The organism is Cellvibrio sp. 25HG11W-0, from assembly GCF_057815475.1.
Genome location: NZ_CM174230.1, coordinates 2,249,187 through 2,364,529, shown reverse-complemented (window position 1 = coordinate 2,364,529; position 115,343 = coordinate 2,249,187). Strand labels below are relative to the sequence as shown.

Genomic DNA, 115,343 nt, shown 5'->3' with positions numbered 1-115,343 from the left:
TAGTTCCTGAGCGGTCGCAGCGACGATCCCCAGCGCTTCTCTCAATTGCTGCTCGGCCTGATCGCCAAAGGTGCCGCGCGCATCTCGCGCAGCCTTCACAAGTGCCGCCGAGGCATCAGCGCGCTCCTCCGAGATGCGGTTCAGGACCGAGCCTCGCTGCCAGCCCAAGTTGTAGTCAGCGAGCGCACCGATACGTGTCGGCGCTAGTGCCAGACGGTCCTTCCACGCAAGTGCCTTCACCAGACCTTGCTGGGAGGCTCGGTCGGAGATGAGAGTCCAGGATGGCTCCAGATCGCTGGCGACTGTCAGATTCAGGCAGAGAACCACTTCTGCGCCAGCTGACGGTTCGTCTTCGACGACGCCCGTGGCGGCGTGATAGCCGCGCAGAAACGCACCGAAGCTCTCCAGGGCACTCATGCTGTCATCTAACGCACCCAGCGTCAGCGTGATGCTGATGGGTGCGGTGATGTCCAGGCCGAAAAAGTCTGCGTCGGAAATCTGGACATTGCGCCTAGCGCCCAAGCACAGGTCGATCGCATCCAACACCGTGGATTTTCCGCTGTCGCCCGTGCCGATTAGACAATTGATGCCAGGCGATGGGCACCACACCAGTAGCTGGATGCCACGGAAGTTAGAGATCTCGATCTTTCTTATTCTTGCCATTGGATGCCCCTGTGATGGTGTGCGGCCAGTTCTGCTTAGAAAGCCCTAGTGCAGAAGCACATTGAGAAGTGTTCGATTCTTTGCGCCGCCTTCGGTCTTTCGCAGGACATCGTTTGAGTTCCAATGGCCGACGAACCACCGATGAAACTGGCTCAACTCATGTCTTCGGCACGTCTTTCGCTTCGTAGATCCGTCGGGCTAGAAGGCTGGCGAAGATCAGATATTGAGCGGCCTTCTCTGGGTCGAGATCATGATTTAGCGAATGAGCCTTGGGATTGCGTATGCCAAGGTAAGCACCGACTAAAATTTGCATGAAACCCTTCTGATCATTTCGGCCCGACTCCGTGTCAAGTTCGCTGAGGATCAGGTGCGGCTTCTCCAAACTCAATGCTTGCGTCGCAAGAGCCGCACCGTCGAGATCCAGGCCGGTGCGCTCTCGTACCAGATCATAGATTGCAACGATTGAGTTCAGAACGGCATCGCGGTAGTGTCCGTTCACATAGTGCTGAAAGGCATGAGCGAAGATGACCGGATGTAGCAGTTCTTCGAAACCAATGCTTGGTTGCGTACCTGCTCCGCTACGCGCATGCGTTTCTGCCCTGGACTCTACCTGGGGTAGATCACGTGCAAGGATGTCGTCATAATCGTTGACGTCTCCAAACCCAATATGCCTTCCGAGGTTTCCCATGTCTTGCTCCGGAAAACCCGCATCCGTCCAAAGTTTGCGAAGCGATTGGTAGTCTGTTTTCAAATAACCATTCACCAATTTTGCACCGGCTTTATCGTCATTCGCGAGCAAGCCCTGAGCGTCGATTGCTTTCTGGCGTATCGCACGAAACACAGCATTGACTTTCAAATACCATTCAAGCATCAAGGCTCTCCATATTTTTCATCCGAACTGCCAGAGGCATCGGCGATGCCCGGAAGGACGCTGGCAGAAGCGGATACGGCCTGTATTGCCAAGTCGGGCACCTTCTTTCGCTTTGGCCGCCTGTTCGGCGATTTTGCAGTAGTACCTGAAAGGTGCGCATTTTTACTTATGTCGCTTGGCAAGTACCGTCGACCCGGTACTTTGACAATAACGACGTGTCTCGGCTCACTCTCACCTAGTCGCCTTATGGTGCAACATTGCATCAATGATCGGATGTGTGGTGTACCTTCAAGTTTCGGCGCGGTTAGATCAAGGACAAGCAGGAACCCCAATCGAATACTCACATTCTGGTAGTCAGTAGTTTGTCCTGCGTAATGATTCGCCAGCGAATCAAATGATCCATCGTCCATTTCACGCTTGATTTCGATCACCATGCGTTCTCCCGTGGTCTTCAGGGCCACGTCGGCGCGGCCCCCGCCAAGGTTTGTGGGCTCCATTTCACCTGATGCTGATTGGGTACTTATCCAGCGGAAATAATCGTCTTGAAGTGCGCTCTCTGGTGGCAGAGTGCCATCAGATTTCTCAAATAGATAGGCGACCGATGGATCATCCTTCTTTGTAATTTCCAGACGATTTTTAAGAAATCTGGTCGTCCACAGTAGAACTGTGCTGAACAATTTGGCACCTCGAACACTATCTCTGTAGTCCGGGTGATGTTCCACCGAGGCCAAGCAATCGTCAAAGATATCGATCTCCGCCGTGCTCAATCCTTCGAGACTGAACGCATAGGCGTTCGAGACAACTTCGATTACGCGCCGCTCGGTTTCTTTACTGCAACGGGCTTGTGACAGTACGGCAGCGACCGGTGCCCAAACGGAGGCTGCCCCAGTGGGGTTTCGCTGGGCCTCTGCATCAGCGGCCATAATTCGATCAATGCCGCTCAGGATCGCATCGGCCTCGGGGACCTGCTCGTGCTCGCGGTTTTGTTTGAGCCAGCATTTCAAAAGATATGCTTGCCCTTCGCGCTGCGCGATCGAAGACACGATTCTGGGACGCAGCAAAGTCTCCAGATATCCATCTCGGCTGCGTTTCAATATCGTTCGCCCCGCGCTGTAAGCAGCCAGGACCTGACATTCGATCACAACCCTAGGCTCCCACCAGCTAATCTGCTGCAAACTGTCGGCAAGCGACGCAAGCGTTCCTGCAAGATCGTTCCAGCATGCAGCCTGTATATGCCTTGCGCCCAACCATGTTGGCGAATTTTCGTCGGCATGCCAGGCAAGGAGTTCGAAGACTGATTTCTGAATCGTCGCGCTGCGCGCTCTCAACTCAATGTTGGTCTTGTGGGCATCGAAGTCCGTTAATAATGTGAGACATTCCCCATATAGCGCTGCCTCCGGTGCCGCTTCCTTCAACGATTTAGCTTTCTTGAACCACTGCAGGGAATCCAAAAAGATGGCATTTGCCATCTCTCTCTTCGGTTCGTCGAGCGCAGCTGCGAGACCTGCCATCCCTAACTCAAAGCTAGCTTCGTAGGCTGCGTCTTCGCACTCGGAGAAGATGCGTAGCTTTTCCACCAACTCTGTTTCGCGCCAATGCGAGTGGGCGATTCCCATAATCTTGGCGGCATGACGAAGAAAATGCGGTTCGTCGGAAATTTGAATGCCCAACAAGGCATCCAGAAGGCGAAGCTGCATCCGACGATCAGACGCAGCCAGCCGGAAAGCTCCTTCAAGTGCTACAGCTCGTGCATAGCCTGTGATCGCACCGGAAACATCAACCGCTTTCTGCAAGAAAGCCATGAATACGTCATTTGCAGTACCGTCCGGCAATTGGCAAGAATTCAGCGCATCGACCATTTCTATCAACACAACATCACTTACTGCGGCTCGCACCAAACAATCGATCAGGTCTTTCCATGGATGTACATCCTTGACCAATGCGTCGCTCGCATCTCGGAGAACCGCAGACAAAATTTCGCCTGCAAAAGGGGATGCCCCCAACGCTGGTGTAGCCTCAACAATTACTTCGAATCCGCCCAGATTGTCGACGCTCGGTAGTTCCCCTTGGCTTAACAACGTATGCAGCGTAACTTCCACCGGATGCAGTTGAGCCCCCAGCGCGGTCATTACCATAAGTAGCCTCCATTTGTGGCTTCTCTGCGATGGCTTTCAGGGACGTGATCGATCATCGCTTTGGAGGTTACGCCTGCAACGAAAATCTGGAGATGGGGAAGTTCGTCACGAATGTCTTTCAACCCCGAGAGCAATTCACGAAGATCTTCTGGCGCAATTTCCTGCGCAGCGGGCGAATCGATCATGATCAACCCAGGGTGTCGTCCGACGCCCCTTCGTTCACCGACCTGAATCATGGCGAGCACTGTGGCGACCTTCAGCCTCAGGCGCTCACCTTTCGTCACTTTGCTGAACGATGTCTCGGCGCCACCCTTCGTCAGAATCAGATTCGCATTTCCACGCAGTTGAGCCTTCGACAAGCTGTGCATGCCAAAGCGCTGGGCGAAGTGAAGAAGACTGGCGGAGACCTCGCTTAGGAACTCGTCGCGAACGGCCTTGGACCGTGTTTCCGTCTCGCTGACAATGGCTTTGAGCACGGCTGCTTCATCATCCGTAACATCATCGCTACCAGGATCAAAGCCTGCTTCTTCAAGGCGACCTTCAAGTACCGCGATCTCGTTGACAAGTAGCTTTCGAGCGTCGAACGACCCAAGCTGAAGTGTCAACGCTTCACTCTTGGTCTGGATGCTCTCTAGATCCGTTTGCAAGGTCTGGAGACTTTCATCGGCCAAATTACGATTCTTTTGAGCTTTGTCGAGTGCCGCTTTTGACGCTTTGACGCTCGCCTCAAGCTCTTTCCTCAGAACATCCGCGTCCTCGCTGCTCGAAATATTCTCTCCACACACAGAGCATGAATGGCTAGTCGCCTCTTTTTTCTTCCGCGCCTGATCGATTTCATGATCACAACGTGGGCAGCAACTCGGGTCGAGCAAACGAAAGACTGAACCCGCCGCCGTCGAATCTTGGTGGGCCTGTAATTCACGGCGATCTTGCAAATAGGCAGCGCTTGCCTGCTGCTCTGCGAGCGTCTCTCGATCAAACCGTTCTTGCATTGCCTTCTCTCGACGTTTGGTTTCTGAGTACCTGCTGCTAAGCACAGATAGCTCAGTTTGGATTGCCTCATCCGACGGTTGCAAATTCAATGCTTCTCGTTTCTCTGCGAGCGTTGCTTCGATCTCCTTGACGCGGGCTTGCTTGGCACGTGTACCCTGATTGCGACGGCGAGCCTCCAGCTCATTTCCGGACTCGACGAGTTTCAGTGCCGCTGCTGCTGTGGCCAGCGTAGAAACCCATGGAACGCCGAGGTACATTTGCATTAAACGCGCTTGAGTTCCTGTCGTGGCGGGCAGATCACCGAGCACTACATCATAGTTTGTGCCGATGAACATCGCGCCTGACAATGCAGGCCAGCCATGAACGACTGCATGGCCGGTCTTTTCTTCGGAGTCACTTTCACGCCATGTCGCAAGCCCCTCCATGGAGAACGCCCGCAGAAAGAAGTCCGACATGACCATCTCGAACTGCTTATCACTATTGAAGGACGCGAGTACCGTAGGGTTTGCTGTTGCCGATGACCGTCGGCTTAGCGCGCCAGAAGCTCCGCTTTGACAATCGAGTTGCACCTCATGCTCAAGTCCATCAAGATCGAATCGCAAGCAAGCGTTGTGTATCCAGCTCTTGACGTCATCTTGAAGATTCGGAGATGGCTTGCCGCGCATCAGCCATCGCACGACTTCGATGATCGACGACTTCCCGCGCAGGTTGCGATCCGTCATCATTCCCCATAGTCCTTCATTCAGGTCTGGCCATTCAAAGGTGTAGAGTCCGTCGTCCTCAACGCCTTGCTTAGTTCCACCGAAAGCAATACTTAAAAGCTTCATCCTGCGTGGCGCTGGTAGCACCGGGGTTGGCACGATATGCCGTGCGGTCAAAACTGACTCCACGCGACTCGTATCGACCTTGGCTCGGCTTGCGATGGCGTCAAGCCATTCCATGCTCTCTTTTGCCATATCTTCCCCTTCAGACGGTTTGTTTGAGTTGATTTAGTCTTCGTTGTACATCCGTACCAATCGGAGGAATGATCCCGCCAAGTTGGGTTTGAGCATACGTCGCCTGCTCGTACTGCTTATCCTTCAGAGCACCACCGCCTCGTGTGCCAGCGATTTCCGCAACCAAGGCCGCCCGTTGGGCATACCATTCAAGAATTGGCTCCTGTACGACAGCGTTCGAGCAGACCTCTACTCCGCGAACCGTCAAGATGAAATCGGTTTCATGGACCTTCACCTTTCCTTTGATGCCCGTAATACGGACTAAGTCACGTGATCGAAGCAAGGAAAGCGCATCGTCGAGTCGTTCATAGGCACCAAACAGATAGCGGATCATTGGAATACGTCGCAAGTCAGGTTCATCGCTTTCGAAGATTGCTTCCGCAGCTTGACGATAGTCCTCGTTGCCCATTGCTTCGTAGCAGTCCAACAGTTCGCTAGCCAGATAGTCTGGGTTACGCATCCAGAAGTCGAAGGCATGCAATCGTGCCTCGCCTTTGAAAATCTTGGCAACTGTCGGATCGTTTGGGTCTACCAAGGGCATGCCACCGGCGTTCAGAATGAAAAGTATTCGGATTGCATCACGGTGAGGTGTCCGAGCATTCATGTGTTCCCCTTTTTTCTGAGTATCAGTTGAATCTTCGCGAACAGGCGATGAAGCAGATACTCTCCAGACAAGCCGGTTTCTGCTCCAGCATCCACACTCAAGAATGTTGGAAAATCGGTAAACTCGCAGGTAATGGAGATATTGGAATCAGCTCCACGTATATGGACATCCTGAGGTTCAACCTTTGCGGAAGCGTTGTTAAAAAAGATTTCAAGTGCTTCAAGGATAGTGGATTTACCAATATCATTTTTCCGGGCGAAGGTCGTGACATTGTCAAATCGAGTGGTAATCGGATACTGATAACAGCGAAAATTCTGAGGGGTTATGGCAACAAGTTTCATATAAATCCTTGGGTTATAGCTAGAATTCCGTATGGGAGCCTATTGGCGCGTCATATAGTTACAGTTAAGTGCCCAAATAGACAAGAGTCAATGACACTGCATTACGTAAGTCTGCCATCAATAGCCTAAACCAAGAGGTGGATATGCCGGTTCTTGTGTTCCCAAGGAGATGGTATTTCGCATCAATGTCTCAGATGACGCTAACCGATTAAATTGCTTCTGATTAATACCTAGAAGATAATCGGGGGACGGGGCGACTGACCAGATGAGATTGAGCGCTCCCCAGCCTGTGTCAACAGGTAGCTGCGCAAGGCGGCTCTAAGCTCTTCTGCTAGTGGTGTCTGGATGCTTTTATAAAAGGCCCCATCAGGGCCTTTTTTATTGAGTAAAAAATGAGAATGTGTTGCAATTTAAGTAGTCTGGCAGGGAGGGGGTTGTTCAAGACAAGCGCACACATGAAGGAGCCAACCGTTGCCCACCAACCTAAAAGGCCAACAAATGTCGACCTTTAATAGGTTGGTCGGAGCCGCCTGTGGGACGATACTCCAAACCAAGCGGACGACCATCTTACGTTGTGGGCAAAGGCGCCCGAGTTCGATAGTTAGAAAAAAGTCCGACCTACTCTTTATCGGATTCCTCCGAATATCCTGCTCACTGGCTAGGGGGTTTTACAACCCGACATTGATGCCCCCTTTCGGGTTCCGGTCCGCACCAACGCGTCCAGTTTACTAATTAATCAATTCTAAACCAACAATTGATATTGGCAGGCTGGCACTTTTTACCTTTAAACTAACGTGCGGCATACCCGAAAACCGCCTTTCAATGCCTATCGAAGATCAAGTGTCCTTGAATTAACATAGCTGAAACCTCGACCTGAGCAGAGTCCAGGTTTTATGCGGCACCGCTATCTGTAAATTGACGGTAATTATCATGTGGGTTAAATGCAAAGACAAAATGCCGGAAGATATGATGCCTGTAATCGCATTGTATCTGGGATGCTGGCCGAGACGTGGAAACCGTGAAATAACCGAGGCTAACGCAGTGGATGGCGAATGGGAAGATCTTCCCGACAACGTTGTTATTGTTGGATGGATGCCGATCCTTGACACAAAACATTTATTGATCGCAGAGTGCTATGCAAGTTTAAATCTCAATGCAACTCCCAACCGCTCTCTTGGAAGCATCCAAACCAGCGACCTTCCCGACATATCCGAATGCATTTTTGAAGGCGATTATTCCGAGATAAAGTGAACAAAGTGGCATATAGTGAGGATCTAACCAGTCCGCTTCGCCTATCCCGAGATCGACATACATGGAGTTTTCTGTAACGCATATCCTACGGAGGCGATCCGTTTTCCATGTTAGACCGGAAAGCTGGGAGGCGTAGCTGAAACGGAAAAGCCCAGATTTACGCTGGGCTTTCAAGTCCTCAAGGGAAAGGTGGAAAGCAATAAGGCCTCTTGGGCAACAAGATTATGTTAGGTTTTTGTGACTAACCTGTCAATTACAAGCCTCACTCAAAAAATGTCGAGGTGGGGCAATTAATCACCACTAACTGACCAATCGAATACATGACGGCCTCTCACTCAAAACAGTTATCATCTGGCAACCTAATTAAAACACCACCGCTAACCAGATCAGCAATGATTATCTGCATTTGCAGCACAAATCTATCGTCAAGATTAGTGCGCATATGACCCGCCAAAATTTCTGCTAACTGCTTTACTGACAAGGATTCTTTTTTCACCGACTCCAACAGCAAGCTCGTGGCCGCGTTAAGCTGCATAAACTTAACTTGATCATTTTCACTTCTGAATACCACAATAAACGTTGGCACCCAAGACTCGTGAAATCAGTCCATTGGACGGCATGAAGCGCATGCAGTATCGTGGCACCATCGATCACGTCGTTGATGAAGTAGATTGGTTGGAGTAACCAAGCGAGTGAATTACGTTATGAACCGTGCCAGCGCTCCATCAGGAATGTTACAAGACTATGTGAGGCATTCACCGCAAGGCGCGCCTCTGCTACGGTAATCGTTGGTGGCTCTATGCCTCGACCATGCACAGAGCCGATATGGGTTCGGTAAGCCCCAATGCCATCGACGATAGACGCCAATCCTTGGAGGATTTTTTTCTGGTCATCTTCCAGTGTTGGATCAATATTTAGCCCCATATGACCTTGAACCACTTTCCATAAAGGAGCAATAGATTGTTTGGCAGGCATATCCAACGTGAAGGTTTCAATATAAGTTTTACACAAGGCTTCAATAATCGAACTTGCAGCAGTAATCGCTGCATGAGGATCACGATCCAATTGCGATACCGCGCGATTAAATTCAGCTTCAACCGATGCAAAATCACCCGCCTTAAAAAAATCTGCCAATGACTTTGTGGCAAGATTGGCCCCGGCCAAAGTAATGAACCCATTTAATTGATAGCTCAATTGATTTCTGGCAAGACTCTCGATTATTTGCTGTTGACCTTCAGCGATTTGGGAGTTGGATGGACTTAAATACATAAATTTCTGGATAACCAATCCAAGAATAGCAAGTGGATTTAACGTTTCATCATCATTGCAACGCTTCAACCATACGCTGCATTTTGTTTCCAGGTTACCTTCCGGCGGCTCACCGGGTGCACCTGCGCTCATGAGCAATACATTTAATTTGGAATGACTATGATAGTGCTCAGCAAGTACTGAAGACACCGCGCCAATGACTGAATTTGGTATTGAATGCGCCATAAACTTCGCTCAAATTTCTTTATCTTATCCATCAATATTTTTTAATTGTGATGCAGGACAGGATACATCTAATCCGAACGCATCCAGTAAAACGATGGCTTTTTGAATCATTCGCAAGTATTCATCTTTTTCTGGCAATTTGCGCTTACAAGATAGTCCATTGGCAATCAGCCACTCTTGTATTTCAACAAGTGAATTTTCTGTAACGCCATGCGATAGCAGAGTTTCTGCGGTAATGTTAGAGACATACTGTGGCGTAAGCTCATCAGGTGAATGTAACTTCAACTGAAACACTAAGTCATTCCGCAATACTCTACGGAGTGCATTTTTTGGCGAAGCCAATACAGCTGTTGCTGCATTAATATATTTTTGTGGATTGGCTCGAATATATTCAATATCCCAGCGTAATTTCAAATTGCGGCAAAAACGAGGAAGCGCACCTCGTGCTTGGGCAGTTGTAAGACCATTTGTTTTCGCTGCATCAGCGACCGATCGACCTTGTGCAATTGCAATCAGAATACTTGCTTTGATCATATCAGAAATCATATCTTCCCCATTACGCAGTTATTTATAAGTCGCTCAAGCGGAGCTACTGTTTTAGGCAAGGTAGTTAAGGATTTGCTTGTAATCGTATAGCAACGCGGATCTTGCTTCCTCGTTGAGCTGAGTCAGCTTCGGATTTGGCTTTTCAGTGTGAATAATTGTGAATCGTTGATGCCACTCACTGTGCATATCAACAAAAACTGTTCTGCTTGTCGATGAAAATTGGTTAGCGGTGATATCTATATCAATCTCGCCCAACATAATCCAGATATGCCGTTGTGATTTTTTAAAACGGTTTTCGCCGGTGACAATTTTCAGGGACGACACACCGCCTGCTTCTATCAGGAACTTTGCCAATAAATAAGAGACAACCTCGCAGCAATTAACGGGAAACAGATCCAGTAAATCAAATTGGAATCCATCCGCTTTTGCTTTCAGTATGGCCTTTCGAAACAAGAAAACCGATAGATGTAAATCCATGGCGGGCAGTGAAAGAAGTTAGTAGAACGCGCCAGTATAATTCATTGACGACTGGCTGGGAGTGGCTGTTTCAGCGGGATGTATCGATATCATCCTGAAGCGAGTCGATAAGGACTTCCAAACCCTCGTGAGGATCAACACCTAACACTTGGCAATACCTCACAAACTCCACCACTTCAATTTTCCGTCGATCCTGCTCCATCTTGCCCAGCACAGAATGATGGCGCCCCATCGCCAAAGAGGCTTCGCGGAGCGTCAAACCACTGACTTCCCGCTGCTTTTTTAGCCAGATGCGGAGCTTTTCGTAGTGAGGTGAGTAAGGAGATGATTTCATTGTCTCGATGATAGAGACAGGATAGAATGGCGCGAAATTCGAGACATGAGGCGTCAATCTCTATCATGAAATCCCTCACCGTTAAGTCCGGGCTGCTTTCAGCGTTATCAACACTCGTAAACCGAGAGTTCACGGTACACCAGCTCACAGATGGGTATTCCGATCTATTTACCCAGTGGTTCCAGCTTGAGTGGCCCAATCAATCCGGTTGAGCGGCCCACAGTCTGAGTAAGTGCTCTATGTCATTTGATGTGTTCGTTTCACTTTCCCTGGGCCAATGCTTAGGCTAAAAATCAACCATCCGATTTGCTTTAGGAGTTGGGGTTGAGGTTACCGCTTCCCCGCAAAAATTCCAAAAAACCAGATAGCACAGAGGTTTTAAGATGAGTAGGACGGTTATACCCATCGACTTCAATATTCAGCTTTTGGTAGCGCACATAAAACTCAAATGCTGAATCAGTTATTTCTGAGAAATCTACAGGTTTAACATTATCATCACCTTTTTTCTTAGCGTCTTTGACGGCTCGCCACATAAAGGCATTTACTTTTTCAGGCGAATTGTCCGCCAGCAAGAGTTTAAGTTTTGCGTTGCTGGGTGAATAATTTTGTAGGTCAAGACCACTTTTACGAGAATGATAGATCGTATATTCAATAACCTCACAAGCCAAAATCTCTTGATATAGTGCCTTCAGGTACAGAATGTAGTCGAAGGAATGGCGCATTAAACGAGTTATTTTTTCTGCACTTTCGTACACATAAGCTTCTAATTCCTGCTCTGCGCTAGCCGGACATTTAATAAAAAGCATTCCCGTTGCGTCTTCAAATGGAAAGGTCGGCTCAATTAGCTTGAACTGAATAGCTCCTTCATCAATCAACTTTGCAATGCAACTTTTTACATAACTTTCAATAGGTGCGTAACCGCGGTCAATGATTTGATCTTCGCTCAAATATAATTCATTTGGTTTAAAGCACATTGCGAGAGCCACCAGCATAATCATCTGCTCAAACTTTTTCTGGCTCACTTGCTCAATCATGTGCACTCCCCATAGTACGATAAATACACTCCCCTGAATCTAGTTGTATAAATAAAATACAGCAGGAAATGGGAGCTATAGACCGTGGAATGATAGGCACTAAAACCTGATAGTTCTAGCTTTTAAGTGGGGCTATCATGAAAGATGCACATTTGGTCGCCTTTGGTAGGGCCATAAGGGAGCTACGAAAGGACAGAGGGCTATCTCAAGAGGCCTTTGCCGATCTTACCGGTATCGATCGTAGCTATATGGGTCATATTGAAAGAGGCGAGAAAAACGTGACTCTTACCAAGATTTATCAGATCTCAACTGCTCTCGATATGCCCCTTCACGTAATATTTGAACGCGTTAAATAGTTAGTTAGATTCGTTACTTCGGGGGGAGCTTTCTGCGTTCTGCTGCCAAACGAAATCCTTCAGGCACAGGCTTGAACTTGTCGCCTTCTTGTGGCCATCGTTTAGCTCGGCTTTGGAACGCTCTTAGCGCGTCTATATCCAAAGTGGCTGCTACCACATAGTCGTTCTCACCTCCGCGTAAACGAGCTATATCACGCATAAAAGACTCTTTGGCTGGGGATCTGACTCGACTATCGCCATACTTTCGGTTATTCACCAAAACGGTATACGCATGTACATCAAGGGCCGCAGATTCAATTAAGGAGGAAAACGTCTCTAAATCTTGGTTCCAGCTGAGAACCATTAGGGCATCTACTGCTCCCTGGAACCGTAATCGAGCAGTCGCGTTTTGTAGCTCGGAGCAAATCATTACTCCAAAATTCACTCCATTGTGATTATAAACAGGCTTCCTTGATTTTTTTGCTAATACTTCCGAAATCGCCCAATACTTTCCATACTTCGCATGAAGCTCTTTGTCTTCATTGACTGCCGGACGCAATTTAGGTTGCCAGATTTTAACTGATGCAGGGTAACCTAGCCGGTTGTCGCAGAGCGCTAAAACAACCTCGCTTTTTAATAGGTTATCGGGCGAATGTCGATACTCTGTGCCAGCGATCAAGCTAATGCCGGCAGCGTTTAAGCGCGCTGCAATGCTATTCACCCAGCGCAATGGGATCGATAATTCTGGAAATAGTACATAATCAGGTTTTGGCGAAAGCTTCAGTGTTTCATTTACCAGCTTAGATAAGCGCTGATATCTGGTCCGTGAGAAATTTGATCTATCGCATGCCATTGAGGCCCAATCTGAATCTTCTGTTTTGATATTCGTTAAAGCTACGACAATTTTGTGTTTTTTGTCAGTTCCGATTTTTAAATACTTTCTCCGCTTCCCTGATATTTCTGGTTCGCTGTCATCTTGCTGAGTTGCAATGAGCGTTGGCTTAATCCACACACCTCGGATGGCCTGCGTATACTTTGCCCAAGTCACGCATGGTTTTTCACTGAGTGAGCTTCCATCCGCAGCAGGCAAGCCCACACACTCGGGGGCTAACTCAGATATTTCAGAGGGAGTTAGTGGTCGTGTTGGGAATAAATAAGGTAATCGGCTCTCATGTTTGCGATTGGCTTGTTTAATTTCGCTAAGCCTACGATCTTCAGTTGACCTTAAAAATTCATTAAGTACCTCTACATCGATTAAAGATGTAGAACTAAATATCTCAAGTATTCGGTTTTCCTTCTTTTTATTGGGCTTCTTTATGAGCATTTCTGCTGACTTATATTGAATAATTCGTTTGTATGGTTCCTTAGCAAGATCAGCCAACGCTACTAGAGGTGCTTTAGAGTCAAACTCTGCGGTATCAAAACGAAAATCTAGCATTTCCTCAAAGCCAGTGAGGCTATCAAAAACACCCTGTAAAAAAAGATCGGCTAAACGTTTTTCTTTTTGTGAGCGCTCTCTTAAAAAAAGTTTGTCGGGGGCGTAGTAACGTGTTGCAGCATCAATAAACAACCAGGTTAAAGTGTCTTTAACATAGCTCCAAAAATTTACTCCCGCTTTTGCATCACAACCATTTATTGCGACGGTTTCTCCGGTGGTCACCGTAGATGCCAGTGATTCGATAGCCTTATAGGCTTTCAGCGCTATTTGTTCGGCTTGGTGCCATTCGTTCATGCTGATGGCAAAACCAAGTAAACGCGGTAAATAGTTAAAATGGTCAAATAGATTATCTGCCCTTAGAATATGGTTGTGCGCAAATTGATAGAACTCTTCTCGCTGCTCTCTCCATTCTTTTGGCGGTAAATCACGTGCAAGAGTTTCAACGTGACGCAGTTGCAAAGACCAACTCAAGCGCCTAATTGTTAGGCCGTCAGCGCGTCTTAGCGTGTCCGCATTTTCACCAACACTGCCTGCAGCAGATAACACTTTTGCAGCGGTTGAGTCATCCAACTGGTCAGGGGACGGCATAAGCCGATGCTCGCTAGATAGCTCATAAATTTCTTTTTCAATGCTGTCCAGTAAATCTATACCAGCGCGCCCTTGTAATAAAAAGAGCTTTTGTTTATCCGACTGCAGTCTAATTAATGAATTACCTTGAATTTTCTTCCCTTGCTGTATTTGCCACATCTGGCCATCTTCAGTAACTTTGCTGATGCACTTCTTTCCAAGTCGCTCCTGTAACAGCGCCATAAAATCTTGGCTATTGGCAATGTTGCCCGCATCACGTATCACTAGGAACATATCATCAACGTAACGTCCATAATGAATTGGGGACAGTTTTTCAATGATAAGCCGATCCCAGTAATGTAATAATACATTAGAGATTATTCGGCTGGCGGTTAACCCAATTACCAAGCCACCCTTGATGTCATATTCTTTTCCAGCTATCTGTTTTCCAAATTTCGATGCCCCATCTGACCAATATTTTAGAAAGTTGGCTAGCTGAGTAGTGAACTCAAGCTCTTCGTCAGTTAATTCAACACCTAACTCCTCCTGTAAATATTTAGATACCAATGCAAGAGGGTCGATAAAATGGTAGTAGCTTTTTAGGTCTAGTGAGACGGCAATAATATCGTGATCTTTTTCTAATTCATCCCGAATCGCCCTTAATCCATCTCCGCGCCATTTTTGATATGGTTGGAAATAAGGAGAAAATGAGCCTATCGAACTAATATGAAAAGGCTCATCTTGTTCCTCGCTAAAGAGCTCGTCATTTCGAACTCGTTTTAGTCGCGCGCCATAACAATAATCGTCAAGCTTGGCATCGAATTTATGCCCAACTGTATTTATCCATAGCGCAGATATTATGTGGCTGTCTACTGGGAAATCACCCACTATTCGAAATTCGGGTGTTAGATTGAAGTTCTTAAATAAGTGCCCAACAGCGCGCTCGGGGTTGGAAAAATGAACGTGACCATTTTCTTTGACGTCAGTCTTTGGTTTTGTAGATAATTTTTTAGGTAAAAGGCGAAACTTGCCTACAAGGTCTACATCCTTTTCAAAGCCTGCACTGCTCTGAAGTAGAGCCAATAGATTGCTTAAGTTTTCCAGTAAATTCTGTTCATACTCAGCAAACTTTATGGCTGTTGGAAAAGTGTTCTCAAAGAAGCAGTCCGCTTTTGCTTTGCGGTAGGCCACAAGCAGATCTTCTATTGTTAAATTATCCCGTCCGGAAAAAGTTTCCCTATATGTCATGAATTATTTTCCCTAATCTAAGTTTTGCACTGAATTGGCTAGTCGTCTTTCTTGGCCGATTGGTGTGGTATAAAATCGTTGCTCAATGCCATAAAGCAATAATTTCAGGTCTTCGTCGGTAGATATTTCAAATTTGTTGGTTTCCTTGTCGAGCTTTAATTTTTCTCCGCAATATCCGTCAATATAAAAAAAGATACCGTTTTTATCTGCCTCAGGCATTGCATCTAATGTCGCTATGGCGAGTGCCACGCGCTTTCTGTTAGGTTTTGATACCTTCTCTAAACCATAACCATTAGCCAGCTCGATAAATGACTCATCCAAAAACCCTTCCACTTCTTCTTTTGTCGCCTCTTTATAGAGTTCATCTATACCAGGAAATATGCTCGAAATAGTGGCGAGATTGCGAAATATTAATGCGTCTATGGCTTCAAAATATACGGCGTCTGGTTTCGAATTAATCACCAATCGATTACCAGTTTCTTCCACTTTAGCTGCCTCACCGAAAACGACAGTTTTCTTTTTAATAAATAGAGAGGGTGTTATTTTTTGAAAGTAAAAGTTATTTCCCTGTACAGCAAATATGTACGCAATCTTAGTAAATTGATCTTTTTTTAGGTCGCTGTAATCTTTTGAATCAAAAACGCCCTTCAAAAGACCAACACAATATGGCTTTTGACTAAATAGTTCGATCTTAAACCAAGAGTCTTCATCCAAATTATGATCTGGATTGTATGGGACACAGGCTGCAAGATTTACTGAAATGGTTTCGAAAAGCGTATGATCTGACACCAATTTCATGTAGGGATTCTTTCGAGGTCCTCTAACTTTTACCAGTACGTGATCCATGTCTATCCTCGCTCAATAAATGTATAGTCATTAATTCTATAGGCCTTCGGTATATCAACCTCATCAGGCTTTTTATATTTATGACGACTGATTAAAAAAATATTTGTTCCATTTTTAGTCTCTATATTGTAAAACTCATAACCAAAAATAAGAAATAACGGATTGAAGTAGAGCGCTTGCGATAGAAAAGTAAATAGAAACAATACACCGTAGACAAAAAATAATGCATCCCAGCTTCCAATACTCAGCGCCACAAAAAAGTAACCAAGATAGCTAGGAAGAAAACTGTTGTTCGCGTGTTCGATACCATATATCTCACCTCCTTTAAATTCATCTTTTCCAAGTCTTGTGCTTAAAATAATGCTTACGCCAGTTAGCAGCACTGGGATTAGAAAATAGAACCCGTAAGAAACTCCGCTGGGGATATGCGATAGCCAATAATTCCCCAAAAAAAAGTGATTCAAGGAATATCCCTTTTGGACAAGAAAAACTATCACCAATAGAGATGTGGCATTAAACGTTAGCAATAGCCGAAACAGGAGATTCATGGTTTCACTGTTACCTGGTCGTTCATTAGCATGGGGAGGAGCCAATCACGAAGAATACAAAGCTGCATATTTTCTTTGGTTGCAGCTTCAATTTTCTCGAAAACTGGTTCTGCTATTGCAGAAAATTTCCCGATAATTGCTCGATCTTTCGGAAGGGCAAGTTTGGTGTATTCAATGTCGTTAGAAACAATCGAGCTGAATACTGAGCCGCTTGCTTTCACTTCAAGATGATGGATAAGCTCTTTGGTCAAGAAAAATAGAAATGTATAGCTGATTCCTTTCTTAGCCTTTAGGGCGTAACAGGATTGGTTCATGGCCATGGGTGCGGAATTGAGTGCTAATCGGCCCACAGACCCTCTTGCCGTGATAAAAACGGTGAATTTCTCGAAGAGCCGAGTGCTACTTTTCTTTAACCCTTCTTCTGTGATGTAGTCTGCTGTGGCTACAGAGAAAATATTATTGTCAGAATCGCTTGGTGTAAAGAAAGGAATTTTACCATTCCAATACTCTGGCTTTGCTTTCGTTGGTGTGCCGCCACCTAGTAGGTCGGCGACGCTTAGCACGTTACTCGCTTCCCACCCCACCGGTATTTCTCGCTTCAGGGTTGGGTTGTAAGACATTTTTCCACCAGAAGTTTTGTAGGGCTTACCGTTTGCGCTTGGGAAATCGAACTGTACAAACCAGTAGTCGTACAGGGTTTTGGTCAATGCCTCAAGTTCGGCGTTGATGCGCTTGTTGACTTCGATTTTATTGTCGATACAACTCAAGAGGTTCGCTACTAATTTTTGCTCTTCGAGTGGCGGAATACGTAGCGGAAAACTAGGCAGTTCATTTAGAGCAATACGATCTACGGTAGCTCCGGTTATCGTATTTGCCTTTAATATTTGTTGAAATGCAGGAGATAGATAAGCATATAAAAGATATTCAGGAACCACCTTTTCTTTGTGGGGCCTTAGCAACCCCATACGTCTACCCAAGCAAGCCTTTACACCTGCGGGCATTAATGCTGCTTCTCCAAGTCTGGTTTCATAAGAGAACAGCAGATCGCCTTCTTCAGGTGTTACTCTTTTAGTCCATTGTTTAAAATCTTCTTCGCTCAGAAAAGCTGATCTGGATAAGTCTAGTCGTCCCTTTTCCAGACTTGAAATACTGAGAAAATAAGACCCTGAATCTAATTTTTTAGGGGTTGCATGAGGCCCATCAAAGACTTGGGAGATATCTCCAATTGTAGACATGTAGTTACGCATTAAACCTTAACCCCGCCAACTGCTTCTTTATCTGCACTTCTAGTTTTCGAGATTGGCTAAACAAGCTATCCAAGTTGCTAGCAAAGCCTTGCATTTTTTCAGTGAACTGCTCTGGGGTAATATCGACGTATTCGATTTTTATATCGAAGTACTGGCCGGCACTCAGGCTGTAGTTTTTGGCTTCAATTTCATCATAGCTGACAGCAACTGAAAAATGCTCAACAGCCTGTTTGGCATTAAATGTATTAATGATGCGAAGCTCTTCAATCTGGCTGAGAACAGTTTTCTGACTTTTACCGTCTTTGATTTTCTCGCCCAAGTTTGATGCATCAATCAGCACTACCTTACCTTTGTTACTGTCATCCATAAACAGGATTGATACGTTGGTGCCAGTGGTGGCAAAGATGTTTGAAGGCATTGAGACTACGCCAGCAAGCATTTTGTTTTTCACCAGATGCTCGCGAATACCTTTGTCGATACCTGATTGCGCAGTAATAAAACCCGTGGGAACCACCACCGCCGCTTTACCTCCGGGCTTGAGCGAGTGGATAATGTGCTGCAAGAACAATTGGTAGATCGCCATTTTGTCTTTTGCTGCTTTAGGTACATTGGGAATACCCACAAAAAAGCGTGCTTTGCTTTCTTTGTTATCCAACTCATCGCGGAAATCGCTGAAGTCTAGCTTAAACGGGGGATTAGAGACGATATAGTCAAAGCGCTTTAGGGCTTTGCCGTCTTTATGATAGGGATGAAGTACTGTATTACCTTGAATTACATTCGGGATGGAGTGCACCAAATTATTTAAAATTAAATTTAAGCGCAAAAGGTTTGAAGATTTTTGTGAAATGTCTTGGGTATAAATGCTGCAGCGGTTTTCTCCAATGGCGTGAGCGACATTCATTAACAGGGTGCCAGAGCCAGCTGATGGGTCGTAACAGGCAACGTTCTTTACTTTGCCGCGCCGGGCCTGCGGCACTAGAATTTCGGCCATGATTCTTGCGACTGCATGAGGGGTAAAATACTCGGCATATTTACCACCGGAATTGCTGTTGTAGTCTTTAATCAAGTACTCAAAGATGGTGGCGTAGAAATCGAATTTTTGAGTGAATATACGCTCAAAGCTGAATTCAACCAATTTGTTGATGATGGCGCGACAGAAATTATCGCGTTTTGAATCATCAGCAATGTATTGACTAATCCGGTCGAACAGCACCACTTTAGCACCGCCGTCAGTTTTTACTGCGAAGACATCATTATTTGTGATGGCGATATCCATTAGGGTGTCGTCAAATAACTTGGCGAAATCGGGCGAGTTCTGTTGGCTGAACAGATAGCTGATAAAGTGGTGGGGGTTCAAGCGTGCAGTATCGCCGCCCATTTGCAGTTGGAGCATTTCCAGCTCATCTTCGCTCATTGCGATCAGCGCTTCTTCCCACTTTTCAGCGTTGGCGACCTTCTTATCTATTTTCTTTGCTTCAAAGGCAAATTTGTCATTCAGGAATTTGTACAGAAAAGTTTGGGTAATGATTTTGAATTCATTGCCATCGTTACCCAAGCCATAGTTGGCACAGATGCTTTTTAAACTATCAATGAGAGTTTTAGTTTTTTGCTGAAATTCGAGTTCTACCACGGTGTATTCCTAGTGTGTTACAGGCGTTACCAATATTGGTTGCCTGTATTAAATTCTTTTAAGTATTCGGCAACGACCAAATGATTGATGTATCGTGAGGCATCAGGGTTAAGTTTGATCTGTTGCTCATTCATAAAACGGTTGATTACCAGCGGCATCATCTGGCGTTCAAAGTAGCTTTCGTTGTCGAGCATTTGGCTGTTATTTAGTACTTGCTGATCTGCATCATGCTTTATCCCAACTAGCGCTTCAAAAATTTTTCGCTCCGAATCGCTGATATCGTGTTGTGATTTTTGGCGTTCTTGTAGGCGTTTGTGAATACGGGTGTATTTTGTATCACCCAAGTATTTTTGCCGTAGTTGGTTATTCTGCCGGTTTAGCTCTTTAACTCGAACATGAATTTTATTCAGCGCATCAATATTGGCGACCATTTCATCCTGAGTGACTTCACTTAGGTTTTTCTTCTTAAACAAGCGTTCCAGCTCTTCTTTTAAACTGATGAACTGCGGGTCTTGCTGATCAAAGTTGCTCGCTAACGCTTCGCGGGTTTGGCGTAAGGTGTTTTTAAGTTTATCAGCCAGAACAAGTTCTTCTTGACCGATTTTAACAAACTTGAAAATGACGTCTTCTAGTGCTCGGTTCAGTAAATTGCTGGTATCGGTACCTTGTTCCAAATCTTCTTTTAAATTTAGGAGATCAAGGTGATTGCTGGTTTCGCGATACAGCACGTTGAGCTTGGCAAAATCCAATTGATCTAGAAACGTATAGTCGCCTTGCAGGCGAATTATGTTGTATAGGCTGCGAGCATCGGCCAAAGCTTTTTTCAGTGCGAGTACAGAATCGCGATCCTGAATTTGGCTGATTTGATTGCAAAACTCTTCCATGTTGTCGGTATTAAAACGAAACAACACGTCTTTGATGCATTCAATCTCTTGCTTAATTTCGTCTGGCGATTTGAACAGATGTGAGTAGTGCTCCATTTCATCGCCGAGTTCAGCCTGAAGCTCATCAAAATAGGCTTTATTGGTGGCATCAAACTCCTTTTTAATATCAGCAAAATCGACTACATAACCATAACGAAAATTTTTATAGGTTCTGTTTACACGAGTAAGCGCTTGCAACAAATTATGTTTGCGGATTACGCGTCCGAGGTAAAGCTTTTTCAAGCGTTTAGCATCAAAGCCCGTGAGCAGCATGTTGTAAACAAACAGAAAATCAATCTTGCCAGCTTTAAAATCTTCTACCCAGTTTTTGCGTTCTTCTTTAGTACCGATATCGTGCAGGATAAGCGCGGCATTTTTTACTTTCTGGGCTTGCTTCTCTTTGGCTGCATAACTGTCAGGTGTAGCGGAAGCTATTAAGTCTTGGGCTGAATCCCTAAGATCATAAGGTGAAGTAACGGGCTCAGCGTAAACGCTATTGAAAATCTCGAACATCTGCTTGGCTTGTTCAGAGCTGTCACAGATCACCATGCCGCCAATACTGGCATCATTTAATGTGCCACGACTTTTTTCGAAGTCAGTAACTATGTAGTGCAGCATCGGCTCAACGAAACTCGTATGGGCATAAATAAGCTTACGATCAACATCGCCCATTTTTACTTCAGCTTCTTCTAAAGCCTGCTGCAATTGTATTTTGTATTGGGTTGAAATTTCCTCGCGGATTAGGCGCAAGGTGTAACCATCGGCTATAGAGGCGTTGTAGTAGTACTTGTGAATGTAATCACCAAACAATACACGCGAGTTGTAGTCATCACCCAATAGCGGCGTGCCCGTTAAGCCAATTTTTATGGCATTGATATCGGACTGGCTTAGATTCGCCAGGAAACTACCTTTGGGGTTATAGCTGCGATGCACTTCATCTAGAAAGTAAACACGCTGAATCGCGACGTTATAATCTTTGGTAGAAATAACATCTGGATCATCTTTGAACTTCTGGATATTAACCACGGTAATTTCGGGCTTTCCAGAATGGTTGTGTATCACCTGGGTGGCTTTGATATCACGAGTAAATGCGTCACGCGAATTGATGAGATGCACAGTTAAGCCGCGCGCAGTGAATTCGCGGTGCGCTTGCTGTAGCAGATCTAACCTATCAACAATAAAGTAAAACTTAGGGATGACCTGCTGCTTCTGAAAGTAGTCAGTTAAAAAGCGCACGTTGTAAAAGGTGAGCGCCGTTTTGCCGCTGCCCTGGGTATGCCAAATAATACCTTTTTTAACACCTTCATCGAATTTGCGCTCAATGGCTTTGGTTGCAAACATTTGTGGGTAACGCATGATGTGCTTTTGCAAACCATCCGTTTCAGAAACATAGGTTAATGCGTAACGCAAGATAAAAGCGAGCCTAGATTTACTCAGTAAAGAGGTACATATGCGGTTGGTTGGTCGGCTTGGCTCTTTGTTGGTTAGGAACTCGGGGTTACTGCGAATAACTTCAAGATTGTTGTCTTTAAGTACCAATAGCTCCTCTTTATCCGACAAACGCTTTAACAAACGAGTAAGGTCTAACTCTTCTTCTTCACGGAAATAGTTAAATACTGGTTTGTGATAGGAACTACTCGCATAGAAAGCGCCTTGAACTGGTTCTGGATCGCCGTCGTCATACTCCATGTTATTGGAGAAAATCATAAACTGCGTGATATTGGCAAAGCGATAAAATTTGGAGTTTTGGAAACGCGTATTGATGCGCTCGCGCTCGGCCAGAATACCTTCGCGATTATTCGGCTTTTTAACCTCGATAAAAATCAACGGCATGCCGTTAATCAGCAATGTTATATCTGGACGGAACTCTTCATCGCCGTTCTGACAGGTCAACTCCGTAACTACATGGAAGGTATTATTTTGAAAGTTTTCAAAGTCGATCAGCTTGATGTTAGAGAGATCAGATAGGCGTTCAAAAAAGGCGCGGCCAAGATCTTCATTGTCGAGCAGCAGCTTTACATCTTCAAGCACACGTCCAGCATTCGTATCTTCGATGCCGGGATTGATCTTGGCAATTGCTGTTTTGAATAGTGTCGGAAATATATTGGTATCCAGATCCCAGTTTTGACCAGTCAGTGACAGGTACTGATACCCCAGCCTCATCAGGTGGAGAATGGTTGGGATCTTAACGCGGGTATCTTCGTTGAACTTCATAGCTATCCTTAGATATTTTAATTGGTACCATGGACATATTTGTGGCCAATTTTAATCCCGTTTTCTCTTAATATATTTGCGGGTCTAATTGATAACCGATGCAGCCCCAGAGAGAACAAAAAACAGATGGCGAACATGATTCCAGAAAACAACATCTCAAGCGCAAGGTTATTGCCTCGAATAAATAGTAAAAAAGAGAATAAGATAGCCTCTAAAGTACAAAGAACTATCAAAATAACGCAGGCCAGTATTCCCAGCCAGTCAGAATACAGAGTTACAGGCTTTCCCTTTTTTACCGATAAAGCAGCACTACGTTTCAATACCTTGATATTAAGATCGGTAAAATCAAATAGCTCTTTAATTGCGATAACTTGGCAGCGTTGCTCATACGAAGCATCAAATCCAAATCGTTCTATAAAATAGAACTCATTGTTGATTGCTAATTGATTCAGGACTGCCATAGATGACTGCTGCTTCCATGTATGGTGATGAGAATAAGTGGTTACTGAATAATCATTATAATTGTGTCCAGCATTCTTAATGTTATAGCCAGAAACATCTTGATCTATATCGGTGTCAACCATGACGTTCACCATTATTTATTTTCAATGAAATTATTGCCAGCATTCTTTATATTTGGGCCTTTAATCTTTTGTTTTATTATTGTTTTAGCTGGCGACGATTGATTATCTATAGATGCAGAGTCACGCCCAGCAACCATTGCCGCTAAAGGGTCATTGTGATTGGCCTGAAAATGAACTAATGCAGCTGATAATACTTCTCGGGCTCTTGCTATCGGATCTTGATGGGCTACAAAACCATTGTATAAGCCAGAAACTAATGCACTTTTTTCATTAGCTTTTGATAACTGATCGAGAAGCATTTGACGTGCTGCAGGTGATGATTGCTTTGTAGTTGATCTACCTAGCAACTCTTCAACCAAAATGAGTGCCTCTGGATTTCCTTCTGCGGCAAGACGAGCCAACTCCACTCTTAATACGACAATACGAAACCACTCACCATCAATAGTAGACGCACCATTAATGTGCCCCTGGCCCAATAAAAGCCAATCAAGACTTACTTGGTATTCTATTGCCAGCCGTGTAAGGAACTCGGTGCCGGGTTTTTTGGTGCCACGAATCATATTACTAATAAAGGTTGGCGATGCATCCAAGCCCTTAGCAAACTCGCCTTGCGTTAGCCCCCGAACCACTAGCAAATGAGCGAGGCGTAGCTCGAATGTATCTAGCATGTCTTTCACCGTTGCGCTGCTCAATAGTTTATATATATACTCTAGTGAGCGATATATTATGATTAGGTAAAGATGTTTATGCCAAATATAACAGATTCAACACCTAGTGACCCTTCAAGCGAGTCAGATGCCATATCAATAATCTTTCGTTTAAAGCGCTTGGGGCTAACACAGGCGCAGTTAGCGCAAGATCTGTCCGTGAGTCCAAGTACCGTTAACAACGTGATTCATTCACGGGCCACATGTTTTCCAGTGGCCCATCACATTGCCGACCTTTTGAAGACGAGCGTCCATACGTTATGGCCCAATCGCTATGTCTTTAAGCCGAGACCTAATAACAAACCAAATATCGCAGATAAAACAAGGGGGTAGCGAAACATGACCTAACACATCAGTATTGAAAAATTAGGCCGTGGAAAAGAACGAGGGCCCCAAAGCGCTAACTTTGGGCCCCTCGAAGAGATGTCAAACCTTGCAGCTCGACGTCTCTATTGTCTAATCCAATTGGTGTAGCGTCAAGCTACCCGGCCTTCTGTTGCCAAATGATTGGTATATGGCATTAAAAGCCCATCAGCCAGGGGTTTTAATGCAAGAGGAGACGGTATGAGAACAGCAGTTACTATCCAGCGGGAAATCGTAAGAATTTTAACCAAGTACAAACTGAGCAACCGTGAGATCGCAAAAAGGGTTGAAGTAACCCATAAAACCGTTGCAAGCATTCGCTTGAAACTGAAGCATTGCAGCACTGAAACTGATGAGCTGTTAGCACTTGATGATGATGCGTTTCAAAAGCACTTAGGTACCTGCTCCAAACCTATTGGTACAGATCGCATCATTCCAGACTGGTCATATATTCAAAGCCAGCTACAGCTCAATGATATGACTCTGAGCTTATTGTGGGAGGAGTATCGTTATCAAAATAGAGATCAGATTGGTAGATGCCTAGAAATTTCTAGGTTTTGTCAAAGATATAACAATTGGCTGAGTGACCAGCGAATTAGCATGCGACAACTTCATAAACCAGGCGATAAGTTTTATGTGGACTTTTGCGGAAGAACTGTACCAATAGTCGATAGGTGCAGTGGTTCAGTTTCGAAGGCAAATGTGTTTGTGGGGGTATTGGGTGCATCTGGCTACAAGTACGTTTGCGCAACGCCCAGTATGACTAGCTCAGACTGGATTAGGGGGAGTGTTGGGGCTTTTGAATACTTTCAGGGTGTACCTCAGCAGATAATTCCAGATAACCCTAAGGCAACTGTGATTCAGAATACCTCCGAGAAGATAATAATTAATCGAGCGTTTGCAGATTTTGCAAATCATTACGATGTAATTGTGAATCCCGCAAGACCAAGAAGGCCAAAAGATAAATCACTGGCAGAGATTGGCGTTCAGATAGTGCAACGCTGGATGCTGGCAGCATTACGCCATCATGTTTTTTTTAGCATCGATGAGCTCAATACTGAAATTGCAATCCGATTAGACCGGCTAAATGCCAAGCAAACAAAAACATACCCTTCAGTAAGAATTGAACGATTCAATCAATTGGATAGCCTGCGCGTTTGGAAATCAAGCCTGCAGATTGAGCTATTTAACTTATTATATAACTGCAACTCAATTATTTGAGGACATCTCAAAGGCAAATGCAGAGGGTGTATTACCAAAGCTTCGAAGATCGCTGGTTAAAAACCAACTATTAATAATTGATGACTTTGGACTTGGCGGAGTGGATAACTCGCTCGGGCCAACATTGCTTAATATTATTGATCAACAGCTGGCTAATGGATCGCTTCTAATAACAAGTCAATATCCAACGAGCAAATGGCAAGAGTTCTTTAAAGATCCAACCGTAGCTGATGCAATCCTTGATAGAGTAATTCATCAGTCACAAACGCTAAAACTTCAGGGAGAATCAATGAGGAAAGTTAAGGCTAAAGTTAAATAGAAAGTAGCCGCCCTAAATGGGGCGGCGATTTCGATGTTGGGCCATAAGAATTACGATAGTGGGGAAGTTGGTCTACTATATTGGGCCACAGAGACTGGAATGGGTGGGGAAGTTACTACGGAATATGCACACAGAAGCCTATTTGAATGATCCGTCATGTCTTCATAACTCCAAAAAGGCCGCTCGCCAATTTGTGTATCGGAATATGCTTCGCCTTATCGATAATGGTGAGTTGACGCGGGTTGTAGTGCATGGCGGCTGGCCTTTGTACCGGCTAATACCCCAGTTTCAACCACTAGCGGCAGAGGCTTCCGATGTAACTTCTGTACGGCATACAGCTTCCGAGAAAGTCACAGTCGTAAACAACAGCTCCCGCCAAAGCCTGCAAGAACGCTTGAACCGGCATAAGTTGGAAATGCTGACAGTAATGGGTGAAACCGAAGAATACGATGCAATTTGCAGTGAAATACCCGAGCTGAGGAATGATGTACAATCACTGTATAACCAGTCCCGCGATAAGCGCTCCAAACTGCTCGGGCGCGTGAAAGCCCTTGAGAGTCTACTGGTAAGGGAAACGGGATTGGCTCAATGAAGTTAAGACGCTGGCAATCCGGGTGTGTTGAACAGGCTCTGGTGAAATTCCGGAATGAAGGAAATCACTTCCTGTGCCTCGCCACACCCGGTGCTGGTAAGACAGTCATGGCGGCGACCTTGGCGCAGCGGCTGTTACAGCTAGGCATGATCGACTTGGTATTGTGCTTTTCCCCGTCAATTATTGTGTCGTCGGATTTTCAACAAGCACTGGAGGCCAGTACCAACCAGCGGATGGACGGCCGTCTCGGATCAAAAGGACAGTCGCTGACCTACCAGTCAATGTTGAATCTGCAGGATACGTTTTGGACATTGCTTCAAACCCACCGCGTCCTGGTCATTTTTGATGAAATCCATCACTGCGCTGGCGACAACCTTGAGAATGCCAATGCCTGGGGTCAAACCATCATCCAACATATCCAGGGGCGCGCGGCTTATACCATTGCATTAACCGGTACACCCTGGCGCTCCGACCGTATTCCCATCGCGCTATCGAATTATTGCCAGCACAACAAAATCCGCTGTGATTTTGTGTATGGAATGGCGCAGGCAATACAGGAAAATGTGTGCCGGGCACCGAGCATCACACTGGTGGACAATGACCGCATCGTCGTTAAATGTGGTGATAAAACCGAGAAATATTCGTCCTTCGCTGAACTGCTCAAACTGTCGGATTGCTCCTATCAACAACTGATCGATAACGATGCGCTGATTGTGTACTTATTGAAACAATCCGCGAAAAAATTGATGCAACTTCGCAAGCAACAACTGAATGCGGGCGGCCTTATTGTGGCTACATCGGTAGATCATGCTTATAAAATTGCAACGCTACTGGAGCGTCACTTAGGCCAGCGCGCCTGTGTCGCAACTTATTTGGATGAAGACGCTCACGGTATAATCAATACGTTTAGAAATAGCACCCAACCATGGATTATTTCTGTCGGAATGGTGAGTGAAGGTACCAACATTCCACGGCTGCGTGTGTGCTGTCACTTGACCCGCGTCAAAACAGAATTGCATTTCCGGCAGGTATTAGGGCGTGTTTTACGCATGGGAAATATTCCCGGTGAAAGTTATTTGTACCTACCTGCTGAACCTAATCTAGTGGAATACGCGAACCGCGTCGCCGAAGAAATACCGGAGTCTGCAACCATTCGACGTGAGACTATGCCAAACAGCGACGATGAAAAGCCATTAGCAATAAGGTTGCAGGAACCATTACAAACCGAAGAAATTACAGAAATTATTTTTGAGAATATGTCTGTCGGCGAGCCACAACCTAACACCGTAAGCGTCCAATAAAGCACACATTCCCATTTTGGCCACCAATCATTAGCCTAATCCTTTTTCAACAGAGGAATGATGATGGCCAGATTAACACAAGAGCAATGGCGAGCACTGATTAAGGAGCAAGCCGCCTCAGGACAAACCGCGAAGGCATTTTGCGCAGAGCGCGGGATTGATAATAAATATTTCAGTACACGCAAAAAGCAATTGGCGACGCAACCCGCAGAAAATCGCTTTGTTGCGATAACGACAAAAACCCTCGAAAACCAAAGTATTCAGCTTCACATCGGTGCCACACAGCTGCGTATGCCCACGGGAGTATCGGCGCAATGGTTAGCGGACGTTATTAAGGCGCTTGCATAATGCGCTGCTTTGTTGATCCGCCTGCGATTTTTCTGTACAAGGATGCTATCGATTTTCGCAAATCCATCAATGGCCTCGTCGTAGTGATAGAGCAAGCGTTGGAACGCTCGGCATTTGAGCCTGCGCTGTATGTATTTTGTAATCGCTCGCGCGATAAACTGAAAATTCTTTATTGGGATGCTACAGGCTTTGTACTCTGGTACAAACGTTTGGAAAAAGCCCGCTTTAAGTGGCCAACACAAATTCAAACTGCAACACTTACCTTGAGTGAACAACAATTACAGTGGCTGCTAGGCGGTTATGATGTGATTGGGCATCAACCGGTATTTTTTCAGCAAGCCAGTTAATTATTTTGATGTAACCTCGGTGGTCGTAGTAAAATACGGCCATGCCAAACTCTCATAAATTACTTGTCGAAATTGATTCGCTTAAAGAGCGAAATAAAATATTGGAGCAAGAAATTCGTTTTCTGCGTGAGCAATTCAAGCTGGCGCAAAGCCGCCAATTTGGCACGTCTTCAGAAAAATCCCCAGATCAACTTGATTGGTTATTTAACGAAGCGGAAGTAATAGTAGACGAAATCCCGGCAGACAGTGACGCAGAGATAACAACAGACGCTACAGCGACGGATATCACATCTGCCGCCACTTCAACTAAAAAGAAAACCGGCCGTAAACCATTGCCCGCCGATTTGCCGCGTGAAACACGCATAATTGATATCGCTGATACAGAAAAAATGTGCCCTTGCTGTAATGGCGACTTACACAAAATCGGCGAAGAAAAAAGTGAACAACTGGAATACATTCCCGCCAGTTTAAAAGTCATTGAAACCCTGCGCCTGAAATACGCCTGTCGTCAGTGCGAAAAGAACGATACGAATACGCCGATTGTGATCGCCCCTGTGCCAGCCAGCCCCATTCCCAAAAGCATGGCCACGCCCAGCTTGCTGGCACACATTATCGGCAACAAATACCAATTGGCACTGCCGCTGTATCGCCAGGAAATTATTTTTAAGCAACTGAATATCGACCTCAATCGCAACACCCTGTCCAACTGGATAGTGCGTAGTGCGGATGTTCTTGAAAGGCTATTGCAGCGATTAACAATAACGCTGCTAACACAAACCGCCATCCATGCAGATGAAACGCCAGTGACAGTGCTTCAGGATGACAAAAAAAATAATTACATGTGGGTCTACTGTAGCGGCAGAGATTCTCCTGATCCGAACAGCTCCGCGAACAACATTGTGATTTACGACTATCAACCCAGTCGCGCAGCTGCTTGCCCGAAAGAATTTCTAAGCGGCTATAAAGGCTATTTACAGGTTGATGGTTATGCGGCTTACGAAAGCACTCAAGCAACACTGGCTGGTTGTATGGCTCATGCACGCCGGAAATTTATCGATGCGCAAAAAGTACAACCAAAGGGCAAAGTAGGCCGTGCTGATTGGGCAGTGGCGCACATTCAGAAACTCTACCGTGTGGAAGCGCTACTGAACGACAAAACACCGGAAGAAAAATATACCCTGCGGCAGTTGCATGCTGTACCGCTGCTCACTGAATTTAAAGCATGGCTCGATAAATCAATGGAACAAACGCCCCCTAAATCCACATTAGGTCATGCGGTCGCATACACGCTGCGACAATGGAGAAAGCTCACTACCTACACACAACATGGACAGCTGTGCATCGACAATAATCGCGCGGAGCGCGCCGTAAAACCCTTTGTGATCGGCCGCAAAAACTGGCTGTTTAGCAACACCGCCAGCGGTGCGAGAGCCAGCGCTATTTTATATTCGATTATCGAAACGGCTAAGGCAAATGGCCTGAATCCGGTAAAGTATGTTGAGCATTTGCTGACAGAAATCCCTAAGCGCAATACAGATGATGGACTTGAAGATTTGATGCCTTGGCAAGTAAATCTAGGTGTGGTTGGTTAGACGCTTACCTAACACCGACGATCCGCAACCTATTCAAATTTCCATGCTGGCGCAATCCTATGACACCACCATCAATGTGTTTGGCCGGTTTCGTCAGGAATTGCTGCAACTACATCGACTGTATGCCTGTGAATCTGGAACCACCTTATAAACGCTGGGCTTAATGGGAAATTATTTACGTAACATTTCCTCAGGTCGAATTTTTATCAGAGCTCGTAGATCTAAGTTCGGAATAGCTTTTGCATTAGCGAATATTCTTTCAATTAAGCGTAACTGTTCTGCATTATTTTTTTCCAAGATCGAAACTTCAGCCTTTAAACGCTCAATTTGTTCAACCAATTTGACATCAGAAGCTGTAACCGCCGTGTATAAAGATGGGGTTATGCCACGAAGTTGGACCTTTTTCTTTTTGAAGCAGACGTTGATGCCTGAATATGTACACAGCGTTTGGCGTGTTGTTTCAATATCCAATTCAAGCTTGATCCGTTCAACCAAAGCCTCCCAAGTGAGTTTGCCAGTCCATTTTGTTAATACGACTTCTATTTTTCGTTGTTGCTGCGCTGATATTTTCGGTGCCGCCATTTTAAGCCCCCTTCTCAGATAGCCCAAAAGATAATAATAGCGACTGCAATTGAGGATTAACATTTGAGTCTCCATTATCGGACCGACTCTCAATCTGCAATTTTAATGCCCCCTCAAAATCAGGCAGAACACATTTGTAATTACTAACTTCTTTCGTCTGCAGGTTAGACAAATAAAATTCAGATTTTTTAGCCGAGTAGCGAATGATAAAGCCGGCTTGACTGGTCTTCATTAGATGGATTAATTGCGACAAAATGAATGTGTTGCGTGAATGGATAACATACCACCGCTGCATCGCATGAGAGACTGGTAATCGAATATCAATAGAAACCGCATCAAGCCTCGACTTTTGAAACGACAAATCCTTCTCAAAGAATTCGATTGCCTTAACATCTCCTGCAACATGGCAAGCCTCAGAACACATAAAACACTGAGAGACAAAATCGTTTAAATAATCACAAGGGGTACTAGTCAAGTCTTGGGTGCAGACACCCGTTGAGGTGAGTGAAGCTAAAAGATTCGTTGTGTTCGTAATATTTTCCTGCGCAACAACTCGAATTTCTCGTGTGTCGTTTTCAGCTCTGTTAAATGTAATCCGTACTCGATCAGCCCGATCTTCATGACTGGAATGGATATACGTGGTCGTCTGCTCTGGGTTTATCCTACCCGACCAAGATGTAATGAGCTCATTCGGAATATCGCTAAGATGGGCAAGGGTGTTTCCAAAGTGGCGAAGACTATGAGGGCGAACAGCTAACTCAGATGAGAAACCATAATCTTCAAAAATAGTTTGCGTTCTAGAATCAGATAGTCTGTGTGCAGCTAACACTCCCAACGTACTTAATGGAGCTAACGCAAACGGAGATATTTGAAACGGCTTTCCACCAGAACCACGTCCACCTCCGGCCCTGCCATAGATCCAATTTCCTTGCATGCAAAATAGAGCATCTGCAAGCCTAATACTAGATTCACCTGTTGAATAAGAGAGTGGAAAACTCGGCATTAGCGATTTTACAAAATAAAAAAGCCACCACTCTTGAACTTCCCCTACCGTAGCTGTCAGCGCGCCCGGAAATGCCTTTTTGAATGGCTTAGGGAGTATGTCGTAACCGAACAAATATGGCAGACTTGAATACGGACTACCCTTTGTAATAGACGTACTTAACCTATCATTTAAAGTCAGGCAATAAATCGGTTTTTCTTCGAAAAATTGACGTCTTGTGAAGTTATTAGCTCCCGAAAGTTCTGCTCCGACTTTCAGAATTTGAATTTTATCGTCGACCTCATAGAAACCAATTACATAACCCAATGTAAAGAGATTGGGGGGACAATCGAGGTTCAGATGTTTTATTCTTTCTTCTTCAATATTAAAACTGCCAAGCAACTCTTTCAGAGTTTGTTTGGGGTTTTCATAAAAGCGGCATAAAATTCTAGCTGGCTCACAAAGAGTGAAGAAGAAATTGATAGCTTTTTCGAGCTCCCCAGACAAAGCTCCAAGTACATGCATTTTACTATCTTTAAAACCCTTACTTCCTTGCCAATCGAGGAAATAGACTGGCTCACCTTCTCCTTCTGAATAACTTTTCAGTCTTTGCTTCGGCATTACAGGGACTTCTGCAGACAGTCGACTTGGAGATGCCAGACCTAACAACGCATAGGTAACAACCCAAGCGTCTTTGATATTTACCTCTTTGTCACTTAGTCCATCAGAACTGACGTTTTTAAAAACTGCTGCAAAAATACTTCCCAGAGCAATCAAAGATTCAATTTCTGGAAGTTTTTCCACACGAGCATCAAATTCTGCATGACCAGTTCTATCACGATCATCACTACTACTGCTAAATGAAATATTTTGCATCAGGCCATTATCAACACAAAATGTAATGAATGGCCGTAAACGCTCACCATCCTTAGCACTTTCCAAGCATCGACTGACTATTGTCGATTCAGTTTGAGCATAGAGCTCACCAGTCATAGTAGACAAAAGCTTCCTGGCTATTGAAACACGAGTTTGTTTCGCAGAAACAGATAATGACGTATTCGTGGTCTCAATGATCCAAATTTTAATTAGATAGTTATACGGATATGGAAGTGCAAACTCTGCTTTGTCTCCAGCAGAATTTTTGCCTTTTATCCCATGAAGCCCGCAAAGATATCGAGTTTTTCGGCCTGTATTTGGGTCAATATGAATCCAAATTCGATCATCAAAATTGGCTCCTTTCCCACTAGGATCTTCAAACTGAGGAAGAGGATGTTTTCGATACTCAGTAATTAACGAATCAAGACGATCGCGGTATTTATTTAGCATCGATGGCCTTTTTCTTCATGATTATTTCGTCGCAAATCGAAATTGTGAGCTTCACCCATTCGATTTGTCGTTGTAATTTTTCGATACTTCGGATATGGAGAGGATTTAAGATGGAGACTTTATTTAATCTCAATTTTTCATCTGCAAGTTTTAATATTGATCGATGGTCGGCTTCCAATATAGGGCGGAAATTGGGACAACCATAACATGCTAACGGACGCCCCAAAGCGGCCGAACAATTCATGCACGAAGTTTTGCACTGAGCCCCGCCAATTTCATTGAACTGCTGATCAAAAATGATCTCATCACCCTCTGGCACCAAAGTTATAGTGCTCGTGAATGCCTGTTTTAAAAACTCATTGCCGACGTAGTTCGTGTCGATCATTCGTCTGGATTCATAATCCATATCGACATAATGCCTCGCTGCCGGAACTGTTACACCTGTTATCCTTGCCAACTGTGTAGCCGACAAACCTTCCTGCGCACCTCGCGTTAAAACTGTATGACGAATCCTATTGTTTGTAGCAAAGCAATCTGAAAGCCGATCAGAAACTATCTCGACCCTTCTGATTGAGTTCGTTATCGCACCTTCACCAATATGAAACGCAGTAGAGAGTGGTGTAAAAATACTCCTAAACACCCCACTGGAGTCGAATTCCGTACTAAACAGTATGCTTTCAGGAAACATCGGCATATCATTCATGACGTGCAACAACTCTGTCGTTTCGAAATTCACCTCCAACGACTTCAGATGAAGTAATAACCCTGTTAAGTACAGTTTTTTGTAGTTAACTAGAATCGAGGATAGATCTTCTGAAAGATAAATTGGATAACGTTCGGGAAACGATCGAGAAGCCTTTTCACCACTTTCCTTTGCATAAAAAACTCGAAGCTGCAAAGCTTGGGCACCAATTGAGCCAAGTTCATCCGACGGTTTAATATTTGAATCATTGAAACTTTCACCAGTTGGAATCAAGTCACCCCATTTTAAAATCGATAACTGGATTGGCCGCCGAACTGTCGACAACATTAACTTGTTGGTTACACTATTTCGTAGTTCTCCAAAACCACCTGTGCTTTGAAGATAGTAGGATAATTCACGCGGCAAAGTCCATTCAAAACCACGAAGCCTACTGTTTACTTGTTTCGCCAGTGAATCGAATTCAATTTCACTTAGCGCGCCTTTAGATGGATCTAGGGAGTTAGATTCTTGTGTGTCCAAATGGCTCGTTGTAAATTGATAATACTCATCAAAATGTTTGCACCCTTGTTTTGATAAAGTCCCAAAAAATTGGTTTAGCCCTTTCTTGTTACTTGTATTCAACCCACTCCATGCAGTTCTGATGCTAGTTAGTGTTGGAATTCCATTTATCAAAGTTGGTTTGGTATTATAAACGATACCCGCAGCCGTACTTGCACTCTTCGTTCTAACGTAGTGAATTAGTACATCAAGAATCAATTTCCTATCTTCTGCGTCCATTGGAGAGTTGTATATCCATTCAACTCGAATCTTATGCCCTTTCCCTTTATTCGGAAGGATATGCCATTCGTGATCTTGCACATTTACCATCATTCCCGATTTGGCAGTAATCAAAGTTACCTGATCTCTATCATCCACTTCGGCAGCTAGCGAACCAATCATTAATGTCATTGGCTATCCACTCTTTTTTGATGTGCAAGAGATATTTCTTTAGCTTTCTGCGCCAAACGTTTGTCGTTATAAGTCTGAGTCATAATTGATGATTCTGACCAGCCCATTGCGTATTTGCGGATGTCTTCAAGCAATTTGTGGTCTACACCCTGCAGCTCTCCTTCCTTATCGAAGATCTCATTCCACTTGTGTCGTAACAAATGTGGATGAATGTGAAACTGTAGCGCATCAGAAAGTTTCTGAAAAATTGTGTTTATCGACTTCAGCGAAATCGGTTGACCAATGGTCCCTCTCGAATTTTTCTCACTTATGAAAATAAAGTCATGCGATTGTTGTTTGGGAGTATTTGCACGATGATGGTCAATATAGAGTTTGATCTGCCGCATTAAGACAGGTGAAATAGTCGCCAAATGTGCTTTGGTTTTTTGATTTGGTTTATCGAGCCGGGAATCCGTTGGATCGTCTCCTGATCGGTAGATGGATATTTGGTCAAACGAGCCAGAGAAATGGCAATCCGAAATCTTCAACTTTGCCAATGCACCACGTCTTATTCCGGTCTGGTACAGGACGGAAACAATTAGATAGTTTCTAACCTTAGATCCTGTAAACGGATTATTTGGAGATGATGGTAGTATCATTTCCAAAAGTCTAGCGAAGACGCCATCAGGGATAACGGATTCTGTGGAACCTGCAACTCTCTGTGATCGATTACTACCTATCCCTTCTTCATCTAATTTAATTCTTGAAATTAGCTTATGAAATCTATTGGAAAGGACTTTATCAACGCTGTATAGATCATGAAAATGCTCAAATAGCCATATGCAGTACTCACGAAACCTCCTAACTCGCCCCTGTAGAGTTTCATTGGAGACTTTTGCCATCGATTTTTGATTTGCTGTAATTATATTTCGCAATGTTTTATCGCTAATTTTTTGAAGCGACACTGCATTACTATCAATTGAATCTTTCTGAAAACAACTTGCGTCGTAGAACTGCAAGTACTCCCTTTCACTGACAAGCTGCCCCGTCGCCATTCTCGTTGGTAAATCAATGCCTAAACTAGCAAATTGCTGGAGTACAAAGGTTAGCTCAACGGCCTTCCTCAGCTGCGTATTAAACGACTGATTAGCGAGTGTAGACAGATAAGCACTGACAAAGGGGTCGAACGGGCAGTCGCAATCATCTACGATTGCAACAAAAGATTTGTGATTAAACTGGTATTTCTTGAGCCGGATTGGTTGCAAAACATGTCATCCGATTAGTACCAAACCCACAATATAAATAACTTATGAGATATGTAAAGATATTTTTAAATAAAATGCATATATATTAGTTGGTTACATAGAAGGAGACACAATAAAAGCTTTACAAAATATTTATTGGCTACTTTTTGCCACCTGATAGGCACACCATCACCTTATCGCCATCCTCAATCATACTGTAATCGACAATAGCGCTGCCCACTTGCCGCCGCAGACGTTTTTGCAGCTTATTAAATTCCAGGCGATCTTTGCGAACAGGCATTTCTTTCATAGGATTCACAGCACTAAAAATAAGAGAGCCAGTGATCGACTACTTCGGTCACTGAAAAGCGCGCATTGTACGGATTTTGGACGCAAGATGAAATCTATCCCAACGTAAACTTACCTCAGGTTTTATCGGCCATCGGCAAGGCTTTGCCGCTAGCGCGCCAAAATTGTGTGGATTTTCAACATCGGCACCTTGGATTTCTAACCGCAAGACCAAGGGAATCGCCACAGCCCCCTATAATTCTCTGCTACAGGGCTGGCATAGGCTTTGCTCTAATCACTTAAACTCAGTAAAAGCGGCCATCCCGTGCGCTGCAGCCTTAGGGTTAGCGAATAGCTGAGTCTCTCCACTCGAGGAACCTTTATGTCTTTTTTGAAAAAACTATTCAATAAAACCCTGTTTAAAGGTTCCAGTACTGCGACCGAGTCACTTACAGCACCATCATTAGTGACTAACTTAGCACTCGCCAGTCAAATCCCTCCTCAGTATTTACCGCTCTGGGAGTTGCAAAACAAACGCCAGCTTTTAGAAGTTAAAATTGGCAAAGCCAATCGCACTTACCAAACCATGATTATTGCCTTAGACATAGAGCGCGGACTGCTGTGGCTTGATGATTTATTTCCCCAGCAGCTGCTGTTAGAGATAGGGGACACTATTACACTGCGCCATCACCGCCACGGTGAGCAGCTTATTATTGAAGCCAATGTCCTTGCACTGGGACGTCAATATGGTGCCAGCGGTTTAGCCATCAGCCTACCGAAGACCACAAGCTATAGCCCTCGCCGCGTGCACCCTCGCTATGCCGTCACCGCGCCCAGCCCGCTTATGGCGAAGATTCGCACGCTCGGTCAAGACCCCTGCTCTGGCACACTGCAAGATATTTCTATTGGCGGTATGCGTTTGCAAGTGCCGGGCAATATGCTCGCCCAACTACGTCACGGCGCACTCATCCCCCTGTGCGAAATCCCCTTAAGCAAAGAGCTGCAATTGCGCTGCCGCGCGCGTATTTGCTCGTTCAAAATCAGCCGCGACCCTTTTCGCAGTACGCATATCAGTTTAGAGTTTATTGATTTAAATGCTGAAAAAAAGCAACAGCTCTCCTATTTTCTACAAGGCTCTCATCAACCGCAGACCACTGCTGAACATGCAGCTTGAGTTCATCACCTCAGCTGTTATCGACATAACCTGGGCTAAAACAGATTATTACGCTTTTGGCTCGAGATATCATAAATCTGTTCTAGGCTTTCAATAGTATTGATAGCCCTTATCTTCGCCTTGAAAACTCAGAAATTATTACGGATATTATTATGCGCAACAACGGTCATGTAACGGGACGTGAAGTTCATTTATCAGCTCATGATGAAATTGTTTCTTCATCTAATTTACGCGGTGATATTGAGTTTTGTAATGACACATTTATACGAATTTCAGGCTTTACTCATGATGAGCTACTGCATCAACCACACAGTATTTTGCGTCACCCACAGATGCCCCCTGCGGCGTTTGAAATGCTTTGGAGCGCGCTAAAGGCGGGGCGACCATGGATGGGCATGGTAAAAAACCGCTGTAAAAATGGGGATTATTATTGGGTAAATGCTTATGTCACTCCATTGAGCGAAAAAGGGAAAATTTACGGCTATGAATCAGTTCGCACCAAAGCGAACCCTGACGTTATTGAGCGCGCTGAAGCAGTTTATACCCGCCTTAATACGGGCTTACCCGCATACAGCCAAGCCAAATCAATCTGGAGCCAATGGGGCAATAGTATCATGGCGGGCCTAGCCAGCTGGATTCTCTTAGTGCTCATGCAATTCTTTATTGGCGATGTGAACGGCGTTAGTTTACTTGCTATGGGAGCAGTGTCTGCACTCATAACATTTGGCATACGCCAACTTCAGCAAACCCACCTCCAACAAGCACTCACAGAAGCGCGCAAAACCATTCAAGACCCCTTTGCCGCTTATATTTATACTGGTCGTTGTGACAGTACTGGCGAGATCGAATTGGCTCAACTTGCGATTAAAGCGCGCCTGCGTACTGCCTTAGGGCGTTTTGGCGAATCCGCGCGGGAACTACAAAACAAATCTGACACAGTACATCACCACTCACGCAAAACCTATGAAGGCATGACTGAGCAGCAGCGCGAAACGGCGAATGTCGCCAATGCAATGCAACAAATGACTCTAGCAGTGCAGGAAGTCGCTACCGGTGCCACCCAAACCTCTGGTGCCACCAGCCTTGCCTTAGCCGATGTGGGAAAAGGTAATAAAGTTATTCAAGCAGCCCGCAGCGCCATTGATGATCTATCTCACACCGTGAGCAATCTCAGCACCGTCATGGGCAAGCTATCAGAAGACAGCGACAAAATTGCCAGTGTCGTCGATGTGATTCGCAGCATTGCAGAGCAAACAAATTTGCTCGCACTCAATGCCGCGATTGAAGCTGCCCGCGCCGGTGAGCAAGGGCGTGGTTTTGCGGTAGTGGCTGATGAAGTGCGCTCACTGGCGCAGCGAACCCAAGAGTCCACACAGCACATTCAAGAGATTATTGGCAACCTCGGTCGAGCGACAGATGATGCCAGCGATAACATGAAAAACTGCCTATCGCTCGTTGAGCGCAGTGTTGATGAAATGGACAATGTTGGCAGCGCACTTGCTGCCATATCCCAATCGGTCGTCACCATCGATCAAATGTCCCATCAGATTGCAACGGCGGCGGAGGAGCAGTCCTCCATGGCACTTGAAATTGAACGCAACACTTCTTCCATTGCACAAATTTCAGATCAAACACAACGAGAAGTCGACATTACCGACAGCCTCAGCCAAGAAATGGCAACCCTTTCTCAGCGCCAATTAGATTTAATAACGCGCTTCAACTAAAGTGAGAGAACAGGAAAACTGCACAAGATTTTTGAGCGTAACTTGGTTAAGCTAGAACCCTTTAAATACGCTCAAATTCATTTACTTCTAAAGGATTTTCGAATTCCTCATGCTCACTAGCTCTCTGCGCGATACTGAACCCGCTGTCACTTCCGACCAACTACTTCAACTTGATCGCAAGCATATTTGGCATCCTTATACTTCTTTTATTAAACCTGGATTTATTGCGCCAGTAAGTCATGCTAATGGCGTGCATCTACACTTAGCCGATGGCACTTCACTTATTGACGGTATGTCATCCTGGTGGTCTACCCTGCATGGCTATAATCATCCGCAGCTCAACAAAGCGGTGACAGATCAGCTGAGTAAAATGGCGCATGTAATGTTTGCTGGATTCACTCATGAGCCCGCCGTAAAACTTGCCGCCAAACTCGCCGAAATTTCACCTGCGGGGTTAAACAAAGTCTTTTTTTCTGACTCTGGATCAGTGGCTGTCGAAGTTGCATTGAAAATGGCACTGCAATATTGGAACTCTCAAGGCCAAGCGCAGCGCACGACTTTTTTAACGTTTAAGGGCGGTTATCATGGCGACACCTTTGGCGCCATGTCGGTATGCGACCCGCACTCGGGTATGCACCACCTGTTTCATCATACGCTTTCACATCATTTTTTTGCCGAAGCACCACCAGCGGGATTCAACACGCCCTTACAAGATGCGCACATTTCAAAATTCACCCAATTGATTCAGCAACATCGCCAAAAAATTGCGGCCGTGATTATTGAGCCCATTATGCAGGGAGCGGGTGGAATACGTTTTTATCCCCCCGCATTTTTAGCGCGGGTGCGAGCACTTTGCGATGAACACAAAATTTTATTAATTGTGGATGAAATAGCTACAGGCTTTGGTCGCACCGGTAAACTTTTCGCATGCGAACATGCAGGTATTAGCCCCGACATTATGTGCGTTGGCAAAGCACTCAGTGGTGGCTATATCACCCTCGCCGCCACTCTGTGTAATGACAAGGTAAGCAACGGGATTTGCAGCGGTGAAAATGCCGTGCTCATGCACGGCCCCACCTATATGGCGAACCCCCTCGCCTGCGCAGTTGCCAACGCAAGTATTGAACTGTTACTCAGTGAAGACTGGCAGGCAAAAGTAAATGCGATTGCAGAGCAGATGCGGGTAGAACTCGCCCCCTGTGCAGACTTTTCTTACGTTAAAGATGTACGTGTCTTGGGTGCTATTGGTGCAGTGGAATTACACGATGATCTCGACTTAAGCAATTTATCTGAGCGTTTTATGGCGCAAGGTGTGTGGCTGCGCCCCTTTGGAAAGGTTATTTATTTGATGCCTCCCTTTATCATAACCCCCGAGGAACTGAGCAAGCTCACTTCGGCGGTACTTAAGGTAGTCTCCAAGCTCACTAAAAAATAGAGAAAAAAATCCCCGCAATGCGGGGATTTTTTCATGCTAACAAAGCCAATCAACTGATTTTTTTAATGCCTACTGCGGCGCGCACCTGCTCCAAGAGTGGCTTACTGTAAGCACGCGCTTTAGCCGCGCCTTCTTGCAAAACCGTCTCAATATGTACTGGGTCTGCCATCAAGGTTTCATAGCGCTCACGTGCAGGGGCTAATTGCCCATTGATTAGCTCAAACAACTGCCGCTTCGCTTCACCCCAGGCAATGCCATCCGCAAACGCTTGGCGCATACCAGCAGTTTGTTCTGGAGTCGCAAAAGCCTGCCAAATCTGAAACACCGCCGAGGTGTCTGGGTCCTTGGGCTCACCGGGTTCCAGTAAGTTAGTTAAAATTTTATTAATCGATTTTTTTAGCTGTTTTTCCGGCAAAAAGAGCGGAATAGTGTTGCCATAACTCTTGCTCATTTTACGGCCATCTAGGCCTTGTAAAATTGACGTTTCAGCATCTACCTGCGCCTCTGGCAATACAAAATGCTCACCATAGTGATGATTAAAACGCGCGGCTATGTCACGCGCCATCTCGACATGCTGGATTTGATCCTTACCGACCGGTACTTTTTTGGCATTGAACATGAGTATGTCGGCAGCCATCAAAATTGGGTAAGAATAAAGCCCCATAGTCACACCGAAATCTGCATCTTCACCCGCTTCTTTGTTTGCATCTACCGCAGCCTTGTATGCATGGGCGCGATTCATCAAGCCCTTAGCGGCCATGCAGGTGAGCATCCAGCACAGTTCAGGAATTTCCGGTACATCAGACTGGCGATAGAAAATAGCATTCTGGGTATCCAGTCCTAAAGCGAGCCATGTAGCCGCTATTTCACGGGTAGACTGATGTACCAACGCGGGATCATGGCATTTAATAAGCGCATGAAAATCCGCTAAAAAATAAAATGACTGCACATCTGCACGCTGACTCGCGGCGATTGCGGGGCGAATAGCACCGACATAGTTACCCAAATGAGGGGTGCCTGTGGTGGTAATTCCGGTTAATACGCGCTCTTGGCTCATGGGAGGGGCTTCTTATTCAAATGAGTTGTACATGGCTTATAAATTTAGGGCGCAATCATACAGGCATGCAGCGCTAATTTGCACAAACCCAAGGGGATAATTCTTCCAATAATAGTTAGGATTTTTGAAAAAAACTCCACGCGCAACTTACGAAGCGACGTAATGTTGATCTGCATTGCTGAGAATATAGGTATCAAAACCTGCCTGAGTGAGCAATTGAACCGCCACATCACAGCGACGCCCCGAATCATCGGTCACTATATAAACACAGCGATCATCTAACTCTTTAAGGCTATTACGTAATTGATTGAGAGGAATATTGCGGCTTTGAGGAATAGAACTAAAACGTCGCTCTAACGGCAAACGTACATCGAGCAACTGATACATTGGCGCATCTCCTGCTCGCTGTTTCAGCTCTTCGGCAGTAATAAATTTCTGTACAGGTTGCTGTAATAATTCACGAAAATCGTTCTTTAGCAGACACTTCAGTTTTCCGGGTGTCAGCATTTTAACGGTGGCATTGCGTGTGGTATCACCCACAAGTGCCTCTTCGCCAAAATAATCTCCTGGGCGTAAGGCCGCGAGAATTTTTCCGCTGCCATCCATTACCGTTGCGCTGCCCGACTCTAATACATAAAAATACTCACCACGCTCGCCCTGCTTAACAACCACTTCATCTGCTTGTACTTTTTTGGATCTGAAACGAATGAATAATTGACGAATATTGGAAGGGGGTAATTTAACGAACAATGGTGCCTGCAGGAGTGTTGACATCCAATCACTGTCATCATCACTGTCTATTTGGATATCATCTACCGTCTCCTCGCCGCCACTTTCACTCCAAGCCATAACCAGGTCTAAAAAGTCAGAATCCACGGCCAAAAGGGTCACCGCAGATTTTGCTATTGCAGACACCTGCGTCGGCTGGCTCACATTGAGCGGTGAGCGCTGAGACTCACTGGTAGGATCAAGGGTGAGTATTTGAAAAGAAGAATCAATCAAATCTACTGTGCCGCTGACCAGATACAGTTTTTCAGGAAAAGGGCGGCCCCGCTTAAAGATAATCGTGCCTTTCGTAACTTCACGCAGCGTCGCTTTTTCAGCAATCTGGCTTAAATACTCATGGGTGAGCGTATTAAAGGGGGTAAAGGATGCCAATACATCCAGACTAATCGCCATAATTACAACTCCAGCCGAAACCACCTGAAAGCAGGAAATAGATTAAGTTCGACATTTCTATCAATATGAAAACCGGTTCAAATTAGCATTGGATAGTCAATGAAATCAAGAAACCGCAAAAGGCGAGAGTATAAACAGAGGGGGCTTGAAGATGTCGTATAAGTCCCGAGTCTTAGGACTGGTTCACATCCTAAGTGAGAGTGATAGCGCGCTCACTTAGGCTTGTTTAGTATTTACTCAAGTAGTTAGGCTCGCTCTATCAGCGCAACTGGTGCCGTCGGATAACAATAGAACTCACACGCCACTTGGTACAAATACCATGCATCCCGTGCGCCCGCTAATTCACGAATGGAGTGCATACCAAAGGTAGGCACTCCCACATCAATTGTCTTAACACCAACTTCTGACGCTACCACTGGGCCTATAGTGCTGCCGCAGCCCATATCCGTACGCGCAACAAACGATTGTACTGGCACTTGAGCACGGGCACATAGTAGACGAAAAAACGCACTGCTCTCACTGGTGGTGGCATAACGCTGATTCGCATTTACCTTTATGACGGGACCACGGTTAAGCAGCGGACCATGATTCTCATCATGCTTGTCCATAAAGTTAGGGTGAATACCGTGAGCGTTGTCGGCTGAAATCATAGCGGAGCGCTCAATTACACGAACTCTCGTGTCCACATCTGGCATCAAACGCTCTAAGAATTGCTGCAGCATCGGCCCCTTGGCACCACAGCAAGATGCACTACCCACTTCTTCATGATCAGTACAAATAAGCAAACTACTCACCGTAGGATCAGCTTCAAGTAAAGACTTTAAGCCTATGAAACAACTCAATAAATTATCCAAGCGAGCACTGGCGATAAAGTCCTGCTTTAACCCCACCAACGCTGGAGCTTGGGTGTCATAAAGGCTTATTTCGTAATCGAGAAGCTGTGCAACCTCAAGCTGCGGCTGCTCTTGCTTAAGCTGCGCTAATAGTAGTTCGCGCCAGTCAGGTGCTGGCGTCTCTTCAGTTTCCAGTTGCAGAACTAGAGGCACTATGTCTTTTTGAGGATTGATAGTGCGACCCGTGTTGGCCTCGCGATCTAGATGAATCGCCAAGCTCGGCACAGTCGCAACAGGCAGCTTAAAATCGATGAGCGCACTGCGAATATTGCCCTGCGCATCGCTATAGCTCACACGCCCCGCCATGGATAAGTCACGATCAAACCAAGGTGCCAAAAGCGCACCGCCGTATACTTCCACACCCAATTGATAGTAACCGCGGCGATTAAGCTCAGCGCGCGGTTTCACTTTTAAACACGGACTGTCAGTATGCGCTCCTAGCATACGCAAACCGGTTGTTAATAGTGGCTGCGAGCCATAGACAAAAGCGATTACAGCAGAGTCATTGCGCGTGAGAAAATAGCGTTTACCTGCCTCTAACTGCCAGCTATCCTGCTCAAATATCTGCGTAAAACCCGCGTCTAAAAGCCGTGCAGCCAATTGGCTGGTTGCGTGGAAAGGTGTTGGGGATGCCGCTAAAAATGCCAACATTTCCTCATTAAACGCTTGGTTCGACAGACTCGCAGACATGAAAACCTCGTTAATGTAGCTATTAAAAATAAAATAACCTTAGCTCACAGCTAAGTAACTCAGCCACCGGCGCAAGGTCACTGACGTATGCGCTGACGTTTCTGCCAAGAAACGGTATCGCGCAAATAAACAGGCTCAGCGTCCAAAATATTACTCGCTTCGCCCGCAGCAAAGATAGGTGCGGCCAGCTGCACTATAGCCCTGGCGCTCGGCTGAGCGTCTATAAAAACTGCATAAGGCTGTAGCGCGCCCATAGGTTCATAGTGCCAGCCAGAGCCAACCCCTATCAATTGCCCCTCTAATTCCGTGAGTGACTCATGTAAAATCAATAAATCTGGACGCATAACATACTCAGCGGTGAGTGCAACCAAATGCCCCGCCTCATAGCTAAATAAACCCCAGTAAACCTCTTCCATACGTGCATCTAAGGCGACCAATACAGGCCGATCCACGGCAGCATCCGCCCCTTGGTAGTAAGCCAGAGCCATAGCAGCAAGCGTAGAAATGGGTACAACAGGCAATTGGGCACCAAAGGCAAGCCCCTGTACTATTCCCATGCAAATGCGCAAGCCAGTAAACGAACCGGGGCCACGACCAAATGCTATAGCATCAAGGTCTTCAAGACCTAAATTCGCTTGCTGGAGCAGTTCATCTACCATGGGCAATAGTCGCTGGGTATGACTTTTAGCCGCAATTTCATCGATAGCGAATAGCTCGCCATTGAGGCTGAGAGCTACAGAACAGGCATCAGTAGAAGAATCTAAGGCAAGAATTAAACTCATAAGGGAATCAAACTCACGGATGGGATCATAAAACGGTAGAGCAAGATAAAAAAATAGGCTCTTGAGAGCCTATTTAATTGCACATATAAAAGGTGCTAAACAATAAAAGGTGCTAAACATAAGATGCTTGAACAAAAAACGGGCTGAAGCCGCTTAGCCTAAAACAGTTAACAACTGTTGGCGAATTGCGTCAACGCTGCCTACACCACTAATGCGAGTGTACTTAGGTGCGCGCGGCTTACCTGTTGCTGCCAAAGCCTGATAGAAACCGACTAAAGGTTTGGTTTGTGCGTGATAGACACTCAAACGCTTGCGCACTGTCTCTTCGAGATCATCTGGGCGTTGCACTAATGGCTCGCCCGTCAAATCATCGTGGCCAGCTACTTTAGGTGCATTGTGAATGACATGATATACGCGACCAGACGCCTCATGCACACGGCGACCACTCAAGCGCGCAACGATCTCTTCGTCAGCCACATCAATTTCAATAATAAAATCTATATCCACACCGGCATCCAACAGCGCTTCAGCCTGCGGAATGGTGCGTGGAAAGCCATCAAACAAAAAGCCATTCGCACAATCGCTCGCGCTGATGCGCTCTTTTACCAAGGCGATAATCAAATCGTCAGAAACCAAACCGCCTGCCGCCATAATGTCTTTAGCTTGCAGACCTAGAGACGTCCCCGCTTTCACTGCAGCACGCAACATGTCACCCGTTGAAATCTGTGGAATACCAAACTTCTCCATGATCAATTGCGCCTGAGTTCCTTTACCTGCTCCGGGCGCGCCCAACAATATCACTCTCATTTTGGATTGCTCCTCAGCATTATTTTTCTCGGGCCAAGGGGAATACACCCTGCATGTCCACGAACACCGGCACAAAATGCCCAATAAAAGAGGCGTTACGATACACGCCCATGACGCCAATCACAATACACAAGCGTATTACCGCATTTTCATCCACCGTAAAGCACCAGGCAACTATGATTTAGAAGTGGGGGTTTTCGCAAACGCAATTACTTCCATCCTAAAATATTTGTTTTTTTAGCCATACGCTCCTAAAATGCAACCCATTAACTCCAACCTCATAGGATATAGTCATGGCCAAACCTGTTGAATTAGACGACTATGATCGCAAGATCTTACGTGCATTGCAGGAAAATGCTGATTATTCCATGGCAGACTTGGGCAATATGATTGGACTGTCCCACACCCCTTGCTGGCGACGTCTTAAGCGTTTAGAAGCAGAGGGGATTATTCGCGGCAAGGTGACACTCCTCAACCCCAAGCTATTAAATTTGGGGGTGACAGTACACGCCTACATCACAATTAAAAATCACGAAGGTAATTCACTAGAAGCCTTTGAAGCTTCGGTACAAAATATTCCTGAAGTTGTTGAGTGCTATTCCACTAGCGGTGATAAAGACTATGTTTTGCGTGTAGTCGTGGAGAGCGTAGAACACTACGAACACCTCATGAAAGAAACATTGATACACCTACCCAATATTGGTTCAATTAATTCAGCATTTGCACTGAAACAAGTGAAGTACACCACTCAACTTCCTATTTAAACTCTTAATATAGAGTTTTCTAAAACACAAAATTAGCATCATTAAATAACAATAAAACTATATTTTTAATTGAAGCTCTATAAAATTAAGCCATAAAAAAGCGGCGCCTTGGCCGCTTTTTTATACTTCAATTTTTGTATTAAACACTAAACCTTAAATGCACCTAATAGCTGCCGCAACTGCACGGAAAGCTCATTTAAACGCTGACTTACCTGTGCGGTTTTAGTCGCGCCTTCAGCATTATTCATAGCTAACGAATTTATCTGTACTAAATTTTTATCTATCTCAGCAGTCACCGTGCTCTGCTCTTCAGCTGCCGTCGCTATCTGTATTGTCATATCAGAAATACCTTTTACAGCTGAGCTAATACCCTGCAGCGACTCACCGGCTTCATTGGCAGACTGTACTGCCTCAGAGGTCATACTCGCACTGGAGCTCATTGCCTCCACCGCATGCTGTACCCCCGATTGAAGTTGGCTCAGCATACCGTGAATATCTTCAGTGGATTGCTGCGTGCGACTGGCAAGGGTACGCACCTCATCAGCCACTACTGCAAAACCACGCCCTTGCTCTCCAGCTCGCGCCGCTTCAATCGCAGCGTTCAGTGCTAACAAGTTGGTTTGCTCTGCCACACCGCGAATAACATCTATCACTGAAGTGACATTTTTAGCCTCATTCTCTAGGCGTACCATAATATCTGCGGTTTGAGTAATTCGAGTTGAAAGGCTTTGTACCCGCTCAACGGCAAGATGTATGCGCGACTGGCCTACATCGGTAATCGCCGCCGCGTCTTTTGTGCTCTGCGCGGTACTGTTAGTATTGCGTGCCACCTCTTGAATAGCCATGGTTAACTCATTAACCGCCGTTACCACCATAGTGATGGCATGACACTGCTCATCTGCAGCAGTTTGACTATCAGATGAAACCATTAACAGCGACTCAGCGGTACTGGAAACATCTGCTGTATTGGCCAAAACATTACTGATTAAATGCTGCAACTTATCCATAAAACGGTTGATATTGGTCGCCAATTCACCCAGCTCATCGGTGCTATCAACATGAATACGAATGGTGAGATCACCATCACCTTCAGCAATATTCTGGATGCGATCATTAATACGCTGCAAAGGCTGCGTGACCACAAGCGGTAATACATAAGCAGCCAAAAGACTAACTAGGGTCGCAACCACGACCAAAATAACCAAATGCGTGGACACCCTTTCTTCTTGTGCATCTATCAATAAAGTAAAATCATCTACATGTGCTAAGCGTTTTTCCTCAAGCTCATCAATATAGGTACGCAAATGATTGAACGTATCATTAGCTGTACCAAAAGAGCTTTTCTGGGCTAATTGACGCCCTTCTTGCCCACCAGATCGCACATTATTGATCACTTCATCGGACAAGGTTTTCCACGCATTAAAGCGACGATCAAACTCATCACTCTCTGCTTTAGTTGCTGTGTCTGACGTTGCTAAAGACTCATGTACACGATCATAGGCTTGCTTGGCGTTTTCACTAAGTTCAGTCAGTATTTGAGGGGAAAACCCTACCTCCAACATTGACCGCTCTGCCACCAATGCTTGGTAGAGATCTCGGTCTGCTTGTATTAACAGTTGAATTTCAGGGAGATTGGTTTTTGCGATAGTGCTTGCATTTGCACTGAGTGCACTACTGCTTTTAATGGCATAAATACCCATATAAAACACCAGCAACACCAAAATAATGAGGGGAAGGCTTAGCTTCCAGCGAAAGCTAAGATTTTGATACCAACTAAACATAACAACTCCTTGAGCAAAATTTTATTACCTTGCTTAAGCTTAGCTGAAGTTAATGTTTTAGCTGCTTTTTCAAACGCTTTCACATAAGTACTTAATATTGAGATAGTCCTCTAATCCATACTTAGAGCCTTCACGCCCCCAGCCAGACTGTTTAACACCGCCAAAAGGCGCCATCTCATTAGAAATAAGCCCGCAATTAATGCCGACCATCCCTACTTCCAACAGCTGAGCAACACGCCAGCGGCGCTCAGCACAAGCGGTATAAAAATAAGCGGACAAACCATAAATACTGTCATTGGCCAATGCCACAACCTCTTCTTCTGTATCAAAAGGAATCAGTGCAGCAACAGGTCCAAAAATCTCCTCTGTACAAAGTGCAGCGTCAGTCGCCACATGGGTTAATACTTTTATACTTGCATAGTGACCGCCAAACTCATTTGTATTTGGAAGACCGCTGTCATAGGCAAGTGTCGCGCCTTTTTCAAGCGCATCATCCACTAGCCTACTCACTTTTTCGCATGCTTTAGCGCTGATTAATGGACCTGTTGTTGTCTCCGGCGCAAAACCATCCCCCAATCTTAATTGGCTTACCGCTGCGATAAACTGCTCGACAAAAACAGGATAAATCTCACGCTGAATATAAAAACGATTAGCGCATACACAGGTCTGACCCGCATTGCGAAACTTAGCCGCTAATGCCCCTTGCACAGCCGCCGCTATATCCGCATCGGCAAATACTATAAAAGGGGCGTTCCCGCCTAATTCTAAGGTGATTTTTTTGACACTAGCGGCGCATTGACTAATCAACTGTTTTCCCACCGCAGTAGAGCCAGTAAATGACATTTTTTTAACCTGAGAGTTATCGCTAAACTCTCGCCCTATAGCCGCGGAATCTGTGCCGCACACAATATTGATGACCCCCGCAGGCACGCCAGCCACTTGTGCCAAATAAGCCAACGCCAAGGCGGAGAGCGGAGTTTCTGACGCAGGTTTTGCAACTACCGCGCAACCTGCTGCCAATGCCGGTGCTAATTTTCGGGCGAGCATGGCGCTAGGGAAGTTCCAGGGAGTAATGGCCGCGACCACACCAACTGGCTCCTTAACAACTAAAATACGCTGCTGCCTATCGGCAGGGCCAATCACATCACCATAAATGCGCTTGGCTTCATCGGCAAACCAATCTATATAACTCGCACCATAAGCAATTTCAGCGCGGGCCTCCGCTATAGGGCGACCCTGCTCGAGGGTTAATATGCGGGCTAAGTCCTCTTGATTGCCCATCACCAAATCAAACCAACGACGTAAAACTTGACTGCGTGCTTTACCCGTTTGCGCGGCCCATTGCACCTGCGCTTTGCTAGCCGCCGCAATCGCCTGTGCAGCTTCGGCGACACCCGCATCAGCCACCGTGGCAATGGCCTGATTATTAGCTGGATTAAAAACAGAAAACGTTGCGTTATTGTTTGCAGCCAACCACTGGCCGTCAATGAACAACTGATCGCGCCAAAGTTGTGGATTCTCTAAATAGATTGGAGGCTTTATTGAGGACATTGTCATTCGCTAAACACCTTGCGCTAAGCGCGAAAAGCCTCCCTTGCAGAGGCTTAAATTGATGAACAGATATTAATTTTTATGAATTTTTAAACTCACCTTCGCTAAGCGAGTATTTTTCATTGCCAAGACCACAAAATCTACGTGCCCCAAACTCACCCTGTCACCCACAACCGGGTAGCGATACTTGCTGAGGATATAACGAGCAATACTCCAATTGGCCATATCTCCCGGAACGGGGAATTGATACAGCTCGCCCAGCGGCGCCAATTTGGCCCGTGGCGTAATCACGAACTCGCCAAAGTATTCCCGTGCCGACAGTCGATCTACTTCTTGGACCCCCACGAGTAAAGCATCCAAACGCTCCAACTCACTGGGTAAACTCAACATAAAAATATGATCGTTAGCCAAAAATTTTTCATCTTTATTCAATGCAACCGGATTGCCATCGCGGAGTAAGCACAATAATTGTGTCTTGCTCGGAAGCGGTAAATTGCCCACAGCGCGCCGCAGCGCAGGGCTGTCTTCCGCCAGTTTATAACCCACAAACTCATGGCCTACCTGCCCTGGGACTCCCAACTCCACCCGCTGAACACGGGTGCTACTGCTCGGCACATCCAACTTCATCCAACGCGCTAAGGGCCCTACAGTCCAACCTTGAACCACGAGAGAAATCAACACAATAAAGAAAGCGATGTTAAAAAAGAAATTCCAATTTTCCATCCCCGCCAACCAAGGGAACATGGCTAGCACAATAGGCACTGCACCGCGCAATCCGACCCAACTAATAAAGAATTTTTCCTGCCAAGAAAACTGGAACGGCATTAGACACAGCCACACCGCTATAGGGCGCGCAAAGAACATCAGCAACACGCCGACCAAGATCGCGCTCGATGCATAGTTCATAAGCTCATGGGGCGACACCAACAACCCCAACATGAGAAACAGACTGATTTGTGCCAGCCACGCGAATCCATCGTGAAAACGCTGAATATTATAAAGGCCACGGGAAACCTGATTCCCCACCATTAAGCCCGCCAAATATACCGCCAAAAAGCCACTGGCTTGTAATACGGCGGCAAAACCGTAAATGAATATCCCACCAAACAAGGCCAGCAAGGGATAAAGCCCTGGGCTAAGCGAAAGCCGCCCCACCCCATAGGCCAAGATGCGCCCACCGACCACACCCACTAAAGCACCGCAACCCATTTGCCAAGCAAAACTCCCCAGCATTAACCAGCTGATACCTGTTTGTTTATTGACGATGTATTCCACCAATAGAATCGTGAGAAATACTGCCATGGGATCATTGAGGCCAGACTCTAATTCTAAAGTAGCCCCCACCCGCGACTTGAGCGTCAAGTTTTGATTGGTCAACACCGAAAACACTGCCGCCGCATCCGTCGAGCCAACAATGGCACCCAATAAAAAGCCTTCCACCCAAGAGAGATTTAAAATCCAAGCCGCCAATGCCCCGCAGAGCCCCACGGTAATCACTACCCCAAAAGTCGCCAGCGAGAGTGCAGGCCGAAGCCCTACGCGAAACAGGTCGATCTCGGTACGCAAGCCACCATCAAACAAAATGACAGCTAACGCCAAGCTGCCCATAAAGTAGGCAGCCTGTACGTTTTCGAACTGCAGGCCCAAAAGCCCATCTTCACCGGCCAACATACCGATAATTAAAAACACCAATAGCAGAGGCATTCCCATGCGCGGCGACAGTGTTGTTGCCAGTATGCTGATTAGGAACAGCGCACCGCCAAAAAGAATCAGCTGATTGAGTGCATCCATGAATAAGACCTGTTAAATCAATAATTTAGTAAAACGTTACACGGATATTACTACAAGTCTAGCCTAAAGTTCGCAAAGCTTTTCCGTAACCCGATGGTGTAAATCCTGCTATCATCGCCGCATATTCATTTATTCGTTAAGTTGTGATCCATGTTAAATAAAGATGCCCTGCAACAGCTCTCCCAGTTAAAAACCACAATCGTTGCACAAAAGGATATAGCCCAAGGCCATATTCGTACCACCACCAAACGCTTTGGATTTCTCGCCTTAGACGATGGCCGCGACGCCTTTATTAACCCTGAGCAAATGATGCGAGTACTGCCCGACGATCGCGTCGAGGCAGAAATCAGTACCAATGCCAAAGGCCAATTCGAAGCCAAATTACTTCAGCTGATTAAACCCGGCCTAAACGAATTTGTTGGGCGTTATGTCAACAAAGGCACCACTGACTTTGTTGAGCCGGACGTAAATAACTTCAATCGCTGGTTATTTATTCCCCCGCAAGAACGCAAAGGTTATAAAGTTGGCGATTTAATACACTGCAGCATTTCCCGTCACCCATTCAACAACGATGGCAAAGTACAGGTTCACATTCACTCCCGCCTCGGTGCGCTCGACGAGCCAGGTATAGAAAGCCGCTACAGCCTCGCTAAATTTCAACTGCCCAATGAATGGACACCCGCGGCACAAAACCAAGCCAGCAGCATCAATTGGTCAGCCTTAGCCTTTGATCAAGGTGAGCTCGATCTTACCCACCTGCCCTTTGTCACCGTTGATTCTGAAAACACACGCGACATGGATGATGCTGTCTATATCGCCTCTACAGAGCACGGCTGGGAGCTTATTACCGCGATTGCCGACCCCACAAAACATATCGATATCGGCAGCCCACTAGAGCTGGCAGCACGCGAACGTGCAAGCACCGCATATTTGCTTGGCCAAACCGTCACCATGCTACCTGTCGATTTGTCGCACGACACTTACTCACTCGTGCCAGAACAAAAACGCCCAGCGCTTATTTGTCGCATGCAAATAACGCCCCAAGGTGAGATTACACATTATGAGTTTGCTGAAGCTCAGATTCGCTCACAGCAAAAACTCAGTTATCAAATAGTACAAGAAGCGCTTAGCGGCATTAAATCGCTGACTGAAAACAAAGTCTCCGCCAGCGACGACCTATTCAAGATGCTGCAAGAATTACAGGCCTTTGCGCAAGCGCGCGCCGAATATCGCCAAACCCACGCCTTGGTGATGGAAGATCGCCCCGATTATTTTTATATGCTTAATGACCAGAAAAAAATTGAGTATGTAGACAAACGCGAGCGCAACATGGCGCACCGCATCATCGAAGAGGCCATGCTGGTCACCAACCTCTGTGCGGGCGAACTCTTTATGCAACACCCCGGCTACGGCTTATTTTCAAGCCATATCGGTTTTCGTCCTGAGCGACTAAGCGATGCGAAAGCTCTCGTGCAGGAAGATCGCCCCGACTTAACTGTGGGCGATTTAAGCGAGCTCAATGAATTCCAAGCGCTGTTTAAAGAACTTCGCCTGAACCCAAGTCAGCATCCCGCCAATGCAGAACTGCACTCTTTATTACAGCGCATGCTTCAAGCTGGCTCACTTTCAGCTGATCCTATCGCGCACTTTGGCTTAGGCTTTAAAGCCTACGCCATGGTTACCTCACCGATTCGGCGCTATCACGACTTCTATAACCATCTCGCCATAAAACGCATCTTGCGCGGGCAGGCGAGCATTCAGCTCGAGCAACATACGACGACTGAACTCGCCCAACAACTGCAGCATCAACTCAATCAAGGCCGCCAAGCATGCCGTCATGCAGAAAGCTGGCTCGGCTGCCAATTTCTTGCACAACATATTGGCAGCGTTCACCCCGGCACCATAGCCTTGGTGAATTCATTTGGTATTGGTGTAAAACTTGAGGACTGGGGCTTTGATGGCTATGCGCTGCTCGCACCGAAAGACGGCGATATAAAAGCGCAATTCGATGCGCGCCGCCTAAGTCTGACCATTGAAGGTAAGAGCTACAAACTAGATCAAAAAGTATTTGTGCTCATTAAAGCTGTAGACATAGAAAAGCGCAAAGTAGAACTGGAGCTTGTTAGCGCCGAAACGGCGGAACGACTCAGCGCTTGGCTTTAATACGAAAAATGCGTGAGGGCGTAAATGGCAACACAGTTTTGGCTATTTAAAGCGGAACCGCATATTTACGGCATTGAACACTTGGCGGCTGCACCTAACCAGGTTGGCCGCTGGGATGGTATACGCAACTACCAAGCGCGCAATTTTCTGCGCGATCAAGTTGCCTTGAATGATGAAGTGTTTATCTACCACAGCAGCTGCAAATATGTAGGCATAGTAGGCACGGCAAAAATCATCAAAACTGCCTACCCCGACCCGACCCAATTTGATCCTACAAGTAACTACTACGACCCCAAAGCAACCAGAGAAAAGCCGCGCTGGGTTTCCGTAGACATTCAGCTTACACAGGTATTTCCTCAGATAATTCCGCTCGCAAAAATTAAAGCGCAACCACCCCTAGAAAACATGGTACTCATTAAACAAAGCCGGCTATCAACTCAACCGGTAACAGCCGCAGAGTGGGAGTTTATTCACAGAGAACTAATGGACTAACCAACTGCACCAATACAGCGGCTGCTTTAGGTTTTAAGTTGACCCATTTTGCCGCGACTAGTTGTTGTTTATAAGAACAGCAAACCTAAACAAGCACAAATAAAACCTAATCAATAGGAGCCAGCAAGCTCCACAGCAAGCGGTGAAGTTTGCATCATTCTTTAGCAGAATCTTTCAATTGATTTTTTGATACTGTAAGCGCACCACCTACAAGCTCAGCTGCATCTTTAGTTTCGCTCTTTCGCACCTCAGTCACCGGCTCTAGCCCCACACCAGAATCATCGCCATCTTCCTCATCTTCTTCTGCCGTACCATCATTTAATTGGCTCTCTTCAATTAAAATTGACTCGGGAGTTTGAATACCTATGTGATAAGCCGCAAACCCTGGCAGCACAACTTGATCGAGCGCCATACCTAACACACGGCCCTTATAAAGAGACACAATACGGCTACGCGCATTGGTAATTGGGTCAGTTACTGTGCCCAGTACGTCACCCTCATTGACCCTGTCCCCCAGTTCAACACTGCTGAATAAAATGCCGCTTTGATTAGCCCGCACCCAAGCCGACTTGTAATACACGGGTGCAATACGATTCCATTTGCGCTGCTTACCGTACATACCGAGGTTAGCGAGCAGCTCATTAATAGCAGCAGCCCCCTCAATAACAACTTCGCGCTGCATAGCCATAGGTTCGCCCGCCTCTATAGTTACTGAAGGGACGCCAGCGCGCACTGCCGCCGCGCGCAAAGAATTAGGGTTACCGCGCGTATTAAGCACCGCTACAGCACCAAAGTTTTGCGCTAAACGTGCAACATTCTCATCACTCAAGTCCGCGCGCAACTGAAGCAAATTGGTGCGATGAAATGATCCAGTATGTATATCCACCAAGGCGTCACAATGCCAAATAATTTTGGTGAAAAAAGAGTGTGCCAAACGCGAGGCAGCGCTGCCACGGGTATTTCCTGGGAAGTAACGATTCCAATCGCGGCGATCAGGTAAGTAACGCGAATTGCGTCTAAAACCCATGATGTTAGCGACAGGTACGCCAATCAGTGTTCCCGTAAGCTTTTCGGGGTTTACACCATACATAACACGGCGAATCATTTCGATACCGTTAAGCTCATCGCCATGCACGGCGCCGGTTAAACAGAGAGTTTTGCCAGGCTTAGCACCATTAATCACCAGCACAGGGGTTTCTTCGCTAAACCCACCCATAACGCTTTCAGAGCTCCAGGTTAAGCGTACCGACATACCTGGCTTAACATCTACACCTAAAATATTTTTTGTTGCATCCAACACCACTAATGACTCTGTCATAGGCACATCAACTGCCGGCGCTACAGATGCTACAGAACCTGACAAACCCAGCTGCGCTGCCGATGAAGACACGGCAGTGCTGGACGCCTGCGCACCAACAAGCGCAAGCTTTGCTTGGGATGAGGCACTATTACCTTCATTACTGGCTAATTGTGCCGCACTGGATTTTTGTACTTTCTTTTTAGATGAGGTTACTTCTTTTGAGGTAGCCGATTTACTGGAGGAAGCTGATTTGCTAGAAGAAACTGATGCCGTATTTACAACAGCACTATGCGAAGCATCAAATTCAGCTGAACTTGCAGACACATTAATTGCAGCACTCGATATATCCGCCGATACTGATGAGGCAACTGCTAATACTTCACTTGATGGCTGCGCGCGCGCGATCGCCCCATCGCTTTTTACATCAGCAGCATTGATAACACTAGCTAAACTCGACGTTGATTTAGCATGTGCACTCGAAATAGGCGGCACATCTACAACATTGTTAAGTTTACCAGTATTGTCAACGCCACTTGATGCGCTTACTGCCGAGTCAGCAGCTCCTGTCACTTGTGCATGAGCGGCTCCCCCACACAAGGCCGCAACCATAAAGCAACGAAAAAAAAGATTAAGTGCACTAAGAGAGCATTGCAGAAAAAAAGTCGCTATTGACGTCAAGCCCAATAGTTTGCACATAAATAAAATATCTCAGGAAGCTAAATGTAAAAACAACTGCAGTGATGCAAAAATAATCTTGCATGTCCTTATGCATAAGAATAATTCCGATAAAATTTTTAGCTCTACACTTTCCCACTCCAACATCAACAAGATATTAAAATCCTTTAATTTCAATATCATCAAAAATAGATCATACACAATACCATTAGTAGTACCATGCTTAGGATTTTCTCGAATTTTTAATGCTCGTCGACGCTTTAGCTCTACCTTGGCACAAGCTGAGGATTCTACCATGTCCTGACGCAGTTCCACTAACTCGCTGGGAGCAAGTCGACGCGAGGCAGAGCCTTCAACATCCGTCGTTATGGTATTTACACCACGCAGTTCATTTTCTGTGCCAGAAGAGTCATCTCAGCGCAGTCGAGAGCTAGATAAATACCACGCCAATGTTTCTTCATAATTAACGATGTCATTCTTAAAGTCGACCCCCTCCCGATAGGGGCGTCGGCGTGAACTATCCCAATCAACTCCTGCTCAGCCCCAAATTCGATCGCAACTGGAAGAGATTTAAGCTGCTAGACGATGCGAAAGCGTAATCGCTCATCTATCAGATCCAACAGCTTCAACCCACTCGCGGTATCAGAGTCTCGGTCGACCGGCTCCCCCGACCGAAAAAATACGATCACGCGAGGGATTGAAAACAAGCCAGTTAAGACCATGAGAAAAATCCAGCATTTTGAAGTGTATATCGCCGACGATAAAATCACGGTCGCTCGTATTCTTGCCCAGCTTCACTAAATCGCCCGTTTCTCAGCACCTGTCGGGACTTTAAAAAGTAAAGGTCAGGAAAATTGTCCGGCATAGTCACGAGCAAATTGCGCTGCAATACGCCCAGAACGGGAGCCTCGCTGGGTTGCCCAGCGATTTGCATATATGACCGCCTCTTCATGCGCCTCATCCGGCACCCTGTACTCTTTAAGCCAGTGTTTAACGGCTTCAAGGTATTCATCCTGCGAAAAACTATAGAAGGATATCCAGAGTCCGAACCGCTCGGACAGAGAAATTTTTTCTTCTATTTCCTCACCAGGATGAAGTCTGTTATCTGCCCCTCGGGTCATATTTAAATTATCTGACATACGCTCAGCAATGAGATGACGGCGATTGGAGGTGGCGTAGACGAGGATATTGGTGGCCTGTCCCGTTATGGAGCCATCCAAGGCAGATTTGAGACGTTTATAACCGATGTCACCCTCTTCAAACGACAGATCATCACAGAATAAGATGAACTTGCCCTGCTGGCGGCTTACGATATCGATAACTTCCGGCAGATCACCGATGTTTTCTTTGTCTATTTCAACCAGCCGAAGACCTTGACGGTGAAATTCATGCAGACATGCTTTGACGAGCGAAGACTTGCCTGTGCCACGTGAGCCCGTAAGCAGAACGTTATTCGCTGGCTTTCCTTCAAGAAACTGAATTGTATTTTGCCGAATGAGTTTCTTCTGTCGATCTACCGACTTCAGCTGATCAAAGCTGATCAGTCCTGGGGTCGGAACAGGAAGCAAAACCGCTTTTCTTCCCCCGTGCGTCAGACGGTATTGCCACTGAAAGGCGATGACATCGGGGTCTAATTGCTGGCCCTGTTCGGCAGGGTATGCGCGTTCCAGAGTATCCGCAATCCGTGTTAACTGTTTCAGCAACTCGTGCTGGAGTGGAGTAGATTGATTGGCGATCATTGCGTGTAACCCGGGTTATCGATGGAGGGTTAAGCTTGCCAATAGCGGCCACTTCTGTCTAACGATGGATAGACCTCGATCGTCGATTAATGGACATTTTCGGTGGATTAGGTGTTATTAGTAAACGCACCGTGACGACAGGCAAGCCCTGCTCAACCCGTGAGCCGCCTTCCTATGGGTTATGCAGGGTCCATCAGTCAGACGCTTTGTGTTGCGATCGCTGAAAAGCCGTTGGAGCGATACCGAACTCTCGGCGGAACATTGCTGTAAAGGCACTTGGATTGGAGTAACCGGCCTCCAACGCGACATTAAGAATACTTCGTTCTAGCGCGAGCTCTTCGAGTGCCACGAGCAACCGGGCTTGCTTTCGCCATTTTCCGTAGGTGATACCGAGTTCACGGGCGAACCACCGCTGAATGGTCTTAACGTTAACGTCCAGATGAATGGCGCATTCGCTCAGCCCCCAATCTAAAGTCCGCGCAGCCACGAGGCGATGGCACAGGTCGCGCAGCGGACCTTTTTGAGGAAGCGGCAAAAAAACCGCTCCGATTTCAGCACGAGACAGCTCCTCAAGCAGCAAGCTGAACACAAGTTCGTTACGCCGATCCGGGAGCTCGTTTCCATCAATTTGTGACGCTGTTATCACGAGCTCTTGGGTTAACGGCGTGATCTCCAGTACCACGCAGTCACTCCCCAGACTGATCGTTCGTTCGTCAAGATAGAGGCTTTTGATGCTGACGGCACCAAGCGTTCTGGTTCGGTGCCGAACGCCAGCAGGTATCCACAATGCATAGTTGCTCGGCACTACCCAGCAGCCACTCTGGGTGGTGACTATTAACATCCCTTGGGTTGAAAGCAGCACCTGTGCCTGCTGATGATGGTGCACGTCGATATCGATACCATCTTTTAAATCTAGAGCGAGGGTCGATATACCGCTGGCCGTTGCAGCTACGCTATTGCTGGATGGAAAATGCTTTGAGATATCCATAATTCAATGACAGGCGCCCTTTAGTCGTTAGACGGACCACGGTAAATCGTAGCATTATGACTCAGGTGATGCACACACTAGGATCTGCCGACCTCAGGGCACAAGTTTGGTTTGAGCGCATAGTTATTAGTCGGCCCCGTAAATACTTTTATGCATTAACTAATTTTGGGCGCAACAAATAAACTCAACTTGCTACGAGAACTTTATGAGTCAGTCTATTTTAAATGAAACTCCAACCCCTTTATTTTTAGACAATCTACAAAAGATCGCTATTGTCTTTTCCAGCTGGCATAAATCTATAGTTGGGAATGCGGTGAAAGCTTCAAAGGAGTATTTTGAAAAAAATGGAATTCCGAGCGATAAAATCGCTATTTATGAGTTACCTGGCGCATTTGAGCTCCCTTTGCACGTCAAAAAGCTCGCACAAATGGGAGAATTTGATGCAATCATTGCGTGTGGCTTCGTCGTGAATAGCGGAATATATAAGCATGACTATGTAGCTTCTGCTGTGATTGATGGCCTTATGAGAGTTCAATTGGAATCTGGGGTGCCTGTATTTACTGCCGTGCTTACTCCACATTATTTTCACGAACACGAAGACCATATTGACTTCTTCTCGCAACACTTTACTAAAAAAGGAACTGAGGTAGCAGAAGCGTGTTTCCAAACTCTAGCAAGTCTTTACAGGCTAGAGAAGAAGTGCGCTTAACAAGTAATTTTCAGCTTTCATTGATTAGCTTGCTCTTGCCATCATCGTCAGCAACAAGAACTTGGCTGCTGCCCGATGTGACTAGGCACAAAAAATAAAAAGCCCATGAAACATGGGCTTTTTATTAGCTAATTACCAGTCAGTACTAACGAGCATCTATCGCGGGTTCACTCCCACTCAATGGTCGCTGGTGGCTTGCTCGACACATCGTAGCAAACACGCGAAACCCCAGAAATCTCATTGATAATGCGCCCAGACACTTTCTCTAATAGCTCATAGGGCAAGTGAGCCCAGCGCGCAGTCATAAAGTCTACGGTTTCAACAGCGCGTAAAGAAATCACCCACTCGTAACGGCGACCATCACCTACTACACCAACAGATTTAATCGGTAGGAACACGGCAAATGCTTGCGAAGTTTTGTGATACCAGCCAGATGCGTGTAGCTCCTCCAAAAAGATTGCGTCTGCTTCACGTAAAATATCAGCATATTCTTTTTTAACTTCACCGAGAATACGCACACCCAAACCTGGGCCAGGAAATGGATGACGATAAACCATGTCGTAGGGTAAGCCCAATTCCAAGCCTATAGCGCGCACTTCATCTTTAAACAATTCACGCAGTGGTTCAACCAACTTAAACGCCATGTCGGCTGGTAAACCTCCCACATTATGATGCGACTTAATCACATGTGCCTTGCCAGTTTTAGCGGCAGCCGATTCGATAACATCAGGATAAATCGTACCCTGCGCCAACCACTTAACATCTCTAAGCTTGGTCGCTTCCACATCAAACACATCGATAAAGGTGCCACCAATAATTTTGCGTTTTTTCTCGGGATCATTTTCACCCTTCAGGCCGTTGAGAAACTGATCCTGTGCATCAGCACGAATTACCTTAACGCCCATGTTTTTGGCAAACATGTCCATCACTTGATCGCCTTCATTTTTACGCAGCAAACCGTTATCGACAAACACGCAGGTCAACTGGGTGCCAATGGCCTTGTGTAAGAGCGCAGCTACAACGGATGAATCTACGCCGCCCGAAAGACCGAGCAACACCTTATCGGTACCCACAAGCTCACGCACTTTTGCCAGTGCATCTTCAACAATATTTGCGGGCGTCCACAATGTTTCACACGCACATAACTGCAATACAAAGTGTTCAAAAATGCGCTTACCCTGCAGCGTATGCGTCACCTCTGGGTGAAATTGGACGCCGTAGAATTTTTTGCCTTCATGATACATACCCGCAATCGGGCACGACGGCGTTGATGCCATCAAGCTAAAGCCTTCGGGCATTTGCGTGACTTTATCGCCGTGGCTCATCCATACATCAAGCAGAGAGCTACCATCAGCGCTTACATGATCTTTAATATCTTTGAAGAGTGAGCTTTCGCCCTCAGTCTTAATTTGCGCGTAACCAAACTCGCGCACATTAGAGCCTTGCACCAAACCACCCATTTGCATGGCCATGGTTTGCATACCGTAACAAATGCCCAGCACCGGCACACCTAAATTAAATACTACGTCGGGCGCACGAGGAGAGCCTTCGTCAGTCGTCGATTCAGGACCACCGGCGAGAATAATACCGCGCGGATTATAGGCGCGAATCTCTTCTTCGCTCATGTCCCACGCGCGAATCTCAGAGAAGACACCAATTTCCCGCACGCGACGTGCAATTAATTGCGTGTACTGTGAGCCAAAATCCAAAATTAAAATGCGCTGAGCGTGAATATCGTGAGTCATGCTGATTCCTGCAGAAAATATAAAAAGAATTCGATTTGTATGTGACTTAAATGAAAAACTCGGGTAGCACCCGAGTTTTTATGGCGATAGGACGCGCGTATTAGCGCCCGCCACCGACAGGATAGTTAGGCGCTTCTTTGGTGATTTGCACATCGTGTACATGGCTTTCGCCCATGCCCGCCGAGGTCACACGCACAAACTCTGGCTTAGTGCGCATTGCTTCCAAATTTTCACAGCCGGTGTAACCCATGGCTGAGCGCACGCCGCCCATCATTTGATGCACGATAGCGGTAAGCGAACCCTTGTAAGGAACACGCCCCTCAATGCCTTCAGGTACTAACTTTTCAGCCCCTTCGCTTGCATCTTGGAAGTAGCGATCGCTAGAGCCAGAAGTTTGCGCCATGGCACCCAATGAACCCATACCCCGGTAAGCTTTATAAGTACGACCTTGAAACAGCTCAACTTCGCCTGGCGCTTCTTCAGTACCAGCAAACATAGAGCCCATCATAACCGCATGCGCGCCCGCCACTATAGCCTTGGCAATATCACCAGAGTAACGAATACCACCATCGGCGATAGTAGGTACACCGGTACCTTCAAGTGCAGCAACCACATTGGCGATCGCAGAAATTTGGGGAACACCTACACCACTGACAATACGCGTAGTACAAATTGAACCAGGGCCGATACCCACTTTAACCGCATCAGCACCGGCTTCCACTAAGGCCAAGGCCGCAGCACCCGTGGCGATATTGCCGCCGATGACTTGCACGTCTGGGTATTTGGTTTTGATGGCACGTACGCGATCCAGTACATTTTTTGAATGGCCGTGAGCGGTATCAACAACCAACACATCCACACCTGCCTCTACTAAGGCATCGACACGCAAATCGGTATCGCGGCTGGTGCCAACGCTGGCGCCTACCCGCAAACGACCTTCAGGGTCTTTAGAAGCACTGGGATATTTTTCAGCTTTGTTAATGTCTTTTACGGTAATCAACCCGCGCAAATCAAATGCGTCATTCACAACCAACACCTTCTCGATACGGTGTTTGTGTAAAAGATTCCGAATCTCTTCAGAGGAAGCACCTTCTTTAACAGTAACCAACTGTTCTTTGGGTGTCATGATGCTGGATACGCTTGCATCGAAATTGGTTTCAAAGCGCACATCGCGGCCAGTCACTATACCGACCAAGTTGCCTTTACTTAGCACCGGCACGCCAGAAATATTGTTTTTGCGAGTCAAGGCAATTAAGTCGCGAATAGTCGCGCTCGCATCGATAGTGATGGGGTCTTTTACCACACCAGCTTCAAATTTCTTTACCGCACGCACTTCCGCGGCTTGTTCTTCAATCGACATGCTTTTGTGGATAATGCCAATACCGCCTTCCTGCGCTATGGCAATCGCCAAACGCGCTTCGGTTACCGTATCCATAGCCGCAGACACGAGCGGGATATTCAACTGTATTTTGCGCGTCAATTGGGTTTTGAGGGACACGTCTTTCGGGGTAACTGCGGAATAACCGGGTACCAGCAAAACATCATCAAAGGTGAGCGCTTCTTCAGCAATTCGCAACATATTCCATCCAACCTCAAAACAGGGAGAAAATAAACGCGGAATTATAGCCACTTGTGGCCTTTGGGTAAACCGAAACCACAACATATAGTGGATTAACCTTGTTTCATGCTCAGGCTATCCCGCTTGCGCTGCATCCCCTAGAATAGCGACCATGAATAATTACGACGCCACTTCACCCAACACAAACACCGCATCTGAACGCGAGATCATCAGCGTTAGCCAGCTGAATCGCCGCGCCAAACAGCTGCTCGAAACCCATTTACCGCTATTGTGGATTGAGGGAGAGCTGTCGAATGTCTCCATTCCCTCTTCTGGCCACTGGTACTTCACCCTTAAAGATGACCAAGCCCAAGTGCGCGGCGCCATGTTCAAAAACCGCAATATGCTCGTGCGCTTTAAACCCCAACAGGGTCAGCAAGTATTAATTAGGGCGAGAGTCAGCCTATATGAAGGGCGTGGCGACTATCAATTAATTGCAGAACACATGGAAGAAGCTGGCGCTGGCGCCCTGCAGCGCGCTTACGAAGAACTCAAAGCCAAACTGGCGCATGAGGGGCTGTTTAGCCTAGAACACAAAAAACCACTACCGCCACTGCCGCAACACATAGGGGTTATCACTTCACCTACCGGCGCTGCGATTCACGACATATTAAATGTACTGGAACGCCGCTTCCCAGGCATTCCCGTCACCCTGATTCCCGTAGCCGTGCAAGGCAAAGAAGCAGCGCCGCAAATAGTGCGCGCTCTGCAACTTGCCCAGCGCTCAAAACTGTTTGATGTATTGATTTTAGGGCGCGGCGGCGGCTCGCTCGAAGACCTTTGGCCTTTCAATGAAGAAATAGTCGCACGCGCAATTTTTGCGTGCGATATCCCCATCGTCAGTGCCGTAGGGCACGAAGTCGATTTTACCATCGCCGATTTTGTCGCAGATTTGCGCGCCCCCACCCCTTCAGCCGCCGCAGAACTCATCACCCCTGATGCGGAAGATTGGCTGGATAAATTTATCGGCTTTGAAGTACTGCTCGAAGACGCCATTAATAACAAACTGCAACACCTGCAGCAAAAAATCAGCTGGCTGCGCTCACGCTTGCGCCACCCCAAAGACAAATTAGAGCAGCAAGCCCAGCGGCTCGACAACCTAGAGCTGCGCTTAAAAAATCACCTGCAACGCCAACTAAGTGCACACACCAGCCGCTTTGAACAATTGCGCCTTCGCCTACAAGGCCAACACCCCAAGCTGTTGCTGAATAAATTCAAAGATCGCTTAAACCACGCACAGAATCAGCTACAAGACCTGCAGCGCTATCAACTAGAGCGCAAACAACAGCGTTTAGCTGCTGCCGCACGCCTACTCAACACACTAAGCCCTCTTAATACCCTAGAGCGTGGCTACAGTATCATTACCCATAAAGACGGCAAACTTATCACTCACAGCAAAGCACTAGCGGTGGGCGATACATTCAAAGCAAAGCTGGCGAAGGGGTCTATCACCGCACAGGTTGAAAGCCTACAGCAAGAGTAAATCTACTGAAAAATTTATATCAATGATCTGCCCTAATTGCACTCATGGGCTGCGCCAAGTATATTGGCGCCTTTCTTGTCGGGGCGCCTTGGTGATTGCACATCATTCGGAGGCTGAGATGGGCTCGGCCCAACCCGTAGAACCTGATCAGGTTGAGACCTGCGGAGGGAACAAGGCATCTCTGCAGCCCGCCTGCGCGATACCTCCCAAACCCCGCTGCCTCAACCCTACTTTGAGGCGCTGCGTTTTAGACCATGACCCAAGCTACCCCCCAAGATATTGCCATAGCCGGTGCCGGGCTACTCGGTCGCCTGCTCGCTTGGCAGCTGCAACTTGCAGGCTGCAAAGTCACCCTATTTGAAGCGGGCGATTTCAATCCTACCCAAGCCCAATCCTTACGCGCCGCCGCCTTTACCGCCGCCGGTATGATCGCCCCCCTAAGCGAAGCGGTGGTCTCCGACATTCATGTTTATCGCATGGGTTTATTTGCCCTTAAGCAGTGGCCGCTGTGGCTAAGCCAACTTAAACGCACAAGCAGCCCGCTATTTTTTCATCAAGGCAGCTTGGTTATAGCCCACCCGCAGGACGAAACCGAGCTAGTGCAATTTGAGCGAGAGCTGGCATTTGTAGTACCCGAGTGCAGCGGCTACAAACGCGTTAATCAGCAGCAAATTCAACAGCTGGAGCCAGACTTAAACCCACATTTTTCGCAGGGTTTGTACTTAACGGAAGAAGGCCACCTGCACAACCGCGAATTGCTAGAAGCGCTTGGCGATGAACTCAAAGCCGCAGGTGTAAATATTCGCGCGCACACGCCCGTAGACGTTTCCACTCACACTATCACCCATGAAAAGGGCGCAGAAAAATTTGATTTGGTCATCGACTGTCGCGGCCTAGGCGCCAAAATACAACAGCCGCAACTGCGCGGTGTGCGCGGTGAAACCCTGCATGTAGAGACCAAAGAAATCGCCCTGCAGCGCCCCGTGCGCCTTATGCACCCGCGCTACCAGCTTTACATAGTGCCCAAACCAAACCATCGCTTTATTATTGGCGCAACCCAAATCGAAAGCGAAGACCGCTCGCCGGTTAGCCTTCAGTCCAGCCTTGAACTCAGCAGCGCGCTCTACACCTTATCGCCCGCGTTTGCCGAGGCGCGCATTCTTGAAATGGACGTTAACCTGCGCCCCGCCTATATGGACAACATGCCCCATATTCAGCAACAGGACGGTTTGATTAGTGCGAACGGATTATTTCGCCACGGTTATTTGCTAGCGCCAGCGGTGGTGGAAAATATTCTCGCGCATATTCTGCAGCGCAACGAAAAACCCTTTGAAGATCAGCTCAGCACACCCTTAACTCGCAACCCACAGTCAGAATTTATTGCAGGCCACCCATGATTAACATAAGCCTCAACAATGAACCCAAAACCCTAGCACCGAATACTGCACTCAATAACGCGCTGCAACTTTGGGGTTTTGGCGATAGCAAAATAGCCGTCGCTATTAACCGCGAATTTGTGCCCCGCTCCAGTTACGGCGAACACATTTTGCAAGCTGGCGACGAAATAGACATAGTAAAACCCGTCGGAGGCGGTTAAGCATGAGCAACCAAGCACTCTATTCACCCACGCAACCGCAAAAAGATTTCACGCTTTATGGCGAGAGCTTTTCCAGCCGCTTTTTGTTGGGCACCGCGCTCTATGCCTCACCGCAATTAATGCGCGACTCAATCGTGCAATCGCGCGCCGAAATCGTCACCCTCGGTTTACGCAGGCAAAACCCGGCAGACAGGTCCGGCGATGCAATTTGGCAATATATTCAAGAAAGCGGCTGCCGGCTACTGCCCAACACCGCCGGTTGTAAATCCGTAAAGGAAGCCGTAACTCTTGCCGAAATGTCGCGCGAAATTTTTAATACCGACTGGATAAAACTAGAAGTGGTGGGCGATGACTACAACCTGCAACCCGACCCTTTTGGCTTGGTAGAAGCCTCAGAAATTCTGATAAAAAAAGGCTTTAAAGTTCTGCCCTACTGCACCGACGATTTGATTTTGTGCAAGCGTTTAATCGACGTAGGCTGCGAAGTACTCATGCCCTGGGGCGCACCCATTGGCACCGGCCAAGGCCTACTCAACCGCTACCATTTAGGCACACTGCGCGAGCGCATTCACAACGTGCCCATGATAATCGACGCAGGCCTAGGCGCGCCCTCACAAGCCGCCGAAGCCATGGAAATGGGATTTGATGGAATATTATTAAATACCGCCGTAGCCAAAGCGCACAACCCGCCACTCATGGCCGAAGCCTTCGCCGATGCAATCGACGCCGGAAGAAAAGCCTACAAAGCCGGCCTAATGCAAAAACGCTCCACCGCCAGCCCCAGCACACCCACCATCGGCCAACCGTTTTGGCATAAGAACTAAACACGCATGGATTCGCACCACCCACCTACGACCGCACAAACGTAGGTTGGGCTGAGGCACGAAGCCCCAACATCTCCATGGTCAACCTAAAACCTTAAACACAAATGAGCGACAGCTTAGGGGTTTTTAGTTGCATCACCCTAAGCGGCGAATGTGAAGTGTTGGGGTTCGTACCTCACCCCAACCTACGCGCTACTCACAATCCTTAAATGGCGGCTTTAGTGACTGTGAAAACACCTTAGTATAAGAGGAGCCCGAATAAATATAATATTCCTCACTATATGAACAATCCTTTATGTAACCATAGGTATTAAGCAAGATTCGCCAACCATTAATAACGCCTTCTATATGGTCAGGATATTTTTCCAACAACAACGCTGGAACCTCTGAAACATTAGGAACCGACAATGTGTCATATGAACCCATATCCAACTCAGGAAGAAGCCTATAAACATCTCCTTGTGACACAAAAAAATAACTGCCACATGCAGCTCCCCCATGGCAATCAGGTGAACAAATAGCCTCAGGCTTACCGTCCATATTAATATCATTGTAAGTCTCGCAACTAGGAAGCTCACCAAAATATTCATCTGACATATAGGCAGTTATAAATAGCTCAAGGTTTGCAATAGAGTTGGGATCAAGTAAGTGAGAGTGTTCCGCAAGGAATTTTATGCGTTCGCGATAAGACAAAAGAATACACAGGTAATCATCCGCGCAACGATTCCTTTTCTGTAGCCAGTTTCTTTGAGACTTCCTTACAAGCTCTTTATCAGAGGCATTATCTAGTGCGTATTTGTAATGCACAGCAAGTAAATCATCATATGCACCCAAATTATAATCAGGATCATTGTTACATATTGCACGCTCAGTTAAGTTTAAATTATCACCCAAACAAGAATAGGACGTTGCATTAATACAAGGAAAACACATTACCAGCATTAAAAAAATTAGAGCTTTAATTTTCATAACGAACACCGTTAATACTCGAAGCACAAGGAAACAACAAAAGCATCCTTCACCCTGAAAATATTACAACTTTTTTATAATTCTATTGACCCGAAGCTTTACATCGAATCAATAGCATCTAACTAACCACCTAAACCAAACTCTTACTAACCACCTCAAACACATCCTTAGAAAGTTTTGGCTCAGCCATTATCCGCTCTAGCTGTGCCTTCATCAGCGCTTGACGCTCGGGTGAATATTTTTTCCACTTGGTGAGTGGTGTTAATAAACGCGAAGCGATCTGTGGGTTTTGGGTGTTGAGCAGAATAATTTGATCCGCTAAAAACTCATAGCCTGCGCCTGCATCGGCGTGGAAGTTGATGGCGTTGCCATTGCAGAAGCTGGATATTAGCGCGCGAATTTTGTTGGGGTTTTTGGCATCAAAACCTGAGTGTTGTTGCAAGCTTTTAACACTGGCTAAAGTGTTGGGCAGGCTGCAGGTAGCTTGTACCGTGAGCCATTGGTTGACCACGAGGGATTCGTCTTTCCAGCGGGTGTAAAAATCCTCCAGCGCTATTTTTGCCAGTTCTTGCGCGAGCGGCGCTTCAGTATTGACCAGTTGTGTGAGCGCGGCCATTACATCGGTCATGTTGTTGGCGGTGCGGTATTGGTGTTCGCAGGCGCGAATTAAAGTTTCATCTTCCAGCAACATTAAATAACTGAGCGCGACATTTTTTAAGCTGCGCACGGCTATGGCGTCTGCCGTTGCCGCATAGTCTTGTTGGTGATTGTAGGCGTTGTAGATATCCGCAAAATCCGCGCGCAGTTCACGCGCTAATAACTTACGCAGCGCACTGCGGCTAAAGTGAATGGCTTCTACATCTACCACCTCGGCCAGTTCCGACATATAGGCTTCTGTGGGCAGGCTGAGCATATAGGCGACCATGGCTTGGTCGAGGCTGGTGTCTTGCAGCAGGCTGCGATAAGCGGCCACTACATCCCCATCTAAACTCAGCGCGGTTAAATCATCGCCGCGTTTATAGGCAAGCATAACCTCTTGAATTAGCTGCAGGCCGAGTTGTTGGCTTGCTTCCCAGCGGTTAAAGCCATCGCTGTCACGGCTCATTAATACAATTAAATCGGCGCGGCTGTAGTTGTAGTGCAATTTCACTGGCGCGGAGAAACCGCGCAGCAGACTGGGCACCGGCTTTTCCTGCACGCGTTGAAACACAAAAGTTTGCTCGGCGGCGGTTAGCTCTAATACTTTGTGAGTGTTGTCGCCGGTCTCAAAATCTGGCTCGGCATCCTTTAAGTAGAGTGGTAAATCACCCGCCGTACCCAACAGACCCATGGCGATAGGAATATGGAAGGGCAATTTTTCTTTGCACTCGGGTGTTGGTGGGCAGCTTTGTTTGATGGTGAGTGAATATTCTTGCGCATCTTCATCGTAGTGATCGGTAACTTGCAAACGCGGTGTGCCCGCCTGCCCATACCAGCGTTTGAATTGTTCTAGGTCGCGACCCGAGGCATCTGCCAGTGCCGCCACAAAATCTTCAGTGGTTACAGCTTGACCATCGTGGCGATCAAAATATAAATCTGTGCCCTTACGAAAATCTTCTTTGCCCAGCAAGTTCGCCAGCATGCGAATAATTTCGCAGCCTTTTTCGTAGATGGTCATGGTGTAGAAGTTGGAAATTTCTATGTAGGACTCAGGGCGAATGGGGTGTGCCATGGGGCCTGCATCTTCGGCGAATTGCAAGGTGCGCAGCAGAGACACATCCTCTACCCGTTTAACCGTGCGCGAGCCCATGTCAGCGGAGAATTCTGAATCGCGATAGACCGTAAAGCCTTCTTTTAGACTCAACTGAAACCACTCGCGACAGGTAACGCGGTTGCCGCTCCAGTTGTGGAAATATTCGTGCGCTACTACGCCTTCAACGCGCTGAAAACCGCCGTCGGTGGTGGTTTCTGGTTTGGCCAGCACACAGGAGGTGTTGAAAATATTGAGGCCTTTGTTTTCCATGGCGCCCATGTTGAAATCGTCCACCGCGACAATCATGAAAATATCCAGATCGTATTCGCGGCCGTAAACATCTTCGTCCCAGCGCATGGAGTGTTTAAGCGAAACCATAGCGTGGTCGCACTTGTCTAAATCTTTCGCTTCCACAAATATTTTTAAAACTACATCGCGCCCAGAACAGGTGGTGAAGGAGTCTTCAATGTGCTCCAAATCACCGGCGACTAAGGCAAATAAATAGGCGGGTTTTTTGAAGGGGTCATGCCAAGTAGCGTAGTGGCGACCGCCCTCCTCTTCCCCTTGCGCGATGAGATTGCCATTAGACAAGAGCACGGGATATTTTTTATCCGCCACCACCGTGGTGGTGAATTCGCTCATCACATCGGGGCGATCAAGGTAATAGGTGATTTTGCGGAAGCCTTCAGCCTCACACTGAGTGCAATACATGGTGCGCGACTTGTACAGACCTTCAAGTGAGGTGTTTAGCTCTGGCTTGGTTTTAGTGAGGGTGATGAGTGTAAATTCTTCTGGCGTATTTAATAAGGTCAGAGTTTCTTCACCAAATACGTACTGCTCCGGCGTTAATAGCTCGCCGTTGAGCGCAATAGAGACCAACTCTAGATCGGCACCGTGCAGCGTTAACTGCGTAGCAGCTATTTTGGCCTCGGGGTTGCGATAGAAGTGCAACATAGCGCTCACGAGGGTTTCACCCGCGCGAATATCAACGCGCAAATCTGTCGTCTTAATTAAATAATCGGGTACCTGATAATCTTTTAAGTAAATGGTTTGCGGTTGTGCGATGGCAGCAGTCATAGTCAAATCCTTAAGAAAAATTATTCAACCCATTTAATAGGCTTATCGGTGTCGGCATGATCGTGATCATCATCGCCACAGAATGTGTGCGGCTCGGGCGGTATATAACCGGTGTGTTGCTCAGGCGGCAGATGCTTGCGTTCATAAGCGATCATACCTTGCATGCATAATTGACGCTGCTCGGTACTTAAGCGGTTGCCATCGGGCCACTTACCCAACTCTACAGCGCGCTTCAAGCTTTGATATATTTCCGGCGTGAGGCTGGAGAGTAATTGTGTTAAATCCATACTAAACCTACTGAGTATTTCAACGTGCTATTCAAATTGATAAATATTGGATACTTAATATTTGTACATGTTTTTGGTGACTAAGGCATAGAGTGCACCTGCCACTAATCCTCCCACATGTGCGGCATTAGCGACTGAGCCCGACATAAAATAATCCACTACACCGCTCATACAAAGCACCAACCACAACAACATAAACCCGAGCAATGCCGATGACACCGCCATTAAAGGATGCGGCACTAAGCGCTGGCGCACGGCGATAAACCCAACTAACGCATAAACCACGCCGGACATACCCCCAAAAAATGGCGACGGCTCCCATAAATATTGCGCCGCATTCGAGGCAACGGCGGTGATTAAAAAGAAAGTAATGAAATGGCTTCGCCCCATTAAAAACTCTACACGTCGCCCTAGGTCCCACATCCACATGCTATTAAAAAGCACGTGAAATAAACCAAAATGTAAAAAGGCTGGTGTCACCAAACGCCAGATTTCGCGCTGAGAATAGGATTCAAATAGGGGAACTAGCGCGGTGCGATTAAAATCTTGAAAACTTAGGTAGTGAAAATAAACACGCCCCGCATCGGTTGCTGCAACTAAGGCACCCAGAATGCTTAATGCAATAAGCGCAACCACCACGGGGGCCGCGCGCATTTGCTCCACAAGTGATGGCATTTGCGGTGCCGTAGCCGGAGGTACTTGAACGGCAGAACCTAAATCAACTCGGCCAGCAAGAAACTCGTCCAAAAATTGATTGAGCGCTGGGATTACCTCTGCATCTGTTACTTCCAACAGTTGCTGACCTTGATCTTCTGTAATGCGATGCAAGAGCCCACGCGCACGCAAATGATCGCTGAGCGCCCCCAGATCTCGCTCAAGGGGGAAATGCTTTACCGGAAACCAATTCAAAAAATACTACCTATAGGAAGCAGCACTTGCTGCGATTAAGGGGATATTTAGAAGGCTATTCAAGGCGTACGCCGTAGATCTTCTTTATTACTCTTTAAACTTGAACAACTAAGGGTCCACATAGACCCAAACAAACTTCTCAGGGCGCAATTGTGCCTCACCATCCATACGATACGCCACTAATCGCCCATATTTAACCGCGCTATAGTCGAGACAAGCAAGATTGGGCATAAGCGGCCGCGGCGGCCCCTTCAACCAATAGTGACCAACAAACAACGGCGGCTGACTAGCATCGTAATGCACCATGCGCGCGCGATCGGCGTGTGAAATTAGCGTGTTGGCAATCTGCTCAGGGAGCGGATCTGGCTGAAATAACAACTCGCCATAGGTACGCACATTATCGGCCCAAAACTTCGTGCGAAAAGCACGACGCGTGCTGCCGTCTTTAGAACAAATCACCATACCTTCCGGCAATACTAAATCGACCCCACCAGTTAGGCGCTGCTTTATTGATGCTGCTTCAGTGCCTGGCTTTACACTCTCACGCAGAAAAAAATCAGTCAGGCCCGGGTCGGCATAACTTTCGGCATAACTATCAATCAGAGCTTGATCCCAGCAGGCATGCACCGCACGAAACACCTGCTGGGTGACACTGTGTTCTAACTCAAGGTAGAGTGGCAAACTTTTAAACCAATTTAAATAGTCGCGCCACTCCTGTGGATGCTGCGAAAACTGCGCCAGAGTTTCAGCAATTTGCCGATTATTATGGGCATTGTGTGCGCGCAAATATTCACTGCTGCCCGGCTCAAGTGGTGTGCAATAAGTAAGTGCATTAACTTCATGGTTTCCCAACACCATGAGCGCACTACCCCGCTCTACCATAGAGTGTACCAGCGCCAGAGCCTCACGAATGCGCGGGCCGCGATCGACTATATCCCCAAGAAAAATAACTTGGCGACCAGGATGCTCATAAACACCGCGATTTTTTTTATAGCCCATTTGCGCCAGCAGGCGCTCAAGGCTGTGCGCGCAGCCATGAATATCGCCAATGATATCAAACCCCTTGGCCTCACCTTGGCGCGGGGGATTTATGCGTGAATTAAGATTTTCGCGCGAGTATTGCGACGGAGGTAAAGAGTTAGCCATAGGTCTATTGGTTTAATAAGTGCCCGCCCCATCCAAGCTTCGAGCGGCAGCGTTCATAAAAGTTGTAATCCAAGGGGTGCAGTAGCTCTAACATCTCCGGTTTTTTGCGAATTAAGATGGCATCCCCAGTTGACACTCCAGCATGAGTGCTGCCGTCGCAGGTCACTATAGGTTCAGCGCGATTATGTTTCCCCACAATGATGGTAATTTCGCTATCACCTGCAACGACTATGGGTCGACTACTGAGGGTATGGGGGTTCATAGGCACTATGACAATGGCATCCAATTTGGGGTGCAATATGGGCCCACCGCCACTAAGTGAATAAGCAGTTGAACCTGTAGGCGTGGCGACAATTACACCGTCTGAGCGCTGACTGGTAACAAACACATCATCCACATAAATCTCGAACTCAAGCATGTGAATAAATTGGCCCGGGTGCAAAACCACATCGTTAAGTGCATCGCTTTGCTCAACTTCAAGGCCATCGCGCTGCACAATCATGTCCAATAAAAAGCGCTTCTCCGCTTTAAATTTGCCTGAGAGCACATCATCAACCTTAGCCTCAATATCCTCGGGAACTATATCCGTTAAAAAACCTAAGCGACCGCGATTAACGCCGAGGAGTGGCACATGGTGTTTGACCAATGCGCGCGCACCGCGCAGCAAACTGCCATCACCACCTACCACTATGACCAAATTACAAATTCCCCCCAAATCTTCCATAGGGACAACTTTGAGTGCCGCCGCTATAAGAACTTGGTCGCTAATGAGCGCCGCCGTTTCCGACTCCAATACAAATTGAGTGCCGCGCTGTTGCAAAAAACGAATTAAACGTTTAATCGAATAGACAGCGCGCTCATTATTGAGGTGCCCGATAAGCCCAACCGTTGCGAAATGCGTCATGATGACAAAACCCAGACAGAGAATAGAAGTCAGGTAAAAGTACCCGAGCTCCAGAAATTAAAGCCTTAGAATGAGGCCGACAATAGCGCTAGTATAGCCAGCAAGCGCTTTTCGACCTAATTTATACGGTAAATGCGTAGGATTGAGGGCACTGAGCACCCTCGTAAACCTTAAATTTATAGTTTCTAGTCAAGTAAGAGGAGTGAATTCATTAAACCAGTGAGTGCGTTCCACCAACAACTGCTAAAACTCCAGCATGCTGCCGTTAGAGACCTTGCTTGGTGCTGCTTTAGTCCACCGCTTATGCGGGCACCTAATACCTATATTTCCAGTGCGCTCGCGCAGAGCAGTATCAATAATTTAATACTGCCCGAAAACACGGCTGACACATGGATGTGGCTGATCGAATTAGATCGAACGCCTGATTACCTTTTACATCATGTGGCACAACTCAAAAGTCGCCGCTTAGGGCTTTATTATGAAGCTCTTTGGCAATTTTATTTTAGCCATTGCCCCGGCTGGGAGCTGCTTGCCTACGGCATTCAAATCAATGCTGATGGCAGAACTCAAGGCGCCTTTGATTTTTTGTGTCGCTATGGTGATCGCTACATTCATATAGAAACAGCAGTAAAGTTTTATCTGCGCCGCGACGACACAGCCCCCGATGATTGTGCATTGCACCATTGGCTTGGCCCCAACAGCCGCGATCGGCTCGATATCAAATTAAATCACCTGCTAGACCACCAACTGCAGCTGAGCCAAGGTGAGGCAGGCCAACACTATTTGCAACAGCACTTCCCACAGGCGAAACATTGGGAGCGCACACTGTGCTTACAGGGATATCTATTTAACACCCCACAATCGAACAAGCCGCCCCAACACAGCAATCCTAATCACGCACAGGGAACTTGGTATCGCATGCAAGATTTTATTCAACAACTCAAGCAGACTGATTGCGATACATGGGTGATATTACAACGCAAATATTGGCTATCTCCCGCCCAGCAGCAAGAGGCCACGGGCATCATTAACCGTCAGGAGCTTTGCGCCCTACTCCAACAACATTTTTTGACCTCGGCCCAAAGTCTGCATCAGACCCAAAAAGCAAAAGAGCCGCTATTGCTAGCGGCTCTTTTTAAGTTTGATGATGTATGGCAAGAAACAGCGAGAGTCTTTGTGGTACCTAATAGCTGGCCCAATCACATAGATTCAGTTTGGCCGGGCACAGAAATACCATCGCGCAAAAGATAGTTATTGCGATCCGTCAAACCTAATTCGGTAGAAGACTCAGAAAAAAGTTGCACGCAATTTTCCAGCGCTTGCGCCCTGTAGCCTTGCTGTGCCAACAGATGCGCGGCGGCACGACTACGGCGGCCGCTATCACAATAAAATACATACTCAATGTCTTTTTTGAGCAGGCGAGATTTAATCGCCAAGATACTCAAAGGCACGTTAACTGCGTTAGGTAAATGTCCCTGGCTGTATTCTTCTTCGCTGCGCACATCGACGATAACTAAGCCACTCGCTACAGCTGCCGACAAATTCACCAAAGGAAGGGTTGCGACGTTAGGCTCTTTCAACAGACGATAAAAATCCTGTTTATTCAAGGTCATTAAAACACCATCGGTGCGCATAACAACACTGGCATTGCGCACGGTTTCATTCACCAATGCATCCTCACCAAAACAGCGCCCTACACTTATGGTAGCTAAGTATTGACGTTTACCTTCTGTGTGGCGGCTCACATCCGCCTCACCTTCCTTAATAAAGTAACATTGCTCACCCATTTCACCTTGGCGAATAATGACATCACCCGCATACACCACTTGAGGCTGCAGGCGCGTGAAAATTTCTTCAACATTTAAGGGCGGCACTTTGAAAAACAGATTGGACCTGAGCATCGTCATCATCCAATCGACATCTTCGTCTAAATCTCGCTGGCGACTTATATTAAGCTGCAAATAATCGGCAACCTGGCTCCACGTCAGCATTTCATCAAGTCGCTTGCTATTAATACGCAAAATACTGCAATCCGTTTCGGCTATAGCGCTTTCTCGTCGCGGCTGGTGTTGCGCAATGGGAAATAGACTCAAGCGCCCTTTTACTTGACGAGAATGCCCATCGGCATCTATTAGCATCACATCACCATGAAGCAGATAGATATGCTGAGCATCACAGCTCCCCACACCAAAGAGTGTTTGGCCTGCACAAACCGCTTCGATCACCGCATCATCGAGCAGCGCCAATAAATGGCTCTCACTCATATCCTTCAAAGGTATAAGTGATCGCGTCAAATTCAAATCGAATTCAATACGCGGCGACTGAACTTGTTGTTGCGCTTGCATACCACTTCCCTCATTGATCATCGATGCTTCACAAAATTTAAGAGCCATACGGAGCAACAAATCCCCTTCGCCCTTGCAGCCCACCCGAGTGAATTGCTACAACGCGCGAGCCTTTCGGCCAATAGCCTTGTTGCGCTAAACGGGTGATACCCCAAAACATTTTCAATGTATAAACAGGATCCAATTGCAATCCCGTTTCCTGCTCGAATGCCTGCCAAAAAGAGTTTAAATAAGGGGGCAAACGTCTGCCATAGCCACCGCCATGAAAACCCGATATAAGTCGCCAATTATCAGCTTGCCCAGTATTGGCAGTTACCAGTTGCTCTGTAAGTCTAGCCACCTCACTCCCTATGCCAGCATCTACTCCTGAACTGCCTTTCAGCACTGAAAAGCCTAGCACGCTTTTGGCTCCATCTAGAGCAGCCGCAACACCAGCCAAACCTGTCCCAGTGCCGCACGCAAGGCACACCGAATCAAACTTACCTTGCAGCTGCTCCTCTAGCGCTTGACCTAAGACTTTCATCCCCTGAGCACCCGCGAGATTTGCACCGCCTTCAGGGATACAATAAAAATCACCTAACTCAAGGCGCAAGCGCGATAGAAGTAGCTCCGGTGATGCAGATGTTTGTGTTAGCTCACGATAATCTGCGCGCCCGACAAACACCAAGCGCATACCCCAGCGCTCTGCATCCAACAGCGTCGGACTTAAGATTACAGGGCGCTCGCCACGCACCACACCGACAGTAGCAAAACCCAAGCGCTTTCCAGCAGCGGCAAGTGAATACAGGTGATTTGAATAGGCACCACCAAAACTCAACATTTGGCGATAGCCCAATTGTTCAGCACGCTCAATATTGTAAAAAAGCTTATAAAACTTGTTACCCGAGAGCTGCTCATCAACAAGATCATCGCGACGCACTAACAACTCAACACCTGATGCTTTAATACAATGTAAATCTATAGTCTCTACCGGCACCTGCCGGGCACGCACCAATAACTCCATCGCTCACCACAAATCTAAACAACAAATCCAAACAACAAATCCAAACAACAAAAACTAACGCCGTTCAGCCAGTAACTGATATGAAACTGCTTGATGCTGAAGGCAACGATCACTTTCACCAGGATGAAATTCTAAAGGCGATGCTACCACGGCCACGGCTTTGGCACAGGGCTGCCCACGTTGATCTAGGGCATTACAACAGGGTGATTGATGGTGCTCAAGCCAAGAAAAATAAAGCGCGTCATTAACGTCCGACTTTGCCGCAGCATAGGCTTGCGGGTTTTCTATAAAGCTGCTCATATCATCAAGTGGAATATTCACCTCTCCCACACCAGGTAAATAAGCTACAAAATTAACACCCGCCTTAGTTAAGCGCCCCAACAACTGATTGCTTGCATGCTTAAGTAGCTCGTGATTCTCTCGCTTAAGGCTAACAATTTCATCCTTCAAAACCCCTTCGTTTTGATGCCGATAAAACAGTTCTACTTCGCGCATATCTAGCATCTCACGCAAGCCAGCTGTTGCCACCTGCACTTTAAGCTCAAGCTCTAGCTCAAAGTTTTCCTGTAAACCTTGCAGCTCGCTATTGTCGTCTTGCTGTGCTGCCTTAAGTTTATGCGCAAAGTATTCACGCACACCTTCAATCTTATTGATCTGCACATCCAAACTATCCTTGAGCTGAGCATTTCCCACTTCTAACTCACGTTTCTGCTGATCCATCTCGCGCATTTTTTGATAGTAAGCCTGCAGGCGCGCCTGATGCTCCGCCTGTAACTCGGACACTTTTTTCTTCTGCTGATTTATTAAGGTGGATACACGCAGGCGCTGCTCTTTAAGTAGCTGCGCCATCTTGTCGCGAATTTCTTGTGAGTAGCGATCATGCAGCTTTTTCTGAAGGGCATTCTGCTCGCGCTCAAACTCCTCCAAACTGCGCAAATCTTGCACAGTTGACTTAGCAGCTGAATGAATCTCTTCAGGTAAAGGTTTAAAGGAAAGCCCCACACGATTGGCGCGCACTGCCTTACGAATAATAACGAAGCTATTCGCTGCTGATTGCATCTGTGGATCCCACAGGTTTTTTTGATGCCAGGCTATAGGGCACTGGCTATAGCATGACAACTTAACGGGGCCGCCGCCTAGATCAGGCCCAGGGGCCGCCGCATCAAGCAATTGCGCCAAAGGTACATTCCAGCGATGATCTACCATTCCCTTTGCATCAAAACCCAGCAAAAAAAACACAGTCCCTTTAACAGTAAATGTTCGATCAACGCGAATATACACAGCCTTTATCGACTGCCCCGCATATTCAGGCATAGGGATAAAGCCATCCAAAATAGCTTCAAATTCAGGGTAAAGTAGTTCGCGAGCAAGCTCATCACCCTGAAAGATAAAAACGGCTTCGAGCTGTTCACTAGAGGGGTGGGCCATAGGCTCTGATTCCAGACGGACAAGTAATGAAGACTTAGCTGCCGTGAGTATAGATTAGCTGCGCGCACCAGAACGTGATCAAATCCCGCCAAGCCCTTATTTTCATTGGATTTGCGGCCTACTCGTCGATTTTGCCTAAAGAGCCTAGGAATATTCAAACACGAGGGCATAAGGGGTTAACCAAACTAGAGCCATGGTTATAAAACAAACGGCACCTCACCCCATGACACCTTAAAAAACGAAGTCATCAAACCATAGGAAGTACGCTGTATAACGAAAATATTGCAGCCGATAAATTCTTGCACTGCAAAATAGAAAGGAAGGAGAATAACGAGAGGGAATTAAAAAGTGAAAACCATAAAGGGAAAATTAATAACGAGCCGCAGCATTATGCTGCAGAACTCGTCTTAAATATCAGAATAATCATCGCTGAAGTCATCATCAATATCGTCGTACATAACATCCAGTAATTCTTCAATGTAGTCTTGCATAAGTTATATCCTCTTCAATTTATTTAAGTAATCCATCTAAAACCACAAATTTCATGGCCTATCGCAACAGTTCCCTGCCTTATATTGACACCCTGAATTTACCTGAGTTGCAATATTTATATCCCTTTACGATAAATTAACCATTAAAGATGACAATTTGATGTAAAAATACTGACATGCAACCCCAAAGAACAAAAAAGCCAATCTCAGCGCAGAAACACAACAATCTAGGAATTTATAGCTGAAAGGGATGACTAGCGAGAATACAGGAGCAGGAGACTAAAACGAAAAAGCCCGCAAAAATGCGGGCTTTTGGAATTAGTGGCGGACCGGACGGGGCTCGAACCCGCGACCTCCGGCGTGACAGGCCGGCATTCTAACCGGCTGAACTACCGGTCCGCAAAACATACTCAACAACGCAAATTAATGGTGGGCGGTACAAGACTCGAACTTGTGACCCATGCCTTGTAAGGGCATTGCTCTACCAACTGAGCTAACCGCCCCTTGCTGAGAGGTGCGCATTCTACCTAATTCATGAAGTCTGTCAAACACTTTTCTAAAAAAAACTTAAAAACTTGCACATAGGCTATTAGCCGTACAAGAGTGGATCAGAAAAGAGTCAACAGTCAGGAAAATAACCCCCTCACATGATGAAATTGGCCAGATAAAATCTTTAGGAGTAAATTAGCTCTGCTTTAAAATTCACACAGATACGATGAAATCACCGGGGAAAATCAGCTCTTTGCTATGAAATTATTTATGAATTGGAATCAACCACAGCGTTTACTGTCCCTGCTCATGATCCCCCCCATGGGGATTTGTCGTGTCTATATCATAATGCTTGGAGTTTTCGCCCTAAACACACAAGCACAAAATCTGCAGCTGGAGCCCAGCCAAAGCTCTTGGGTGGCCATTACGCTGATCGCTTTTTTCTTATTACAAACATTACTTATTGTTGGCCTGCAGCGAAGCCGCATAAACAATAAGCGAGCTCGGCGCTCACTCAAGGAGGCCCAAAAAGAGCTTGAAGAGCGCATTGTTGAGCGTACAGACAGCCTCAACAAAACCAATCATTTGTTAGTTGATGAGGTGACACGCCACGAAGCAACCGGCCATCAACTGCGTGATACCAAAGAGTTCTTACAGAGCATGATCAACTCCATGCCGTCAATAATCATTAGCATTACCGCACAAGGTACCGTAACCCACTGGAATGCCGCTGCAGAAAATTGCTTTGAAATATTTTCGAATGAAGCTCTGGGCCAAAACATTAAAGACTTACTGCCCAGCCTGCCTATATCCCAAGAGAAAATTAGCACATCCATTCGTGACGGCGAGCCGCTTACACTACAACACAGCGAACTAAAAAGTGACGATCAAAAAGTTTTCTTTGATATCACCATTTACCCTTTGTTGTCCCAATTGCAACAAGGAGCCGTAATACGTATTGACGACGTCACACTACGTATTACCATTGAAAACCTAATGATTCAAAATGAAAAAATGTACTCACTGGGCGAATTAGCGGCAGGCATCGCACATGAAATAAATAACCCACTAAGCGTTATTTTACAAAATGTGCAAAATATATCTCGGCGCCTACAATGCGACTTTCCCAACAACCAAATTATCGCCAAAGAAATCGGCGTTGACTTAGTTCAGCTTAACCTCTATCTACAAGCACGCGATATTAACCTGCTGCTAGGCTCAATTCGCGAAGCGGGCGAACGCTCAGCCGCTACAGTTACCAGCATGTTGGAATTCTCGCATAGCAGCAACAAACCCAGCGGGAACATCAGCCTACAAAAATTAATACAGCAGACCCTAACCATTTATAATCACCTCAATAAAAATGGTGAAATCCAAGCATTAATTCAAATTAAAACAGATATTGAAGACAATTTACCCAACCTTAAAGGCTCAGCGCCAGAACTACAGCAGGTTTTATTAAATCTCATGCGCAATGCCCGCCAAGCGCTAAGCAATGATAATTTTCAAGCTATAGATCCACTTATTCAAATCAGAGCTTACCAGCAAAATGTTCATCTTGTGATAGAGATACAAGACAACGGCCCTGGCATGACCGATACTGTCAAGCGACATATTTTTGAACCTTTCTACACTACAAAAGCGATGGGGACAGGCACTGGCTTAGGTTTATCGATCTCCTACTTTATTATCACCGAACACCATCAAGGCACTATCGAGGTTAAATCAAGCCCAGGCAAAGGCAGCACCTTCATTATTAAATTGCCATTGAACCTTTAGCGCTACAAAAACAAAAAACTCTCCCTTAACCACCCACAGGTCTCCTATGAAAAATCACTCACATTTATTGGCAACTTGGATATTACTCTGCATAGGAATTACTGGCTGCGCTGCACCACCACCACCTGCGGCCACCAGCCCGGCACAACTTCAAAGCTCAGCCCAAGATATTCTCAGTGAAGCTGTATATTTTAATAGCCTATTCGAGCACTGCGCTGCGCTGGGCGGCGACACCGAAATTGATGCAATCGATACGCAACAAAATTGGCTAAATGCTAACTGGCCGCTTATTGCTGCATCCGATGTTATTTATACCGAACAGCAACAAACAAACAGCTTTCAATACGCCAACCAAACAATCTCTCCCGCGGCAATACACCTAGTGCAAGAAGCACGAGAGAAAGCAGTAAATGAGTTATCACTCGACAAGCGCAGTCCCATCAATAAACAAAAAACCTGTAGTTTCCGTCTCGCTAAAATCACCCCAGAAAACATTGAACTTGCACATAGGCCCAGCCTAGCGCCTGCAGCGGCAGAAATTCTCGCGCGCAAGCCAAGCGTTACTCCACCCATTAGTCCTATCCCAAGCTTGGCAGGTAACATCAATGTAAATATTCCTCAAGGTCGCAGTTACTACTCAATTTTCAAAAAACTAGAAAGCGAATGCCCCACCGCCTACACCTTGGTTATAGCCAATAATTGGCCCGTAGAAACCTATGCCAATTTCTGTGGCGACCAATATCTGGAAGCCATTCAATGCGAATGGGGTAAATGTGCAGTAAAAACGTTATAATTCACGGCTTTGGTGCTGGCGCGACCAATCACACAGTGCCAGCGCCCTCGAGCCTTGAGAATTAGCCCAAAGCTCGATGTACCATACCGACAAGAGCACTTAACACCCATGATTGCCACCGATTACTCCATCCCCGCCTACGAAACCCAGCTTGCCGAAAAAATCGCCATCATCAAACAGGATTTTGCAGAATTTGAATTGCCGGACATTGAAATATTTCGCTCTGCGGAAAAACATTACCGCATGCGCGCTGAATTTCGTATGTGGCATAAAGGCGAGCACATCAGCTACGTCATGTTTACTCAGGATGAATACAAACGTCCCTACGATATAGAGAGTTTCCCCGTCGGTTCAATACTCATGAATAGCCTAATGACTAGGCTCTTAGTGGCACTCAATCAGCAAGAAGTATTGCGTCATAAATTATTTCAAACAGATTTCCTCACCACACTCAGTGGCGAAGCACTCATTACTCTGATCTACCACAAGCCCCTAGGTGATGATTGGCAGGCTGCCGCACAACAACTACAACGTGATTTAGGCATAAGTATTATTGGCCGCAGTCGCAAACAAAAAATAGTACTGAGCCGTGACCATGTGATAGAAACACTGAAGGTAAATGAACGCCAATTTCACTACCAACAAATTGAGTCAAGTTTCACCCAGCCCAATGCAAAGGTTTGCGAATCCATGCTCAGCTGGGCTGTGAATCAAAGTGTCGATTTTGGTGGTGACCTTATTGAACTCTATTGTGGAAACGGCAACTTCACCCTACCCTTATCTCAAAATTTCGATAAAGTGCTCGCGACAGAAGTCGCCAAACCCTCTGTTGAATCAGCGTTATTTAATGCCGCTCAGAACAAGATTGAAAACGTACAAATTGCGCGTATGTCGAGCGAGGACTTTTCTCAAGCTATAGATGGCGTGCGCGAATTCACTCGACTCAAACACGTAGATCTCGCCAACTACAACTTTTCCAGTATTTTTGTCGACCCACCTCGTGCAGGCATGGATCCACACACCACCAGCGTGACTCAACGTTTTGACAATATTATTTATATTTCCTGCAATCCAGACACTTTGCGTAATAATTTACGCACCATTATCAACACCCATGACATCAAAGCTTTTGCAGTATTCGATCAATTCCCCTACACCTACCACCTTGAATGCGGTGTAATTTTGCAGAAAAAAAAGGGAGTGGCCTAAGCCACTCTCTGTGAACCTGAGCAATGAAGTTTACCTACACTATAGTGCGCGCCATATAAAAGGCTGGGCCAGTGTAGGACATTAAGTTTTCGTGTTGTTCGCGATCACTAATCGACAAGATGGAAAAGCCAAGCTTTTGCCAAAAACCCTGCGAGCCCTGCACCGAAATTAACGCAACAGAATTTAACTGACGCCGCTTGGCTTCTGCTAGCGCATAATCAACAAGCTGCGGCCCCAGCCCCATGCCCCTGACCGTAGAGCTCATTGCCAAATCATGTAAATATAAATTCGACGCATGATAATCATTAATAAAATCTCCACCCCATGGGGTCAGCTCGCCTAATGGAGTTTGATACGCAACCAAATAACCACTCACCTGCTGATTAAACTCCACCACCCAAGCACATTCTGGTACAGCAGTAAAACGCGCACGGATAACTGCTTCCTCTTCAAGAATTTCGTCTACATAGGCTTCCGCCTGAATGCGCACCACATCGACAATATCTGCGCTCGTCATGGCGCGACAAACAATAGTCATTTAAATATCCAACTCATCAATATTAGAATGTCCGACCTAATATTCGCTTGGCCGCATCCATCACAAAATCACTGTAAGTAGACTCATGATGTAAACGCTCCACATCAAATGCATTTTGCTCTTTACGCGAAAGCTGCTGCCAAGCCTCCAGAATGGGAATATGCTCGGTCTTCTCGCGCAACTGATAGAACGCAGAAAACTCTTCTTTCACCATTGCGCTTATATCTAAATTATCCAAAAGCACTGATATCCGCATGCTTGCTTCCGTCAAGCTTAACTCTTGTTGATGTGTTGCCTGCGCAATTATCTGAATGCTCTTATTTAATCGTTCTCGCTGTGCTTTAATTGCCTGCAAATTTGCCTGCTCTTGTGCCGCCAAACGTGCAGCCTGATACTTTCGTAAACGGGAAAGCTTTAACAATAAACGTCCCGCTACAAATGCTAAAGCCAACACTATTAATATAGCAACCGCGACCAACACAACAAAAATACTCATAATGACTCACTTTTAAAAAAAGAAAACACTCACTAAAACCGCAAAAACTATCTATCAACTTCCGTATCGTCATCACTTTCCTCATCGCTCTCGACTTCAACTCCCAGCAAGGATGAAAGTTCTAGGTCCTGAACACCCTTGGATATGTTTTTGGACAAATCTTCCCCCGTGAAGTCGTCTTCAGTGTTGCCCGCCTCCTCAATCAGTTGTGCGCTAATCACTTTTTTAGTCTTTGCCCCCAGTCGCCGTATATCGTGCACTCGCTTGACGAGGTTGCCGCGCCCCGTTTGCAACCGCTCACGCGCTTTCGTATAAGCCTCTTGGGTCTTGCCTAAGTAATTTCCAATATTGTCTAGCGACTCTAACAACAACACAAATTGATCATGTAAGGCTCCCGCATCCTTAGCAATGCGCTCTGCATTTTTGTTTTGCTTTTCATAGCGCCAAATATTATCAACGGTGCGCAAGGTAGCAAGCAACGTCGTAGGGCTTACTAAAATAATATGTTTGTCGTAGGCTTCTCGATAGAGGTTTGGTTCAGCTTGCAGTGCGGATAAAAACGCTGCCTCTATAGGTATGAAAATAAAAACAAAATCCAAAGATTTTATCCCCTCTAATTTTTCATAATTTTTAATACTTAAGCCTTTAATATGATTGCGCACAGAATTCACATGAGCCGCCATGTGTTGTTTTCGCTCTGTTTCATCTTCTGCGGAACAATAACGCTCATAGTCTAACAGTGAACATTTCGCATCTATCACTATGTCTTTATTTTCCGGCAAGTGGATAATGACATCAGGCATGGAGCGCGAGCCATCGGCGCTGGTGAAATTAACCTGCGTGTCATATTCCCGCCCTTTTTGTAATCCAGACTGTTCCAGTAGGCGCTCTAACACCACTTCGCCCCAATTACCTTGGCTTTTGGTGTTGCCTTTTAGGGCTTGCGCAAGGCTTACTGCATCTTCACCAATTTTTTGGGCCTGCTTTTGCAATTCCACAACCTGACCAGCGAGTCGATTTCGCTCGCCACTTTCTTTTTCGTAAACATCCTCAACTTTTTTGCGAAACTCAGTCAGCTGTAAGCGCAATGGGTCCAAGGTAGTATCGAGCAGGCTTTTACTGTTCAAGCTAAATTGCTGCTGCTTATTATCGAAGATTTTATTCGCTAGATTTTCAAATTCTTTGCCTAAATCTAATTTCGCCGTTTGCAACAAGGATAGTTGCTCATTAAAATTTTTACGCTCCTGCTCAAGGCGCGTTTTTAACTCAGCAGACTCTATTTCAACATGCGCCAGCTGCTCCTCCTTGCGCTGCAATGTCAGCAACGTATCTTGCGCATAATTTTGCTTTTCACGCAGACCTGCGACCTCTTGCTGTGCCCCACTCAAAAGCTGTTGTGCATGCTGTAACTGAGTCGCCTGCTGCATAAGTTGCTGCTTTATATCCTCATGTTGCAAAAGAGTCTGTTTGAGTTCTTGCTGCAAACTAGCCTCGCGCAATTGATTGGCATGGACAATATGTTGTTGCGCCATGTCTCGCTCTTGCGCCAGCAATGCCAGACCTTGGCGCGCACTACGGCGTGCAATCCAACAACACAAAAGTGAGCCCAGCAAGGCTCCGATTAACAACCCACTGCCAAGCACGGCGAGCAAACTTACAGATTCATTCATCAACACAAGATTTCTCATAAAAGTTATTTATCTGGCACCGGGGTGGGCTTTCGCCATAGTGACAGGTACAATTCGCGCACCATTCTACCACCTGTTAGAAGGTCTTCTTAGTGTGAACTTATCACGGTATTACTATGCCAACTGCTACTGCCCCATCATTTTTAACTGGAGCCCCTAGAGTTTTAGTGTTCGACTCAGGTGTAGGCGGTCTAAGCATTGCCGCTGAGATTCAGCAGCGACTACCTCAAGTACAGTTAATTTATGCATCTGACAACGCAGCCTTTCCCTATGGCACTAAAACAGAGACGGAGCTAATTACTCGCGTCGATCTTGTGATCAGCCGCTTATTACAAGAGTTTGCGGTCGATATTTTAGTCGTGGCCTGCAACACAGCGAGCACACTCACCCTCCCCCATTTACGCAGTAAATTCACTTTGCCGATCATAGGGGTGGTGCCAGCTATAAAGCCTGCTGCCGAGCAAACACGCACAGGGGTAATAGGCTTACTCGCCACACCCGCCACGATAGTAAGGCCCTATACGCTGGAGCTTATTCGTAATTACGCACCCAATTGCACGGTGATATCTATAGGCAGTCGAGAGCTGGTCGAACTTGCTGAACAAAAATTACGCGGCGAAACAATTAGTCCGTTAGCAATCACATCAATTACGCAACAATTTTTACTGCATGCAGCGGGCGCACGAATGGATAAACTCGTGCTGGCCTGCACCCACTTCCCACTATTGCGCACCGAAATAGCGGTCAACCTACCAGAGAACATCGAGTTGATCGACTCGGGCGCCGCCATAGCGCGCCGCTTGGAGCATCTACTGCAAACTCAACCACTACTTTCCTCTCAGCAACGCTCACCTATAGCCACAACAGCTATTTTTACACAGCACTCAGCTGCTACTGAGCTACTCGCACACGCACTGAAAAGTTTTGACATTCATCAGCAAGTCTACTTGCATGTTTAAGCGGCAAAACACTGGGCAACTTTCTCCTATCTCCCCAAGCAATCTCCAGCACCTAGGCTAATCTTAAGCAAAAGGTTTCTGTGAGGAATAGTGGGCGTGAACCCAGCAACAAGATTAAATAACCTACCGGTACGAATTGTACTGATCATCATTGCCTATGTTATATCCGGTAGACTTTCGCTGCTGCTCGCGATTCCACCTGGATATACCACTGCCATTTTCTTACCTCTCGGCATTGGCTTGGGAGCCACCCTTATTTGGGGGCAAGGCTGTGCAATTGGGGTTTTTTTAGGCTCATTGCTGCTCAACCTAAGCTTGGCAGAATTGCCTTTTTCATTGAGTTCACTTGAGATCGCCGCTGAAATAGGTTTTGGCAGCGCCTTAGCCACGCTCTTTGGCACTTTCTTAATTCGAAGCATCTTGGGCTTCCCTAACCCACTCACCCACGAACGCGACATATTTCTATTTTTACTTTTAGGCGGCCCAGTTGCAGCAACCTGCAGCGCCAGCATAGGCGTATTCGCGCTTTGGTTGAATGGTGTTATTCCCATCGACTACTGTCTTTATAGCTGGTTTACCTGGTGGGTAGGCGATAGCCTCGGCGTTCTCATTGCCACCCCGCTAATGTGTGTGTTTTTCGCTCAACCACGGCGCCAATGGCGCAGTCGTCGCAGCGTGGTAACCATTCCCGTTTTAATTAGTTGCGCTATAGTTGTTGTCATTTTCGTGCGAACAAGCAGCGAAGAACAAAGTAAGCTCAAAGTTGCCTTCGAACAACAGGCAAACTTAATGAATACAGCAATGAATAACAACCTTGTAAATATCATTGAAACACTTACTAGTCTAAGGGGCCTGTTTATGGTTGCCCCTAATCTTAATAGTGCTAACTTCTCCACCTTTATCAACAGTATCGATATCGCCAGCCGCGGAATATCCACCTTGTCTTGGAATCAGTACGTTCGCCAAGAAGATCGTGCAACATTCGAGGCCACATTACAGCAAGACGGCTTCGCTAATTTCACCATTACCGACAAGCTTACCTCCCCCTCTTTTACCAATGCGGCAGTACGAACTGATTATGTTGTCATTACCTATATAGAACCTTGGGAATTTAATAAGGCGGCGCACGGTTTTGATGTAAAGAGCGAGCCTATGCGCCGCGCTACGTTTGAACAAGCGCTTTCCACCGGAAAGGCCAGCATGAGCCGCCCCTTACAACTACTGCAAGACCAGCCCGGCCACCTTTCTACGCTAATGTTTTTACCCGTTTACAATCCTGATGCAACACTCAAAGGTTTTGCAACTGCAGCCGTGCGGATTAATAACTTACTTGCCAGCGCCTTAGGTAATTTTGACCCAGAAACCTATGAATTACGCATTGTGGACACAACTGACGCCAATAACCCACTCATTTTTTACGATGGGATGACTAAACTTTCTCCTCACCTACGCGATTTTGTCCAGCAACATAAACTCAACATAGGGCAGCGTAAGCTCACACTTACCATAGCCCCTACGCAAAAATTTTTATCTACTCACGCCACATCTGGTGCATGGCATGTACTCGCAGGCGGTTTACTTTTCTCAAGCCTATTAGGTGGTTTCCTGTTACTCATCAGTGGGCGCGCAGAACTAATTAATAGTTTAGTTGAAATGCAAACCCAAGAGCTTACCTCAGTACTCGACAATGCAGCTGAAGGCATATTAGTAGTAGACAATTTAGGCTTCATCAAACGCGCCAATCCAGCGGCAGAAAGCCTTTTTGGAATAGCTAAAAACACATTACTCGGACATAAAATCTATGAACTCATCCCGAAATTAGCCACATACTTTCTTATAGAGAAAAAACAATTAGATAACAATTTTGTACTGGATGCCAAAATTAGCATGCAGCCAACCGATGCAACTAACACCAAAACTAAGGATATTGAATTGAGCCTGAGCCGCGTTGAACTGGATGAGCGGTTGCTGTTCACTTTTATTATTCATGATGTCAGTGAGCGCAAAAAACTGGAGAGCATGAAAAAAGAATTCATCTCCACCGTCAGCCATGAATTGCGCACACCACTAACATCGATAAAAGGGGCGTTAGGGTTACTAAAAAGTGGCGCCGTAGAAGAATTTTCTGAAAAAACAAAGTCACTCATTAACATTACACACAGTAATGCCGAAAGACTTGGGCGCTTAGTCAATGATTTACTCGATGTCGAAAAACTTGAATTTGGCAGCCTGCAACTCACCTTAAACAATACAGCCGTTGCCCCCCTACTAGAGCTTGCCGTAGCGCAAAATGCAGGATATGGTGACAAATTTAATGTCTCATTATTGCTGGCAATCCAAACCAATAGTGAGGCAGACAATATTTTTGCAAATATTGACCAGAATCGTTTATTGCAAGTGATGTCAAACCTAATATCAAATGCCGTAAAGTTCTCTAATGAAGGTGGCGTAGTCACTATTGCGATGAAGTGTGATGCAAACAACATCACTATCAGCGTCGCCGATCAAGGCGAAGGTATTCCGCCAGAATTTCGAAAACGCATTTTTCAAAAATTTGCGCAAGCAGACTCATCAGACACCCGCAGGCATGAAGGTACGGGGCTTGGCCTAAGCATTTCTAAAATAATTATTGAGCAACACGGTGGGGAAATAAACTTTAACTCAGAGCTGAGAGTGGGCAGCACATTTTACTTTACCTTGCCTCGCGCCAGTAACCCAGACAATGTAAAAGAGCCTACACTCGACAGCGGTTCCACGTAAAAATACTAACAACAAATATTAGGCGCTAGGTATATTCTCACTTACCTTCGGGAAAAAGCGCGCTATTTTTTTCAGGAGCTTATCTTGCTCTATAGGTTTAACGACATAGTCATCAACCCCCTCCTCAATGGCGGCACGTATTTGCTTTGCTTCTGTCACACCAGTCACCAGCATAAACACCGTGCCATAGTAGCGTTCAGCCGCACGCATGGCATCGTGCACACCCAACCCCGATTTATTGGGCATATTCCAGTCGCAAAGCACTAAGTCATAAACTGGGTTGGCGTCATAGAGCATGCTAACCGCTTCCATACCATCCTGCGCTGAATCAATTATCTCTATATCTGCAGCCGTTAAAAAGGCGCGCACCAAATCGCAAATAAACTGATCATCGTCAACCAATAACACGCGAATTTTGTTTGATGTAAGCTCTAAACGCCGCTTCAGTGCCAGCTCGCGAATTGATGAGGTACCCTTAGCGGAAATATAGTGATTCACCACTTTCGCTGGCTGTTCTTCTCTTTCATCTACAGAGGCTTCCCCCGTCATCTGAGCAGAAATTTTATTCAATATATCTTCTAGTATCTTTAGTGTTTTTTCGTTCTGCGCACGATTACTGGCGTGCTCAGGGTTATTAATAGCTTTCAGCAACCAATCTCGGCGCTGCGCCAAGGTTTGCCCAACAAGCTGTAATTCCTGCTTTGAAAACATAAACCACCTGAATAAATATCAACACCTAGTTGTGCAAGTTGATATCACTCCACCCAATTGTGGGTAAATGACTCAACCGAAGAATTGCCTTTAAATATAGACCAAATATAACTGGAGGTAGTCGAATCTTTTGACATACTAAGAATAGCGATGAAAACCTGCTACAGGCGATTGCCCAGCCATTGGAGGTAACCACCAACAACTGAACCATGCAGGAAAAACGGGGGAAAAGTTAAGGCGGTTTTGAGAAACAAGGAAAGATGACCCACAGCGACACAAGCTAACCATGTTTAAAAGGCCACTTTGCCTAAAGAGCCATTTTGTTTAAAGGGCCACTTTAAACGCCGCTTATTTGAAGCAAGCGGCGTTAATATTAGTGCAGGTTAAAGGTCGCGAATTGGACGGTATTTCGGCACCAAGAGTTTCATTACGCCCCAGGCAAGTAAATATGCCAAGGCACAAAATGAAAACATAATTCCATAACCTATGGTTATCTGACCAAGAGCACCGTAGTAATCAAACAACCAACCGCCGACTTTAGATACAGCCACCCCTCCCAAACCACCAGCCAAACCACCGATGCCAACCACTGAGCCAACAGCCTTTTGGGGGAACATATCAGAAACAGTGGTAAAAATATTGGCTGACCAAGCTTGATGCGCCGAAGCACCTATGCCAATCAGCACGACTGGAATCCAGAACGTCAGATAGCCAAAGGGCTGCGCCAAGAGCACAACCAGAGGAAAGAGTGCGATCGCCAGCATAGCTTTCATACGGCCATCGTAAGCATTATGTCCACGACTCATAAAATAACTGGGAAACCAACCGCCGCCAATACTGCCAAACATGGTCATGGTGTAAATCACCATTAAGGGCAACATAAAGTCGGTATTGCTCATGCCGTACTGTGCTTCAAGATACTTAGGCAACCAAAACAGATAGAACCACCAAACACCGTCGGTCATAAACTTACCGAAGGCAAAGGCCCAGGTCTGACGATACCCTAACAATTTAAACCAAGAAGACTTTGGCTCGTTGGCAACCGGTTCTTTTTCTGCCACATCCCCCACCGACAGAGTATTGATGTAGGCTAGCTCTGCAGCAGAAAGGCGCTTTTGCTCAGTGGGTTTATCGTAAAAAATCTCCCACAAAATCATCCACACAAAACCAATCGCGCCTATGACGATAAACGCTGTTTGCCAGCCCCAGTGTGCAGCAATCCAAGGTACCGTTAACGGAGCCAAGATCGCGCCAATATTGGCGCCAGAATTGAAAATCCCGGTGGCAAAAGAGCGTTCTTTTTTGGGAAAGTACTCTGCGGTTGCTTTAATGGCAGCAGGAAAATTACCCGCTTCACCAAAGGCCAACACCGCGCGCGACAGCATAAAACCTGCAATTGATATAGGCACAGCGGCCAAACCGACCAAGGTGAGCACATGATTGATACCCGTACCCAACTGCTCAGAGAAGGCGTGCATAATCGCGCCTATGGACCACACAATTATCGCAAGAATATATCCGCGTTTAGTGCCAAGGCTATCAATCAGCCGACCGGCAAAGAGCATGGAGATGGCATAGACGAATTGAAATACAGCGGTGATATTGGCGTAGTCACTGTTACTCCAGCCAAACTCTGCCGACAAATCAGGCGCAAGTAAACTCAGTACTTGGCGATCAAGATAATTGACGGTGGTGGCAAAGAATAACAACGCGCATATAGTCCAGCGATAATTGCTAACCGCAGGTGGCGTATGTGAGTTAGGGGAAGCGGGTGCAGAAGTGCTCATATAATTTCTTCTTTATATTATGAGTGCAAATGTTTAACTGCATGAATAACACCAGAGGCAATAGCTGGATTAGACATTACAGTGAGCTAGAGTAGATTATTTTTTTTGAGTGTTTTTTAAAATTGTTAACCACCATAAATCGCTGCAAGTGTGGCTTATGCTCTCTCCCACTTATCAACTAAAACAACAACATTGAGCTATTTACAGCATATAAGCGCGTATTTTTTAACGCGGGAAAATTAGCACGATTAAACATCCCAAACAAGCGAGGTCAAAAATCAAACAGCGCACACCAAGTGACTGAGATTAAAAAACACATGCAGGCGCCAAATGTCGCAATTCAACCTAGCAATGCCATAATGCGACCTATTCATTAGCGCACCAGCGCCAGATCACCCTCAGAGTCAACGGGACACATCCTCATCATGGTTGATAGTTACTTCAATATTGCCCCCTACTTAACCGCCATAACCCAGGGGCGGCTGATCATTACCGCTAACAGTCGGCTGCGCAATCATATACTGCGCGCCTACAGCCAATGGCAAATCACTCAGGGTGCATCTGTTTCCATAAGCCCGCGCATCTACTCTTTAAGCCAATACCAGGAGCAGCTCTGGCAACAACTCCAGCGGCGCGCCTATGCACCAACAGCGCGGCGGTTGATCAACAATGCTCAGCGCCAAACACTCTGGGAGCAAATCATTGCGCGGTCATCGCTCGCCGCAGAACTACTACAGCCTGAACCCCTCGCTCAAGCTGCCGATGCGGCACTGCGTAACTTAGAACTCTGGCGTTTGAGTGAAGAGCAAGTACGCATCGCCGAACCGCAACTTAATGCACAGAGTAACAGCGCCTGCTGGCTCATCTGGCTTGGAGAGTTTCGTGTAAAACTCAGCCAGCTGGGGTTAATCACTCAAGAGCAGGCACTGGAAATTCTGTTGGGCGCGTTTCGTGATGGCGAACTCAAACCTGAGGAAGCGCTCATACTCACCGGATTTGGGGAAATAGCGCCACTGCACCAAGCACTGTTGGATGCATTAAGTGCAGAGCAAATCACCATTACACAGGCTGTTGCGCAAACCGAGCTAGTGCGCACCGAAGCACACACCACAGAAGAGGAAATTCGCTTAGCAGCGCTGTGGAGCAAGACGCAACTAGAGCAAAACCCTGCCGCGATGGTTGCCATCATAGTGCCCAACCTCGGCCAGTGTCGCGACCTCGTGGAGCGACAATTTGTGCAGGTATTTGAACCGCTAGCAGCGCTACCGGAACAGCCCCGCTATACCCTACCCTTTAATTTTTCAGCGGGCACCCCGCTCGCCGGCACACCGATTATTGCCGCCACATTGGACTTGTTAGGGCTGCATCAATCGAACTGGGGTTTAGAAGATATTTGTCAGCTTTTGCTCTCACCTTTTTTTAGCGCGGCTGACAGCGAGCTGGTCCTGCGCAGTCATCTTATCCACGCCCTGCGCCAACTAGGTCGGTTTAACATCAGCGCCAGTGATCTGCGTTATCACTGTCAAAAACTGAGTGCGAAGCTCGCGATCCCTGAAGATGAACAGCATCTCACTCAGCGCTTTTTACAATTAGAAACGCATCGCCGCGAAACCTATGGCGACTACTCCGCTGACTATTGGCGCACATTTTTTGATGCACATTTGCAACGCTTAGGCTGGCCCGGTAGACGGCGCCTCGACAGCCAAGAACATCAGCAACTTAAACTCTGGCAACAGTTGCTGGATGAGTTTCTGCAACTTGATGCCCTAGGCATCAAACTTAGCTACAGCCAAGCCTTGCAACAGCTACGCAAACTGGCAAGTAAAATGCCATTTCAAGCGCAGACGCCCCAAGCGCCCATTCAAATTTTAGGCGCGCTTGAAGGCGCTGGGCTGCAATTTAGCCACTGTTGGGTGCTGGGTTTACACCATCGCCAATGGCCGCCCGCACCCGCACCCAACCCGCTTTTACCCACGGTGTTGCAGCGTCAGCACAAAATGCCTCATGCAAGTGCCGAGCGCGAACTCGTGTTTGCTCAAGCGCTCACGCAACACTATATGCACTGTGCACCGCTCGTTATATTCAGTTCTGCCCATAGCGACGAAGGCAGTGAACTAGCCCCCAGCGCCCTAATTCGCGCACTGGCGCTCACACCTGCAGACGAATTACACGGTGAAAAGCAGGACGCCAACAGCCGTAATTTTCAGGCGATAGCAGCCAGTAAAACCCTCGAACTGATTGATTGCGCGCAGGCACCCGCAGTTGAGCGCGAGCGCGAAATCGTGCGCGGCGGCGCGAGCTTATTTAAAGAACAGGGCGCCTGCCCCTTCAACGCGTTTGCACGCTTACGGCTTGGGGCAAAAAGTTGCGATGAGCCCGTGCCTGGCTTGTCGGCTATAGAGCGCGGCAATTTACTGCACGAAGCGCTCGCGCTGATCTGGCGTCAACTCGGCACGCAAGCTCAACTCTTAACATTAAACGATACCGAATTATGCGCACTCATTGCGTCTGCCTGCAGCGAAGTCATCGAAACCATTAAACGGCGCCGCGGCACCAGCCTAGGCGCCTATTACACCCAACTGGAACAGGAGCGTTTAGAGCGCTTACTACACGCATGGCTTGAACAAGAAAAAATGCGCCCCGCTTTTAAGGTCATTGCCATAGAGGAAGAAGTGACGCTCGAATTTTCTGGCTTACCGCTGCGCCTACGCATAGACCGCATCGATGAACTAGCCACGGGCGAACAGCTGCTCATCGACTATAAAACTGGCTCTCCCAGCGCGAAAAGTTGGCAGGGCGAACGGATGGACGAACCGCAACTTCCGCTCTACGCGGTGACCGCAAGGACCGCTGAAGGTGAAAACCCCATAGGCGCTATTGCCTTTGCGCAAATCAATGCCAAAGCCAGCCAGTGGATTGGCACCGGCGAACTCATGGTTCAACATCCGGGCATTGTGCCCTGCGCCCAAGAATGGCCTCTACAATTGCAAGAGTGGCAGCTCAATCTCAGCCGTTTAGCGCAGGACTTTTTACAGGGCGATGCGCGAGTTGATCTCAAAAACCCTAGCGCAGCTCAATACGCCGAAGACCTACTGCCGCTCAATCGCTTACTCGATGCAGAGGCCATAGCCGATTTTATTGCGACTCACGCACATGCTTTGGAGTCACATAATGAATAATTCCACGTCATCATTAACAACATCCGAACCTACTCGGCTGGCACCTATCGACCAACAGGTACGCCTAGAGGCGCTCAACCCCCATGCTTCCTTCGCGGTATCTGCGCCCGCCGGTTCAGGTAAAACCGGCCTGCTCACGCAACGGGTTCTCACCCTGCTTTGTCACTGCGATGAGCCAGAAGAAGTGCTGGCCATCACCTTTACTCGCAAAGCCGCAGGTGAAATGCAAGACCGTATTATGCAGGCCCTTTGGAACGCCACTGAACAACCGCAACCGCAAGACCCCCATGCCCTGCGCGGCTGGCAACTCGCACAACAGGTGCTGCAGCGCGATCAAGAACGCGGTTGGCACCTGCTGCAAAGCCCTCACCGCCTACGTGTGCAAACGATCGATAGCTTGTGCCGCTCCATCACCAAACAGCTTCCCCTCGCGAGCGGCATAGGTGCGCAACCCGATACATTAGAAGACGCCAACCCCGCCTATCGCCTCGCAGTGCGCGAAGTGTTTTCCCTCTTAGAAAAAGAAACGCCGCTGCGCGCACCACTAACCCAGCTACTCTTGCATCTCGATAATAATTTAATTGCGGTAGAAAACCTGCTCATCAGCCTGCTCGCCAAACGCGAACAATGGTTAGGCGTACTCATACAGGCGCGCCATGAAGAGGCGCGCGCCTATCTAGAAGACGTGTTGCACCATGTGATTTGCGAGCACCTCAATAGCATCGTTCATGTACTGCAACTTCACAGCAGCGACATTTGCGCCATCGCCGATGCCGCAGCCAATAACCTGCAAGATGAGGAACACAAAAATCGCATTCACGAGTTGCTCGGTATAAATAGCTTACCCAGCGCATCGCCCGAAGGCGTAAACCAATGGCTGGCGCTGTGCGATTTGTTGCTCACCAACACGGGCAGCTACCGCGCACGCCTTACCAAAGCCGAAGGTTTTCCCGCGGGGAAAGAACACGCGGCCTTCAAAACCCGCTTTGGTGAACTCACCGGTACGCTACGCGAAATAGCCCCTGAAGCCGAAGCCCTGCTGCAGGAAATTCGCAGCTTGCCGCCCGCGTACTACGCGCAAGACCAATGGCAACTGCTCGATAGCCTCACCAGTATTTTACCCATAGTCGCCGCGCAGCTAACCCTCGTGTTCAAACAACTCAGCGCCACGGATTACAGCGCTATTAGCCAAGCCGCGGTACAAGCATTAGGGGATGAAGATTCGCCGAGCGATCTCGCTTTGCAGTTGGACTATCGCATTCGCCATATATTGGTGGATGAATTTCAAGACACCGCCAGCCCGCAATTAGAGCTGCTCAAAAAGCTCACCAGCGGTTGGCAAAACGACGATGGCCGCACACTCTTTATCGTGGGCGATGGCATGCAATCCTGTTATGGCTTTCGCAACGCTAACGTTGGTTTATTTTTAGATGCGCGCCAACACGGCATTGGCTCTGTGGCCCTAAGCCCATTGGATTTACAGGTTAACTTTCGCTCTCAAGCCGGTGTGGTGAATTGGGTGAATGACATTTTCCAAGATGCGTTCCCGGCGCAAGACGACATCAGCCGCGGCGCGGTGCGCTACTCGCCCTCGGCCGCGTTTAAAGCTGAACAGGCTGGCGAAGCCGTGAGCTTTCATGCCTGCTGCTATACCAATGACAAAGCAACCTCTATAACAGCACTGGCAGAAAAAGATGACGATGAACCCGCAGCACGGGTTACCGCCCAGGAACAAGAAGCGGCAAAAGTCGTTGAATTAGTCCGCGCCGCGCGCGCCGAAAATCCTGAAGGTAGCGTTGCGATATTAGTACGCACGCGCAATCACCTCGCGCGCATTCTTCCTGCGCTCAGCGCCGCCGGTTTGCATTATCAAGCCACAGAGATTGATCGTCTCGCCAGCCGCATGGTGATTCAAGATTTGCTCTCGCTCACCCGCGCACTGGTAAACCCCGCCGATCGCATCGCGTGGCTTGCGCTCTTGCGTACACCTTGGTGCGGTTTAAATAACAGTGACTTACACCGCATAGTCACCGCGGATCTTGGCGAATTCAACCCGCGCCTCAGTGACACGGCGTTCCCCCTTATTTGGCCGCAGTTGCAACACTACACACAGATCCAAGGTTTAAGCCCAAACGGCGAAAAAATTCTCGCGCGCTTTGTGACTTCATTGAACGCCACATGGCAAGAGCGCTATCGCAAACCCTTACGCCAATGGATCGAAGGACTCTGGTTGGCCTTAGGTGGCCCAGCTACGCTGCAAGATGAAAATGATCGCGATAATATTCACAGTTTTTTTGCCCTGCTCGACAAACACCAGCAAGGCGGCAGCATTCGCGACTGGCAAGTTTTTTATCAAGCCATAGAGCGATTATTTGCCGCACCGCGCAGCGATGCAGACCCAAAACTGCAGGTCATGACTATTCACAAATCGAAAGGCTTAGAGTTTGATACCGTCATTATTCCCGGTTTAGATCGCGGCGCACGCAAAGACGACAAACAATTATTACTCTGGCAAGAACGACTCAGCGCGCAGGGTGAAAAACAATTACTGCTCGGCTCGCTCGCGCCTATAGGGCAAGACGAAGATCAGCTCTATCAATTTATGCGGCGCGAAGCAGACAAACAGCAAGCCTTTGAATCAACCCGCTTGCTTTACGTAGGCTGCACCCGCGCTATTTCGCGGTTACATCTTATTGCCTGTATAAAAACGAAAGAAGAGGAACTACAGGCGCCGGCAAAAGCATCCTTGCTGTACAGCATTTGGGGGTTTGTAAAAGACCAAGCACATTGCCTAGAGAACAGCCTAGACAATGCGCGCGTGCAATCTGGCAGCAACGCAACAGCAAGACCTGGGCTGCAACATCTAGTGCGCCTAGCGGCAAATTGGGAGCGCCCGACACTGGAAGATGTCACACTCCTACAGGCCTATCGCGGTCATGATGTGCAAGATGATAAGGACGTAAACCCGTTGAACATTCCCGAACAGGAAAGCAGCGTAGCGCGCTTGGCGCGTCACACCGGCACACTCATACACAGCGCACTTGAGACATTGGTTGAGAATAAATTTGTGGGCGCAACTCACTGCATAGCCGCAGATCAATTTATTCAGCAACAACAACTATTTTGGAAAATCCAACTGCAACAACTGGGTTGGAAAGATGCGCCGCTCACACAGGCACTGCAAAAAATTGGACAAGCAGTGACCACAACACTAAACAGCGCACAGGGCCGCTGGCTGCTGAACAGCGAACACGCCCACAGCGCCTGCGAGCTCGCATTGGTGCAACAACAAAAAAGCGAAGCCCGTGAATCCATCATCGACCGCACCTTTGTTGTCGATGACACGCGCTGGATTATCGACTACAAAAGCAGCTCACCCGAGCCAGAGGAAAGCCTCGAAGCCTTCAGCCAACGCGAGCTTGCGGCCTATAAAAATCAGCTACAACACTATCACAAATTAATGGCCAAGATTGACTCGCGCCAGATCAAAACTGCGCTCTACTTCACCAGCATCGGAATTTTAGTGGAAGCAACAGCTCACTAAAAATGACATGCGAATAACGGCTCGCTGAAACGGCACAATAGCCGAGGCTGTCGCCTCGGCTTATTAAAAATACGCATTGAACGCACTTTAATTTTTACGCTCACCCAGGCGCTAAAGCGCCGTCATTTTGTCTTCCACATATTTGCTACCGCTTTATCACTACCGAGCAACCCTACAATTTCACACACGATCCCCGCCAGCGAAAAACCCACAACGGGAATAAGCCCGCCCATTTCACCGCTAACCAACACGACATACAACGACCCACCGGACAAGACTAAAAATAACAGCCCGACAACCACTAAAATTTTTCGATGGGATTCTCTATAGGCATATTTTTCTTCACCTTTTTCAAAAAAATTAAGCAAAGGAGAAAATAACTTCGTCATAAATACGTTCATACATTAGTTTCGCTCTAGACTAATCAATTAAAAAATTATCTCAGCACCACGAGTGAGATGATAAATTTAAGCTCTTGCAATCACCTTGCAGAACAGTATTTAACCATCCAAGGCTCAATAACATACGCACTGCCAGAAAAGAATGGGCACTCAGAACTATACACAAAAGTTCGCATGCCTGAGCACTTTGCATAAAAGGAATATACACGTTTTAAGATACCAACCGAGTGACAAATGACAGCAAGCAAGCGCCCGAGTAAAATGAATCAAGGTACAGTAAGTACGGGCCGAAATGACACTTTAAGTAAACTACCTTTGGGCGGGACCGCATCCAATACACCTTTAAACCTCACACCGGTAAAACGCCACTCCCGCTGTGGATTAAGCGGAGGATCATAGTGCGCAATTGTCCGAGATACTAATTTTTCGTTCGCATCATAAACCTCCACGTCTACCACGCCCTGTTGGTGAGGTGTATGCATGCGATGTTGAAATAATAATCCTTGAATATGCATGTGCCCTGCTTGTTCGCGCAAACTTAGGCCCGCCACTTTTACCTGCGCCGAGCCATCTTGCACAAATCTATAACGCCCCGAATTACTAACGCAGGCACCAAGCGTTAATAAAGCCAATACTAATACCAAGATTTTTTTCATTCTAGGCCACCTTCAATGCCAAGACTATCGGACGCAGCCGCAAAAATGCTGTCACGCCAGAGCAGCTTGGCATCCAAGAGAAGCTGATAATAGCTGCGAAGTGCAGCGGCGCGAGCATTTTGCTCATCTTCCGCTGCACGCAAACTTTGCTGCTGACCCAATAACAAACTTTGTAGATCCTGCTCGCCCAAGCTATATGCCTTTTGCAATAAACGTGCATTTTCACGCTGTGCACTGGCATATTGATCAGCAAGCTGCCAACGACGGTAATCTCCCTGAGCTTGGTAAAATGCGCCTTGCGCAACAATGCTAAGCTGGCGACGTGTCAACACCAAGGTATCTGAAGCTAATAAAGATTGATTCAGCTTTTGGCGCAAACCTAAGCTGCGACGCTCGCCCGGTAAGGGCATACGAATACGCACCCCAAGCACTTGCTCATTGCCAAAGGTTTCGCGCGCAGTAAACACGCCAATTGTAGGGTCCGGTATGCGCTCAAGGCGGGCACGGTCTGCAGCAGCTCGCGCCATTTCCTGCTCCGCTTGGGCTATTTTTAACCCATCGCTCGCTGCTTCAATACGCTGCTGCCACCAACTGAGAGATTGCTCAACCGCAATGGGCTTCGGCAACTCAGGAGATGTATGGACATTCACCAACGGGTAGCGTTGATGTAAATAATTCCATGCAGCTTTAGCTTGGGTATCAGCCAAACTCAAACGCGCGGCGACATTGGCCGCCTCGGCCTCGGCCAAGCGCGCCTCAAGAGCCGCCGCATCACCACTTTTTACACGCTTTTGTACCGCATCTAGGTTGTTGCGAGCAAATGCATATTGTTGCGTGAGTAAACGCAATTGCGCTTGCGCAAGTAGGCCATCGCTGTAGGCTATAAGCAAATCCTCAAGTGCATTACGCTGCGCAAGGTTCGATTGTGCTAGCGCAGCGTTTAAGCTTGCCTTGGCGATACGCTTGTCCGCCCCTCTTTTCCCAGGTAAGCGCACACCGCGCTCCAATTCCAGATTCCACTCGCTGGACGTCGCTGGACCGCCTATATCACCCACCCGGTAGTCACGTTGCTGACGGGTGTAACTTGCCGTCCATTCGTGGGGTGAACTTGCGGCCAAACCTGCTGCAGCCTGGGCCGCTTGTAGTTCATGGCTAGCCGCTGAAAAAGCAGGATCATCTCTCAGCCAACTCGACGCTTGTGCCTCTGATATCAAATCAGGAAGTGCTACTGCTTCAATCTGCACGCTTGTTTGTGCATCGTATCGAGCAGAGTCCTGAGCACTTGATAGGGGTGCAGCGGTTGTTTGCGCATCTACCGTCACTGCGAAAAAAATGAAACTGCACAATGCGTAAGTAATAAAACCTATGTTCATTAAAACTCTCCTTCTTCGAGCAGCGGGCTGAGCCAATAGCGAAGGCCGGTACCGCTAAATAATTGACGCAAGTCAGCAATTAGCACCTGCGCCTGCTCATTCGCCAAAAACACCTGCACCTTCACGGCTTGGGCGCGCCCAAGCACCTGCTCCAGTGGATTAAAATCTGCCAGATGACCGCCGTGACTGGCGCAGCTCTGGCTGACAAATACTTGGCTATTCGGATTGAGGAGTAATTGATCAAGCAGCGCCTCTTCCAACTCTGGATTAGCAACGAGGTTTAAACACACATTAGTCATGATGCAATTCCCCAGTATTAAGATGTGAGTGGACCGCTGCGCCAAAAGCAAAACGGGCATAGAGCATGGGCAACATAATGAGTGTTAACGCGGTAGCGGTAATCAGACCGCCGATTACGACTATGGCAAGTGGACGCTGAATTTCAGAGCCGGGGCCGGTGGCAAACAGCAGCGGGATCAACCCAAGTGCGGTAATCGCGGCGGTCATCATCACCGGCCTAAAGCGACGCCTTGCGCCTTCACGCACGAGCTGTGCGAGGGGCATTCCTTCACTGTGAAGCTGATTAAAATAGCTCACCATCACCACCCCGTTTAGGACCGCAATACCCAGCAAGGCGATAAATCCGACCGAGGCGGGTACAGAGACATATTCGCCTGTAACCCAGAGCGCAAATATACCGCCCACCAACGCGAAAGGAATATTGCTAAAGACCAAGAGCGCTTGACGCACTGAGCCAAAGGTTGAAAACAGCAATATGAAAATTAACACCAGTGCTACCGGGGTTACCAAACCAAGGCGCGCTGCCGCGCGCTGCTGATTTTCAAACTGACCACCAAAACTGATGCTGTAGCCTTCTGGCATGGGCACCTGTTGCGCAATTTTTTGCTTGGCCTCCGCAACGAATCCGACTAAGTCGCGCCCTGTAACATTGGCGATTACCACGCCGTAGCGACTACCCAGTTCGCGATCAATTTTCACTTGTCCCGCCACCCGTTCAAGTTTGGCGATAGCCGCGAGCGGCACAGTCTCGCCAGTGGGGCTCATTAACTGTAGGTTCGCAAAATCAGCAGGTGATGTACGAAGGTTTTCTGGCCCACGCATTTGAATTGCAAAGCGGCGATTACCCTCAATCACCATGCCTTGGGTTTCGCCTTGAATATAAATCCGTAAAGCCGCTTGAACATCCTCCAAGTTGAGACCAAAGCGCCCCGCCGCTAAGCGATCTAGCTTCACCTGCAAATATTGCACGCCGGTGTTGACTATGGTGTAAGCATCTTGGCTGCCATCAATAGCTTCAGTTACGGCTAATATCTTGGTCGCCAACCCATTGAGAGTGTCAAGATCAGGCCCAAAGAGTTTGATGGCCAAATCACCTCGCACCCCAATCACCATTTCCGATACCCGCATTTCAATCGGTTGGGTAAAACTGTACGCAACACCGGGCAACTGATCGAGTGTGTCACGCAGTGCATCCAAAAGCGCTGCCTTGGTTTTCATCCGCCATTGATGCTTGGGTTTAAGTACCAAAAACGTATCGGTTTGATTTAGCCCCATAGGGTCTAATCCAATTTCATCGGAGCCAACCCGCGCGACAATACCCGTCACTTCAGGCACATTTTTCATAATGGCCTGTTGAATATTAAGGTCTAAGGCGGTGCTTTCTTCAAGACTGATCGAGGGTAGTTTTTCAATGCCAATAATAATGTCGCCTTCATCCATGGTCGGCATAAAGGTTTTACCGGTAAAGGAATAGAGCGCGAACGCAGCGACCACCAAAAGCCCTGCGCCACTAAAAATTGCTTTGGGGTGTTTAAAGGCACTGTTTAGCATAGGCATATAAATAGAGAGGAGTTTGCGCGGCAACCAAGGCTCAGCGTGGTCCTCAGCGCGAATCAGATAAGAAGCCAAAACGGGAATGATTGTCAGTGATAACAACAAAGAACTCGCCAAGGCGAAGACAATGGTAAGAGCAACAGGTCTGAATAGTTTGCCTTCAAGCCCTTGAAGCGTGAGCAGTGGCAAAAACACCGTGATAATCACGATAATGCCAGTAGTAACTGGCATAGCGACTTCTTTAACCGCTCGATAAATAATATGCAGGCGCGGCAATTTTCCTTTACTCGAATCTGCGGCCATGTGTTGCACAATGTTTTCAACAACCACTACCGCAGCATCGACCAGCATCCCTATTGCAATCGCCAAGCCGCCGAGGCTCATCAGATTTGCCGAGAGCCCGAATTGACGCATAAAAATAAACGTCATCAACGCGGAAAGTGGCAACACCAATGCAACAGTGAGTGCCGCGCGTAGATTCCCCAAAAAAGCAATCAACAAGACCAGCACTAACACAATCGCTTCGCTCAGGGCCTTAGCCACGGTTGCAACGGCTTTATCAACCAACGCAGCCCGGTTGTAGAACACCGCCAACTCTGTACCTTTCGGCAAGCTTGGCGTCAGCTCAGCAATTTTACGCTCTATTCCCGCAACCACTTCGCGCGCATTAGCACCCGCCAGCCCTAAAACCAAACCCTCCACCGCCTCTGCTTGACCATCCTTTGTCACTGCACCATTGCGGGTTAACTCACCAATACGCACCTTCGCTACATCTCCTATACGAATGGGCGTTTTATTATTTACTGTCACCACAATACTGCGCAAATCCTCAAGGGTTTGAACCTTACCTTCGGTGCGCACCAGCAATATCTCTCCACCCTCACGCAAGCGCCCTGCACCATCATTGCTGTTATTAGCGGCAAGCGCATTTTTTATCGCGGTAAGATCAACGCCTGCAGCCACCATTTGCACTGAATCAGGTATCACCTCATAACTCTTGGTCACGCCCCCCAATACATTGACATCTGCTACTCCGGGCACAGTGCGCAACGCAGGACGAATTACCCAGTCGAGCAGCGCTTTACGTTCCATTAAACTTAATTGGGGGTTATCGATTGTAAATTGAAACATTTCCCCCAATGGTGTGGTGATGGGGGCAATACCGCCACCTAAATTGGTAGGCAAATCACTGCGAATATTGCCTAGGCGTTCAGCCACCTGCTGGCGCGCCCAGTAAATATCTGTGCCATCCTCAAAGGTGAGCGTAATATCCACCACCCCATACTTTACGGTGCTGCGCAGCATCTGTTGCTTAGGAATGCCCAGCATTTCGGTTTCTATAGGCACTGCAACACGGCTCTCCACCTCTTCTGGTGTCATGCCTTCCGCTTTGAGAATTATTTTTACCTGGGTACTGGCCACATCAGGAAAAGCATCGATAGGCATAGTGCGAAATGAGTACCAGCCATAACCTACTACCAACAAGGTCATCAGCAAGATAAAGGTTCGCTGCGCTAGGGTGAATTGAATCAAGCGGGCAATCATGGTGCCTCCTTGGCTGCAGTATCAGCGGCCGCAAGCCAAGCGGCTTTTAAGGCAACAACACCATTAATCGCTACAAGCGCGCCAACATCGAGTGCGCCGGTAACCTGAATTGATTGACCCGCTGCGCTCAACACCTGAACCGGCGTCGCGATAAACTGATCTTGTTTACGAATGAAAACATATGCCTGGCCGTCCTGACGCGATAATGCATTCAGGGGCAATTCCCATGCATTAGTATTCACGAGAGGCATGATTGCCTGTACAAACTCTCCCGGCATTAACGACTCAGTAGTGCCGCTGACCAAGGCGCGCAACAACACCCTTTGCCCGCCACTCACTACGGGGCTTTGGCTCAGAACATGTGCGGTTAAGCCATTACTGAGCTGAATTAAAGTGCCTTTAGGCCACTGCGCGGCTTGCTGACTAGGCACCTGTACATCAACCCACATGCGCTGTTTTTTCATGACGCGCAACAACAACTCGGACTGAGCAACGCGCATACCTGGCTTAGCCAATAAATCTACCACTTGCCCGTCGCTACTCGCTTTAAGGGTGATTTGGCTGCTCACATGACCAGTGGTTTCGATCTTGGCGATAGCGCTAGCATCTAAGCCCGCTAGCTGTAACGCTGAACGCGCTTGCACCAAAGCTGCACGTGCATTTTGCTCAGCCGCAAGGGATTGTTCGGCCCTGTGACGAGCGATAATGCCCTCTTTGAAAAGTAGTGCGTCACGTTCAGCTTCATCAGTAGAAAGACGCGCGAGATTACTCGCTTCGAGTAACGTCAATTGCAATTGACCGAGCTCAGGGCTGGTTAATACCAACAGCGGCATATTAGGCTTAACTGTTTGATACTCTTGCACCAATACCTGCTGAATTAGCGCGTTGGTCGGCGCGCTAATCCTACGCTCCTGTTCTGGAGGCAATACAATTTGCGCAGGAAAGTTCACCCCTATCGATGGCAATTGAGTCGCTAAGGCCATCAATTCAACACCCAAGTTTTTACTGTGTTGATCAGAAATACTAAATGCTACAGGTGTTTGTGCAAACGCAATAGACGAGAAAATAGCGGCAGCAAAACAACCGCCTCTAATAAACAATAAGGACATAACAACCTCAAACAGATTTACTGCACTTTTTAATAACACCAACGCAAAAAAATACATTCAGCATTGGCAAATCCCACATTCGATCCAAAGATAAACCTGCGCATAAATTAAGCGCAAATATCCATAGCAACCATAAATGGGGTAAAAATAACCAGAGGGAAATTAAGCAGTCAATACAGGAGGGGCGCGCAATTGAGGACGCCAACAAACAATACGGTCATTGGGTAACGCAGAATAAATAAAAGCCCTAGACTGAGAAGGTAGGGATAAAAGACATACAACAAAAATGGCGGTACAGATAGCAATTAAATCAAGATGAACCAAAATATCTTTATGTAACTGCACGTAGTCGTTATACACATCAACATGAGGTGCACGCTGATGGCTAGCGAGATCGTCTCCCTCCAGCAAATCCATAGAAACTGCAAGACTCGCTACACCAGTCGTGTCTGTCATAACATAATGGCGGTGCACTCCTGTACATAAAGAGAGTAGCCACACCACCATCGTCAGCAATATTATCTTTTTCAGGCAAGTAGATAAAAACATACGTATGCACAACGCTTCAAAAAAATTTAATGCATTAATGTAACGACATATTATTAAGGCAGAATTAAATTGGGCATCGATTAAACAGAACGCATAGCAACTAACAAGAAAGGAAATACGATACGAATAACTTTTAAAAAACCTTCAGGCAATAAAAAACCGCAGCAGGTAACTGCGGCGGTTTTTTATTCGCTACACGTAGCCGTAATACAGGATTAAACGCCTGTTACATTTTCAGCCTGTGGGCCTTTTTGACCTGGCTTAACATCGAATTCTACTTTTTGGCCTTCAGCCAAGGTTTTGAAACCTGCACCTGTAATAGCGCTGTAGTGTACAAATACGTCTTCACCCGCTTCGCTCGCGATGAAACCAAAACCTTTAGACTCGTTAAACCATTTAACGGTACCAGTACTTCTAGCCATAATAAACCTCGATGCTCTGTGCAATAAAAAATAATATTTGAAAACTCCAGTATGGAGCCTGCTGGCGGATTCAGATGTTACTTATGAAAAAACAAAACGAGGTGCTAATAGAAAAACTGCTAGAACAACGCGGTGACTTACCATAAATAATGCTGCGGACTTACCAGCGAAAACAATATATTCCCCCGTTCAGCTCCTGTAAAGGCTTAATTTTACCCCTTAGTATTAACAGCATGTAAATCGGCGAGTTAGCTTACACTCTGAATCAAACTCTGAATTACATAGCACTATCGTAACCCCTCACGACTTAAGACGACAAAGTGATCGTTATTTCGTCGGCCTCAATTCAAAGGGGTAATCCATTTTTTGCAGAGATTGCGCTAAGGTAAATTCAATTTTAGCGGGAATCTGACTGACTTCTAATGCAATACGTGGACGCCCAAAATAGTGACTTAAGCGCGCAGGGCGACTGATTTGCGTTCCATCCGCCGCCAGAGCTTTAATATCGACCAAATCAGATAAATCACCCTCAGCACTGAAGATTAAATTGCCCTCTTCCCAACGAATCAGCGCCAACTGCATTTTATCGCCACCCCAGGTCATACCAAATCGAAAAGGTATAGAGAAACTGTAAGTATCGACAGCAGCATTAAAACGCAGATGTCCACGCGCAAGACTGATAGAGTCAACATCACTTACATCCGCACGCAACTGCATGTCACCACTTAACCAAGGCTGCTCTTCATTTGGCTGAAAAAGACCGTTAACGAAATAACCTAATGGCTCAAAGGCAATGCCGGCGCTATAGGCGAGCGGATGAGCAACGCCCGCATTATCAACCACCTCATCGATAAATAACTGCGCTGCACCCAATTTTCTCGCCAAGGGTAATAAACTATCTGCCACAAATACACGAGCGTTCAATGACAAACCAAAATGTTTGTCCACATCAAGACTATCTACCGCCACAACACTAGGCCCAAGTGGCAAGACGTAGTTAGGCTCTCGATAGTTAAAGGTTACTTGTGGCGCGGCAGCTTTCTTCAGCGCAGTTAGCTGCTCAGTTGTAAAAGCACCCAGAGAGGACTCCTCCATGAGGAATTCTTTATTTGCAGGCTCTATTTGAGTGAGTTGGAAATTGTAGCTAGACGGCTCTAGCGCGCGCGCCAGTATAATTTCTACCGCCGCCGGGTTACCGCGATAATTAACACTGGCGGATTTAGCGGACGAGAAGAATACATCCGATCGAGTAGATCCCGAGGTCGCTAGCACTTGACCAGCAGTATTTAAGCCATTGACCTGCAAGAGCGCCGTGGTGTTGCCTGAATACTCATAACGCAGGCTATTAGGAGCTGAACTCATAAACTTCAAACGCACGCCTTGCGCTTCGATAACCTTGCCCGCAAATGGCGCCTCGACCCTAATGCGCTCAAATGTCAGCGGCAAATTGTAATCTAGGCTGCCCACTATGGTGCCGATAGATGTTAGATCTACGTTTTTAGGGAGAATTATTTTTTTACTCCCGGTAATAGAGATGTAGGTTTCCGCCTCTCCATTTTCAAAGTTTGCCCCTTTGTATACGAGATTTATAGGTGCTGCTTCGTGAAGCTCGTCGGGGCCACACAGGGAGGTAACCAAGAGAGAATTGCCCGATTTATCGAGCACATCCTTAATGCGCAGCTCTATAGCAGCAGACTCTTCACCTAAGTTAGGCAGGTTAAATGCCTGCACATTCAAGTCCAACTCCATACCTTTTTCAGTGAGTTCAAGGCTGTTCATCGCCACACCAAAGGGGCCCGCTGTAACCTGCGCCCGAAATGCACTATTAAGTTGAGCCACTTCTTCGTAAGGAGGAAAATTTGCTGCCTGCAACTCAACAAAAGTATGCGGGCTTTCTTCTAACTGCTCATCTCCATTAGCCTCCTGCCCTGCAGGTAATGAAAAACTTCTAGAAAAAAAGGATGCGACTAAGGATTGAAGCTCTTGAGAAAGGTTTTCATCAAAGCGTAATGCGAAACGCAGCTGCCCCGTTGATTGGCTCAAGCGCACACGCTTATACAGCGCGAGAGCCTCTGGCCAATCTTGTGCGATTCGCTCCTGTGTCTCCGCCAAGGTCTCATTCATGCTCGCCTCGGTGGTATTGATAAATTCCTTATCTGCGCTGGCAAGAACTGCACTGAACTCAACACCCAAGGGGGCAGCAACTGGGATGAGCCCCAAGTAAAGCCCACTAACCTGCTCTAATCTGGCTTTATCTGCGGTCACTGGCTGCAGCAACAAGCCCGCCACACCGTTCATGGCTGTTGCCGCTAACGCCGACTCTTGAGGTGCAAAGATCGCAAAAGAAACCATTTGCCTGCGGCTAAGCGACTGCCATTGCGTCAAATCTTTGACTGCGCTCGCCCCAGATTTCAATCGAGCTTGCAGGCGCTCAACCTGCGCGGCTGGACCCACAATAATTCGAGAGGAACTAATAAGTGCTGTTTCTTGCGGCAGCTTTTCACAGCTAGCCGCATCAATTCGACTAAAGCTTAGACCTGTGGCTGTCTCCTCTTCTATGTGATAACGCTGCTTAAACCATTCTCGGAATTGCTTCGGCGTAAATTGCCCATCAAGCACCCACAGCAACTGAGGCGGTTGTTTTTGCTGCCCTTGGGGTTCCTGCAAATAAGCCCCCCCCCAGAGATGTGTTATCTCTGTGCGCACATTAATGCCTGCTTGCTCTAGACTGCCAAGCAAATCTTTACCTACTCCTGGCAGGCTGGCCAAATCAGCACTGGCCAGCAATCGAGTATTTAACTGGGCCATATCAACGTGACCGAGCGCCAAGAGCTCTTTGCTCGCCAAGGCTGACACCAATTGCTCTTGTTCTGGCCCCAAATCTGACTGCTGCCATATTGGGCGAGTAACCCAAATCAATACACCTATTAATACAAAAATTAACGCTATAGCGCCCATCTTCAAATAAGCAAAATAAGGCGTGGACATGAATGTATCTTGCACAAAGTCATCATCTTCGTGCTTAGACTCATCAAAATCATTTCGAACGTCTGTGTTTGAGGAAGCCGTCACTTCAACGTCTGAACGAGCTTTAGCGGTAGTAACCGTGTCTGCAATTTCGCTTTTTACAGCATCTTTAGTGACACGCAATACCGCTCCTGCTTTTGCGAAAGCGCCATACCACTGCTTAGCAAGTGCCAGAGATTCCACCTTCTTAATGACCAAAGGGTGCCCTGTAAAAAAACGCTGCGCTACGGTATCGGGCGTTTGCTTTAATAACTGCGCCAAATTGGTAACGACTTCTTCTCGTTCAAAGCCGGTGCGCAATTCACCACTAAAAATCAATTTATACATTCTGCTCTCTTTATTATTGTAAAACTTGCTTGTCACCAATCAGTAATACCGAACCAACATCAACCTATAAGCCGAGTAAAATTGGAATGAAAATTTGATACGAGAAAATACAGCAATTAAGGATACCCTCAAAACCATACCTCAACGACCATACTTCAGCGCCGAGGAATAGCTTGAACCTAAAGATAAAGCGCCAGCGCGACAAATAACAGGAGAACTATCAGTACTATAAAGATTTGGACGGCGGAAAGTCAAAACTGTTTAGCGCTTTTTCTTATTTCATCTCTTTGATTAACTTAAACTTTTCCAACTTTCCCTCACCTATTAAGCGCATTGGTCAGCATTATAAGCACCTCCATTGACACCGAGAATCAGGTGCGACCGAAATAGCAGTAAAGGTAATCTTTGCCTCTAATATTCCCAAGACAAAATCAACTATTTACCCCCATGGCCAAAGCTGTAACAATCAGGGCCATATTTAAGTGCGTACTTAGCGGCACATTTTAGAGGCTCATATTATGACCATTGCCCATACCACGGTTAAAACCCAAGATGCCAGTTGCCCGCACGACAAAAAAGTAAACTGTAGCAATTGCAGATTAAACACCATCTGCCTGCCCATCAGCCTCCATTTGGAGGATATCGATAAGCTCAACAAGATAGTTCAACGCGGCAAACCGCTACAAAAAGGTGACCACCTCTACTCAGCCAACGAACCTTTTCAGTCGGTATATGCCATTCGCTCAGGTGCGGTTAAAGCAATTAACCTAAGCGAAAATGGCGATGAACAAATCACCGGATTTTATCTTCCTGGCGAGGTGGTAGGCATGGATGGCTTAGCAGATAACCGCTACATTAATTCCGTCATAGCACTTGAAACCTCATCCGTATGTGAGATCCCCTTTGATAGAATGGAAGAGTTGAGCCTGCAAATCCCCAACTTGCAACGCCATTTTTTCCAGCTCATGAGCCGTGAAATCAATCAAGACCAGCAAATTATTACGCTCTTGAGCAAAAGCAGCGCCGAAGAGCGTATAGCAGCTCTATTGCTCAGCATTTCCGCACGTAACAGTCGCCGTCAGCTAGCAGCCAATGCCTTTCGTTTACCTATGTCACGTACCGATATAGGCAATCATTTAGGACTTACGATAGAAACCGTGAGCCGAATTTTCACGCGTTTGCAAAAGCAGACGATCCTACAGGTTGATAAAAAAGAAATCTTCATCAAAGACATGGATCAGTTGCGCCAAATTGCCAATGGTAAACCTCAGTGCTAAAGCGCTTCATTCAATATCTCGCCCTCCAATTAAGTTCAGGTATTTATGACTCTATCTATGCTACAAAAAACACTTAATGCATTTGATCAAGAAAATCTACAAGACCCAAACCAAGAGCCCTTTGAAGGAAAAATGATCGCCAAGGAGTGGCTTTATGCGCAACGCATGAGTCATCATCTTGCACAATTTTGTCCAACAGCTTCAGACCTACTGCAACTCGCTGCGCGCAGCCAACATATTTGCCGTTGGAAAATTCCACGCAGCAACTACCCCATGGACCGTCAGGGCTATAAAAAATGGCGGTTGGATTTAGCTGCATTTCATGGCGAGCAAGCTGGCAATATTATGGCAGCTCAGGGGTATGGTGAAGAGGACGTACTACGTGTTAAGGATTTACTCCTCAAGCGCAGTCTCAAGCGCGATAACGAAGTTCAAACTCTTGAAGATGTTATCTGCCTTGTGTTTATTGAATTCTACCTAAAAGATTTTGCCAATAAGCATACGGAAGAAAAACTCATCGATATCATTCGCAAAACTTGGAACAAAATGTCTGCGGATGGCCACACAGCAGCCTTAAAATTACCGCTCTCTGATGCCATGCTTGCACTTGTAGGTAAAGCACTTAAGGGCGACTAGACCACATTCATCACCTAGCCCACATCGAACCCCAATATATAGCCACCACAAAAAGGAAGCACCCATGTATATGCTTTTAAAACACATTCATTTAACTTTTGTTGCCCTAGCACTTTTAACATTTGTCGTGCGCGGCATTTGGATGTTTATAAACTCCAGTATGCTCGACAAGAAAATAGTGCGCATTGCTCCGCATATCATCAATACCATTATGCTGCTAAGCGGCATTATCTTAGCGGTCCATTTGCACCTCTCACCCGGCAACCAACCCTGGCTTTTGGCCAAAATAATTGGTTTAGTGGTCTATATTGTCCTTGGAGTAGCCGCATTTAAGCTCCCCAGTCCTCTCGCACGCAAAATTCTCTGGGTGGATGCACTCATAGTCTTTGCCTATATCGTGAGTGTTGCTATTACCAAGAGTCCCATGGGATTCCTAAACTAGCCCAGCCAAACTGCCAGCCGTCAATAAAAACTGATAGCTGGCAACCGATTAGCGCACAAAACTTGAAATATTGATAAAACTTGCCCACACTGGGGCTGTGTCTTTAACAACACTATAGAAGTTCTCCCTTCTCATAACTTTAATAAATGGCGAGCCCCTATGCGATCAATTATTTACGCCCTACTGCTGTTAAGCCTATCTCAAGCCAGCTTTAGCTGTGATGAGGCCTGTAAACGCGAAAAAGCAGAGACCGCAAACAACATCAAGTTTGCCAGTTATCTCAACGCCAAATACTGCAAATCGACTGCGCAAGACTTTATTTTACGCGGGTCCAAAAGCCTTAAAACTTACCGCGAGACACAGCTGGTACAAACTGCTCATCGCGGCGGAGCCAAAAATATTCGCAACTATGTTACCCAGCGTAAAGACTGGCTGGAAGAGTGCAATAACTATTTAAAGCTTACTGATCAAGGTTATATCTTCCGCACTAAAGAAACGTCCGAAAAGATACTAAAGACGATGGATGAGGTTGCAATAGAACTGAAAAATATCATGTTGCGACGCCCCGTTGCAGATGAAGTACTGAGCGTTGTCACCCAACCTGCAACTGATAAATTCGACCAGCTATTCAAGCTCGTTGATGACCACTATCTAGAATTGCAGCGCCGCGGATTAATGTAAGCAACAAACATAAAAAAACCGCTGTAGCCATTGGCTACAGCGGTTTTTTTATGTTTCATTACGACGATTTTTTTAGCGACAACACCGATCGTTGCGGCTTGTCTGCACGCTCTGCAAATTGACGAGCAAGCTCCTCGCGTTCGCGTATTGCCACGGACTTAGCATCTTGCGCACTGCTCGACTGCCAAGCAACAGAAGCATGAGAAGACGTCTTAGCCAAAAACTCTAGCCCAGAGCGCAGCAAGCGCGCCTGCTCAATAAAACTTAACCCCTCAGGAAACTTACCAGGATAAACATCTGAAGGATCTTTGAGGCTACCTTCAATACGCAAACTAAAACCACTGGCATGAGTGGCGGTACCAGCAGCCGCATCGGCCACCCAATCATCAAAATTCATAAATACCACAACTGGAGATTAAGGACATGGGCATTAAACCATAATCCATTTATGTGACAAAATAGCTATTCTCTATCTAACGTAGAATCATTAAGAATTCATTCTAGATTAACCGTAGTTATGCAGCTATCTTACACGCCTTGTACTTTTTGAGCGCTGCGCCGCTGCTCATCACGGTGAACCTTCTTTTTGAGCGCCCGTATCTGCCGCTCAGGTGGTAATGCCCCTAAATGCGGCTCATTACGTTGATGCGCCAATTCAATTTGTTTTTGACGCTCAGCAAATCGCCCTCTTTGCTCTGCCGTCAATTGATCGTAACAACGTGGGCAGCTTACTCCTGCCATATAGTGCTCAGAGAGCTTATCCGCTTCCGTAATCGGATGACGACAGCCATGACACTGGTCGTAGATACCCTTTTCTAGCTTGTGATTAACCGCAACGCGATTATCAAACACAAAACATTCACCGCGCCAAAGACTCTGCTCTTCTGGCACCTCTTCTAAATATTTGAGAATACCGCCTTCGAGGTGATAGACCTCTTCAAATCCTTGCTCTTTTAAATAGGCTGTAGACTTCTCGCATCGAATACCGCCAGTACAAAACATCGCCACTTTTTTATGTTTCGCAGGATCAAGATGCTCAGCGACATAGGCAGGAAACTCACGGAAGGTCTCCGTTTTAGGATCAACAGCCCCCTCAAATGAGCCTATATTGAACTCATAAGAGTTACGTGTATCAACGACCATAACCTCAGGATCACTAATCAAAGCATTCCAGTCTTGAGGTTTCACATAGGTACCCACAATTTTTTTAGGGTCAATACCCCTAATCCCCATAGTCACTATCTCTTGCTTCAGCTTTACCTTCATGCGATAAAAAGGCTGCTCATCATAGATCGACTCTTTATGACTCAAGCCAATAAAACGATCATCTTCTATAAGAAAAGTGATAAGACCATCAATAGCCTCGCGGGTACCTGATACAGTGCCATTAATACCCTCTTCCGCCAGTAATAAGGTTCCTTTTAGCCCTAAATGATCACAGAGGTCCTTAAGGCGAGGGGCTATAGATTGGTAATCGGGCAGTGTTACAAACTTATAGAGGGCAGCAACAATAGTGGGATTCATAGACTTATTACACATCACATAGCTCAAAAAGAGCAGATTCAAATTTTAAGGCGATTATAGGCGATTACTTTTTACTCAACCAGAGAAATTGCACCTGCATTGGCCTAATGCTCATGCTTGCTGCCACCCAAACACTGCGGTGATGCAGGAACCTGGCGCTGCGCCTGCCACTCCTC

General features: G+C 46.8%; 97 protein-coding genes, 2 tRNA genes, 1 pseudogene and 1 riboswitch (2 of these 101 cut by a window edge). Of the genes and pseudogenes, 34 read left to right on the top strand and 66 right to left on the bottom strand.

The genetic code is table 11. The features are described from left to right. From AC0KUT_RS09890 to AC0KUT_RS09865, 6 genes are all read right to left on the bottom strand, one after another. Positions 1 to 663: the 5' portion of an ATP-dependent nuclease gene (locus AC0KUT_RS09890; RefSeq protein WP_488835526.1), read on the bottom strand. The gene continues 1,068 nt to the left of window position 1, outside the view; only the first 663 of its 1,731 coding nucleotides appear in the window; it begins with the start codon at positions 661 to 663; its stop codon lies off the left edge, out of view. 157 nt (positions 664 to 820) lie between these two features. Then, positions 821 to 1,534, bottom strand: a complete 714-nt coding sequence (locus AC0KUT_RS09885; protein ID WP_488835702.1) for a TIGR02391 family protein — start codon at positions 1,532 to 1,534, stop codon at positions 821 to 823. Then, positions 1,534 to 3,669, bottom strand: a complete 2,136-nt coding sequence (locus tag AC0KUT_RS09880; protein ID WP_488835525.1) for a hypothetical protein — start codon at positions 3,667 to 3,669, stop codon at positions 1,534 to 1,536. The genes AC0KUT_RS09885 and AC0KUT_RS09880 overlap by 1 nt, the downstream gene beginning before the upstream one ends. Further along, complete coding sequence (locus AC0KUT_RS09875; RefSeq protein WP_488835523.1) at positions 3,663 to 5,618, bottom strand: hypothetical protein; 1,956 nt, start codon at positions 5,616 to 5,618, stop codon at positions 3,663 to 3,665. The genes AC0KUT_RS09880 and AC0KUT_RS09875 overlap by 7 nt, the downstream gene beginning before the upstream one ends. A gap of 10 nt (positions 5,619 to 5,628) precedes the next feature. Further along, positions 5,629 to 6,261: a hypothetical protein gene (locus AC0KUT_RS09870; protein ID WP_488835522.1), complete on the bottom strand. Its 633-nt coding sequence runs from the start codon at positions 6,259 to 6,261 to the stop codon at positions 5,629 to 5,631. Then, entirely contained in the window at positions 6,258 to 6,602 is a 345-nt protein-coding gene (locus tag AC0KUT_RS09865) for an AAA family ATPase (RefSeq protein WP_488835521.1), read from the bottom strand. Before AC0KUT_RS09865 ends, AC0KUT_RS09870 begins: the two co-directional genes overlap by 4 nt. Positions 6,603 to 7,532: 930 nt before the next feature. Here AC0KUT_RS09865 and AC0KUT_RS09860 point away from each other — a divergent pair. After that, a complete protein-coding gene (locus tag AC0KUT_RS09860; RefSeq protein WP_488835520.1) occupies positions 7,533 to 7,853 on the top strand; it encodes a hypothetical protein in 321 nt (106 codons plus the stop codon). Positions 7,854 to 8,184: 331 nt separating this feature from the next. On the opposite strand, the gene AC0KUT_RS09855 is transcribed toward AC0KUT_RS09860, so the two are convergent. The 6 genes from AC0KUT_RS09855 to AC0KUT_RS09830 form a co-directional block, all read right to left on the bottom strand. Continuing rightward, positions 8,185 to 8,388, bottom strand: a complete 204-nt coding sequence (locus tag AC0KUT_RS09855) for a hypothetical protein (protein ID WP_488835519.1) — start codon at positions 8,386 to 8,388, stop codon at positions 8,185 to 8,187. 167 nt (positions 8,389 to 8,555) lie between these two features. Continuing rightward, a complete protein-coding gene (locus AC0KUT_RS09850) occupies positions 8,556 to 9,347 on the bottom strand; it encodes an abortive infection family protein (protein WP_488835518.1) in 792 nt (263 codons plus the stop codon). A 24-nt stretch (positions 9,348 to 9,371) separates the two neighbouring features. Then, positions 9,372 to 9,893 carry a hypothetical protein gene (locus AC0KUT_RS09845; RefSeq protein WP_488835517.1) on the bottom strand — a complete coding sequence of 174 codons (522 nt, stop codon included), beginning with the start codon at positions 9,891 to 9,893 and terminating at the stop codon, positions 9,372 to 9,374. A 51-nt stretch (positions 9,894 to 9,944) separates the two neighbouring features. Next, complete coding sequence (locus AC0KUT_RS09840) at positions 9,945 to 10,370, bottom strand: hypothetical protein (RefSeq protein ID WP_488835515.1); 426 nt, start codon at positions 10,368 to 10,370, stop codon at positions 9,945 to 9,947. A 70-nt stretch (positions 10,371 to 10,440) separates the two neighbouring features. Further along, complete coding sequence (locus tag AC0KUT_RS09835; RefSeq protein ID WP_488835514.1) at positions 10,441 to 10,704, bottom strand: helix-turn-helix domain-containing protein; 264 nt, start codon at positions 10,702 to 10,704, stop codon at positions 10,441 to 10,443. Between the two features lie 311 nt (positions 10,705 to 11,015). Continuing rightward, on the bottom strand, positions 11,016 to 11,738 hold the full coding sequence (locus AC0KUT_RS09830; protein WP_488835513.1) for a hypothetical protein: 723 nt from the start codon (positions 11,736 to 11,738) through the stop codon (positions 11,016 to 11,018). A 137-nt stretch (positions 11,739 to 11,875) separates the two neighbouring features. Here AC0KUT_RS09830 and AC0KUT_RS09825 point away from each other — a divergent pair, with 137 nt between their 5' ends. Next, a complete protein-coding gene (locus AC0KUT_RS09825; protein ID WP_488835512.1) occupies positions 11,876 to 12,094 on the top strand; it encodes a helix-turn-helix domain-containing protein in 219 nt (72 codons plus the stop codon). Between the two features lie 13 nt (positions 12,095 to 12,107). Here AC0KUT_RS09825 and AC0KUT_RS09820 read toward each other — a convergent pair whose 3' ends face one another. Genes AC0KUT_RS09820 through AC0KUT_RS09785 form a run of 8 tightly spaced genes read right to left on the bottom strand, consistent with a single transcriptional unit; the run spans position 12,108 to position 23,986 of the window. Beyond that, the gene (locus AC0KUT_RS09820; protein WP_488835511.1) at positions 12,108 to 15,326 is read right to left on the bottom strand and encodes a hypothetical protein; all 3,219 of its coding nucleotides are present in this window, start codon (positions 15,324 to 15,326) and stop codon (positions 12,108 to 12,110) included. A 12-nt stretch (positions 15,327 to 15,338) separates the two neighbouring features. Further along, positions 15,339 to 16,172, bottom strand: a complete 834-nt coding sequence (locus tag AC0KUT_RS09815) for a hypothetical protein (RefSeq protein ID WP_488835509.1) — start codon at positions 16,170 to 16,172, stop codon at positions 15,339 to 15,341. Positions 16,173 to 16,174: 2 nt separating this feature from the next. Continuing rightward, entirely contained in the window at positions 16,175 to 16,720 is a 546-nt protein-coding gene (locus AC0KUT_RS09810; RefSeq protein WP_488835508.1) for a hypothetical protein, read from the bottom strand. After that, positions 16,717 to 17,967: a restriction endonuclease subunit S gene (locus AC0KUT_RS09805; protein ID WP_488835506.1), complete on the bottom strand. Its 1,251-nt coding sequence runs from the start codon at positions 17,965 to 17,967 to the stop codon at positions 16,717 to 16,719. Before AC0KUT_RS09805 ends, AC0KUT_RS09810 begins: the two co-directional genes overlap by 4 nt. Beyond that, positions 17,960 to 19,597 carry an HsdM family class I SAM-dependent methyltransferase gene (locus AC0KUT_RS09800; protein WP_488835505.1) on the bottom strand — a complete coding sequence of 546 codons (1,638 nt, stop codon included), beginning with the start codon at positions 19,595 to 19,597 and terminating at the stop codon, positions 17,960 to 17,962. Before AC0KUT_RS09800 ends, AC0KUT_RS09805 begins: the two co-directional genes overlap by 8 nt. Positions 19,598 to 19,623: 26 nt before the next feature. Continuing rightward, the gene (locus AC0KUT_RS09795; RefSeq protein ID WP_488835503.1) at positions 19,624 to 22,734 is read right to left on the bottom strand and encodes a type I restriction endonuclease subunit R; all 3,111 of its coding nucleotides are present in this window, start codon (positions 22,732 to 22,734) and stop codon (positions 19,624 to 19,626) included. A gap of 17 nt (positions 22,735 to 22,751) precedes the next feature. Continuing rightward, positions 22,752 to 23,318 carry a hypothetical protein gene (locus AC0KUT_RS09790; RefSeq protein ID WP_488835502.1) on the bottom strand — a complete coding sequence of 189 codons (567 nt, stop codon included), beginning with the start codon at positions 23,316 to 23,318 and terminating at the stop codon, positions 22,752 to 22,754. A gap of 11 nt (positions 23,319 to 23,329) precedes the next feature. Continuing rightward, the gene (locus AC0KUT_RS09785; protein WP_488835700.1) at positions 23,330 to 23,986 is read right to left on the bottom strand and encodes a helix-turn-helix domain-containing protein; all 657 of its coding nucleotides are present in this window, start codon (positions 23,984 to 23,986) and stop codon (positions 23,330 to 23,332) included. Positions 23,987 to 24,058: 72 nt separating this feature from the next. Between AC0KUT_RS09785 and AC0KUT_RS09780 the strand changes: the two genes are divergently transcribed. From AC0KUT_RS09780 to AC0KUT_RS09740, 9 genes are all read left to right on the top strand, one after another. Beyond that, a complete protein-coding gene (locus AC0KUT_RS09780) occupies positions 24,059 to 24,358 on the top strand; it encodes a helix-turn-helix domain-containing protein (protein WP_488835500.1) in 300 nt (99 codons plus the stop codon). 231 nt (positions 24,359 to 24,589) lie between these two features. Further along, entirely contained in the window at positions 24,590 to 25,609 is a 1,020-nt protein-coding gene (gene istA / locus AC0KUT_RS09775) for an IS21 family transposase (protein ID WP_488835499.1), read from the top strand. Then, positions 25,566 to 25,928, top strand: coding sequence for an ATP-binding protein (locus AC0KUT_RS09770; RefSeq protein WP_488835497.1), 363 nt, complete (start codon positions 25,566 to 25,568; stop codon positions 25,926 to 25,928). Before istA ends, AC0KUT_RS09770 begins: the two co-directional genes overlap by 44 nt. A gap of 124 nt (positions 25,929 to 26,052) precedes the next feature. Beyond that, the gene (locus AC0KUT_RS09765) at positions 26,053 to 26,520 is read left to right on the top strand and encodes a hypothetical protein (protein ID WP_488835496.1); all 468 of its coding nucleotides are present in this window, start codon (positions 26,053 to 26,055) and stop codon (positions 26,518 to 26,520) included. 41 nt (positions 26,521 to 26,561) lie between these two features. Further along, positions 26,562 to 27,821, top strand: coding sequence for a DEAD/DEAH box helicase (locus AC0KUT_RS09760; protein ID WP_488835495.1), 1,260 nt, complete (start codon positions 26,562 to 26,564; stop codon positions 27,819 to 27,821). 57 nt (positions 27,822 to 27,878) lie between these two features. Continuing rightward, a complete protein-coding gene (gene tnpA / locus AC0KUT_RS09755; RefSeq protein WP_488830258.1) occupies positions 27,879 to 28,169 on the top strand; it encodes an IS66 family insertion sequence element accessory protein TnpA in 291 nt (96 codons plus the stop codon). After that, positions 28,169 to 28,516, top strand: a complete 348-nt coding sequence (gene tnpB, locus AC0KUT_RS09750) for an IS66 family insertion sequence element accessory protein TnpB (protein ID WP_488830146.1) — start codon at positions 28,169 to 28,171, stop codon at positions 28,514 to 28,516. The genes tnpA and tnpB overlap by 1 nt, the downstream gene beginning before the upstream one ends. Before the next feature lie 41 nt (positions 28,517 to 28,557). Then, a complete protein-coding gene (tnpC, locus tag AC0KUT_RS09745; protein ID WP_488830256.1) occupies positions 28,558 to 30,108 on the top strand; it encodes an IS66 family transposase in 1,551 nt (516 codons plus the stop codon). Beyond that, the gene (locus AC0KUT_RS09740) at positions 30,095 to 30,259 is read left to right on the top strand and encodes a hypothetical protein (protein ID WP_488835493.1); all 165 of its coding nucleotides are present in this window, start codon (positions 30,095 to 30,097) and stop codon (positions 30,257 to 30,259) included. Before tnpC ends, AC0KUT_RS09740 begins: the two co-directional genes overlap by 14 nt. 20 nt (positions 30,260 to 30,279) lie before the next feature. On the opposite strand, the gene AC0KUT_RS09735 is transcribed toward AC0KUT_RS09740, so the two are convergent. From AC0KUT_RS09735 to AC0KUT_RS09715, 5 genes and pseudogenes are all read right to left on the bottom strand, one after another. Then, entirely contained in the window at positions 30,280 to 30,690 is a 411-nt protein-coding gene (locus tag AC0KUT_RS09735) for a hypothetical protein (protein WP_488835491.1), read from the bottom strand. Position 30,691: 1 nt separating this feature from the next. Then, the gene (locus AC0KUT_RS09730) at positions 30,692 to 32,998 is read right to left on the bottom strand and encodes a hypothetical protein (RefSeq protein ID WP_488835489.1); all 2,307 of its coding nucleotides are present in this window, start codon (positions 32,996 to 32,998) and stop codon (positions 30,692 to 30,694) included. Then, on the bottom strand, positions 32,988 to 34,649 hold the full coding sequence (locus AC0KUT_RS09725) for a hypothetical protein (protein WP_488835488.1): 1,662 nt from the start codon (positions 34,647 to 34,649) through the stop codon (positions 32,988 to 32,990). Before AC0KUT_RS09725 ends, AC0KUT_RS09730 begins: the two co-directional genes overlap by 11 nt. Next, positions 34,646 to 35,893, bottom strand: a complete 1,248-nt coding sequence (locus tag AC0KUT_RS09720) for a site-specific integrase (protein ID WP_488835486.1) — start codon at positions 35,891 to 35,893, stop codon at positions 34,646 to 34,648. Before AC0KUT_RS09720 ends, AC0KUT_RS09725 begins: the two co-directional genes overlap by 4 nt. Positions 35,894 to 36,038: 145 nt before the next feature. Beyond that, positions 36,039 to 36,173: pseudogene (locus tag AC0KUT_RS09715) on the bottom strand (tRNA 2-thiocytidine(32) synthetase TtcA); the annotation flags it as partial. A gap of 369 nt (positions 36,174 to 36,542) precedes the next feature. On the opposite strand from AC0KUT_RS09715, the gene AC0KUT_RS09710 reads away from it, so the two are divergent. The 3 genes from AC0KUT_RS09710 to bioA all read left to right on the top strand — a co-directional run bounded on the left by AC0KUT_RS09710 (position 36,543) and on the right by bioA (position 40,493). Next, complete coding sequence (locus tag AC0KUT_RS09710; protein ID WP_488835484.1) at positions 36,543 to 37,334, top strand: flagellar brake protein; 792 nt, start codon at positions 36,543 to 36,545, stop codon at positions 37,332 to 37,334. A gap of 152 nt (positions 37,335 to 37,486) precedes the next feature. After that, the gene (locus tag AC0KUT_RS09705; protein ID WP_488835483.1) at positions 37,487 to 39,058 is read left to right on the top strand and encodes a methyl-accepting chemotaxis protein; all 1,572 of its coding nucleotides are present in this window, start codon (positions 37,487 to 37,489) and stop codon (positions 39,056 to 39,058) included. Positions 39,059 to 39,167: 109 nt separating this feature from the next. Continuing rightward, positions 39,168 to 40,493, top strand: coding sequence for an adenosylmethionine--8-amino-7-oxononanoate transaminase (gene bioA / locus AC0KUT_RS09700; protein ID WP_488835481.1), 1,326 nt, complete (start codon positions 39,168 to 39,170; stop codon positions 40,491 to 40,493). A gap of 49 nt (positions 40,494 to 40,542) precedes the next feature. Here the strand turns inward: bioA and AC0KUT_RS09695 are convergent, their stop codons facing one another. From AC0KUT_RS09695 to adk, 5 genes are all read right to left on the bottom strand, one after another. Continuing rightward, positions 40,543 to 41,550: a tryptophan--tRNA ligase gene (locus tag AC0KUT_RS09695; protein ID WP_488835480.1), complete on the bottom strand. Its 1,008-nt coding sequence runs from the start codon at positions 41,548 to 41,550 to the stop codon at positions 40,543 to 40,545. Positions 41,551 to 41,697: 147 nt separating this feature from the next. After that, the gene (locus tag AC0KUT_RS09690; RefSeq protein WP_488835479.1) at positions 41,698 to 42,729 is read right to left on the bottom strand and encodes a cyclic nucleotide-binding domain-containing protein; all 1,032 of its coding nucleotides are present in this window, start codon (positions 42,727 to 42,729) and stop codon (positions 41,698 to 41,700) included. A 245-nt stretch (positions 42,730 to 42,974) separates the two neighbouring features. Further along, positions 42,975 to 44,312, bottom strand: coding sequence for a M18 family aminopeptidase (locus tag AC0KUT_RS09685; protein WP_488835477.1), 1,338 nt, complete (start codon positions 44,310 to 44,312; stop codon positions 42,975 to 42,977). A 77-nt stretch (positions 44,313 to 44,389) separates the two neighbouring features. Further along, positions 44,390 to 45,094, bottom strand: a complete 705-nt coding sequence (gene tsaB, locus AC0KUT_RS09680) for a tRNA (adenosine(37)-N6)-threonylcarbamoyltransferase complex dimerization subunit type 1 TsaB (protein WP_488835476.1) — start codon at positions 45,092 to 45,094, stop codon at positions 44,390 to 44,392. 153 nt (positions 45,095 to 45,247) lie between these two features. Beyond that, positions 45,248 to 45,901 (bottom strand): adenylate kinase, encoded by a 654-nt coding sequence (adk, locus tag AC0KUT_RS09675; RefSeq protein WP_488835474.1) that lies wholly within the window; start codon positions 45,899 to 45,901, stop codon positions 45,248 to 45,250. A 293-nt stretch (positions 45,902 to 46,194) separates the two neighbouring features. Between adk and AC0KUT_RS09670 the strand changes: the two genes are divergently transcribed. Next, the gene (locus tag AC0KUT_RS09670; protein ID WP_488835472.1) at positions 46,195 to 46,665 is read left to right on the top strand and encodes an Lrp/AsnC family transcriptional regulator; all 471 of its coding nucleotides are present in this window, start codon (positions 46,195 to 46,197) and stop codon (positions 46,663 to 46,665) included. Positions 46,666 to 46,811: 146 nt separating this feature from the next. On the opposite strand, the gene AC0KUT_RS09665 is transcribed toward AC0KUT_RS09670, so the two are convergent. The 3 genes from AC0KUT_RS09665 to AC0KUT_RS09655 form a co-directional block, all read right to left on the bottom strand. After that, positions 46,812 to 48,446 (bottom strand): methyl-accepting chemotaxis protein, encoded by a 1,635-nt coding sequence (locus AC0KUT_RS09665; RefSeq protein ID WP_488835470.1) that lies wholly within the window; start codon positions 48,444 to 48,446, stop codon positions 46,812 to 46,814. A gap of 69 nt (positions 48,447 to 48,515) precedes the next feature. Next, the gene (locus AC0KUT_RS09660) at positions 48,516 to 50,003 is read right to left on the bottom strand and encodes an NAD-dependent succinate-semialdehyde dehydrogenase (RefSeq protein WP_488835469.1); all 1,488 of its coding nucleotides are present in this window, start codon (positions 50,001 to 50,003) and stop codon (positions 48,516 to 48,518) included. A gap of 66 nt (positions 50,004 to 50,069) precedes the next feature. Then, positions 50,070 to 51,788: a potassium/proton antiporter gene (locus AC0KUT_RS09655; RefSeq protein WP_488835468.1), complete on the bottom strand. Its 1,719-nt coding sequence runs from the start codon at positions 51,786 to 51,788 to the stop codon at positions 50,070 to 50,072. A gap of 150 nt (positions 51,789 to 51,938) precedes the next feature. Between AC0KUT_RS09655 and AC0KUT_RS09650 the strand changes: the two genes are divergently transcribed. Further along, the gene (locus AC0KUT_RS09650; RefSeq protein ID WP_488835467.1) at positions 51,939 to 53,951 is read left to right on the top strand and encodes a VacB/RNase II family 3'-5' exoribonuclease; all 2,013 of its coding nucleotides are present in this window, start codon (positions 51,939 to 51,941) and stop codon (positions 53,949 to 53,951) included. 24 nt (positions 53,952 to 53,975) lie between these two features. Further along, the gene (locus AC0KUT_RS09645) at positions 53,976 to 54,443 is read left to right on the top strand and encodes an EVE domain-containing protein (protein ID WP_488835466.1); all 468 of its coding nucleotides are present in this window, start codon (positions 53,976 to 53,978) and stop codon (positions 54,441 to 54,443) included. A 154-nt stretch (positions 54,444 to 54,597) separates the two neighbouring features. On the opposite strand, the gene AC0KUT_RS09640 is transcribed toward AC0KUT_RS09645, so the two are convergent. From AC0KUT_RS09640 to AC0KUT_RS09630, 3 genes are all read right to left on the bottom strand, one after another. Next, positions 54,598 to 56,313, bottom strand: a complete 1,716-nt coding sequence (locus AC0KUT_RS09640) for a succinylglutamate desuccinylase/aspartoacylase family protein (protein ID WP_488835464.1) — start codon at positions 56,311 to 56,313, stop codon at positions 54,598 to 54,600. A gap of 950 nt (positions 56,314 to 57,263) precedes the next feature. After that, positions 57,264 to 58,157: an ATP-binding protein gene (locus AC0KUT_RS09635; RefSeq protein WP_488835462.1), complete on the bottom strand. Its 894-nt coding sequence runs from the start codon at positions 58,155 to 58,157 to the stop codon at positions 57,264 to 57,266. Positions 58,158 to 58,350: 193 nt separating this feature from the next. After that, positions 58,351 to 59,145, bottom strand: a complete 795-nt coding sequence (locus AC0KUT_RS09630; RefSeq protein WP_488835460.1) for an AraC family transcriptional regulator — start codon at positions 59,143 to 59,145, stop codon at positions 58,351 to 58,353. 205 nt (positions 59,146 to 59,350) lie between these two features. Between AC0KUT_RS09630 and AC0KUT_RS09625 the strand changes: the two genes are divergently transcribed. Continuing rightward, complete coding sequence (locus AC0KUT_RS09625; protein WP_488835459.1) at positions 59,351 to 59,854, top strand: 6,7-dimethyl-8-ribityllumazine synthase; 504 nt, start codon at positions 59,351 to 59,353, stop codon at positions 59,852 to 59,854. Positions 59,855 to 60,021: 167 nt separating this feature from the next. Here AC0KUT_RS09625 and guaA read toward each other — a convergent pair whose 3' ends face one another. Together guaA and guaB are read right to left on the bottom strand one after the other, a co-directional pair. After that, positions 60,022 to 61,599, bottom strand: coding sequence for a glutamine-hydrolyzing GMP synthase (guaA, locus tag AC0KUT_RS09620; RefSeq protein WP_488835458.1), 1,578 nt, complete (start codon positions 61,597 to 61,599; stop codon positions 60,022 to 60,024). A 100-nt stretch (positions 61,600 to 61,699) separates the two neighbouring features. Next, a complete protein-coding gene (gene guaB / locus AC0KUT_RS09615; RefSeq protein WP_488835456.1) occupies positions 61,700 to 63,178 on the bottom strand; it encodes an IMP dehydrogenase in 1,479 nt (492 codons plus the stop codon). A 151-nt stretch (positions 63,179 to 63,329) separates the two neighbouring features. Between guaB and xseA the strand changes: the two genes are divergently transcribed. From xseA to AC0KUT_RS09595, 4 genes are all read left to right on the top strand, one after another. Then, positions 63,330 to 64,700 carry an exodeoxyribonuclease VII large subunit gene (xseA, locus tag AC0KUT_RS09610; RefSeq protein ID WP_488835455.1) on the top strand — a complete coding sequence of 457 codons (1,371 nt, stop codon included), beginning with the start codon at positions 63,330 to 63,332 and terminating at the stop codon, positions 64,698 to 64,700. Between the two features lie 69 nt (positions 64,701 to 64,769). Continuing rightward, positions 64,770 to 64,887, top strand: a riboswitch (TPP riboswitch). A 67-nt stretch (positions 64,888 to 64,954) separates the two neighbouring features. Continuing rightward, complete coding sequence (gene thiO, locus AC0KUT_RS09605) at positions 64,955 to 66,097, top strand: glycine oxidase ThiO (RefSeq protein WP_488835453.1); 1,143 nt, start codon at positions 64,955 to 64,957, stop codon at positions 66,095 to 66,097. Then, positions 66,094 to 66,297, top strand: a complete 204-nt coding sequence (gene thiS, locus AC0KUT_RS09600; protein WP_488835451.1) for a sulfur carrier protein ThiS — start codon at positions 66,094 to 66,096, stop codon at positions 66,295 to 66,297. The genes thiO and thiS overlap by 4 nt, the downstream gene beginning before the upstream one ends. Positions 66,298 to 66,299: 2 nt before the next feature. Next, positions 66,300 to 67,121: a thiazole synthase gene (locus AC0KUT_RS09595; RefSeq protein ID WP_488835449.1), complete on the top strand. Its 822-nt coding sequence runs from the start codon at positions 66,300 to 66,302 to the stop codon at positions 67,119 to 67,121. Between the two features lie 192 nt (positions 67,122 to 67,313). Here the strand turns inward: AC0KUT_RS09595 and AC0KUT_RS09590 are convergent, their stop codons facing one another. The 6 genes from AC0KUT_RS09590 to AC0KUT_RS09565 all read right to left on the bottom strand — a co-directional run bounded on the left by AC0KUT_RS09590 (position 67,314) and on the right by AC0KUT_RS09565 (position 74,145). After that, on the bottom strand, positions 67,314 to 68,090 hold the full coding sequence (locus AC0KUT_RS09590; RefSeq protein WP_488835447.1) for a lysozyme inhibitor LprI family protein: 777 nt from the start codon (positions 68,088 to 68,090) through the stop codon (positions 67,314 to 67,316). A gap of 130 nt (positions 68,091 to 68,220) precedes the next feature. Further along, the gene (gene pepN / locus AC0KUT_RS09585; RefSeq protein ID WP_488835445.1) at positions 68,221 to 70,899 is read right to left on the bottom strand and encodes an aminopeptidase N; all 2,679 of its coding nucleotides are present in this window, start codon (positions 70,897 to 70,899) and stop codon (positions 68,221 to 68,223) included. Positions 70,900 to 70,919: 20 nt separating this feature from the next. After that, positions 70,920 to 71,186 (bottom strand): YeaC family protein, encoded by a 267-nt coding sequence (locus AC0KUT_RS09580; protein WP_488835444.1) that lies wholly within the window; start codon positions 71,184 to 71,186, stop codon positions 70,920 to 70,922. A gap of 54 nt (positions 71,187 to 71,240) precedes the next feature. Then, positions 71,241 to 72,095 (bottom strand): rhomboid family intramembrane serine protease, encoded by an 855-nt coding sequence (locus AC0KUT_RS09575; RefSeq protein ID WP_488835443.1) that lies wholly within the window; start codon positions 72,093 to 72,095, stop codon positions 71,241 to 71,243. A 108-nt stretch (positions 72,096 to 72,203) separates the two neighbouring features. Next, positions 72,204 to 73,241, bottom strand: a complete 1,038-nt coding sequence (locus AC0KUT_RS09570) for a metallophosphoesterase (RefSeq protein WP_488835442.1) — start codon at positions 73,239 to 73,241, stop codon at positions 72,204 to 72,206. Positions 73,242 to 73,245: 4 nt separating this feature from the next. Beyond that, the gene (locus AC0KUT_RS09565; protein ID WP_488835441.1) at positions 73,246 to 74,145 is read right to left on the bottom strand and encodes an NAD(+) kinase; all 900 of its coding nucleotides are present in this window, start codon (positions 74,143 to 74,145) and stop codon (positions 73,246 to 73,248) included. Positions 74,146 to 74,448: 303 nt separating this feature from the next. Here AC0KUT_RS09565 and AC0KUT_RS09560 point away from each other — a divergent pair, with 303 nt between their 5' ends. After that, entirely contained in the window at positions 74,449 to 75,396 is a 948-nt protein-coding gene (locus tag AC0KUT_RS09560; protein WP_488835439.1) for a DUF1853 family protein, read from the top strand. Here the strand turns inward: AC0KUT_RS09560 and AC0KUT_RS09555 are convergent. The 5 genes from AC0KUT_RS09555 to AC0KUT_RS09535 all read right to left on the bottom strand — a co-directional run bounded on the left by AC0KUT_RS09555 (position 75,345) and on the right by AC0KUT_RS09535 (position 79,915). Further along, a complete protein-coding gene (locus AC0KUT_RS09555) occupies positions 75,345 to 76,538 on the bottom strand; it encodes a cyclic nucleotide-binding domain-containing protein (RefSeq protein WP_488835438.1) in 1,194 nt (397 codons plus the stop codon). The two genes, AC0KUT_RS09560 and AC0KUT_RS09555, sit on opposite strands and share 52 nt — an antisense overlap. After that, positions 76,528 to 77,493 carry a 1-aminocyclopropane-1-carboxylate deaminase/D-cysteine desulfhydrase gene (locus tag AC0KUT_RS09550; RefSeq protein WP_488835436.1) on the bottom strand — a complete coding sequence of 322 codons (966 nt, stop codon included), beginning with the start codon at positions 77,491 to 77,493 and terminating at the stop codon, positions 76,528 to 76,530. The genes AC0KUT_RS09555 and AC0KUT_RS09550 overlap by 11 nt, the downstream gene beginning before the upstream one ends. Before the next feature lie 54 nt (positions 77,494 to 77,547). Then, the gene (locus tag AC0KUT_RS09545) at positions 77,548 to 78,921 is read right to left on the bottom strand and encodes a hypothetical protein (protein ID WP_488835434.1); all 1,374 of its coding nucleotides are present in this window, start codon (positions 78,919 to 78,921) and stop codon (positions 77,548 to 77,550) included. An 813-nt stretch (positions 78,922 to 79,734) separates the two neighbouring features. Continuing rightward, positions 79,735 to 79,811: transfer RNA gene (locus AC0KUT_RS09540), tRNA-Asp, on the bottom strand. Positions 79,812 to 79,839: 28 nt separating this feature from the next. Further along, positions 79,840 to 79,915 (bottom strand) — tRNA-Val (locus AC0KUT_RS09535). Positions 79,916 to 80,159: 244 nt separating this feature from the next. Between AC0KUT_RS09535 and AC0KUT_RS09530 the strand changes: the two genes are divergently transcribed. The 3 genes from AC0KUT_RS09530 (at position 80,160) to trmA (ending at position 83,682) form a co-directional block, all read left to right on the top strand. Next, positions 80,160 to 81,680, top strand: a complete 1,521-nt coding sequence (locus AC0KUT_RS09530; protein ID WP_488835432.1) for an ATP-binding protein — start codon at positions 80,160 to 80,162, stop codon at positions 81,678 to 81,680. A gap of 46 nt (positions 81,681 to 81,726) precedes the next feature. Then, entirely contained in the window at positions 81,727 to 82,473 is a 747-nt protein-coding gene (locus tag AC0KUT_RS09525; RefSeq protein WP_488835431.1) for a hypothetical protein, read from the top strand. Between the two features lie 108 nt (positions 82,474 to 82,581). Continuing rightward, a complete protein-coding gene (trmA, locus tag AC0KUT_RS09520; protein ID WP_488835429.1) occupies positions 82,582 to 83,682 on the top strand; it encodes a tRNA (uridine(54)-C5)-methyltransferase TrmA in 1,101 nt (366 codons plus the stop codon). A 34-nt stretch (positions 83,683 to 83,716) separates the two neighbouring features. On the opposite strand, the gene AC0KUT_RS09515 is transcribed toward trmA, so the two are convergent. From AC0KUT_RS09515 to AC0KUT_RS09505, 3 genes are read right to left on the bottom strand one after another with little or no spacing between them, the layout of a single operon-like run. Further along, positions 83,717 to 84,220, bottom strand: a complete 504-nt coding sequence (locus AC0KUT_RS09515) for a GNAT family N-acetyltransferase (protein WP_488835427.1) — start codon at positions 84,218 to 84,220, stop codon at positions 83,717 to 83,719. A gap of 22 nt (positions 84,221 to 84,242) precedes the next feature. Beyond that, entirely contained in the window at positions 84,243 to 84,716 is a 474-nt protein-coding gene (locus tag AC0KUT_RS09510; RefSeq protein WP_488835425.1) for a DUF2489 domain-containing protein, read from the bottom strand. A 47-nt stretch (positions 84,717 to 84,763) separates the two neighbouring features. Then, positions 84,764 to 86,404, bottom strand: a complete 1,641-nt coding sequence (locus AC0KUT_RS09505) for a DNA recombination protein RmuC (RefSeq protein WP_488835423.1) — start codon at positions 86,402 to 86,404, stop codon at positions 84,764 to 84,766. 167 nt (positions 86,405 to 86,571) lie between these two features. On the opposite strand from AC0KUT_RS09505, the gene murI reads away from it, so the two are divergent. Together murI and AC0KUT_RS09495 are read left to right on the top strand one after the other, a co-directional pair. After that, positions 86,572 to 87,363, top strand: a complete 792-nt coding sequence (gene murI, locus AC0KUT_RS09500; RefSeq protein WP_488835421.1) for a glutamate racemase — start codon at positions 86,572 to 86,574, stop codon at positions 87,361 to 87,363. A gap of 96 nt (positions 87,364 to 87,459) precedes the next feature. Then, positions 87,460 to 90,123: a CHASE domain-containing protein gene (locus AC0KUT_RS09495; protein ID WP_488835419.1), complete on the top strand. Its 2,664-nt coding sequence runs from the start codon at positions 87,460 to 87,462 to the stop codon at positions 90,121 to 90,123. A gap of 18 nt (positions 90,124 to 90,141) precedes the next feature. Here AC0KUT_RS09495 and AC0KUT_RS09490 read toward each other — a convergent pair whose 3' ends face one another. Together AC0KUT_RS09490 and AC0KUT_RS09485 are read right to left on the bottom strand one after the other, a co-directional pair. After that, positions 90,142 to 90,834, bottom strand: a complete 693-nt coding sequence (locus tag AC0KUT_RS09490; RefSeq protein ID WP_488835418.1) for a response regulator — start codon at positions 90,832 to 90,834, stop codon at positions 90,142 to 90,144. Between the two features lie 383 nt (positions 90,835 to 91,217). Continuing rightward, positions 91,218 to 92,621, bottom strand: a complete 1,404-nt coding sequence (locus AC0KUT_RS09485; protein WP_488835417.1) for an MFS transporter — start codon at positions 92,619 to 92,621, stop codon at positions 91,218 to 91,220. 425 nt (positions 92,622 to 93,046) lie between these two features. Between AC0KUT_RS09485 and AC0KUT_RS09480 the strand changes: the two genes are divergently transcribed. Together AC0KUT_RS09480 and AC0KUT_RS09475 are read left to right on the top strand one after the other, a co-directional pair. After that, positions 93,047 to 95,800 carry a PD-(D/E)XK nuclease family protein gene (locus AC0KUT_RS09480; protein WP_488835415.1) on the top strand — a complete coding sequence of 918 codons (2,754 nt, stop codon included), beginning with the start codon at positions 93,047 to 93,049 and terminating at the stop codon, positions 95,798 to 95,800. Then, positions 95,793 to 99,344, top strand: a complete 3,552-nt coding sequence (locus AC0KUT_RS09475) for a UvrD-helicase domain-containing protein (protein WP_488835413.1) — start codon at positions 95,793 to 95,795, stop codon at positions 99,342 to 99,344. Before AC0KUT_RS09480 ends, AC0KUT_RS09475 begins: the two co-directional genes overlap by 8 nt. A 122-nt stretch (positions 99,345 to 99,466) precedes the next feature. Here the strand turns inward: AC0KUT_RS09475 and AC0KUT_RS09470 are convergent, their stop codons facing one another. From AC0KUT_RS09470 to AC0KUT_RS09430, 9 genes are all read right to left on the bottom strand, one after another. Then, positions 99,467 to 99,733: a hypothetical protein gene (locus AC0KUT_RS09470; protein WP_488835411.1), complete on the bottom strand. Its 267-nt coding sequence runs from the start codon at positions 99,731 to 99,733 to the stop codon at positions 99,467 to 99,469. A 278-nt stretch (positions 99,734 to 100,011) separates the two neighbouring features. Continuing rightward, a complete protein-coding gene (locus AC0KUT_RS09465) occupies positions 100,012 to 100,401 on the bottom strand; it encodes a hypothetical protein (RefSeq protein ID WP_488835409.1) in 390 nt (129 codons plus the stop codon). Next, positions 100,398 to 101,774 (bottom strand): TolC family protein, encoded by a 1,377-nt coding sequence (locus AC0KUT_RS09460; protein ID WP_488835408.1) that lies wholly within the window; start codon positions 101,772 to 101,774, stop codon positions 100,398 to 100,400. Before AC0KUT_RS09460 ends, AC0KUT_RS09465 begins: the two co-directional genes overlap by 4 nt. Further along, a complete protein-coding gene (locus AC0KUT_RS09455; RefSeq protein ID WP_488835407.1) occupies positions 101,774 to 102,073 on the bottom strand; it encodes a DUF3240 family protein in 300 nt (99 codons plus the stop codon). Before AC0KUT_RS09455 ends, AC0KUT_RS09460 begins: the two co-directional genes overlap by 1 nt. Next, positions 102,066 to 105,173, bottom strand: a complete 3,108-nt coding sequence (locus AC0KUT_RS09450; RefSeq protein WP_488835405.1) for an efflux RND transporter permease subunit — start codon at positions 105,171 to 105,173, stop codon at positions 102,066 to 102,068. Before AC0KUT_RS09450 ends, AC0KUT_RS09455 begins: the two co-directional genes overlap by 8 nt. Next, positions 105,170 to 106,282, bottom strand: a complete 1,113-nt coding sequence (locus AC0KUT_RS09445) for an efflux RND transporter periplasmic adaptor subunit (RefSeq protein WP_488835403.1) — start codon at positions 106,280 to 106,282, stop codon at positions 105,170 to 105,172. The genes AC0KUT_RS09450 and AC0KUT_RS09445 overlap by 4 nt, the downstream gene beginning before the upstream one ends. Before the next feature lie 162 nt (positions 106,283 to 106,444). After that, positions 106,445 to 106,831: a hypothetical protein gene (locus AC0KUT_RS09440; protein ID WP_488835401.1), complete on the bottom strand. Its 387-nt coding sequence runs from the start codon at positions 106,829 to 106,831 to the stop codon at positions 106,445 to 106,447. Between the two features lie 215 nt (positions 106,832 to 107,046). Continuing rightward, positions 107,047 to 107,253, bottom strand: a complete 207-nt coding sequence (locus AC0KUT_RS09435; RefSeq protein ID WP_488835400.1) for a cold-shock protein — start codon at positions 107,251 to 107,253, stop codon at positions 107,047 to 107,049. A 327-nt stretch (positions 107,254 to 107,580) separates the two neighbouring features. Further along, on the bottom strand, positions 107,581 to 110,607 hold the full coding sequence (locus tag AC0KUT_RS09430; protein WP_488835398.1) for a hypothetical protein: 3,027 nt from the start codon (positions 110,605 to 110,607) through the stop codon (positions 107,581 to 107,583). 518 nt (positions 110,608 to 111,125) lie between these two features. Between AC0KUT_RS09430 and fnr the strand changes: the two genes are divergently transcribed. The 4 genes from fnr to AC0KUT_RS09410 all read left to right on the top strand — a co-directional run bounded on the left by fnr (position 111,126) and on the right by AC0KUT_RS09410 (position 113,643). Beyond that, complete coding sequence (gene fnr, locus AC0KUT_RS09425; RefSeq protein ID WP_488835397.1) at positions 111,126 to 111,884, top strand: fumarate/nitrate reduction transcriptional regulator Fnr; 759 nt, start codon at positions 111,126 to 111,128, stop codon at positions 111,882 to 111,884. Positions 111,885 to 111,929: 45 nt separating this feature from the next. After that, positions 111,930 to 112,520, top strand: a complete 591-nt coding sequence (locus AC0KUT_RS09420) for a DUF4202 domain-containing protein (protein ID WP_488835395.1) — start codon at positions 111,930 to 111,932, stop codon at positions 112,518 to 112,520. A 64-nt stretch (positions 112,521 to 112,584) separates the two neighbouring features. Beyond that, on the top strand, positions 112,585 to 112,962 hold the full coding sequence (locus tag AC0KUT_RS09415; protein ID WP_488835393.1) for a SirB2 family protein: 378 nt from the start codon (positions 112,585 to 112,587) through the stop codon (positions 112,960 to 112,962). 159 nt (positions 112,963 to 113,121) lie between these two features. Beyond that, a complete protein-coding gene (locus AC0KUT_RS09410) occupies positions 113,122 to 113,643 on the top strand; it encodes a hypothetical protein (RefSeq protein ID WP_488835391.1) in 522 nt (173 codons plus the stop codon). A 58-nt stretch (positions 113,644 to 113,701) separates the two neighbouring features. Here AC0KUT_RS09410 and AC0KUT_RS09405 read toward each other — a convergent pair whose 3' ends face one another. From AC0KUT_RS09405 to AC0KUT_RS09395, 3 genes are all read right to left on the bottom strand, one after another. Further along, complete coding sequence (locus tag AC0KUT_RS09405) at positions 113,702 to 114,040, bottom strand: hypothetical protein (RefSeq protein WP_488835389.1); 339 nt, start codon at positions 114,038 to 114,040, stop codon at positions 113,702 to 113,704. A gap of 131 nt (positions 114,041 to 114,171) precedes the next feature. After that, positions 114,172 to 115,167 (bottom strand): oxygen-dependent tRNA uridine(34) hydroxylase TrhO, encoded by a 996-nt coding sequence (gene trhO, locus AC0KUT_RS09400; RefSeq protein ID WP_488835387.1) that lies wholly within the window; start codon positions 115,165 to 115,167, stop codon positions 114,172 to 114,174. A gap of 104 nt (positions 115,168 to 115,271) precedes the next feature. Then, positions 115,272 to 115,343: the 3' portion of a BolA family protein gene (locus tag AC0KUT_RS09395; protein ID WP_488835385.1), read on the bottom strand. It continues 255 nt past the right edge of the window; only the last 72 of its 327 coding nucleotides appear in the window; its start codon lies beyond the right edge, outside the window — the gene reads right to left on this strand; it ends in the stop codon at positions 115,272 to 115,274.

Coding starts and splice junctions, on each gene's coding strand:
- tnpA (WP_488830258.1), top strand. CDS start 27,879: ATGATGATGGCCAGATTAACACAAGAGCAATGGCGAGCACTGATTAAG.
- AC0KUT_RS09835 (WP_488835514.1), bottom strand. CDS start 10,704: ATGAAATCATCTCCTTACTCACCTCACTACGAAAAGCTCCGCATCTGG.
- AC0KUT_RS09480 (WP_488835415.1), top strand. CDS start 93,047: ATGGTTGATAGTTACTTCAATATTGCCCCCTACTTAACCGCCATAACC.
- AC0KUT_RS09665 (WP_488835470.1), bottom strand. CDS start 48,446: ATGTTTAGTTGGTATCAAAATCTTAGCTTTCGCTGGAAGCTAAGCCTT.
- AC0KUT_RS09710 (WP_488835484.1), top strand. CDS start 36,543: ATGTCTTTTTTGAAAAAACTATTCAATAAAACCCTGTTTAAAGGTTCC.
- tsaB (WP_488835476.1), bottom strand. CDS start 45,094: ATGAGTTTAATTCTTGCCTTAGATTCTTCTACTGATGCCTGTTCTGTA.
- AC0KUT_RS09780 (WP_488835500.1), top strand. CDS start 24,059: ATGTTTATGCCAAATATAACAGATTCAACACCTAGTGACCCTTCAAGC.
- AC0KUT_RS09530 (WP_488835432.1), top strand. CDS start 80,160: ATGAAATTATTTATGAATTGGAATCAACCACAGCGTTTACTGTCCCTG.
- AC0KUT_RS09785 (WP_488835700.1), bottom strand. CDS start 23,986: ATGCTAGATACATTCGAGCTACGCCTCGCTCATTTGCTAGTGGTTCGG.
- AC0KUT_RS09695 (WP_488835480.1), bottom strand. CDS start 41,550: ATGAGCCAAGAGCGCGTATTAACCGGAATTACCACCACAGGCACCCCT.
- AC0KUT_RS09885 (WP_488835702.1), bottom strand. CDS start 1,534: ATGCTTGAATGGTATTTGAAAGTCAATGCTGTGTTTCGTGCGATACGC.
- AC0KUT_RS09405 (WP_488835389.1), bottom strand. CDS start 114,040: ATGAATTTTGATGATTGGGTGGCCGATGCGGCTGCTGGTACCGCCACT.
- AC0KUT_RS09410 (WP_488835391.1), top strand. CDS start 113,122: ATGCGATCAATTATTTACGCCCTACTGCTGTTAAGCCTATCTCAAGCC.
- AC0KUT_RS09485 (WP_488835417.1), bottom strand. CDS start 92,621: ATGAGCACTTCTGCACCCGCTTCCCCTAACTCACATACGCCACCTGCG.
- AC0KUT_RS09515 (WP_488835427.1), bottom strand. CDS start 84,220: ATGACTATTGTTTGTCGCGCCATGACGAGCGCAGATATTGTCGATGTG.
- AC0KUT_RS09460 (WP_488835408.1), bottom strand. CDS start 101,774: ATGAACATAGGTTTTATTACTTACGCATTGTGCAGTTTCATTTTTTTC.
- AC0KUT_RS09415 (WP_488835393.1), top strand. CDS start 112,585: ATGTATATGCTTTTAAAACACATTCATTTAACTTTTGTTGCCCTAGCA.
- AC0KUT_RS09630 (WP_488835460.1), bottom strand. CDS start 59,145: ATGGATATCTCAAAGCATTTTCCATCCAGCAATAGCGTAGCTGCAACG.
- AC0KUT_RS09765 (WP_488835496.1), top strand. CDS start 26,053: ATGCACACAGAAGCCTATTTGAATGATCCGTCATGTCTTCATAACTCC.
- AC0KUT_RS09450 (WP_488835405.1), bottom strand. CDS start 105,173: ATGATTGCCCGCTTGATTCAATTCACCCTAGCGCAGCGAACCTTTATC.
- AC0KUT_RS09635 (WP_488835462.1), bottom strand. CDS start 58,157: ATGATCGCCAATCAATCTACTCCACTCCAGCACGAGTTGCTGAAACAG.
- AC0KUT_RS09860 (WP_488835520.1), top strand. CDS start 7,533: ATGTGGGTTAAATGCAAAGACAAAATGCCGGAAGATATGATGCCTGTA.
- tnpC (WP_488830256.1), top strand. CDS start 28,558: ATGCCAAACTCTCATAAATTACTTGTCGAAATTGATTCGCTTAAAGAG.
- AC0KUT_RS09670 (WP_488835472.1), top strand. CDS start 46,195: ATGGCCAAACCTGTTGAATTAGACGACTATGATCGCAAGATCTTACGT.
- adk (WP_488835474.1), bottom strand. CDS start 45,901: ATGAGAGTGATATTGTTGGGCGCGCCCGGAGCAGGTAAAGGAACTCAG.
- trmA (WP_488835429.1), top strand. CDS start 82,582: ATGATTGCCACCGATTACTCCATCCCCGCCTACGAAACCCAGCTTGCC.
- AC0KUT_RS09470 (WP_488835411.1), bottom strand. CDS start 99,733: ATGACGAAGTTATTTTCTCCTTTGCTTAATTTTTTTGAAAAAGGTGAA.
- trhO (WP_488835387.1), bottom strand. CDS start 115,167: ATGAATCCCACTATTGTTGCTGCCCTCTATAAGTTTGTAACACTGCCC.
- thiO (WP_488835453.1), top strand. CDS start 64,955: ATGACCCAAGCTACCCCCCAAGATATTGCCATAGCCGGTGCCGGGCTA.
- AC0KUT_RS09570 (WP_488835442.1), bottom strand. CDS start 73,241: ATGGCTAACTCTTTACCTCCGTCGCAATACTCGCGCGAAAATCTTAAT.
- AC0KUT_RS09690 (WP_488835479.1), bottom strand. CDS start 42,729: ATGGCGATTAGTCTGGATGTATTGGCATCCTTTACCCCCTTTAATACG.
- AC0KUT_RS09815 (WP_488835509.1), bottom strand. CDS start 16,172: ATGGATCACGTACTGGTAAAAGTTAGAGGACCTCGAAAGAATCCCTAC.
- AC0KUT_RS09510 (WP_488835425.1), bottom strand. CDS start 84,716: ATGAGTATTTTTGTTGTGTTGGTCGCGGTTGCTATATTAATAGTGTTG.
- AC0KUT_RS09435 (WP_488835400.1), bottom strand. CDS start 107,253: ATGGCTAGAAGTACTGGTACCGTTAAATGGTTTAACGAGTCTAAAGGT.
- thiS (WP_488835451.1), top strand. CDS start 66,094: ATGATTAACATAAGCCTCAACAATGAACCCAAAACCCTAGCACCGAAT.
- AC0KUT_RS09560 (WP_488835439.1), top strand. CDS start 74,449: ATGCGGGCACCTAATACCTATATTTCCAGTGCGCTCGCGCAGAGCAGT.
- AC0KUT_RS09685 (WP_488835477.1), bottom strand. CDS start 44,312: ATGTCTGCGAGTCTGTCGAACCAAGCGTTTAATGAGGAAATGTTGGCA.
- AC0KUT_RS09505 (WP_488835423.1), bottom strand. CDS start 86,404: ATGAGAAATCTTGTGTTGATGAATGAATCTGTAAGTTTGCTCGCCGTG.
- AC0KUT_RS09555 (WP_488835438.1), bottom strand. CDS start 76,538: ATGGCTCTTAAATTTTGTGAAGCATCGATGATCAATGAGGGAAGTGGT.
- AC0KUT_RS09655 (WP_488835468.1), bottom strand. CDS start 51,788: ATGGATGCACTCAATCAGCTGATTCTTTTTGGCGGTGCGCTGTTCCTA.
- fnr (WP_488835397.1), top strand. CDS start 111,126: ATGACCATTGCCCATACCACGGTTAAAACCCAAGATGCCAGTTGCCCG.
- pepN (WP_488835445.1), bottom strand. CDS start 70,899: ATGACTGCTGCCATCGCACAACCGCAAACCATTTACTTAAAAGATTAT.
- AC0KUT_RS09430 (WP_488835398.1), bottom strand. CDS start 110,607: ATGTATAAATTGATTTTTAGTGGTGAATTGCGCACCGGCTTTGAACGA.
- AC0KUT_RS09855 (WP_488835519.1), bottom strand. CDS start 8,388: ATGCAGCTTAACGCGGCCACGAGCTTGCTGTTGGAGTCGGTGAAAAAA.
- AC0KUT_RS09590 (WP_488835447.1), bottom strand. CDS start 68,090: ATGAAAATTAAAGCTCTAATTTTTTTAATGCTGGTAATGTGTTTTCCT.
- AC0KUT_RS09880 (WP_488835525.1), bottom strand. CDS start 3,669: ATGGTAATGACCGCGCTGGGGGCTCAACTGCATCCGGTGGAAGTTACG.
- AC0KUT_RS09660 (WP_488835469.1), bottom strand. CDS start 50,003: ATGACAATGTCCTCAATAAAGCCTCCAATCTATTTAGAGAATCCACAA.
- AC0KUT_RS09580 (WP_488835444.1), bottom strand. CDS start 71,186: ATGGATTTAACACAATTACTCTCCAGCCTCACGCCGGAAATATATCAA.
- AC0KUT_RS09490 (WP_488835418.1), bottom strand. CDS start 90,834: ATGTTTTCAAAGCAGGAATTACAGCTTGTTGGGCAAACCTTGGCGCAG.
- AC0KUT_RS09475 (WP_488835413.1), top strand. CDS start 95,793: ATGAATAATTCCACGTCATCATTAACAACATCCGAACCTACTCGGCTG.
- AC0KUT_RS09850 (WP_488835518.1), bottom strand. CDS start 9,347: ATGGCGCATTCAATACCAAATTCAGTCATTGGCGCGGTGTCTTCAGTA.
- AC0KUT_RS09650 (WP_488835467.1), top strand. CDS start 51,939: ATGTTAAATAAAGATGCCCTGCAACAGCTCTCCCAGTTAAAAACCACA.
- AC0KUT_RS09735 (WP_488835491.1), bottom strand. CDS start 30,690: ATGGCGGCACCGAAAATATCAGCGCAGCAACAACGAAAAATAGAAGTC.
- bioA (WP_488835481.1), top strand. CDS start 39,168: ATGCTCACTAGCTCTCTGCGCGATACTGAACCCGCTGTCACTTCCGAC.
- AC0KUT_RS09810 (WP_488835508.1), bottom strand. CDS start 16,720: ATGAATCTCCTGTTTCGGCTATTGCTAACGTTTAATGCCACATCTCTA.
- AC0KUT_RS09595 (WP_488835449.1), top strand. CDS start 66,300: ATGAGCAACCAAGCACTCTATTCACCCACGCAACCGCAAAAAGATTTC.
- AC0KUT_RS09420 (WP_488835395.1), top strand. CDS start 111,930: ATGACTCTATCTATGCTACAAAAAACACTTAATGCATTTGATCAAGAA.
- AC0KUT_RS09790 (WP_488835502.1), bottom strand. CDS start 23,318: ATGGTTGACACCGATATAGATCAAGATGTTTCTGGCTATAACATTAAG.
- AC0KUT_RS09805 (WP_488835506.1), bottom strand. CDS start 17,967: ATGCGTAACTACATGTCTACAATTGGAGATATCTCCCAAGTCTTTGAT.
- AC0KUT_RS09730 (WP_488835489.1), bottom strand. CDS start 32,998: ATGCTAAATAAATACCGCGATCGTCTTGATTCGTTAATTACTGAGTAT.
- AC0KUT_RS09845 (WP_488835517.1), bottom strand. CDS start 9,893: ATGATTTCTGATATGATCAAAGCAAGTATTCTGATTGCAATTGCACAA.
- AC0KUT_RS09865 (WP_488835521.1), bottom strand. CDS start 6,602: ATGAAACTTGTTGCCATAACCCCTCAGAATTTTCGCTGTTATCAGTAT.
- guaB (WP_488835456.1), bottom strand. CDS start 63,178: ATGTTGCGAATTGCTGAAGAAGCGCTCACCTTTGATGATGTTTTGCTG.
- AC0KUT_RS09465 (WP_488835409.1), bottom strand. CDS start 100,401: ATGAAAAAAATCTTGGTATTAGTATTGGCTTTATTAACGCTTGGTGCC.
- tnpB (WP_488830146.1), top strand. CDS start 28,169: ATGCGCTGCTTTGTTGATCCGCCTGCGATTTTTCTGTACAAGGATGCT.
- AC0KUT_RS09545 (WP_488835434.1), bottom strand. CDS start 78,921: ATGGCCCACCCCTCTAGTGAACAGCTCGAAGCCGTTTTTATCTTTCAG.
- AC0KUT_RS09820 (WP_488835511.1), bottom strand. CDS start 15,326: ATGACATATAGGGAAACTTTTTCCGGACGGGATAATTTAACAATAGAA.
- AC0KUT_RS09705 (WP_488835483.1), top strand. CDS start 37,487: ATGCGCAACAACGGTCATGTAACGGGACGTGAAGTTCATTTATCAGCT.
- istA (WP_488835499.1), top strand. CDS start 24,590: ATGAGAACAGCAGTTACTATCCAGCGGGAAATCGTAAGAATTTTAACC.
- AC0KUT_RS09795 (WP_488835503.1), bottom strand. CDS start 22,734: ATGAAGTTCAACGAAGATACCCGCGTTAAGATCCCAACCATTCTCCAC.
- AC0KUT_RS09525 (WP_488835431.1), top strand. CDS start 81,727: ATGAAAAATCACTCACATTTATTGGCAACTTGGATATTACTCTGCATA.
- AC0KUT_RS09725 (WP_488835488.1), bottom strand. CDS start 34,649: ATGACATTAATGATTGGTTCGCTAGCTGCCGAAGTGGATGATAGAGAT.
- AC0KUT_RS09875 (WP_488835523.1), bottom strand. CDS start 5,618: ATGGCAAAAGAGAGCATGGAATGGCTTGACGCCATCGCAAGCCGAGCC.
- AC0KUT_RS09445 (WP_488835403.1), bottom strand. CDS start 106,282: ATGTCCTTATTGTTTATTAGAGGCGGTTGTTTTGCTGCCGCTATTTTC.
- AC0KUT_RS09565 (WP_488835441.1), bottom strand. CDS start 74,145: ATGACGCATTTCGCAACGGTTGGGCTTATCGGGCACCTCAATAATGAG.
- guaA (WP_488835458.1), bottom strand. CDS start 61,599: ATGACTCACGATATTCACGCTCAGCGCATTTTAATTTTGGATTTTGGC.
- AC0KUT_RS09825 (WP_488835512.1), top strand. CDS start 11,876: ATGAAAGATGCACATTTGGTCGCCTTTGGTAGGGCCATAAGGGAGCTA.
- AC0KUT_RS09840 (WP_488835515.1), bottom strand. CDS start 10,370: ATGGATTTACATCTATCGGTTTTCTTGTTTCGAAAGGCCATACTGAAA.
- AC0KUT_RS09830 (WP_488835513.1), bottom strand. CDS start 11,738: ATGATTGAGCAAGTGAGCCAGAAAAAGTTTGAGCAGATGATTATGCTG.
- AC0KUT_RS09645 (WP_488835466.1), top strand. CDS start 53,976: ATGGCAACACAGTTTTGGCTATTTAAAGCGGAACCGCATATTTACGGC.
- AC0KUT_RS09440 (WP_488835401.1), bottom strand. CDS start 106,831: ATGTTTTTATCTACTTGCCTGAAAAAGATAATATTGCTGACGATGGTG.
- xseA (WP_488835455.1), top strand. CDS start 63,330: ATGAATAATTACGACGCCACTTCACCCAACACAAACACCGCATCTGAA.
- AC0KUT_RS09550 (WP_488835436.1), bottom strand. CDS start 77,493: ATGGAGTTATTGGTGCGTGCCCGGCAGGTGCCGGTAGAGACTATAGAT.
- AC0KUT_RS09455 (WP_488835407.1), bottom strand. CDS start 102,073: ATGACTAATGTGTGTTTAAACCTCGTTGCTAATCCAGAGTTGGAAGAG.
- AC0KUT_RS09625 (WP_488835459.1), top strand. CDS start 59,351: ATGAGTCAGTCTATTTTAAATGAAACTCCAACCCCTTTATTTTTAGAC.
- AC0KUT_RS09870 (WP_488835522.1), bottom strand. CDS start 6,261: ATGAATGCTCGGACACCTCACCGTGATGCAATCCGAATACTTTTCATT.